The sequence below is a fragment of the Pseudomonas sp. P1_F7 genome (assembly GCF_056405655.1).
Genome location: NZ_JBFUBR010000015.1, coordinates 1 through 115,343, shown reverse-complemented (window position 1 = coordinate 115,343; position 115,343 = coordinate 1). Strand labels below are relative to the sequence as shown.

The 115,343-nt window shown below is 60.3% G+C and carries 97 protein-coding genes, 3 tRNA genes, 1 rRNA gene, 1 other RNA gene and 1 pseudogene (1 of these 103 running past the window's edge); 35 read left to right on the top strand and 68 right to left on the bottom strand.

Translation table 11 applies throughout. The features are described from left to right. A protein-coding gene (locus AC1D1M_RS23115; protein ID WP_477777395.1) for a PepSY domain-containing protein crosses the window boundary here: on the top strand, nucleotides 1-208 show its 3' portion. It extends 2,321 nt beyond the left edge of the window; the window shows 208 of its 2,529 coding nt (coding positions 2,322-2,529); its start codon lies off the left edge, out of view; the stop codon is at nucleotides 206-208. Between the two features lie 57 nt (nucleotides 209-265). On the opposite strand, the gene AC1D1M_RS23110 is transcribed toward AC1D1M_RS23115, so the two are convergent. The 4 genes from AC1D1M_RS23110 to ptsP form a co-directional block, all read right to left on the bottom strand. Next, nucleotides 266-1,807 (bottom strand): alkaline phosphatase D family protein, encoded by a 1,542-nt coding sequence (locus tag AC1D1M_RS23110; protein WP_477777394.1) that lies wholly within the window; start codon nucleotides 1,805-1,807, stop codon nucleotides 266-268. A gap of 189 nt (nucleotides 1,808-1,996) precedes the next feature. Then, nucleotides 1,997-3,736 carry a PTS fructose-like transporter subunit IIB gene (locus AC1D1M_RS23105; protein ID WP_477777393.1) on the bottom strand — a complete coding sequence of 580 codons (1,740 nt, stop codon included), beginning with the start codon at nucleotides 3,734-3,736 and terminating at the stop codon, nucleotides 1,997-1,999. A gap of 11 nt (nucleotides 3,737-3,747) precedes the next feature. Beyond that, entirely contained in the window at nucleotides 3,748-4,689 is a 942-nt protein-coding gene (gene pfkB / locus AC1D1M_RS23100) for a 1-phosphofructokinase (RefSeq protein WP_477777392.1), read from the bottom strand. Further along, nucleotides 4,689-7,550: a phosphoenolpyruvate--protein phosphotransferase gene (gene ptsP, locus AC1D1M_RS23095; protein WP_477777391.1), complete on the bottom strand. Its 2,862-nt coding sequence runs from the start codon at nucleotides 7,548-7,550 to the stop codon at nucleotides 4,689-4,691. Before ptsP ends, pfkB begins: the two co-directional genes overlap by 1 nt. Before the next feature lie 290 nt (nucleotides 7,551-7,840). On the opposite strand from ptsP, the gene cra reads away from it, so the two are divergent. Together cra and AC1D1M_RS23085 are read left to right on the top strand one after the other, a co-directional pair. Then, on the top strand, nucleotides 7,841-8,836 hold the full coding sequence (gene cra, locus AC1D1M_RS23090; RefSeq protein ID WP_477777390.1) for a catabolite repressor/activator: 996 nt from the start codon (nucleotides 7,841-7,843) through the stop codon (nucleotides 8,834-8,836). A gap of 3 nt (nucleotides 8,837-8,839) precedes the next feature. Next, nucleotides 8,840-9,616 carry a TatD family hydrolase gene (locus AC1D1M_RS23085; protein ID WP_477777389.1) on the top strand — a complete coding sequence of 259 codons (777 nt, stop codon included), beginning with the start codon at nucleotides 8,840-8,842 and terminating at the stop codon, nucleotides 9,614-9,616. Here the strand turns inward: AC1D1M_RS23085 and AC1D1M_RS23080 are convergent, their stop codons facing one another. From AC1D1M_RS23080 to ampD, 4 genes are all read right to left on the bottom strand, one after another. Continuing rightward, nucleotides 9,617-10,006: a hypothetical protein gene (locus AC1D1M_RS23080; RefSeq protein WP_477777388.1), complete on the bottom strand. Its 390-nt coding sequence runs from the start codon at nucleotides 10,004-10,006 to the stop codon at nucleotides 9,617-9,619. 227 nt (nucleotides 10,007-10,233) lie between these two features. Continuing rightward, a complete protein-coding gene (locus AC1D1M_RS23075; RefSeq protein WP_477777387.1) occupies nucleotides 10,234-12,264 on the bottom strand; it encodes a methyl-accepting chemotaxis protein in 2,031 nt (676 codons plus the stop codon). 183 nt (nucleotides 12,265-12,447) lie between these two features. Then, the gene (gene ampE / locus AC1D1M_RS23070; RefSeq protein ID WP_477777386.1) at nucleotides 12,448-13,284 is read right to left on the bottom strand and encodes a regulatory signaling modulator protein AmpE; all 837 of its coding nucleotides are present in this window, start codon (nucleotides 13,282-13,284) and stop codon (nucleotides 12,448-12,450) included. Beyond that, nucleotides 13,281-13,841, bottom strand: coding sequence for a 1,6-anhydro-N-acetylmuramyl-L-alanine amidase AmpD (gene ampD, locus AC1D1M_RS23065; protein ID WP_477777385.1), 561 nt, complete (start codon nucleotides 13,839-13,841; stop codon nucleotides 13,281-13,283). Before ampD ends, ampE begins: the two co-directional genes overlap by 4 nt. 252 nt (nucleotides 13,842-14,093) lie before the next feature. On the opposite strand from ampD, the gene nadC reads away from it, so the two are divergent. Next, nucleotides 14,094-14,942, top strand: coding sequence for a carboxylating nicotinate-nucleotide diphosphorylase (gene nadC, locus AC1D1M_RS23060; protein ID WP_477777384.1), 849 nt, complete (start codon nucleotides 14,094-14,096; stop codon nucleotides 14,940-14,942). Nucleotides 14,943-14,993: 51 nt separating this feature from the next. Here nadC and AC1D1M_RS23055 read toward each other — a convergent pair whose 3' ends face one another. From AC1D1M_RS23055 to rlmE, 17 genes are all read right to left on the bottom strand, one after another. Next, complete coding sequence (locus AC1D1M_RS23055) at nucleotides 14,994-15,299, bottom strand: DUF6388 family protein (RefSeq protein WP_477777383.1); 306 nt, start codon at nucleotides 15,297-15,299, stop codon at nucleotides 14,994-14,996. Between the two features lie 132 nt (nucleotides 15,300-15,431). Then, nucleotides 15,432-15,507 (bottom strand) — tRNA-Thr (locus AC1D1M_RS23050). 138 nt (nucleotides 15,508-15,645) lie between these two features. Then, on the bottom strand, nucleotides 15,646-17,751 hold the full coding sequence (pnp, locus tag AC1D1M_RS23045; protein WP_007915263.1) for a polyribonucleotide nucleotidyltransferase: 2,106 nt from the start codon (nucleotides 17,749-17,751) through the stop codon (nucleotides 15,646-15,648). A gap of 206 nt (nucleotides 17,752-17,957) precedes the next feature. Beyond that, nucleotides 17,958-18,227, bottom strand: coding sequence for a 30S ribosomal protein S15 (gene rpsO, locus AC1D1M_RS23040; RefSeq protein ID WP_011332409.1), 270 nt, complete (start codon nucleotides 18,225-18,227; stop codon nucleotides 17,958-17,960). A 117-nt stretch (nucleotides 18,228-18,344) separates the two neighbouring features. Beyond that, nucleotides 18,345-19,262 (bottom strand): tRNA pseudouridine(55) synthase TruB, encoded by a 918-nt coding sequence (truB, locus tag AC1D1M_RS23035; RefSeq protein ID WP_095058377.1) that lies wholly within the window; start codon nucleotides 19,260-19,262, stop codon nucleotides 18,345-18,347. Nucleotides 19,263-19,265: 3 nt separating this feature from the next. Then, a complete protein-coding gene (gene rbfA, locus AC1D1M_RS23030) occupies nucleotides 19,266-19,667 on the bottom strand; it encodes a 30S ribosome-binding factor RbfA (RefSeq protein ID WP_007973108.1) in 402 nt (133 codons plus the stop codon). A gap of 159 nt (nucleotides 19,668-19,826) precedes the next feature. Next, nucleotides 19,827-22,352, bottom strand: coding sequence for a translation initiation factor IF-2 (infB, locus tag AC1D1M_RS23025; RefSeq protein WP_477777382.1), 2,526 nt, complete (start codon nucleotides 22,350-22,352; stop codon nucleotides 19,827-19,829). A 27-nt stretch (nucleotides 22,353-22,379) separates the two neighbouring features. Continuing rightward, nucleotides 22,380-23,861 (bottom strand): transcription termination factor NusA, encoded by a 1,482-nt coding sequence (gene nusA / locus AC1D1M_RS23020; RefSeq protein WP_008057419.1) that lies wholly within the window; start codon nucleotides 23,859-23,861, stop codon nucleotides 22,380-22,382. Nucleotides 23,862-23,920: 59 nt separating this feature from the next. Then, the gene (rimP, locus tag AC1D1M_RS23015; RefSeq protein ID WP_477777381.1) at nucleotides 23,921-24,379 is read right to left on the bottom strand and encodes a ribosome maturation factor RimP; all 459 of its coding nucleotides are present in this window, start codon (nucleotides 24,377-24,379) and stop codon (nucleotides 23,921-23,923) included. 138 nt (nucleotides 24,380-24,517) lie between these two features. Then, nucleotides 24,518-24,594: transfer RNA gene (locus AC1D1M_RS23010), tRNA-Met, on the bottom strand. A 97-nt stretch (nucleotides 24,595-24,691) separates the two neighbouring features. Continuing rightward, nucleotides 24,692-24,777: transfer RNA gene (locus AC1D1M_RS23005), tRNA-Leu, on the bottom strand. A 22-nt stretch (nucleotides 24,778-24,799) separates the two neighbouring features. Then, entirely contained in the window at nucleotides 24,800-25,183 is a 384-nt protein-coding gene (gene secG, locus AC1D1M_RS23000; protein ID WP_017336473.1) for a preprotein translocase subunit SecG, read from the bottom strand. A gap of 4 nt (nucleotides 25,184-25,187) precedes the next feature. Beyond that, the gene (gene tpiA, locus AC1D1M_RS22995; protein WP_477777380.1) at nucleotides 25,188-25,943 is read right to left on the bottom strand and encodes a triose-phosphate isomerase; all 756 of its coding nucleotides are present in this window, start codon (nucleotides 25,941-25,943) and stop codon (nucleotides 25,188-25,190) included. Nucleotides 25,944-26,009: 66 nt separating this feature from the next. After that, nucleotides 26,010-27,347, bottom strand: a complete 1,338-nt coding sequence (glmM, locus tag AC1D1M_RS22990) for a phosphoglucosamine mutase (RefSeq protein WP_477777379.1) — start codon at nucleotides 27,345-27,347, stop codon at nucleotides 26,010-26,012. Between the two features lie 16 nt (nucleotides 27,348-27,363). Beyond that, entirely contained in the window at nucleotides 27,364-28,215 is an 852-nt protein-coding gene (folP, locus tag AC1D1M_RS22985) for a dihydropteroate synthase (RefSeq protein ID WP_477777378.1), read from the bottom strand. Nucleotides 28,216-28,223: 8 nt separating this feature from the next. Further along, complete coding sequence (ftsH, locus tag AC1D1M_RS22980; protein WP_057398827.1) at nucleotides 28,224-30,134, bottom strand: ATP-dependent zinc metalloprotease FtsH; 1,911 nt, start codon at nucleotides 30,132-30,134, stop codon at nucleotides 28,224-28,226. A 199-nt stretch (nucleotides 30,135-30,333) separates the two neighbouring features. Then, a complete protein-coding gene (gene rlmE / locus AC1D1M_RS22975; RefSeq protein WP_095942403.1) occupies nucleotides 30,334-30,966 on the bottom strand; it encodes a 23S rRNA (uridine(2552)-2'-O)-methyltransferase RlmE in 633 nt (210 codons plus the stop codon). Nucleotides 30,967-31,071: 105 nt separating this feature from the next. Here rlmE and AC1D1M_RS22970 point away from each other — a divergent pair, with 105 nt between their 5' ends. Next, the gene (locus AC1D1M_RS22970) at nucleotides 31,072-31,380 is read left to right on the top strand and encodes a YhbY family RNA-binding protein (RefSeq protein ID WP_007942889.1); all 309 of its coding nucleotides are present in this window, start codon (nucleotides 31,072-31,074) and stop codon (nucleotides 31,378-31,380) included. Between the two features lie 9 nt (nucleotides 31,381-31,389). Here the strand turns inward: AC1D1M_RS22970 and AC1D1M_RS22965 are convergent, their stop codons facing one another. From AC1D1M_RS22965 to grpE, 8 genes are all read right to left on the bottom strand, one after another. Next, the gene (locus AC1D1M_RS22965) at nucleotides 31,390-31,794 is read right to left on the bottom strand and encodes a hypothetical protein (RefSeq protein ID WP_008047454.1); all 405 of its coding nucleotides are present in this window, start codon (nucleotides 31,792-31,794) and stop codon (nucleotides 31,390-31,392) included. A 28-nt stretch (nucleotides 31,795-31,822) separates the two neighbouring features. Continuing rightward, nucleotides 31,823-32,299: a transcription elongation factor GreA gene (gene greA / locus AC1D1M_RS22960; RefSeq protein WP_477777405.1), complete on the bottom strand. Its 477-nt coding sequence runs from the start codon at nucleotides 32,297-32,299 to the stop codon at nucleotides 31,823-31,825. Nucleotides 32,300-32,301: 2 nt separating this feature from the next. Then, nucleotides 32,302-35,523, bottom strand: coding sequence for a carbamoyl-phosphate synthase large subunit (gene carB, locus AC1D1M_RS22955; RefSeq protein ID WP_477752815.1), 3,222 nt, complete (start codon nucleotides 35,521-35,523; stop codon nucleotides 32,302-32,304). Between the two features lie 120 nt (nucleotides 35,524-35,643). Further along, nucleotides 35,644-36,780 (bottom strand): glutamine-hydrolyzing carbamoyl-phosphate synthase small subunit, encoded by a 1,137-nt coding sequence (carA, locus tag AC1D1M_RS22950; protein WP_046038697.1) that lies wholly within the window; start codon nucleotides 36,778-36,780, stop codon nucleotides 35,644-35,646. 259 nt (nucleotides 36,781-37,039) lie between these two features. Further along, nucleotides 37,040-37,843, bottom strand: coding sequence for a 4-hydroxy-tetrahydrodipicolinate reductase (gene dapB, locus AC1D1M_RS22945; RefSeq protein WP_477777377.1), 804 nt, complete (start codon nucleotides 37,841-37,843; stop codon nucleotides 37,040-37,042). Nucleotides 37,844-37,853: 10 nt separating this feature from the next. After that, nucleotides 37,854-38,978: a molecular chaperone DnaJ gene (gene dnaJ / locus AC1D1M_RS22940; protein WP_056728224.1), complete on the bottom strand. Its 1,125-nt coding sequence runs from the start codon at nucleotides 38,976-38,978 to the stop codon at nucleotides 37,854-37,856. A gap of 296 nt (nucleotides 38,979-39,274) precedes the next feature. Further along, nucleotides 39,275-41,191 carry a molecular chaperone DnaK gene (dnaK, locus tag AC1D1M_RS22935; RefSeq protein ID WP_477763179.1) on the bottom strand — a complete coding sequence of 639 codons (1,917 nt, stop codon included), beginning with the start codon at nucleotides 41,189-41,191 and terminating at the stop codon, nucleotides 39,275-39,277. 102 nt (nucleotides 41,192-41,293) lie between these two features. Further along, nucleotides 41,294-41,860 (bottom strand): nucleotide exchange factor GrpE, encoded by a 567-nt coding sequence (gene grpE / locus AC1D1M_RS22930; RefSeq protein ID WP_007988694.1) that lies wholly within the window; start codon nucleotides 41,858-41,860, stop codon nucleotides 41,294-41,296. A 240-nt stretch (nucleotides 41,861-42,100) separates the two neighbouring features. Here grpE and recN point away from each other — a divergent pair, with 240 nt between their 5' ends. Beyond that, entirely contained in the window at nucleotides 42,101-43,774 is a 1,674-nt protein-coding gene (gene recN, locus AC1D1M_RS22925) for a DNA repair protein RecN (protein ID WP_477777376.1), read from the top strand. Between the two features lie 75 nt (nucleotides 43,775-43,849). Here recN and fur read toward each other — a convergent pair whose 3' ends face one another. Beyond that, nucleotides 43,850-44,254, bottom strand: a complete 405-nt coding sequence (fur, locus tag AC1D1M_RS22920; protein ID WP_003197684.1) for a ferric iron uptake transcriptional regulator — start codon at nucleotides 44,252-44,254, stop codon at nucleotides 43,850-43,852. 97 nt (nucleotides 44,255-44,351) lie between these two features. Here fur and AC1D1M_RS22915 point away from each other — a divergent pair, with 97 nt between their 5' ends. Further along, nucleotides 44,352-44,879 (top strand): outer membrane protein assembly factor BamE, encoded by a 528-nt coding sequence (locus AC1D1M_RS22915; protein ID WP_007993578.1) that lies wholly within the window; start codon nucleotides 44,352-44,354, stop codon nucleotides 44,877-44,879. A 61-nt stretch (nucleotides 44,880-44,940) separates the two neighbouring features. Here the strand turns inward: AC1D1M_RS22915 and AC1D1M_RS22910 are convergent, their stop codons facing one another. Genes AC1D1M_RS22910 through AC1D1M_RS22900 form a run of 3 tightly spaced genes read right to left on the bottom strand, consistent with a single transcriptional unit; the run spans nucleotide 44,941 to nucleotide 47,093 of the window. Further along, on the bottom strand, nucleotides 44,941-45,255 hold the full coding sequence (locus AC1D1M_RS22910; RefSeq protein ID WP_477777375.1) for an RnfH family protein: 315 nt from the start codon (nucleotides 45,253-45,255) through the stop codon (nucleotides 44,941-44,943). Next, nucleotides 45,248-45,682, bottom strand: coding sequence for a type II toxin-antitoxin system RatA family toxin (locus tag AC1D1M_RS22905; RefSeq protein WP_103394085.1), 435 nt, complete (start codon nucleotides 45,680-45,682; stop codon nucleotides 45,248-45,250). The genes AC1D1M_RS22910 and AC1D1M_RS22905 overlap by 8 nt, the downstream gene beginning before the upstream one ends. A 7-nt stretch (nucleotides 45,683-45,689) precedes the next feature. Continuing rightward, a complete protein-coding gene (locus tag AC1D1M_RS22900) occupies nucleotides 45,690-47,093 on the bottom strand; it encodes a sodium-dependent transporter (RefSeq protein WP_477777374.1) in 1,404 nt (467 codons plus the stop codon). A gap of 118 nt (nucleotides 47,094-47,211) precedes the next feature. On the opposite strand from AC1D1M_RS22900, the gene smpB reads away from it, so the two are divergent. After that, nucleotides 47,212-47,694: an SsrA-binding protein SmpB gene (gene smpB, locus AC1D1M_RS22895; RefSeq protein WP_008057382.1), complete on the top strand. Its 483-nt coding sequence runs from the start codon at nucleotides 47,212-47,214 to the stop codon at nucleotides 47,692-47,694. A 115-nt stretch (nucleotides 47,695-47,809) separates the two neighbouring features. Here smpB and AC1D1M_RS22890 read toward each other — a convergent pair whose 3' ends face one another. Further along, the gene (locus tag AC1D1M_RS22890; protein WP_057396627.1) at nucleotides 47,810-48,577 is read right to left on the bottom strand and encodes a GntR family transcriptional regulator; all 768 of its coding nucleotides are present in this window, start codon (nucleotides 48,575-48,577) and stop codon (nucleotides 47,810-47,812) included. Nucleotides 48,578-48,838: 261 nt separating this feature from the next. On the opposite strand from AC1D1M_RS22890, the gene AC1D1M_RS22885 reads away from it, so the two are divergent. The 8 genes from AC1D1M_RS22885 to ssrA all read left to right on the top strand — a co-directional run bounded on the left by AC1D1M_RS22885 (nucleotide 48,839) and on the right by ssrA (nucleotide 58,021). Beyond that, nucleotides 48,839-50,533, top strand: a complete 1,695-nt coding sequence (locus AC1D1M_RS22885; RefSeq protein WP_477777373.1) for a lactate permease LctP family transporter — start codon at nucleotides 48,839-48,841, stop codon at nucleotides 50,531-50,533. A gap of 150 nt (nucleotides 50,534-50,683) precedes the next feature. Further along, the gene (locus AC1D1M_RS22880; protein WP_477777372.1) at nucleotides 50,684-51,508 is read left to right on the top strand and encodes a (Fe-S)-binding protein; all 825 of its coding nucleotides are present in this window, start codon (nucleotides 50,684-50,686) and stop codon (nucleotides 51,506-51,508) included. Further along, nucleotides 51,505-52,959, top strand: a complete 1,455-nt coding sequence (locus AC1D1M_RS22875; protein WP_477777371.1) for a LutB/LldF family L-lactate oxidation iron-sulfur protein — start codon at nucleotides 51,505-51,507, stop codon at nucleotides 52,957-52,959. The genes AC1D1M_RS22880 and AC1D1M_RS22875 overlap by 4 nt, the downstream gene beginning before the upstream one ends. After that, complete coding sequence (locus tag AC1D1M_RS22870) at nucleotides 52,959-53,630, top strand: LutC/YkgG family protein (protein WP_477777370.1); 672 nt, start codon at nucleotides 52,959-52,961, stop codon at nucleotides 53,628-53,630. The genes AC1D1M_RS22875 and AC1D1M_RS22870 overlap by 1 nt, the downstream gene beginning before the upstream one ends. Next, entirely contained in the window at nucleotides 53,627-56,437 is a 2,811-nt protein-coding gene (locus AC1D1M_RS22865; RefSeq protein ID WP_477777369.1) for an FAD-binding and (Fe-S)-binding domain-containing protein, read from the top strand. Before AC1D1M_RS22870 ends, AC1D1M_RS22865 begins: the two co-directional genes overlap by 4 nt. Before the next feature lie 201 nt (nucleotides 56,438-56,638). After that, complete coding sequence (locus tag AC1D1M_RS22860) at nucleotides 56,639-56,914, top strand: hypothetical protein (RefSeq protein ID WP_477777368.1); 276 nt, start codon at nucleotides 56,639-56,641, stop codon at nucleotides 56,912-56,914. A 337-nt stretch (nucleotides 56,915-57,251) separates the two neighbouring features. After that, entirely contained in the window at nucleotides 57,252-57,530 is a 279-nt protein-coding gene (locus AC1D1M_RS22855; protein WP_477777367.1) for a hypothetical protein, read from the top strand. Nucleotides 57,531-57,624: 94 nt separating this feature from the next. Continuing rightward, nucleotides 57,625-58,021, top strand: a transfer-messenger RNA (tmRNA) gene (gene ssrA / locus AC1D1M_RS22850). A 255-nt stretch (nucleotides 58,022-58,276) separates the two neighbouring features. Here the strand turns inward: ssrA and AC1D1M_RS22845 are convergent. Then, a complete protein-coding gene (locus AC1D1M_RS22845; RefSeq protein WP_477777366.1) occupies nucleotides 58,277-59,413 on the bottom strand; it encodes a helix-turn-helix transcriptional regulator in 1,137 nt (378 codons plus the stop codon). Between the two features lie 239 nt (nucleotides 59,414-59,652). Between AC1D1M_RS22845 and AC1D1M_RS22840 the strand changes: the two genes are divergently transcribed. After that, nucleotides 59,653-60,393, top strand: a complete 741-nt coding sequence (locus AC1D1M_RS22840) for a TetR/AcrR family transcriptional regulator (protein WP_477777365.1) — start codon at nucleotides 59,653-59,655, stop codon at nucleotides 60,391-60,393. A 32-nt stretch (nucleotides 60,394-60,425) separates the two neighbouring features. Here AC1D1M_RS22840 and AC1D1M_RS22835 read toward each other — a convergent pair whose 3' ends face one another. From AC1D1M_RS22835 to cysD, 3 genes are read right to left on the bottom strand one after another with little or no spacing between them, the layout of a single operon-like run. Beyond that, nucleotides 60,426-61,394, bottom strand: a complete 969-nt coding sequence (locus tag AC1D1M_RS22835) for an acetyltransferase (protein WP_477777364.1) — start codon at nucleotides 61,392-61,394, stop codon at nucleotides 60,426-60,428. Next, a complete protein-coding gene (gene cysN / locus AC1D1M_RS22830; RefSeq protein WP_477777363.1) occupies nucleotides 61,391-63,292 on the bottom strand; it encodes a sulfate adenylyltransferase subunit CysN in 1,902 nt (633 codons plus the stop codon). Before cysN ends, AC1D1M_RS22835 begins: the two co-directional genes overlap by 4 nt. After that, complete coding sequence (gene cysD / locus AC1D1M_RS22825; RefSeq protein ID WP_223448210.1) at nucleotides 63,292-64,221, bottom strand: sulfate adenylyltransferase subunit CysD; 930 nt, start codon at nucleotides 64,219-64,221, stop codon at nucleotides 63,292-63,294. Before cysD ends, cysN begins: the two co-directional genes overlap by 1 nt. 280 nt (nucleotides 64,222-64,501) lie before the next feature. On the opposite strand from cysD, the gene AC1D1M_RS22820 reads away from it, so the two are divergent. The 5 genes from AC1D1M_RS22820 to AC1D1M_RS22800 all read left to right on the top strand — a co-directional run bounded on the left by AC1D1M_RS22820 (nucleotide 64,502) and on the right by AC1D1M_RS22800 (nucleotide 69,972). Continuing rightward, nucleotides 64,502-65,272, top strand: coding sequence for an SDR family NAD(P)-dependent oxidoreductase (locus AC1D1M_RS22820; RefSeq protein ID WP_460053483.1), 771 nt, complete (start codon nucleotides 64,502-64,504; stop codon nucleotides 65,270-65,272). 66 nt (nucleotides 65,273-65,338) lie between these two features. Beyond that, nucleotides 65,339-66,601 (top strand): sulfotransferase family protein, encoded by a 1,263-nt coding sequence (locus AC1D1M_RS22815; RefSeq protein ID WP_477777362.1) that lies wholly within the window; start codon nucleotides 65,339-65,341, stop codon nucleotides 66,599-66,601. Next, nucleotides 66,598-67,821: a hypothetical protein gene (locus tag AC1D1M_RS22810; RefSeq protein WP_477777361.1), complete on the top strand. Its 1,224-nt coding sequence runs from the start codon at nucleotides 66,598-66,600 to the stop codon at nucleotides 67,819-67,821. The genes AC1D1M_RS22815 and AC1D1M_RS22810 overlap by 4 nt, the downstream gene beginning before the upstream one ends. Beyond that, on the top strand, nucleotides 67,818-68,936 hold the full coding sequence (locus tag AC1D1M_RS22805; protein ID WP_477777360.1) for a Gfo/Idh/MocA family oxidoreductase: 1,119 nt from the start codon (nucleotides 67,818-67,820) through the stop codon (nucleotides 68,934-68,936). The genes AC1D1M_RS22810 and AC1D1M_RS22805 overlap by 4 nt, the downstream gene beginning before the upstream one ends. 16 nt (nucleotides 68,937-68,952) lie before the next feature. Then, the gene (locus tag AC1D1M_RS22800; protein WP_477777359.1) at nucleotides 68,953-69,972 is read left to right on the top strand and encodes a zinc-dependent alcohol dehydrogenase; all 1,020 of its coding nucleotides are present in this window, start codon (nucleotides 68,953-68,955) and stop codon (nucleotides 69,970-69,972) included. A gap of 181 nt (nucleotides 69,973-70,153) precedes the next feature. Here the strand turns inward: AC1D1M_RS22800 and AC1D1M_RS22795 are convergent, their stop codons facing one another. Beyond that, nucleotides 70,154-70,417: a hypothetical protein gene (locus AC1D1M_RS22795; RefSeq protein ID WP_477777358.1), complete on the bottom strand. Its 264-nt coding sequence runs from the start codon at nucleotides 70,415-70,417 to the stop codon at nucleotides 70,154-70,156. A 203-nt stretch (nucleotides 70,418-70,620) separates the two neighbouring features. On the opposite strand from AC1D1M_RS22795, the gene AC1D1M_RS22790 reads away from it, so the two are divergent. From AC1D1M_RS22790 to AC1D1M_RS22780, 3 genes are all read left to right on the top strand, one after another. After that, a complete protein-coding gene (locus AC1D1M_RS22790; RefSeq protein WP_477777357.1) occupies nucleotides 70,621-71,082 on the top strand; it encodes a cysteine hydrolase family protein in 462 nt (153 codons plus the stop codon). Nucleotides 71,083-71,411: 329 nt separating this feature from the next. Next, on the top strand, nucleotides 71,412-71,762 hold the full coding sequence (locus AC1D1M_RS22785) for a DUF6124 family protein (RefSeq protein ID WP_477777356.1): 351 nt from the start codon (nucleotides 71,412-71,414) through the stop codon (nucleotides 71,760-71,762). Nucleotide 71,763: 1 nt separating this feature from the next. Further along, nucleotides 71,764-72,012 (top strand): hypothetical protein, encoded by a 249-nt coding sequence (locus tag AC1D1M_RS22780; RefSeq protein ID WP_477777355.1) that lies wholly within the window; start codon nucleotides 71,764-71,766, stop codon nucleotides 72,010-72,012. Nucleotides 72,013-72,066: 54 nt separating this feature from the next. Here the strand turns inward: AC1D1M_RS22780 and AC1D1M_RS22775 are convergent, their stop codons facing one another. Next, entirely contained in the window at nucleotides 72,067-72,975 is a 909-nt protein-coding gene (locus AC1D1M_RS22775) for a YeeE/YedE thiosulfate transporter family protein (RefSeq protein WP_477777354.1), read from the bottom strand. A gap of 142 nt (nucleotides 72,976-73,117) precedes the next feature. Here AC1D1M_RS22775 and AC1D1M_RS22770 point away from each other — a divergent pair, with 142 nt between their 5' ends. Continuing rightward, nucleotides 73,118-74,524, top strand: a complete 1,407-nt coding sequence (locus AC1D1M_RS22770) for a DUF2252 domain-containing protein (RefSeq protein ID WP_477777353.1) — start codon at nucleotides 73,118-73,120, stop codon at nucleotides 74,522-74,524. A 189-nt stretch (nucleotides 74,525-74,713) separates the two neighbouring features. Here the strand turns inward: AC1D1M_RS22770 and AC1D1M_RS22765 are convergent, their stop codons facing one another. Further along, nucleotides 74,714-75,547 carry a phosphatase PAP2 family protein gene (locus AC1D1M_RS22765; protein WP_477777352.1) on the bottom strand — a complete coding sequence of 278 codons (834 nt, stop codon included), beginning with the start codon at nucleotides 75,545-75,547 and terminating at the stop codon, nucleotides 74,714-74,716. A gap of 34 nt (nucleotides 75,548-75,581) precedes the next feature. Beyond that, complete coding sequence (gene pmrG / locus AC1D1M_RS22760; protein ID WP_477777351.1) at nucleotides 75,582-76,253, bottom strand: lipopolysaccharide core heptose(II)-phosphate phosphatase PmrG; 672 nt, start codon at nucleotides 76,251-76,253, stop codon at nucleotides 75,582-75,584. A 260-nt stretch (nucleotides 76,254-76,513) separates the two neighbouring features. Between pmrG and AC1D1M_RS22755 the strand changes: the two are divergent. Together AC1D1M_RS22755 and AC1D1M_RS22750 are read left to right on the top strand one after the other, a co-directional pair. Then, nucleotides 76,514-77,575 (top strand): annotated as a pseudogene (locus tag AC1D1M_RS22755) (methyl-accepting chemotaxis protein); the annotation flags it as partial. Beyond that, the gene (locus AC1D1M_RS22750; RefSeq protein WP_371318451.1) at nucleotides 77,570-78,433 is read left to right on the top strand and encodes a methyl-accepting chemotaxis protein; all 864 of its coding nucleotides are present in this window, start codon (nucleotides 77,570-77,572) and stop codon (nucleotides 78,431-78,433) included. The pseudogene AC1D1M_RS22755 and the gene AC1D1M_RS22750, both read left to right, overlap by 6 nt. Before the next feature lie 120 nt (nucleotides 78,434-78,553). Here AC1D1M_RS22750 and AC1D1M_RS22745 read toward each other — a convergent pair whose 3' ends face one another. The 8 genes from AC1D1M_RS22745 to AC1D1M_RS22710 form a co-directional block, all read right to left on the bottom strand. After that, nucleotides 78,554-78,973 carry a type II toxin-antitoxin system VapC family toxin gene (locus AC1D1M_RS22745; protein ID WP_111280718.1) on the bottom strand — a complete coding sequence of 140 codons (420 nt, stop codon included), beginning with the start codon at nucleotides 78,971-78,973 and terminating at the stop codon, nucleotides 78,554-78,556. Next, a complete protein-coding gene (locus AC1D1M_RS22740) occupies nucleotides 78,970-79,215 on the bottom strand; it encodes a FitA-like ribbon-helix-helix domain-containing protein (RefSeq protein ID WP_046038645.1) in 246 nt (81 codons plus the stop codon). The genes AC1D1M_RS22745 and AC1D1M_RS22740 overlap by 4 nt, the downstream gene beginning before the upstream one ends. 87 nt (nucleotides 79,216-79,302) lie before the next feature. Continuing rightward, on the bottom strand, nucleotides 79,303-80,676 hold the full coding sequence (locus tag AC1D1M_RS22735; protein WP_477777350.1) for a DUF1329 domain-containing protein: 1,374 nt from the start codon (nucleotides 80,674-80,676) through the stop codon (nucleotides 79,303-79,305). Between the two features lie 64 nt (nucleotides 80,677-80,740). Beyond that, a complete protein-coding gene (locus tag AC1D1M_RS22730) occupies nucleotides 80,741-82,696 on the bottom strand; it encodes a DUF1302 domain-containing protein (protein WP_477777349.1) in 1,956 nt (651 codons plus the stop codon). Nucleotides 82,697-82,756: 60 nt separating this feature from the next. Then, nucleotides 82,757-84,046: a phospholipase gene (locus tag AC1D1M_RS22725; RefSeq protein ID WP_477777348.1), complete on the bottom strand. Its 1,290-nt coding sequence runs from the start codon at nucleotides 84,044-84,046 to the stop codon at nucleotides 82,757-82,759. A 239-nt stretch (nucleotides 84,047-84,285) separates the two neighbouring features. After that, nucleotides 84,286-85,854 (bottom strand): FGGY-family carbohydrate kinase, encoded by a 1,569-nt coding sequence (locus tag AC1D1M_RS22720; protein ID WP_477777347.1) that lies wholly within the window; start codon nucleotides 85,852-85,854, stop codon nucleotides 84,286-84,288. A gap of 20 nt (nucleotides 85,855-85,874) precedes the next feature. Then, complete coding sequence (locus AC1D1M_RS22715; protein ID WP_477777346.1) at nucleotides 85,875-87,470, bottom strand: glycerol-3-phosphate dehydrogenase/oxidase; 1,596 nt, start codon at nucleotides 87,468-87,470, stop codon at nucleotides 85,875-85,877. A 5-nt stretch (nucleotides 87,471-87,475) separates the two neighbouring features. After that, nucleotides 87,476-89,071 (bottom strand): FAD-binding oxidoreductase, encoded by a 1,596-nt coding sequence (locus tag AC1D1M_RS22710; RefSeq protein WP_477777345.1) that lies wholly within the window; start codon nucleotides 89,069-89,071, stop codon nucleotides 87,476-87,478. Nucleotides 89,072-89,282: 211 nt separating this feature from the next. Here AC1D1M_RS22710 and gliR point away from each other — a divergent pair, with 211 nt between their 5' ends. After that, nucleotides 89,283-90,299, top strand: coding sequence for an AraC family transcriptional regulator GliR (gene gliR, locus AC1D1M_RS22705; protein WP_477777344.1), 1,017 nt, complete (start codon nucleotides 89,283-89,285; stop codon nucleotides 90,297-90,299). 15 nt (nucleotides 90,300-90,314) lie between these two features. Here gliR and AC1D1M_RS22700 read toward each other — a convergent pair whose 3' ends face one another. The 7 genes from AC1D1M_RS22700 to mdaB all read right to left on the bottom strand — a co-directional run bounded on the left by AC1D1M_RS22700 (nucleotide 90,315) and on the right by mdaB (nucleotide 98,406). Continuing rightward, nucleotides 90,315-91,772 carry an N-acyl-D-amino-acid deacylase family protein gene (locus AC1D1M_RS22700; protein ID WP_477777343.1) on the bottom strand — a complete coding sequence of 486 codons (1,458 nt, stop codon included), beginning with the start codon at nucleotides 91,770-91,772 and terminating at the stop codon, nucleotides 90,315-90,317. 1 nt (nucleotide 91,773) lies between these two features. Next, complete coding sequence (locus tag AC1D1M_RS22695; RefSeq protein ID WP_477777342.1) at nucleotides 91,774-92,634, bottom strand: MurR/RpiR family transcriptional regulator; 861 nt, start codon at nucleotides 92,632-92,634, stop codon at nucleotides 91,774-91,776. A gap of 15 nt (nucleotides 92,635-92,649) precedes the next feature. Then, nucleotides 92,650-93,999, bottom strand: a complete 1,350-nt coding sequence (locus tag AC1D1M_RS22690; protein WP_477777341.1) for a GntT/GntP/DsdX family permease — start codon at nucleotides 93,997-93,999, stop codon at nucleotides 92,650-92,652. Between the two features lie 185 nt (nucleotides 94,000-94,184). Beyond that, nucleotides 94,185-95,630, bottom strand: coding sequence for a SulP family inorganic anion transporter (locus AC1D1M_RS22685; protein WP_477777340.1), 1,446 nt, complete (start codon nucleotides 95,628-95,630; stop codon nucleotides 94,185-94,187). A gap of 210 nt (nucleotides 95,631-95,840) precedes the next feature. Then, a complete protein-coding gene (locus tag AC1D1M_RS22680) occupies nucleotides 95,841-96,734 on the bottom strand; it encodes an NAD-dependent epimerase/dehydratase family protein (RefSeq protein ID WP_477777339.1) in 894 nt (297 codons plus the stop codon). Nucleotides 96,735-96,837: 103 nt separating this feature from the next. Continuing rightward, nucleotides 96,838-97,749 (bottom strand): LysR family transcriptional regulator, encoded by a 912-nt coding sequence (locus AC1D1M_RS22675; protein ID WP_477777338.1) that lies wholly within the window; start codon nucleotides 97,747-97,749, stop codon nucleotides 96,838-96,840. Between the two features lie 66 nt (nucleotides 97,750-97,815). After that, entirely contained in the window at nucleotides 97,816-98,406 is a 591-nt protein-coding gene (mdaB, locus tag AC1D1M_RS22670; RefSeq protein ID WP_477777337.1) for an NADPH:quinone oxidoreductase MdaB, read from the bottom strand. 163 nt (nucleotides 98,407-98,569) lie between these two features. Between mdaB and AC1D1M_RS22665 the strand changes: the two genes are divergently transcribed. Next, on the top strand, nucleotides 98,570-98,884 hold the full coding sequence (locus AC1D1M_RS22665) for a putative quinol monooxygenase (RefSeq protein WP_477777336.1): 315 nt from the start codon (nucleotides 98,570-98,572) through the stop codon (nucleotides 98,882-98,884). Here AC1D1M_RS22665 and AC1D1M_RS22660 read toward each other — a convergent pair. Then, nucleotides 98,874-99,638, bottom strand: coding sequence for a sulfite exporter TauE/SafE family protein (locus AC1D1M_RS22660; protein ID WP_477777335.1), 765 nt, complete (start codon nucleotides 99,636-99,638; stop codon nucleotides 98,874-98,876). The two genes, AC1D1M_RS22665 and AC1D1M_RS22660, sit on opposite strands and share 11 nt — an antisense overlap. A 222-nt stretch (nucleotides 99,639-99,860) precedes the next feature. Here AC1D1M_RS22660 and AC1D1M_RS22655 point away from each other — a divergent pair, with 222 nt between their 5' ends. The 4 genes from AC1D1M_RS22655 (at nucleotide 99,861) to AC1D1M_RS22640 (ending at nucleotide 102,238) form a co-directional block, all read left to right on the top strand. Beyond that, a complete protein-coding gene (locus AC1D1M_RS22655) occupies nucleotides 99,861-100,745 on the top strand; it encodes a LysR substrate-binding domain-containing protein (RefSeq protein ID WP_477777334.1) in 885 nt (294 codons plus the stop codon). Nucleotides 100,746-100,787: 42 nt separating this feature from the next. Beyond that, nucleotides 100,788-101,366, top strand: a complete 579-nt coding sequence (locus tag AC1D1M_RS22650; protein ID WP_477777333.1) for an NAD(P)H-dependent oxidoreductase — start codon at nucleotides 100,788-100,790, stop codon at nucleotides 101,364-101,366. 49 nt (nucleotides 101,367-101,415) lie between these two features. Next, entirely contained in the window at nucleotides 101,416-101,787 is a 372-nt protein-coding gene (locus tag AC1D1M_RS22645; protein WP_477777332.1) for a MerR family transcriptional regulator, read from the top strand. Between the two features lie 106 nt (nucleotides 101,788-101,893). Further along, nucleotides 101,894-102,238 (top strand): cupin domain-containing protein, encoded by a 345-nt coding sequence (locus AC1D1M_RS22640; protein ID WP_046038617.1) that lies wholly within the window; start codon nucleotides 101,894-101,896, stop codon nucleotides 102,236-102,238. A 49-nt stretch (nucleotides 102,239-102,287) separates the two neighbouring features. Here the strand turns inward: AC1D1M_RS22640 and mmsB are convergent, their stop codons facing one another. Both mmsB and AC1D1M_RS22630 read right to left on the bottom strand, forming a co-directional pair. After that, a complete protein-coding gene (gene mmsB / locus AC1D1M_RS22635) occupies nucleotides 102,288-103,175 on the bottom strand; it encodes a 3-hydroxyisobutyrate dehydrogenase (RefSeq protein WP_057716518.1) in 888 nt (295 codons plus the stop codon). Nucleotides 103,176-103,185: 10 nt separating this feature from the next. After that, nucleotides 103,186-104,712 carry a CoA-acylating methylmalonate-semialdehyde dehydrogenase gene (locus AC1D1M_RS22630; protein ID WP_477777331.1) on the bottom strand — a complete coding sequence of 509 codons (1,527 nt, stop codon included), beginning with the start codon at nucleotides 104,710-104,712 and terminating at the stop codon, nucleotides 103,186-103,188. 150 nt (nucleotides 104,713-104,862) lie between these two features. Between AC1D1M_RS22630 and AC1D1M_RS22625 the strand changes: the two genes are divergently transcribed. Continuing rightward, entirely contained in the window at nucleotides 104,863-105,813 is a 951-nt protein-coding gene (locus tag AC1D1M_RS22625; protein ID WP_150728381.1) for a LysR family transcriptional regulator, read from the top strand. A gap of 4 nt (nucleotides 105,814-105,817) precedes the next feature. Here the strand turns inward: AC1D1M_RS22625 and recD are convergent, their stop codons facing one another. The 4 genes from recD to rrf all read right to left on the bottom strand — a co-directional run bounded on the left by recD (nucleotide 105,818) and on the right by rrf (nucleotide 115,328). Next, nucleotides 105,818-107,926 (bottom strand): exodeoxyribonuclease V subunit alpha, encoded by a 2,109-nt coding sequence (gene recD / locus AC1D1M_RS22620; RefSeq protein WP_477777330.1) that lies wholly within the window; start codon nucleotides 107,924-107,926, stop codon nucleotides 105,818-105,820. Then, nucleotides 107,923-111,612 carry an exodeoxyribonuclease V subunit beta gene (recB, locus tag AC1D1M_RS22615; RefSeq protein WP_477777329.1) on the bottom strand — a complete coding sequence of 1,230 codons (3,690 nt, stop codon included), beginning with the start codon at nucleotides 111,610-111,612 and terminating at the stop codon, nucleotides 107,923-107,925. Before recB ends, recD begins: the two co-directional genes overlap by 4 nt. Beyond that, nucleotides 111,612-115,061: an exodeoxyribonuclease V subunit gamma gene (recC, locus tag AC1D1M_RS22610; RefSeq protein ID WP_477777328.1), complete on the bottom strand. Its 3,450-nt coding sequence runs from the start codon at nucleotides 115,059-115,061 to the stop codon at nucleotides 111,612-111,614. Before recC ends, recB begins: the two co-directional genes overlap by 1 nt. A 156-nt stretch (nucleotides 115,062-115,217) precedes the next feature. Further along, nucleotides 115,218-115,328, bottom strand: a 5S ribosomal RNA gene (rrf, locus tag AC1D1M_RS22605). Nucleotides 115,329-115,343 lie beyond the last annotated feature (15 nt).

Below are 115,343 nucleotides of genomic sequence, written 5' to 3'. Positions count from 1 at the left end.
CCAGGCCGAAAAGATTTACGTACAGGACCGTCTGCGTGAATCCGCGGCCAAGCTCAAGAGCTGGCTGGCCGACGGTGCAGTGATCTACATCTGCGGCAGCCTCCAAGGCATGGCTTCAGGCGTGGACCAGGTGCTCAACGAAGTGTTGGGCACTGCCGAAGTGGAGCGCCTGATCGAACAGGGCCGCTACCGCCGCGACGTGTACTGACCCAATGATTTCCCTGTAGGAGCGAGCTTGCTCGCTCCTACAGGGACCCAGAGTCAATCAAACCGGCTGCAACTTCTGCTCAAACACCGACACCCCGTCCAGATCCCGCAACACCACGCTCAACTCCCCGCTCTGCCCATCGATATTCACCTCGCCAAAAAACTGAAACCCGGCAAACGGCGAGACGTTCTGCGCGGGCGGCGCCTTCTCGAACACCACTTCAGGGCCGAAGGTTTTATCCAGCGGATTAGGTCCGAAGCTACCGGCATTCAGCGGCCCGGCAACGAACTCCCAGAACGGTTCGAAATCCTGAAACGCCGCCCGGTCCGGATGGTAATGATGGGCCGCGCAATAATGCACATCCGCGGTCAGGAACAGGAAATTGCGCACCTGCTGCGCCCGCAGGAAACCGAGCAACTCGGCGATTTCCAGTTCGCGGCCCTGGGCCGGGCCAGGGTCACCGTTGGCCACGGCTTCCCAGCGCGCGACACCGGGGCTGACCTCGCCGTCGGGCACGCCGAGGCCAATGGGCATGTCGGCGGCGATCACCTTCCATTGCGCGTTCGAGGCCTGCATTTCGCGCTTGAGCCAGTCCAGTTGCTCACGACCGAGGAAGGGTTTTTCAGCGCCCAGATTGTCATCGTTGGCCCCGCGATAACTGCGCATGTCCAGCACGAAAACATCGAGCAGCGGCCCGTAACCAAGCTTGCGATAGATCCGCCCACCGCCATCGCCGCTCTGCAAGCGCATCGGCGCGTATTCGAGCCAGGCTTGGCGTGCGCGGCCCACCAGGCTGTGGATATCTTTGTCCTGGTAACGCGCATCCAGCTGCTTGCCCGGCGACCAGTTGTTCACCACTTCGTGGTCGTCCCACTGCCAGATCTGCGGGACCTCGGCGTTGAAGCGACGGATGTTTTCGTCCATCAGGTTGTAGCGGTAATTGCCGCGGTACTCATCGAGGGTTTCGGCGACTTTGCTCTTGGCCTCGGTGGTGATGTTGCGCCACACCCGGCCACCTTCTGTGGTGAGCTGTGCCGGGATCGGGCCGTCGGCGTAAATGGTGTCGCCGCTGTGGATAAAGAAATCCGGCAGACGCAGGCGCATTGCTTCGTAGATGCGCATGCCGCCAATGTCCGGGTTGATGCCGAAGCCCTGGCCGACGGTGTCGCCGCTCCAGACAAAACGGATGTCGCGCCGGGTCTGCGGCACGCTGCGCAAGTGACCGAACCAAGGCTCGCTGGCGACACCACTCTGGGCGTCTTCAAACTGCACACGGTAGAAAATCGCCTGATCGGCGGGCAGCCCGGTGAGCTCGACCCGGGCGGTGAAATCAGTGCGCGCATCAGCCAGGGGCGAGACGAATCGTCGAGGGTTGGAAAACAGACTGCGGGTGTCCCACTCCACCACCATCCGGGCGGGACAATCGCAGCGGCTCCAGATGATTGCCCGGTCACCCAGCAGGTCGCCGGACTGCACGCCGTCGGTGAGTTGCGGCCGATCCTTGACCGAAGCGATCACTGCCGGCGCCAGCCCCGGCAACAACAGCCCGGCGCCGACCGCTTGCATGACACGACGACGCCCGAGGTTGAAATCGCTCATGGTGTTCTCCCTGAAAAAGGAAAAACTAAAGCATGGACCTATGACCCTGGCATGACACAGATCTTCCCAGTGCTAAAGATCCCTGTGGGAGCGAGCTTGCTGGCGATAGCGGTCGTTCAGCCAACAAATTTGTTGAGTGTGAATCCGTCATCGCGAGCAGGCTCGCCCCCACAGGAGCTGGGGCAAGTGTCAGGCGGTGACGGGTTCTACCGCCATCTCCACCACCTCCGGCCGTTTCACCAGCGCATACACCACCGCCGTCAACAGGCTCCCCGCCACAATCGCCAACAAGTAAAGCAGCGCATGGTTGATCGCATTCGGGATCGCCAGCACGAACAACCCACCGTGGGGCGCCATCAGTTTGCAGCCGAAATACATCGACAACGCACCGGTCAGCGCACCGCCGGCGATGCTCGCCGGAATCACCCGCAGCGGGTCTTTCGCCGCAAACGGAATCGCCCCTTCGGAGATGAAGCACAGCCCCAGCACCAGTGCTGCCTTGCCGGCTTCGCGTTCGGTCTGGGCGAACTTGCGTCGGGCAATGAACGTAGCGATGCCCAGGCCGATCGGCGGCACCATGCCCGCGGCCATGGTCGCCGCCATCGGTGCGTAACTCTGCGACGCCAACAACCCCACCGAGAACGCATAGGCCGCCTTGTTGATCGGCCCGCCGAGGTCGACGCACATCATGCCGCCCAGCAACACACCGAGCAGAATCGCATTGGTGGTGCCCATGCTGTCGAGGAAATGCGTGAGCCCGGCGAGCATGCCGGCGACCGGTTTGCCGACCACATAGATCATCACCAGACCGGTGAACAGACTCGCCAGCAACGGAATGATCAGGATCGGCTTCAGCGCCTCAAGACTTTGCGGCAACCGCGCATAACGGTTGATCGCCTTGGCCGCATAACCGGCAAGGAAACCGGCAATGATCCCGCCGATGAAACCGGCGCCCAGGGTGCTCGCCAGCAGACCGCCGATCATCCCCGGCGCGAGGCCCGGACGGTCAGCGATGGAATAGGCGATATAGCCTGCCAGCAGCGGCACCATCAGCTTGAATGCGCTGTCGCCACCGATCTGCATCAACGCCGCCGCCAGCGTGCCCTGCTCCTTGAATGCGGTGATGCCGAACACGAACGACAAGGCGATCATCAGGCCGCCGGCCACCACCATCGGCAGCATGAACGACACGCCGGTCAGCAGGTGTTTATAGACGCCGGTTTTCTCTGATTTGGCTGGGCTCCTGGCGCTGCTCGAAGCGCTTTCCTGCTGGCCTTCGGCCAAGGCCTTTTTCAAAGTCGCTTCGGCTTGCTTGAGGGCAATGCCGGTGCCACAGCGATAGATTTTCTTGCCGGCGAAACGCTCGGTGGCGACTTCGATATCGGCGGCCAGCAGCACCACATCGGCCTCGGCGATCGCCGCTGCGCTCAGTGGATTGCGTGCGCCGACCGAGCCTTGGGTTTCCACCTGCAAGTCATAGCCCAGGCGCTTGGACGCTTGCTGCAAGGCCTCGGCGGCCATGAACGTGTGCGCTACGCCCGTCGGGCACGCGGTGACGGCCACCAATCGTGGCGTGTTTGGCGTAACCGCCACAGGCTCTACGACGGCTTCGTTAGCCGCATAAACCTGAGCCTCCTGCGCACCGCGCCGCAGCACGGCTTCCACGTCTTGCAGGGCCTGGGCCGGGGTGCTCTGGAACACTCGCTTGCCAACAAACCGCGACATGTCCACTGGTGCGCTGGTCACCAGCAGCACCCACTCGGCTGCATCGAGGGTGGCCGCCGACAGTTGCTTTTCGGGATGCGCGGCATCGGTGACTTCGACACTGGTGCTCCAGCCCTGACGCTGGGCCGCGGCATCGAGCAGCCGGGCACACAGCACACTGGTGACCATGCCGTTGGGGCAGGCCGTAACGATGGCTAACTTCATGACAAACCCTCTTATTGTTCTGTCAGGGGACGCACGCGCACACCCTGTTCGAGCTGCGCCAGTTGCGCCGCATCGCCAATACCGAAACCGATCTGGGTCACTGCCATCGCGGCAATTGCCGTGGCAGTTCGCAAGGTTTGCTCCGGTGTATCGGCACTGAGCAAACCGTGGAGCATCCCCGCCAGCAATGAGTCGCCCGCGCCCACCGTACTGGCGACGCTGACCTTGGGCGGAGTGGCATGCAGTGCCGAACCGACGCTGAACCAGTTCACACCATCGGCACCGTGGGAAATCACCACATGCTCGATGCCCTGGGCGTGCAAACGCTCCGCCGCTAGGGCCTGGGCACTGACCGACACAACCTCGCAGTCCAGCACTTCGGCCAGCTCTTCAGTGTTGGGTTTGATCAGCCAGGGTCCCGCTTTCAGCGCTGTACGCAACGCATCGCCGCTGGTGTCGAGGGCAACGCGCAGACCCAGGCTTTTCAAACGCTGGATCAACGCCTGCAACCACTGCGCGCTAACGCCCAGGGGCAAACTGCCGGCGACCACCACCGCATCGTGCCCCGGGGCAATCTGCTCCAGTCGATCCATCAAGGCCTGCTGCGCCGCTTCGCTGACCAGCGGCCCCGGCCCATTGATGTCGGTAATGCGCCCATCGCTTTCCGCCAGTTTGATGTTGCTGCGGGTTTCACCGGGAACGCGGATGAAGGCATCGACAAAACCGCGCTTGGCGAACAATGTTTCGAACGCTTGCAGGTTGTCTTCGCCAAGAAATCCACTGACGGTCAGCTGATGCCCAAGGTCCGCCAGCACTTGTGCCACGTTTACGCCTTTGCCGGCGGCGTGGGTGTGCATCACATCGCTGCGGTTGACCTGGCCGGCTCCAAGGCGCGGCAACTGGACGGTCAGGTCCAGCGCGGGGTTGAGTGTCAGGGTGAGAATCCGGGCCATTACAGGGCCTCCACTAATGCGCGCACTTCATTGGCGCTGCCCACGGCCAGGGCCTGTCGGGCAAGGGTTTGAGTCTGAGTGAAGCCCAGTTCGCGAATCCGCGCCTTGACTTCGGCAATGCTGCGAGCACCGACGCTGAGCTCATCCACCCCGAGGCCGACCAGCACCGGCACCGCCAGCGGATCGGCCGCCAGCTCGCCGCACACACCGACCCATTTACCATGAGCATGGGCCGCGCGAACGGTGATGTCGATCAGTTGCAGCACCGCCGGATGCAAGCCGTCGGCCTGGGCCGACAGCGTCGGATGGCCACGGTCGATGGCCAGCGTGTATTGGGTCAGGTCGTTGGTACCGACGCTGAAAAAGTCGACCTCTTTGGCCAGTACCGGCGCCAGCAATGCCGCCGATGGCACCTCGATCATGATCCCCAGTTGCAGGTCGGCGACCGGGATTTCCACACGCAGGCGCTCGGTCATGTCACGAGCCTGGCGCCACTCGTCGACGCTGCCCACCATCGGGAACATGATCCGCAGCGGCCGGTTGTCGGCCGCCCGCAGCAAGGCGCGCAGTTGCGCTTCCATGATCTGCGGGCGCTGCAAGGTCAGGCGTATGCCGCGCACGCCGAGGAACGGGTTTTCTTCCTTCGCAATCGGCCAGTACGGCAGCGGTTTGTCGCCACCGACATCGAGGGTGCGCACCACCAGCGGCCGCCCCGCCAGACCGTCGAGGACGCGGCGGTACTCGGCTTCCTGGGTCGCCTCGTCGGGCGCTTGCGGGTGGGCCATGAAAATCAGTTCGGTGCGCAACAGGCCGACGCCTTCGGCGCCCTGCTCCACCGCGCCAGCCACACCGGCGCTTTCACCGAGGTTGGCGAACACTTCGACGGCGTGGCCATCGGTGGTCGATGCCGGTTGATGGCGCAGTTCAGCAGCCGCCTTCAAGCGTTGCTCGCGGGTATCGCGTTCGGCCGTGGCGCGTTGCAAGGTCGCCGCGTCAGCGTCCACATGCAGACGACCACGCTGACCATCGAGCAGCAACGGCGTACCCGGCGCCAGCAGCAACACGCCGGGGCCGGCGCCGACCAGTGCCGGAATGCCCAGGGCCCGGGCGACAATCGCACTGTGCGCCGTAGCGCCACCCCGGGCAGTGAGAATCCCCGCCACGCGAGCCGGGTCGAGACGTGCGACGTCGGACGGGCCGACCTCGTCCATCACCAGAATGTACGGTTGATCCGGTTCGCTCGGGGTTTCGATGCCACTGAGCTGCATCAACACCCGACGCCCGATGTCGCGCAAGTCGGCGGCGCGCTCGGCGAGCAAGGCATCCTGCAACGCTTCCTGCTGCCGGGCCGCCGCTTCAATCACGGCCATCCACGCCGCTTCGGCGCTTTCGCCCTGCCTGAGGCGCGTATCGACCTCATCGGTCAGCTCCGGGTCGTCGAGCATCTCTTGGTGGGTGATGAAGATTTCGCGAATGGCTTTGCTCTTGCTGCGCTCGATCAGGCCCTGGATGTCACGGCGTACCTGCGCCAGGGCGTGCTGGAGGCGTTCACGCTCGATGCCGGCGGACTCGCCGCGCAACGGGTAATCGATGGTTTGCAGCACTTGAATATGCGCCGGGCCGATGGCGATTCCCGGAGCTGCGGCAATGGCCTGAACCACACTACCCGATAGCGGGGCGAGGACCACTTCAGCCACATCGGCAACGACTTCGTGGGCCTGGCTGACCGGCGGCAGCGGCTCGACTTCCTCACCGAGGCCTTCTTCGATGGCGGCCAACAAGGCCGGCAACGCATCGGCCGCAATGCCCGGCTCGGCGATGATTTCCAGAACCTGCCCCCGACGGGCGCCGAGGCTGAGCAACTTGCTCAAGCTCTTTACCGACACCGCGCTGTCGTGACCATCGACAATGCGCACGCGGATTTCGCCTTCAAAACTCTTTGCCAGTTGCGCGAGGATTTTCGCCGGCCGCGCATGCAAACCGTGGGCGTTGGCCAACGCAATTCGCGCGCTGGGCCAGTCGGCGGGCACTTCACCACCGAGCACTTCGAGGACCTTGCGGCTGCTGGTGGCGCGCCCCAACTCATGGCCACGCCCTTCGATCAACAACGCGCACAGGCGTTCGAGCAGGGCTTGATGGGCCTCTCCGAGGCTGGCCAGGCAGAACAGTCCATTGAGTGGCTGGCCGAGATAGCGCAGCGGTTTGTCCGGGGTGACGAAGGCCAGGCCGGGGCGTTTCACCGTTTGCTCGCTGTGCAGCCACCACAGGCCATCGCCCAGTGGCAGCGCTTCAACCTGCTGCAGTACGGCGGAGAAACCATTGCTCACACAGTCGGCCTGCCGCAACAAACGTGCGCCGCGCCAGACCAACTCTTCGAAATCTTCGGCCGCCACACCAAGGCCGATCATCTGCGCATCCAGCGCCAGCTCCTGCGGCGCGCCTTGCAGCAACTTCAGCAACGCTTCGGCGGAACCGGCGCGGCGCAGGGCCTGGCCCAGATCCGTCTCGCCTAGGGCGCGAGTCAGCAATTGCAACAGGCGCAGATGTTCATCGGATTTGGCAGCGATACCGATCGCCAGGTAAACGACATGGCCGTCGCCCCAGTCCACGCCATCGGGGAACTGCATCAGGCGCACACCAGTGGTGAACACCAGCTCGCGGGTTTCAGGCGTACCGTGGGGGATGGCGATACCTTGACCGAGAAAGGTCGAGCCCTGGGCCTCTCGCGCCTGCAAACCGGCGAGATAACCCTCGGCAACCAGGCCGTCGGCGACCAGATGCCGGGCCAACAATTGCAGCGCTGCGGACTTATCCACGGCCGACTGGCCCATGGAAATCTGCTCTACAGTGAGCTCGAGCATGCTTTCTCCTTTTTGGCGCCTTGGGGCGCCAGGTATTGTTTTGAATGAGCCAGCTTAGGCGCTTGGTCGTCACTTTTGGCGGTTTCATGGCAGAACCGGCCAAAGGCGCCTATAACGTAGAAAATACGCCTGCTGAAACGTTTAATCTAGAATGGATGGCACGTTACTCGATAATGTCCCATCCTTGAAGCCCAACTTGTCGGATGCGTTGCGACAATGGTCGCCTGCCTGAATCGGGTAGGATTGACGAAAATGTCGAGGCAATCTCGAAAAAACAAGGAAACAGCGGGTTGAAACTCAGTGATATCGCCCAGTTGGCCGGTGTGTCCGTCACCACCGCCAGCTATGTCATCAATGGCAAGGCCGAACAACAGCGCATCAGCAGCGCTACCGTCGAACGCGTGCGCGCGGTCGTCGAACAACATGGCTTCACGCCTAACCCACAGGCCGCCGGTTTGCGCAGCCGGCACACCCGCACATTGGGCTTCATTCTGCCGGATCTGGAAAACCCCAGTTACGCGCGAATCGCCAAATTGCTGGAGCAAGGTGCGCGAGCCCGGGGTTATCAACTGCTGATCGCCAGTTCCGACGATGCCCCGGACAGCGAACGGCAATTACTGCAACTGTTCCGCGCCCGGCGCTGCGACGCACTGATCGTTGCCAGTTGCCTGCCAGCCGGCGACGATAGCTATCGCCAATTGCAGGCCAAGGGCATTCCGATCATCGCCATCGACCGGGTCATGGAACCCGAGCATTTCTGTTCGGTGATCAGCGACGACCGCGAGGCCAGCCTGCAACTGACCCGCAGCCTGCTCGATCCCTTGCCCAAACAGATCGCGCTGATCGGCGCCCGCCCGGAGCTGAGCATCAGCCAGGAACGTTCCGCCGGCTTCAAAGAGGCGCTCGCCGGGTTCAATGGTGAGGTGCTGATCGAAGAAGGTGAGTCCTTCAGCCGCGAGTGCGGCAAACAATTGATGGAAGAGTTGCTGCAGCGCCTGGGCCATTTGCCCGATGCCCTGGTGACCACATCCTACGTACTGCTTCAGGGCGTGTTCGATGCGTTGCACGACTTCCCGCTGAAAAACCGCCCGCTGCGCCTCGGCACATTCGGTGACACCCAATTACTGGACTTCTTGCCGCTGCCGGTCAACGCCATGGCCCAGCAACACCAGTTGATCGCCGACAAGGCCCTCGCGCTGGCCTTGGCAGCCATCGAGCAGTCGGATTACCGCCCCGGCGTGCAAGCCATCGCGCGCACGTTCAAGCAGCGTATTCGCCAGGAATGAGCCGTGGAGCTGATCGACACCCACACCCATCTGGATTTTCCGGACTTCGACGCCGACCGCCAGGCACTGCTGGCCGACAGTCGCGCCCTCGGGGTGCGGCGGATCGTGGTGCTGGGGGTTTATCAGGCCAATTGGCAGCGGGTCTGGGAGCTGGTGCAGAGTGATCCCGACCTGCACGCCGCATTCGGGCTACACCCGGTGTATCTGGACGATCATCGCCCGCAACACCTGAGCGAGCTCGGTGACTGGCTGACCCGTCTGGCTGGCCATCGGCAACTGTGCGCGGTCGGCGAGATCGGTCTGGACTACTTCATCGAAACCCTGGACCGCGACCGCCAGCAGGCGTTGTTCGAGGCACAATTGCAACTGGCGGTAGATTTCAATCTTCCGGCATTGATCCATGTGCGGCGTAGCCATGCGGCGGTGATTGCCACGCTCAAACGCTTTCGCCTGAAACGGGCCGGCATCATCCACGCCTTCGCCGGCAGCCAGGAAGAAGCGCGGGAATACATCAAGCTCGGTTTCAAACTCGGCCTTGGTGGCGCCCCGACCTGGCCGCAGGCGCTGCGCATGCACCGCGTGCTGGCCGAGTTGCCGCTGGATTCGGTGGTGCTGGAAACCGACTCGCCGGACATGGCCCCAGCCATGTTCCCGGGCCAGCGCAACAGCCCGGCACACTTGCCGGCAATCTGCGCGGCACTGGCGCAATGGATGGCGATCACCCCGGAACAACTGGCGGCGGCCAGCACCGCCAACAGCTGCGAAGTGTTCGGCTGGTAATCAGTCGGCGTGAGCCCTTGCGGCTTCCAGGATCAGCGTCAGGTGCTGGCGCCGGCGGAAGTAACGGACCACCGCGAAATACACGAACAAGACGATCAGCGAAGCATTCAGCTGTTCGATGACGCTGAGCATTCCCACCCACTCCATCACCAACGCCACCAGCAAGGCAGTGCAGACCATCACCCGCAGGCTGGCGCGCAACAGTGAAAAAGAGTCGAGGGACTTGAAGCGCCTGATCTGTTCCGGACAACGTAACTGAAGGTGTTTCTGGCAGTGGGCACAGGCAAACGCTTCATTGATCGCAATGGCGTTGAGCTGCCAGGGTTGCAGCGGCAATGTGCGCTGACAATGCGCACAGCGCCCCTGGACTCCTATTGTTGCAACAGACATAGCCGGTTTTCCTCCTTGTGGTAAGCCGCGTAAATCTTCCCTGATTGAAATCCAAAAACCAGCGCACGGAGAAAATCAGGAGGACTCCCACCCAGCAAGGGGAAAAGTATTACAAAACATTCCGACAGCTCACTAAACCTGTGGGAGCGGGTTTGCCCGCGAAGACGGCGGCACATTCAACATCAATGTGACTGAAAGCTCGCTCCCACAGGGTCCCGAGGAGACTTTCAGACCCTGAATGCACTGATCAACTGCTTCAACTCCACGACCTGGACCGACAACGCCCGGCTGGCATCTTCGGTCTGATGCGCACCTTCAGCGGTGCGCTCTCCGGCGCGATTGATCTCGACGATGTTCTGGTCGATGTCGTGGGCCACGGCGGTTTGTTGCTCCACGGCGGCGGCAATCTGCTGGTTCTGGTCGACGATCATGCCGACCGCTCCCAGGATATTCTCCAGCGCCCGCTGGACCTTCTCCGACTGCCCCACCGTGCCGCTGGCCATTTCATGGCTGGTGCCCATGGCCTTGACCGCCGCGCCGACACCACCATGGAGCCTGGCGATCATTTGCTCGATTTCTTCGGTCGATTGCTGGGTTCGTTTGGCCAAGGTCCGGACTTCATCGGCTACCACCGCGAAACCACGTCCCTGTTCACCGGCCCGTGCTGCCTCGATGGCGGCATTGAGCGCCAGCAGGTTGGTCTGCTCGGCGATGCTCTTGATCACTTCGAGCACACGGCTGATGGACTGGCTGTCGCTGGCCAGTTGGTTGATTACCAGTACCGATTGATCGATCTCGCTGGCCAGCGCGGCAATGCTGCCTTGTTGCGACGCCACAAGGCTGCGGCCACTGATGGTCTCATCGTTGACACTGTGGGCACTGCTCACCGCCGCGGCGGCACTGCGCGCGACCTCCTGGGAAGTGGCCGACATCTGATTCATGGCCGTGGCCACTTGTTCGATCTGCGTGCGCTGCCCGGCGACGGCCTGGTTGCTTTGCGCGGAAACGCTTTCCACTTGCCCGGCCTGACGCTCGACTTCGCTGACGGTCTGCCCCACCTGTTCGATCAGGTCATGGATTTTCTTCACCGTGCCGTTGAACACCTCGCCAAGCTCCCCCAGTTCATCGCGGCTGTGGGCGCTGAAGGTCACGGTCATGTCGCCGGCCGCCACCTTGTCCATCACCGCCCCCAGGCGCTTGAGCGTGGTGCGGGTCGAGGCATAGAACGCGCCGTAGAGATAAAAGATCAACACAAACACGACTGACAGCGCCACGGCCTGCAAGACCATGTGCGTGCGGTTCTGGTCCAGGCGTTGCTGCAACTGTGGGCCCAGATACTTCAGGGTCGCTTCGTTGAGTTGGTAGGTCTGGTCCATCAGGGCGCTGACCTGATCGTAAAAGCCCTGCCACGGCGCATCGAGAGTGTCGGCCATGACCACTTGTTCTTCGAACAGCTCGCTGGCTTTCTTCAAGGATGCCCGGCTGCTATCGGCCTGAGCGGCCAGGGTATCGCGCGCGGCATTGCTGGAGCCCAAAGCATCCTGCAGCTTCAGGCCATACTCAGCCTGGAGCTTTTCAATCTGCGCCAGCAATTCATCGAAACGGGTACTCGAAGCCGAGTTGATGAATCCCTGCCCCAACGAATAAGACCCCATTGCCCGACCTTCGCCCAGGATCTGGGTGACCCGTGGCGTGACGAGGGTGACGAGCTCGCTCAACTGACGCATGTCGTTCTGGTTGTCGCGACTGAGGCCGGACTGGCTGGTGATGAGCTGGCTGAAAATCTGCGCGCTGCCCACCAGCTTGCCGATCAAGGCACTTTTGCTTTGCAGGGAGTTTTCCGTTTGCTGGGCCTTGAACGCGGCGATCATTTCGTCACGTTTGCCATCAAACACCGCGACCTGCTCCGGGTCGCTGGTCATCGCCGTCAGCTCTTGCAGGCGAGTCAGAATATTCTGCTCGAGGGCGCTGATTTTCAATTCGACATTGCCGGCCTTGCCGGATTGGCCGAGGCTGACATTGATCTGCACCAGGTTGTTCAGGGTTTCCAGATCGCGCCGCAGCGTCAGGCTGCCGCCCAACAGGTCGAGACTTTGCAGTTCGATGCGCGTGCCCTGGAATTCGCGGTAGGAGTCACGCACCAGATAGAAGTTGGTCACCAGCATCGGCACCAGGAACAGTACGCTGATCAGGCTGAACTTCATGCCGAAGCTCAGGCGGTTCATCAGTGCGACAGCGGGATAGAGCAAGCTCTTCACTGGATGTCTCCCTTCAATTTCTTATTTTTTTATTGGCAGGCGCAGACAGAAAGCAGATAGCCACTATTCGGCGCTATCTCTGTATAACTTAAATCGGCAGGGGGTTTTGTAACTTAAGGTTAACGACAGGGCGAAGCACTTCGGACAAGTGATCGCCCTGTGGCGAGGGCATTAACTGCTGGACTAATGCAGGACCGTCCACAACGCAAACCCGGCATACCAGAGCACCGCCGCACGCAGCAGCAGCGCCCAGATGCGGTCCAGATTGTTGATACCTTCTGCGCCGGCCACCGGCGCCGGAATTTCACCGGCCACCAGCCCGACTTTCACGATCAATTGCGCGGCACTGATGTTCCAGTTCAGCAGCTCATGCAGCATGACCCGACTGACCGCGACAAAATTGCCGACCAACGCCAGGCTCGCTGCCAGCAGACGCACCGGCACCCAGTCGAAGGCGTGACGCAGTTGCCCGGCGCGTTCGACCACCCCCGGGTTTTTCCCGTGTTCTTCGGCCAGCGCCAGCAGCCGATAGCTCAGCGCCGCGACCGGACCCAGCAGGAAGTACCAGAAAATCACCGCAAAAAAACTATGGTAGGCCTCCCACAGCAAATGCCCTTCGACCTGTTCCAGCAGTTGCTCGCCACTGTCGGCGCAAATATCCAGATCGCGCTTGGCGACATGGGCTGCTGCTTGCAGGTCCTCCCGACGCCAGGCATCGCGGAACGGCCCGAGATCGCCCAGCAGATCACCGCGCCCCAGGCTGTAAATCACCACCAGCAAATGAATCGGTAACGCCAGCAACCCGTAGGCCACCGGCTCGATGACGACCAGCAGCAGACCCAGCAACGCCACCGGCAATAAGACCAGTAGCGACAACACCAGCCATGGTCGGTCCGTAAGTCGCGCGCTGGCCTCAAGCTTGTTCAGCTCGTGTGTCCAGCCATTGTCACGCTGAACCCGATGACGCAAGGCCGAGAACTTCTCGATCCACACCGCCAACAGCAACACCAGAAAACTCATCGTCCTTCCTCTTGTGCCAGGGCGGCACGATAGCGTGCCCAGTCGAACGCCGGCCCTGGATCGGTTTTGCGCCCCGGTGCAATGTCGCTGTGCCCGCAGATGCGCTCTGTGGTGATTGCCGTGAACGCCTGCTGCAACTGGCGGGTCAGGGCTGTCAATGCGCTGTACTGCGCATCGGTGAACGGCAGATCATCCGTACCTTCCAGCTCGATGCCCACGGAAAAATCGTTACAGGTTTCCCGCCCCTCGAAGCTCGAAACACCAGCATGCCACGCACGCTCAAGGCATGAAACGAACTGGGTGACGGTACCGTCACGCTCGATCAGAAAGTGCGCGGACACCCGTAAGTCCGCGATCCCTACAAAATAGGGATGTTCGGTGACATCCAGACGATTCTGGAAAAACTCCTGCACCTTGCCGGTGGCGAACTGCGCCGGCGGCAGGCTGATGTTGTGGATCACCAGCAGGGAAACTTCGCCTGTGGGGCGCGCATTGAAGTTGGGTGAGGGGCAGACATGCACACCCTGAATCCAACCGCTCGCGGGGTCCAACTGCATACATATTCCTTCAACGACGACTGTGTTGGCACAGTATGCCGCGATAATCCCCCGGGGCGCGATCCCTTGCCGTGTTTGAGGCCCTGGAGGTTGCCGATCTCAAACAGGCGTTTGTTCGGAATCGACGGTCAACGCCGACAACGGCAGGGATTCGACCAAATGCAGGCGCCAGCGCCAACGGAACGCGCTGATGCCTTGGGTTGGTCGCTGCCATGGCCCTATAATCGAGCCACTTTGTTTGTGGAGTCCGTTATGCCGAATCTACGTCTCGCCGATCTGACCGCCGAAATCGAAGCCAACGTGCGCCGTGCGTTGCGTGAAGACATCGGCAGCGGCGACATCACCGCGCAGTTGATCCCGGCCGAACGCCTGGCCAAAGCCACCATTATTACCCGCGACGCCGCCATCATCAGCGGCACCGCCTGGGTAGATACCGTGTTTCGGCAACTGGACCCCCGGGTGGCGGTGCACTGGCAAGTTGCCGACGGTGAACGGGTAACGCCCAATCAGGTGCTGTTCCACCTCGAAGGCCCTGCGCGCTCACTGCTGACCGGCGAACGCAGCGCCCTGAACTTCCTGCAATTGCTCTCCGGCGTGGCGACTCGTGCTCAATACCTGGCGGACTTCGTGGCCGAGACTCAGGTCAAGTTGCTCGACACCCGCAAAACCTTGCCGGGGCTGCGTCTGGCGCAAAAGTACGCCGTGACCTGCGGCGGTTGCCACAACCACCGCATCGGCCTGTATGACGCCTTCCTGATCAAGGAAAACCACATCGCCGCCAGCGGCGGCATCGCGCAGGCCATCGCCGCCGCGCACAAGATCGCCCCGGGCAAACCGGTCGAGATTGAAGTGGAAAGCCTGGATGAACTCAAGGAAGCGCTGGCGGCCGGTGCCGACATCATCATGCTCGACGAACTGAGCCTGGACGACATGCGCGAAGCCGTGCGCCTGAATGCCGGCAAGGCCAAACTGGAGGCTAGCGGCGGGATCAACGAAAGTACGTTGCTGCCGATTGCACAGACCGGGGTGGATTACATTTCGATCGGCGCGATGACCAAGGATGTGAAAGCGGTCGATCTGTCGATGCGCTTGAGTCTCTGATCGCGCCTCGCCGTATAAAAAACGCCAGCCTCATCAAGGCTGGCGTTTTTGTCAGACCACCAGATTGTTCATCTCGCAGTACTCTTCCCACCCGACGCCCAACACCTCGGCCGCCTCCTTGTGCAGCGCCATGCGCGCCGCCTCGAATTCTTCCGGAGTCGACGTGTACTTGAGGCTCAATTCCCACGGTTGCAAGCCCTGGGCTTCCGCCTCGTCCTCGAACGCCCATTGAATCTGGTCTTTCTGATCATCGGGGCTCAGGTCCTTGATCTCTTCCATCAGATCCGGCACATCCAGCACGTACTTTTTCAGTGCTTCTTCGTGTCTGGCTTCTTGGGTCAATTCTTTTATTGTCATGGCGTTCTCGTTGATCTGGGGAATGGAAGATGGATCTGGATCATCAAGGATCTCTCTGACGCAAAAAACCGTATGAAGCGCGGTTTGTCTGGCCTTCAGAACCATTCGGGATCATCTGAAAACAAGTCTTGCTGGTGCCCGAGACAGGAATCGAACCTGCGACCTTCGCGTTACGAGTGCGCTGCTCTACCGGCTGAGCTACACGGGCGGTGGGCTAAACCTAGCACTGACTTCAGGGGCAGGCAACTTCCGGAACGTCTCAATTTCCTGCAGACAAAAAAATGCCCCGCCGTTTTCACGGCGGGGCACTTTTTACAACGTTGAAGCGGTCAGGCGTAAGGCGTAATTAAACGCCCGAAGCCTTGGCTGCTGCCACGTCTTTGATGGACAGCTTGATACGGCCGCGGTTGTCCACGTCCAGTACCAGTACTTCCACTTCCTGGCCTTCTTTCAGGATGTCGGTCACTTTCTCAACGCGAGCATCGCTCAGCATGGAGATGTGAACCAGACCGTCCTTGCCCGGCAGGATGTTGACGAATGCGCCGAAGTCGACGATGCGCTCAACCTTGCCCACGTAGATCTTGCCGATTTCGGCTTCAGCGGTGATGCCCAGAACGCGCTGACGTGCTGCTTCAGCCGCTTCCTTGGTTTCGCCGAAGATCTTGATCGAACCGTCGTCTTCGATGTCGATCGAAGCCTTGGTCTCTTCGCAGATCGCACGAATGGTCGCGCCGCCTTTACCGATGACATCACGGATTTTGTCGGTGTCGATTTTCATCGCGATCATGGTCGGAGCGTTGGCCGACAGTTCGGTACGCGACTGACCAATGATCTGGTTCATCTGGCCGAGGATGTTCAGGCGCGCTTCCAGGGCTTGGCCCAGAGCGATCTCCATGATCTCTTCGGTGATGCCCTTGATCTTGATGTCCATCTGCAGCGCGGTGACGCCTTTGGCGGTACCGGCTACCTTGAAGTCCATGTCGCCCAAGTGGTCTTCGTCACCCAGGATGTCGGTCAGGACGGCGAATTTCTCGCCTTCTTTAACCAGACCCATGGCGATACCGGCAACCGGCGCCTTCATCGGCACACCGGCGTCCATCAGGGCCAGGGAAGCGCCGCAAACGGAAGCCATCGAGCTCGAACCGTTGGATTCGGTGATTTCCGAAACCACGCGGATGGTGTACGGGAACACGTCAGCGGCAGGCAGCATGGCCGAAACCGAACGACGGGCCAGACGGCCGTGACCGATTTCGCGACGACCAGCGCCACCCATGCGACCACACTCGCCTACCGAGAACGGAGGGAAGTTGTAGTGCAGCATGAACGGGTCTTTCTTCTCGCCTTCCAGGGTGTCGAGCAGCTGTGCATCACGGGCAGTCCCCAGAGTTGCAACGACCAGAGCCTGGGTTTCGCCACGGGTGAACAGCGCCGAACCGTGGGTTTTTGGCAGAACACCGACTTCGATGTTCAACGGACGTACGGTCTTGGTGTCGCGACCGTCGATACGTGGCTTGCCGTTTACGATGTTTTCGCGAACGGTGCGGTATTCGATTTCGCCGAAAGCCGCTTTGACTTCGCTGGAAGAAGGCTGGCCTTCTTCACCGGACAGCTTGGCAACGACCTGGTCCTTCAACTCGCCCAGGCGAGCGTAACGGTCGGCCTTGACGGTGATGGTGTAGGCCTGGGAGATCGCTTCGCCGAACTCGGCACGGATAGCGCCCAGCAGTTCGGTGGCTTCTGGCGCAGGAGCCCAGGTCCAGGTTGGCTTGGCAGCTTCAGCGGCCAGTTCTTTAACGGCGTTGATCACAACCTGGAACTCGTCGTGAGCAAACAGTACCGCGCCCAGCATCTGGTCTTCGGTCAGCTCTTTGGCTTCCGATTCAACCATCAGTACGGCGTCCGAAGTACCGGCAACGACCATGTCCAGGCTCGAAGCAGCCTGCTGCTCGTAAGTCGGGTTCAGCAGGTAGCCGGTGCTTTCGTGGAATGCAACGCGGGCAGCGCCGATCGGGCCATCGAAAGGAATACCGGAGATCGCCAGCGCAGCCGAGGTACCGATCATCGCAGCGATGTCCGGATCGGTCTTCTTGCTGGTGGAAACGACGGTGCAGACAACCTGCACTTCGTTCATGAAGCCTTCCGGGAACAGCGGACGGATCGGACGGTCGATCAGTCGGGAAGTCAGGGTTTCTTTCTCGGAAGGACGGCCTTCGCGCTTGAAGAAACCGCCAGGGATCTTACCGGCAGCGTAAGTCTTTTCCTGGTAGTGAACAGACAGAGGGAAGAAGCCCTTGCCTGGATCTGCTTGTTTTGCACCGACCACAGTCACCAATACGCTGACGTCGTCGTCAACGGTGACCAATACTGCGCCGGAGGCCTGACGGGCGATACGGCCAGTCTCGAGGGTAACGGTCGACTGACCGAACTGGAATTTTTTGATTACCGGGTTCACGGTGTCCTACCTTCTTTGTGGCTCTTGGGGGAACTGGTTTCTTGCGAAATTCTTGGGCAACGCCGGGAATCGGCCCGACTGGATTGTCCAGGTGTTACTCGGGTAAAGCAGGTATCCAGATAAAACTTGAGGCTGGGAGCCTGCCATGCGCCGGCGGGAAACCCACTGACGTACGACAGACAACCAACCTCTAGCGCAATCGCTTATTAGCGACGCAGACCCAGGCGAGCGATCAGAGCGCTGTAACGGCTCACGTCCTTGCCTTTCAGGTAGTCCAGCAGCTTACGACGCTGGTTAACCATGCGGATCAGACCACGACGGGAGTGGTGGTCTTTACCGTTGGCCTTGAAGTGACCTTGCAGTTTGTTGATGTTGGCGGTCAGCAGTGCAACTTGCACTTCTGGCGAACCAGTGTCACCAACAGCTTGCTGGTAGTCAGCTACGATTTGAGCTTTTTCTTGAACGTCGAGAGCCATGAGGCAATCCTTTTATCAGGAAACTGTTTCAAAAAAACAGTTTCAACAGGCCAGGGACAAATCCCTGTATCTAAAAATGAGTAGTGACCGTGCCTGTTAACAGCCACCCTCGTCCGGTCATTCTGACCGAATCAGTCGACGCGGCGCGATGCGCCCGTCTTCGCTCACTTCACCGATACCGATGAAGCGACCATTGTGATCCTGTACCCGCACCATGCCGAACTTCGGAGCATCCGGGGCACGTACCGGCTGGCCGTTGAGCCAGTAGAACGCACTCGCTTCCGAGAACTGCAACAGTGGCCAATCCAGCAGGCCGCTGTCCGATGGCATCAGGAAGCGATCGACCGCCTCGTTGCCGCCTTCGGCATGTACCGCTTCGAGCTCTTCGAGGGTAACTGTCTGCGCCAGGGTGAATGGCCCGGCCTGGGTACGTCGCAGTTCTGCAACGTAAGCGCCACAACCGAGTTGCTCACCAATATCCTCCACCAGGGTGCGGATATAGGTGCCTTTAGTGCAATCCACCGCCAGCCGCGCAGTATCACCTTCGAAGGCCAGCAATTCCAAGCGCGTAATAGTAACAGAACGCGGTTCGCGCTCCACTACTTCGCCTGCACGAGCCAGTTTGTACAGCGGCTGGCCATCACGCTTGAGCGCCGAGTACATCGGCGGTATCTGACTGATTTGCCCACGAAATTTCGGCAGTACAGCCTCGACATCGGTGCGACCAACGGTCACCGGGCGCTCCTGCAAAACTTCACCTTCGGCATCCGCCGTGGTGGTGGTCTTGCCCAGTTGCGCCAGGGTTTCATAACCCTTGTCGGAATCGAGCAGGTATTGCGAGAACTTGGTGGCCTCGCCGAAGCACAGCGGCAACACGCCGGTGGCCAAGGGATCGAGACTGCCGGTATGACCTGCCTTTTCGGCGTTCAGCAACCAGCGAACCTTCTGCAAGGCCGCGTTGGAGGTGAACCCCAGCGGCTTGTCGAGCAGGATGATGCCGCTGACGTTACGACGGATACGTTTGACCTGAGCCACCGATTACTCCTTGGTGTCTTCGGCTTCTGCCGCAACCGGATGCTGATTGTCTTCAGCCACTGCGCGCTCGATCAATGCCGACAGATGCGCACCACGCACGACGCTTTCGTCGTAGTGGAAGTGCAGCTGTGGAACGCTACGCAGCTTCATCTCGCGAGCCAGCTGCATGCGCAGGAAACCGGCGGCGGAGTTCAGCACCTTGATGCTTTGTGCAATTTCTTCAGCGCTGTCCTGCCCCATCACGGTGATAAAAATCTTGGCGTGACCGACGTCACGGCTGACTTCCACTGCGGTAATGGTGACCAGGCCGACGCGCGGGTCTTTGACTTCACGACGGATCAGTTGTGCCAGCTCGCGCTGCATCTGATCGCCGATACGTTGGGTACGGCTGTATTCTTTTGCCATGTCTTGTTACCTGTTACTGCCCCACGGTGAAACCCGTGAGGTCTGAAAGCGGCAAACGCCCGGCCTGACAAAAGCCAGACCGGGCGTTGCGTTTAGAGTCCTGGTGACGAGTTGCGCACTTGCATGCGGCTACCTGTCACGGCTCCTGAAGTGCGCGAGTTAGAGGCTGCGAGCAACCTGCACCTTCTCGAAGACTTCGATCTTGTCACCGACCTTGACGTCGTTGTAGCTCTTCACGCCGATACCGCATTCCATGCCGGCACGTACTTCGGAAGCGTCATCCTTGAAGCGGCGCAGGGATTCCAGCTCGCCTTCGAAGATAACGATGTCTTCACGCAGTACACGGATTGGACGGTTACGGTGAACAACACCTTCGATAACCATGCAACCGGCGATCGCGCCAAACTTCGGCGAACGGAACACGTCACGCACTTCGGCGATACCCAGGATGTTCTCGCGAACATCGCTGCCGAGCATACCGGTCAGGGCTTTCTTGACGTCTTCGATGATGTCGTAGATCACGTTGTAGTAACGCATATCCAGACCTTCCTGCTCGACGATCTTGCGCGCGCCGGCATCGGCACGCACGTTGAAGCCGAACAGTACAGCGTTGGAGGCCAGTGCCAGGTTGGCGTCGGATTCGGTGATACCACCGACACCGCCACCCACTACACGCACTTGCACTTCGTCGTTACCCAGGCCGTTCAAGGCACCGTTCAACGCTTCCAGCGATCCACGGACGTCGGATTTGAGGACGATGTTGAGCGTCTTCTTCTCTTCCTGACCCATGTTTTCGAAGATGTTTTCCAGCTTGCCGGCGTGAGCGCGAGCCAGTTTGACTTCGCGGAACTTGCCTTGACGGAACAGAGCCACTTCACGGGCTTTCTTCTCGTCGGCAACCACGCTCATCTCGTCGCCAGCATCCGGGGTACCGTCCAGGCCGAGGATCTCGACAGGGATGGCCGGACCGGCTTCCTTAATTGGCTTGCCGTTCTCGTCGAGCATGGCACGTACACGGCCATAGTTCGAACCGACCAGGACCATGTCGCCTTGACGCAGGGTACCGTCCTGAACCAGAACGGTAGCCACCGGGCCGCGGCCCTTGTCGAGACGGGATTCAACTACGACACCACGGCCAGGAGCCGACGGAGTTGCAGTCAGTTCCAGGACTTCGGCTTGCAGCAATACGGCTTCGAGCAGTTCGTCGACGCCAGTACCCAGTTTCGCCGAGACTGGTACGAACGGAGTGTCACCACCCCACTCTTCCGACGTCACGCCGTGAACCGACAGTTCGCTACGGATGCGATCGAGGTCAGCACCTGGCTTGTCGATCTTGTTCACTGCAACAACCAGTGGCACACCAGCCGCTACCGCGTGCTGGACAGCTTCAATGGTCTGCGGCATCACGCCGTCGTCCGCTGCAACCACCAGGATCACGATGTCGGTCGCCTTGGCACCACGGGCACGCATTGCGGTAAACGCAGCGTGACCAGGGGTGTCGAGGAACGTCACCATGCCACGGTCGGTTTCAACGTGGTATGCGCCGATGTGCTGGGTGATACCACCGGCTTCGCCAGCAGCAACCTTGGCACGACGGATGTAGTCGAGCAGGGAAGTCTTACCGTGGTCAACGTGGCCCATTACGGTCACGACTGGTGCACGGGAAACTGCCTCGCCTTCAAACTTCAGGGACTCGGCCAGGGAGTCTTCCAGGGCGGTGTCGCTGACCAGGGTCACTTTGTGGCCCAGCTCTTCGGCAACCAACTGGGCAGTTTCCTGATCCAGTACCTGGTTGATGGTCGCTGGAGTACCCAGTTTGAACATGAACTTGATGATTTCAGCAGCCTTGACCGACATCTGCTGGGCGAGATCGCCAACAGTGATGGTTTCGCCGATCTTCACTTCGCGCACGACAGGGCCGGTCGGGCTCTGGAAACCGTGGGCGTTGCGCTTCTTCAGCTTGGCCTTGCCGCGACCACCACGACGGAAGCCATCGCTTTCTTCGTCGGTAGTACGTGGGGCAACGCGTGGAGCCGGCGCCTTTTCCTTGACGGAAGCACGATGCGGAGCGTTTTTGCGCTCGCCATCGCCGCTACCGCGACGACTGTTGTCGTCGGCACGTGGCTTGTCCGGACGACGTTGTTCGTCACGCTTGCGGGTATCGGCCGCAGGAGCCGGAGCAGCCGCCACAACCGGTGCGCTTTCGCGAACTGGCTCGGCCACCACAGCAGGCGCTGCAACAGGTACGGCTTGAGCGGTCGACGCAGCAGCAGGCTGGCGACGCGCTTCTTCTTCGGCGCGACGCTTGGCTTCTTCTTCAGCCTTCTGACGAGCAGCATTTTCTACTGCGCGACGTTCATCCAGTTCACGCTTGCGCTCGGCTTCGATTTCTTCCGGGCTGCGTTGTACGAAGACTTTCTTCTTGCGTACTTCAACGCTGATGCTTTTGCTGCCAGCAACACGCAGGGTGCTGGTGGTTTTACGCTGCAGCGTAATCTTGCGTGGTTCTTCCACTTTCGCCTTGTGGCTGCTTTTCAAGTGAGTCAGCAACGATTGCTTCTCACTGTCAGTCACATGTTCTTCGGCGGCGGTGTGCGGCAGACCTGCCTCACGCATCTGCTGCAACAGGCGCTCTACCGGTGTTTTGACCTCATCGGCCAGTTGTTTCACCGTGACTTGCGTCATGCATTTCTCTCCTCAGGCCGCGCCTAATTACTCGAACCAGTGGGCTCGGGCGGCCATGATCAACTTGCCGGCACGATCATCGTCAATGCCGTCGATGTCGAGCAGGTCGTCAATAGACTGCTCGGCCAGGTCTTCGCGGGTAATTACGCCGCGCACCGCCAGTTCCATCGCCAAATCCTTGTCCATACCCTCAAGCGAGAGCAGGTCTTCGGCCGGATGGGCGTCTGCCAGCTTTTCCTCAGTAGCGATGGCTTTAGTCAACAAGCGATCCTTGGCCCGAGCGCGAAGCTCGTTGACGGTGTCTTCGTCAAAGCCGTCGATGTTGAGCATTTCTTCCAACGGTACGTAGGCAATCTCTTCCAGGCTGGTAAAGCCTTCGTCCACCAGCACCTGCGCCAGATCTTCGTCGACTTCCAGCTCGTCGATGAAGTTGCGCAGGATGTCGCCGGTTTCTGCTTGCTGTTTAGCCTGGATGTCCGATTCGGTCATCACGTTCAGGGTCCAGCCAGTCAACTGGCTAGCCAGACGCACGTTCTGACCACCGCGACCGATGGCCTGAGCCAGATTGTCTGCGCCAACGGCGATGTCCATTGCGTGGGCATCTTCGTCAACGATAATTGCCGCAACCTCGGCCGGGGACATGGCGTTGATCACGAACTGAGCCGGGTTGTCGTCCCACAGAACGATGTCAACACGCTCACCGCCCAACTCACCAGACACTGCCTGGACGCGCGAACCGCGCATACCGATGCAAGCGCCCTGCGGGTCAATGCGTTTGTCCTTGGAGCGAACGGCGATCTTGGCACGCGAACCCGGATCACGGGACGCAGCCATCACTTCGATCAGGCCTTCGGCAATTTCCGGCACTTCGATGCGGAACAACTCGATCAGCATTTCCGGCGCGGTGCGCGACAGGATCAACTGCGGGCCGCGGTTCTCGGTGCGGATTTCCTTGAGCAGCGCACGCAGACGCACGCCAACCCGGAAAGTTTCGCGAGAAATGATGTCTTCACGGGCCAGCAACGCTTCAGCGTTGTTACCCAGATCAACGATCACGTTGTCGCGGGTGACTTTTTTCACGGTGCCGGAGATGATTTCACCCAGGCGCTCGCGGTAAGCGTCAACAACCTGAGCACGCTCGGCTTCGCGAACTTTCTGCACAATGACTTGCTTGGCAGTCTGTGCAGCGATGCGGCCGAACTCGATGGACTCGATTTTCTCTTCTACGACATCACCGACCTTGGCGCCAGGATGCGTTTCGGCAACCTTGCTCGGCCAGGTTTCGATGGCCGGATCGTCCAGGTCTGCTTCTTCGACGACCGTCCAGCGACGGAATGTCTCGTATGCACCCGTGTGGCGATTGATTTCCACACGCAGATCAACTTCGTCTTCGAAACGCTTTTTGGTCGCAGTGGCCAGAGCCAGCTCCAGCGCTTCAAAAATCACGTTTGCCGGTACGCCCTTTTCATTGGATACCGACTCAACAACCAGCAGTACTTCTTTGCTCATCGTACGCCTCGCCTTTCGCAAGCCATTGGATCCGCGGGATCCGCAGTATCTGGCACGCCTCAGTCAAAACTGGGAATAATGTTGGCCTTGTCGATCATATCGATCGGCAACAGGAACTCATGGTCTTCTACCTGCACCACGACATCCTGCTCTTCTACGCCGCGCAGAAGGCCCTGAAAGTTGCGTCGTCCTTCAAAAGGCGAGCGCAGCTTGATCTTCACTTGTTCACCGGCAAATTTTGCAAACTGCTCAAGAGTGAACAGCGGGCGTTCCATGCCAGGCGAGGAAACTTCAAGGGTGTACTCAACGGAGATAGGATCTTCAACATCCAGCACACCGCTGATCTGACGGCTGACGATGGCGCAATCGTCCACCAGCACGCCGCCTTCTTTATCGATATAAACGCGCAACATCGAGTGACGACCCTGAGCCGAAAACTCGACACCCCAGCATTCATAGCCTAGGGCCACGACCACCGGGGCCAGCAAGGCCTGCAACTCTTCTAGCTTGCTCGACACCTGAACCCCCTAGTGCATGTATGTGCATGCTATGCAAAATAAAAAAATGGGCGAAACGCCCATCCTTGAAACGCCGTCGAACAGCGGCGTTGAAAGTGTCCAGCTAACAAAAAGCCCCTTAAAAGGGGCTCCTTAAACTGGTTGCGGGGGCCGGATTTGAACCGACGACCTTCGGGTTATGAGCCCGACGAGCTACCAGACTGCTCCACCCCGCGACAAAGCTGGGGCGGAAGTATACGACCGATCCCCTACAGGGTCAATGTAACCTTCCACCTGCAAGAAAGCCCGCAACAGCGGGCTCTCCTGACTAATTGGTACCGAGAAGGGGACTCGAACCCCTACACCCTATGGGCACAACCACCTCAAGGTTGCGTGTCTACCAATTCCACCACCTCGGCAATACTACGTTTGAAACCCTTCTTACTTCTGCTCTTGAGCTGGAGGCACGTCAGTCGCTGGAGTAGCCGACTTTTGCTCTTGAAGCACCGGGACATCATCAGAAGCCGGTTGTTGCTTTGGAACTTCCAGTACCGCTGGATTTGGGAGACCTACTTGAGTCAGCTGGTGAGCCTTCTCTTTAGCAAAGTAACCTAACCCCAAGCTGGTTATGAAAAAACCTGCGGCAAGTATAGCAGTAAACTTACTAAGAAAGGTAGAGGAACCTTGGCTTCCGAACACAGTATTTGAAGCACCTGCTCCGAAAGACGCGCCAGCATCCGCACCTTTACCCTGCTGCAGCAAAACCAGAGCTACTACGCCCAATGCACCCAGCAGATGAAAAACGACTACGACTGTTTCCAGCATTTTTTCAGTTTCCCGCGGCGCGACAAATCGCACCGAACTCATCTGCATTCAGGGAAGCCCCACCAATCAGGCCCCCATCGATATCCGGCATGCCGAACAGTTCGACCGCATTGGCCGCCTTCACGCTGCCGCCGTATAGAAGCCGCACACCTTGTGCGACTTCAGAATTCTCTGCCGACAACTGGGCGCGAATGGCTGCATGCACATCCTGCGCCTGTTGTGGCGTTGCAGTCAGCCCGGTGCCAATGGCCCAGACCGGCTCGTAAGCGATCACTGCCTTGGCAAAGGCACCGACACCCAGCTCCTCGATGATACTGCCCAGCTGACGCGAGACAACCTCAAGAGTCTTTCCAGCTTCACGCTGCCCAAGGGTTTCCCCTATGCACAACACCGGAATCAAGCCACATGCCTGTGCCGCTGCGAACTTGCGGATCAGCATTCCGTCCTGCTCGCCCATAATCTGGCGGCGTTCGGAGTGCCCGACAAGCACCAGGGAACATCCTGCATCCACCAACTGACTCGGTGCAACTTCACCGGTCAACGCACCTTGTCCGGATTCCACCGCAGAATTCTGCGCGCCGACCGAAATCGACTTTCCTTCCAGGCCATCAATCACTTGATTGATATGCAGGCAAGGCGGGAATACCGCAACATCAACATCGCTCGGCAAGGCCAAGTCACGAAGGCCGTTGATCAGCTCAGCGACGCTGGCGCGGGTACCGTGCATCTTCCAGTTACCAGCTACCATAGGGCGACGCATGCTGTACCTCGTCGGTCAAAGTGGGCGCAGATGTTACCCAACACAATCATGGCTGGCAAGCCGAATTCAGGCAGAAACTTCAGTAACCAGTTTTGCCAGCTCTTCGGCATAGCCACGAACCTGCGTTTCGTCTTCGCCTTCGACCATCACACGCACCAGCGGTTCGGTTCCGGACTTGCGCAACAGCACACGCCCCCGACCTGCCATGGCCTTGGTCACACGTTCGCTGGCTTCCTTGACCGACGGGTGATCGAGAGGGCTTGCGCCGCCACCGAAACGCACATTGATCAGCACCTGAGGGCATTTGCGCAGCGCCTGACGCGCTTCAGCCAAACCTTGCGCACGGGCTTTCAACGCCTTCAGTACCTGCAACGCGGCGATAATCGCATCACCAGTGGTGGTGTAATTGAAGCAAACGATATGACCCGAATTTTCGCCACCGACCAGCCAGTTGCGCTCCAGCAGATCAGCAATCACATAACGATCACCAACATTGGCGCGGACAAATGGAATCGCCAGGTCGGCCAAGGCCAACTCCAATCCCAGGTTGCTCATCAGTGTACCGACTACACCACCTTGCAGCTTGTCTCGCTCATGCAGGTCGCGAGCAATGATGAACAGCAACTCATCACCATCGACGATGGCCCCCGTGTGATCCACCATCAACACCCGGTCACCATCACCATCGAAGGCGATACCCAGATCGGCGTGTTCAGCCAGCACAGCGGCCTGCAGTTGCCCCATATGGGTCGAGCCGCAGTTGTCATTGATATTCAAACCGTTAGGCTGCGCGGACAAGACCACGACTTCGGCACCCAACTCACGAAACACACTCGGCGCCACTTTATAGGTCGCACCATGGGCGCAGTCGATCACAATCTTGAGGCCGGTAAAGCTGGTACCGGTCGGCACACTGCTCTTGCAGAATTCGATATACCGACCCGACGCATCATTGATTCGCGACACCTTGCCGATCTTGCTCGACTCAACCACGGTCATTGGCGTATCGAGCAATTCTTCGATCATATGCTCGACTTCATCCGGCAGCTTGGTGCCGTTGCCGGAGAAGAACTTGATGCCATTGTCATCATGCGGATTGTGCGACGCACTGATCACGATGCCAGCTTCGGCATGAAAGGTACGCGTCAGGTAGGCAATAGCCGGGGTCGGCATAGGCCCAAGGAGCATCACATCAGCACCTGCCGACGTCAGCCCTGCTTCAAGCGCAGATTCGAACATGTAGCCGGAGATCCGGGTGTCCTTGCCTACCAATACCTTGCAGGCGCCCATCTTACGGAACGCCATACCTGCAGCCCAGCCGAGCTTGAGCATGAAATCAGGAGTAATCGGGTATTCACCGACACGCCCACGAATACCATCGGTGCCAAAATATTTTTTGCTCATAAGTGCTCCATCATTCTTATTCGGCGGATTCCACTGCGGCGATCATCCGCACCACATCCACTGTTTCGGCTACATCATGGACGCGCAATATACGCGCACCTTTCGCCGATGCCAGCGCCGCGAGCGCCAAACCACCATACAGTCGGTCCCCAACCGGACGATTCAACGCCTGACCAATCATGCTTTTTCGCGAAACCCCGACCAACAGGGGTCGCCCCAAGGCATGCAGGGCTTCCATATGTTTGAACAAGCTTAGGTTGTGCTGCAAGGTTTTGGCGAAGCCAAAGCCCGGATCAAGAATGATCCGTTCGGCTGGAATACCCGCCAATGAACACTGATGCATGCGCTCGGCGAGAAACCCACCAACTTCCCTTGTAACGTCCTGATACTGTGGATTGTCCTGCATATCACCCGGCTCACCGAGCATATGCATCAGGCAAACCGGTAACCCGGTGGCCGCCGCTGCATCCAGGGCACCATCGCGACGCAACGAACGTACATCATTGATCAACCCGGCACCCAGGCGCGCAGTTTCACGCATGACCGCTGGCGTGGAGGTGTCGACCGAGATGATGACGTCCAGCTCGCGACTGATGCGCTCGACAATAGGGGCTACGCGCTCCAGCTCCTCCAGTGGTGACACCACTCTGGCACCCGGACGAGTGGATTCGCCACCGACATCGATCAGTGTCGCACCAGCCGCCACCATGGCTTCGGCGTGGCGCATGGCCGCGTCGAGCTGGCTGTATTGGCCACCATCGGAGAAAGAATCAGGAGTGACATTGAGAATACCCATGACATGCGTCTGGGCCAAATCAAGAACCCGGTTGCCGCAAGGCAACCGGGTCGAGGACTGAACAGAAGTCATTTCAAACCTTATACGTCAGCAGCAGGACCGCCGATCGGTGTTTCCGGACGCTCATCCTGCACCACCGGAGGGGTGCCGGAAGTACCCGTGCCACCCGACCAGTCGCGTGGCTCGCGAGGTGTACGACCCGCCATGATGTCGTCGATCTGCTCGGCATCGATCGTTTCGTACTTCATCAAGGCATCGGCCATCGCATCGAGCTTGTCACGGTTGTCCGTGAGAATCTGCTTCGCCGTGCCGTAGCACTGATCGATGATGCTGCGCACTTCGGAGTCGATCAGCTTGGCTGTCTCACCAGAGAAGCTTGCATTCTGACCACCGCCGCCGCGACCGAGGAACACTTCACCCTCTTCTTCGGCATACATCAACGGACCGAGCTTCTCCGAGAGCCCCCACTTGGTCACCATGTTCCGCGCAATCTGGCTGGCGCGCATGATGTCGTTGGAAGCACCGGTGGTCACGCCATCGAAGCCCAAGGTCATTTCTTCAGCGATACGACCGCCGTACAACGAGCAGATCTGGCTGATCAACGCACGCTTGGAGAGGCTGTAACGATCTTCTTCCGGCAGGAACATGGTCACACCCAGCGCACGACCGCGCGGGATGATCGACACCTTGTACACTGGATCATGCTCAGGCACGACGCGACCAACAATAGCGTGGCCCGCTTCGTGGTAAGCGGTGTTCTGCTTTTCTTTCTCGGACATGACCATGGATTTGCGCTCGGCGCCCATCATGATTTTGTCTTTCGCCAGTTCGAATTCTTTCATCTCGACGATGCGCTTGCCGGCGCGGGCAGCGAACAACGACGCCTCGTTCACCAGGTTGGCCAGGTCAGCACCGGAGAAGCCTGGAGTACCACGAGCGATCACGGCCGGAGCAACGTCGTCGCCCATCGGCACTTTACGCATGTGAACCTTGAGAATCTGTTCGCGACCACGGATGTCCGGCAGACCGACCACAACCTGACGGTCGAAACGGCCTGGACGCAGCAACGCAGGGTCCAGTACATCAGGACGGTTGGTTGCGGCGATCACGATGATGCCGTCATTCATTTCAAAGCCGTCCATCTCGACCAGCAACTGGTTGAGAGTCTGCTCGCGCTCGTCGTGACCACCACCCATACCAGCACCACGATGGCGACCGACCGCATCGATTTCGTCGATGAAGATGATGCATGGAGCGTGTTTCTTGGCCTGCTCGAACATGTCGCGAACACGGCTGGCACCCACACCGACGAACATTTCGACGAAGTCGGAGCCGGAAATGGTGAAGAACGGTACCTTGGCTTCGCCGGCGATGGCCTTGGCGATCAGGGTTTTACCGGTACCCGGAGGACCGACCATCAGCACACCGCGAGGAATGCGACCACCCAGGCGCTGGAACTTGCCCGGATCGCGCAGGAACTCGACCAGTTCACCGACTTCTTCCTTGGCTTCGTCGCAACCGGCAACGTCAGCCAGGGTCGTTTTCACCTGATCTTCGGAGAGCAGGCGCGCCTTGCTTTTACCGAAGCTCATCGGCCCGCCCTTGCCACCGGCACCGCCCTGCATCTGCCGCATGAAGAACATGAACACGGCGATGATCACGAGGATCGGGAAGCTGGCGACCAGAAGTTGAGTCCAGATGCTTTGCTGTTCAGGCTGCTTGCCTTCGACCACGACGTGGTTATCCACCAGGTCGCCGATCAGGCCGTTGTCCTGGATCGCCGGGCGAATGGTCTTGAAGCTGTCGCCATCGTTGCGCTTGCCGGTAATCACGTAGCCATCAACTGCCACGCGCTCGACCTTGCCATCCTTGACCTGCTGGATGAAGTCGGAATAGTTGAGGGTCTGCGGCTCGTTAGGGCTGGAGAAGTTGTTCATCACCGTCACCAGGACAGCCGCGATGATCAACCACAGGATCAGATTCTTTGCCATATCGTTCAATTAACTACCCTCTGAAGCAAGCTCCGCTACTGGCGCGCGCTTCGCATGATATTCACCGGCCTAACTTACTACATTACCTACAACTTGGCAGGCGCCGTCTGTAACCCTTTGTGAAACACTTCCTACACAATATTCGCTAATTCTGACAAGGCGTAATACAAAAATCCTATCGCCCCGATCGAAAATTCACTCAACCCTCACTGCGTCCCCGGAAACCGCGGCCTAGCAGGTACTGCTCGCGAGAACGGTCGCGCGACGAGGTCGGCTTGCGCATCTGCACCTTCTCGAACTGCTGGCGAACGCTCTTGTGGAACTCGTCGAAGCCTTCACCCTGGAAGATCTTGATCAAAAAATCACCACCGGGCTTGAGCACCCGAGTCGAAAGATCCAGCGCCAACTCGCACAGGAACATCGCTCGCGGCATGTCTACGGCAGGCAGTCCACTCATATTGGGGGCCATATCGGAAATCACAAGGTCTACTTCCTTATTTCCGACGGCATCGAGGATCTGAGCCAGCACGGCATCCTCGGTAAAGTCGCCCTGAATGAAGGTCACGTCCGGGATGCTGTCCATTTCCAGAATGTCAGAAGCGATCAGTGTTCCCTGCCCGCCAATCAGACGACTGGTCACCTGGGACCACCCACCGGGGGCCGCACCAAGGTCGATTACGCTCATTCCAGGACGGATCAGACGGTCCTTTTCCTGGATCTCCAGCAGTTTGTAGCTGGCGCGGGAACGGTACCCGTCTTTTTGTGCCATTTTGACGAATGGGTCGTTGAAATGTTCTTTCAGCCAGTTAAGGCTTGTCTTGGAACGGGCCACGGGATACCTCGGAAATAAAACGGGTCGTGATTAACTGGGCGGTCCCGGACTCGCTCGGGTAAACTGGCCGCCGCTTTTTACAAGATCAGACGCAGGGGTCAGATTATGCCGCTCACTCAAGAGCAGAAGAAACAGTACAAATCCATTGGCCACCATCTGAAACCGGTTCTGATTGTGGCAGACAATGGTTTGACTGAAGGTGTGTTAGCCGAACTCGAACGCGCATTGGCGGATCACGAGCTGATCAAAATCAAGCTCAACATCCTCGATCGCGAATCGCGCCTGGCGTCCATTGCAGAACTCTGCAAGGTCGGCAAAGCGGATCTGGTTCAGGTCATCGGCAAGATGGCACTGATCTACCGCAAGAACTTCAGCGTCAACAAGCAGCTGTCGAACGTCCATCGCTTCAAGTGATGGCAAGGGTCAGGGGTGTGCTTCGCGCACCCTGCCACTCCATCCCGGCATCGGCTGTAACACCAGCACCAGCCCGGAAAAACCCAGAACAAGATAGCTGAACGCCTGCCAACGATCGGCATCCGGCCAGCCGAAACGCACCGCGAAATACATCGCGCACGCATACAGCGCCATCAACAGCAGTTGCCCGCGAATATCCCGCCATAGACTGGCAAGGCCCTCGGCCTTAACCAGCACCAAAGCCTGAAAAATCACACACGCCGTAGCGAATCCCACTACCAGCGTATTGAGCATGCCTGCGATTTCGTCGATCAGCAGCGGCGCCAGGCCAATTCGCCCCAGCACCGGCAACAGACCGATTTGCAACAGCCACAAGCCGCCGACCCACAACATCTGGGTCAGCTGCCAAAGCATGGCGCCCGCACGAAACGGGCGCCGGCCTTCAGATGTGGCGAACTTCGACAATCTCGTACTCGATAACGCCGCCAGGCGTTTTGACTGCAACCACATCACCCTCTTCCTTGGCAATCAAGGCGCGAGCCAGTGGCGAGCCGACCGAAATCTTGCCGAGTTTGAAGTCAGCCTCGTCCTCACCCACGATGTGGTAAGTGACGCGCTCATCAGTCTCGACGTTGGCGATTTCAACGGTAGTGCCGAAAATCACTTTGCCGGTATGCGGAATGGTCGTGACATCAATGACGACCTGATTCTGAATCCGGCCTTCGATGTCACGGATCCGCGCCTCGACCATACCCTGCTGCTCGCGGGCAGCGTGGTATTCGGCGTTTTCCTTCAAGTCACCCAACTCGCGGGCCGTACCGATGTCCTGGCTGAGCTTCGGACGAACGACCTTGGTCAGGTGAGTGTGCTCTTCTTCCAGGGCGCGAGCGCCCTGAACGGTCATTGGGTACTTCGTTATGCTCATGCCTTCAATCCTGCGTGTAGATCCTGCAAGCGGCGCACGGTCTTCTCGGGACCGAACTTCAGCGCTTCGCAGATGGCTTCGCCAGCAGCAATGGTGGTGGTGCAGTAAATCTTGTGCTGCAAGGCATTACGACGAATGGAGTACGAATCGGCGATCGACTGACGACCTTCGGTGGTGTTGATGATCAGCGTGACTTCGTCATTCTTGATCATGTCGACCACGTGCGGACGACCCTCGGTCACCTTGTTCACACGACGCACTTTCAGGCCAGCAGCCTCGATCAGCTTGGCAGTACCGGCAGTGGCGACCACTTCGAAGCCCAAGTTGATCAGATCACGGGCCACGCCCGCAACCAGTGGCTTGTCGTCGTCACGTACGCTGATGAACGCAGTACCGCCGGTCGGCAGCACTTCGCTGGCACCCATCTGGGCCTTGGCGAACGCTTCACCGAAGGTGTCGCCCACGCCCATCACTTCACCGGTGGACTTCATCTCTGGGCCGAGGATCGGGTCAACGCCAGGGAATTTGGCGAACGGGAACACCGCCTCTTTCACGCTGTAGAAGTTCGGAATGATTTCCTTGGTGAAGCCGATTTCTTTCAGAGTCTTACCGGCCATCACGCGCGCCGCGATCATTGCAAGGGAAACACCGATGCACTTGGACACGAACGGCACGGTACGGGAGGCGCGCGGGTTGACTTCGATGACGTAGATGTCGTCGCCTTGCAGCGCCAGCTGAACGTTCATCAGACCGATCACGCCGAGCTCCAGGGCCATTTTCTTGACCTGCTCGCGCATCTCGTCCTGGATGTGCGCCGGCAGCGAGTACGGCGGCAGCGAGCATGCGGAGTCACCGGAGTGAACACCAGCCTGCTCGATGTGCTGCATGATCGCGCCGATTACCACATCTTTACCGTCGCAGACCGCATCCACGTCCATTTCGATGGCGCAGTTGAGGAAGTGATCCAGCAGCACCGGGCTGTCGTTGGACACTTGAACCGCTTCACGCAGATAGCGCTTGAGTTCTTCTTCTTCGTAGACGATTTCCATCGCACGGCCGCCCAGTACATAGGACGGACGCACCACCAGCGGGTAACCGATCTTGGCGGCAGCACGAATCGCTTCGTCTTCGCTGCGCACGGTGGCGTTTGGCGGCTGACGCAGGTTCAGGCGCTGGACCATTTGCTGGAAACGCTCACGGTCTTCGGCACGGTCGATGGCGTCAGGGCTGGTGCCGATGATCGGCACGCCGGCAGCTTCCAGGGCACGCGCCAGTTTCAGCGGGGTCTGGCCGCCGTACTGGACGATCACGCCTTTCGGCTTCTCGACGCGGACGATTTCCAGCACGTCTTCCAGGGTCACTGGTTCGAAGTACAGGCGATCGGAAGTGTCGTAGTCAGTGGAAACGGTTTCCGGGTTGCAGTTGACCATGATGGTCTCGTAACCGTCATCGCGCAGGGCCAGTGCCGCGTGTACGCAGCAGTAGTCGAACTCGATGCCCTGGCCGATGCGGTTAGGACCGCCACCCAGGATCATGATCTTGTCGCGACCCGATGGCGCCGCTTCGCACTCTTCCTCGTACGTCGAGTAGAGGTAGGCAGTATCGGTGGCGAACTCGGCAGCGCAGGTATCGACGCGCTTGTAGACCGGGAAGATTTCCAGCTTGTGACGGTGAGCGCGCAGGCTCTTCTCGGTCACACCCAGCAATTTGGCCAGGCGCATATCGGAGAAGCCTTTGCGCTTGAGGCGGAACATCAGATCGCGGTCGATGCTGGTCAGGCCCAGGGTCTTGACCTTCTCTTCTTCCTTGATCAGGTCTTCCATCTGCACCAGGAACCAAGGGTCGATCATGGTCATGCCGAAGATGTCTTCGACGGTCATGCCGGCGCGCATGGCGTCCGCCACGTACCAGATACGCTCGGCGCCCGGCACGGTCAGCTCGCGCTTGAGTACGCTCATGCTTTCCGGGTTGGCCAGATCAACCTTCTCGTCCAGACCACAAACGCCCACTTCCAGGCCGCGCAGGGCTTTCTGCAGGGATTCCTGGAAGGTACGGCCGATGGCCATGACTTCGCCTACCGACTTCATTTGAGTGGTCAGGCGCGCGTCAGCCTTGGGGAACTTCTCGAACGCGAAGCGTGGCAGCTTGGTGACGACGTAGTCGATGGACGGCTCGAAGGACGCCGGGGTCTTGCCGCCGGTGATGTCGTTCGACAGTTCGTCGAGGGTGTAGCCTACAGCCAGCTTGGCCGCGACCTTGGCGATCGGGAAGCCGGTGGCTTTCGAAGCCAGTGCCGAGGAACGGGATACACGCGGGTTCATCTCGATCACGACCATGCGGCCGGTGTTCGGGCAGATACCGAACTGAACGTTGGAACCGCCGGTTTCCACGCCGATCTCGCGCAGTACCGCCAGGGAGGCGTTACGCAGGATCTGGTATTCCTTGTCGGTCAGGGTCTGTGCAGGAGCCACGGTGATCGAGTCACCAGTGTGCACGCCCATCGGGTCGAAGTTTTCGATGGAGCAGACGATGATGCAGTTGTCCTTCTTATCGCGGACAACCTCCATCTCGTATTCTTTCCAGCCGATCAGCGATTCGTCGATCAGCAGCTCCTTGGTCGGCGACAGGTCCAGACCACGGGCGCAGATTTCTTCGAACTCTTCACGGTTGTAAGCGATACCGCCACCGGTGCCGCCCATGGTGAAGGACGGACGGATGATGCACGGGAAGCCGAGCTTCTCGAGGACCGCATTGGCCTCTTCCATGCTGTGGGCGATACCGGAACGCGGGCACGCCAGGCCGATGGACTTCATCGCCTTGTCGAAACGCGAACGGTCTTCAGCCTTGTCGATGGTGTCGGCGTTGGCACCGATCATCTCTACGCCGAACTTTTCCAGAACGCCTTCGCGCTCCAGGTCCAGGGCGCAGTTCAGAGCGGTCTGGCCACCCATGGTCGGCAGCAGTGCGTCCGGACGCTCTTTCTCGATGATCTTGGCAACGGTCTGCCACTTGATCGGTTCGATGTAGGTGGCGTCGGCCATGGCCGGGTCGGTCATGATGGTGGCCGGGTTGGAGTTCACCAGGATAACGCGGTAACCCTCCTCGCGCAGGGCTTTACAGGCCTGGGCGCCGGAGTAGTCGAATTCGCAGGCCTGGCCGATCACGATCGGGCCAGCACCAAGAATCAGGATGCTTTTAATGTCTGTACGTTTTGGCATGGGTTTGTCACTCAAATCCGCAGGTCAGTCGGCAAGCCGTCTTGTTCAATCTCAGAAGCCTTGGGGGGGGGCCGCCGGTGTCGGGACCACCCTCAAGCTTTGCTACATCAGGGCGAGCGATCAGCGTCGCTTGGCCATCTCGGTGATGAAGCGATCAAACAATGGCGCTACGTCGTTCGGGCCAGGGCTGGCTTCCGGGTGACCCTGGAAGCTGAAGGCGCTCTTGTCGGTACGCTCGATACCTTGCAGGGTGCCGTCGAACAGCGATTTGTGGATCGCGCGAACGTTGGCCGGCAGGGTCGCTTCGTCTACGGCAAAACCGTGGTTCTGGCTGGTGATCATCACCACGCCGCTGTCCAGGTCCTGGACGGGGTGGTTGGCACCGTGGTGGCCGTGACCCATTTTCAGGGTCTTGGCGCCGGAGGCCAGGGCCAGCAGCTGGTGACCGAGGCAGATACCGAAGACCGGGATCTCGGTTTCCAGCACGTCCTTGATCGCCTGGATCGCGTAGTCGCAAGGCTCCGGATCACCAGGGCCGTTGGACAGGAACACGCCGTCCGGCTTCAGTGCCAGCACATCGGCAGCTGGGGTTTGCGCAGGCACGACGGTCACGCGGCAACCGCGCTCGACCAACATGCGCAGGATGTTCACCTTGACGCCGTAGTCGTAGGCAACCACGTGGTACGGCAGTTCGGAGGCTTCGATGGTCGCGTGGCTGTCGGTTTTCAGATCCCAGACAGTCGAGCGCCACTCGTAGCTTTCCTTGGTGCTGACGACTTTCGCCAGGTCCATGCCCTTGAGGCCAGGGAAACCCTGGGCGGCGGCGATGGCGGCGGCTTCGGAAATGTTGTCACCGGCCATGATGCAGCCGTTCTGCGCGCCTTTTTCACGCAGGATGCGCGTCAGGCGGCGGGTGTCGATACCGGCGATGGCCACAACATTGTTGGCCTTCAGGTAGTCGGACAGGGACATCGTGTTACGCCAGTTGCTCGCCACCAGTGGCAGGTCACGGATGACCAGGCCGGCAGACCAGACGCGATTGGACTCGGCGTCTTCCGGCGTGGTGCCGGTGTTGCCGATGTGCGGGTAAGTCAGGGTAACGATCTGTTGGGCGTAGGAAGGATCGGTAAGGATTTCCTGATAGCCGGTCATTGCGGTGTTGAACACCACCTCACCAACGGTCTGACCGTCGGCTCCAATGGCTTCGCCGCGAAAAATGCTGCCATCAGCAAGGGCGAGTATGGCTGGCTTAGTCAAGAAGACCTCCCGTAAATAAAGCCTGAAAGGGCGATCGCAGGTTGTAAAAAAGCGGAGTGACGTATGGACACGTCACCCCGCTTCTTCACTGAATTATTCTGCGCGCTTTTAGTGGACACACTAAAGCTGTAGCTTACAGAAAAAGGCTTTTTTGGTCTACCGCCAATGAGCCTTAAAGGCTGGAGAATGCGACAGGACGTCGCTTGGCGGAACAAAACCGGGCTCAAACGCTGTGCGCGAGCCCGATTTCGCGTGCATCTTAACGCAGATCGAGCACGTCTTGCATGTCGTAAAGGCCAGGCTCGCGCCCGTCCAGCCACAATGCAGCACGTACCGCGCCCTTGGCGAAGGTCATACGACTGGACGCCTTGTGAGTAATCTCGACACGCTCGCCGTCGGCGGCGAACAGCACTGTGTGATCACCGACGATGTCGCCAGCGCGCACAGTGGCGAAACCAATGGTCTCGCGATTACGAGCGCCGGTCTGACCCTCACGACCGTACACCGCCACTTTCTTCAGATCGCGGCCCAGAGCATCGGCAATCACCTCGCCCATGCGCACGGCAGTGCCGGACGGCGCATCGACTTTATGCCGATGGTGAGCTTCGGTGATTTCGATATCGACATCGTCGCCCAATACTCGAGCGGCCGTGTCGAGCAACTTCAGGCACAGGTTGACCCCGACACTGAAATTGGCCGCGAAGACAATCGGAATGTCCTTGCCCGCTTCCGCCAGCAACTGCTTTTCTTCAATGCTGAAGCCGGTGGTACCGATGATCATGGCCTTGCCGTGCTTACGGCAGAAAGCCAGGTTCTTCAGGGTCACCGTCGGGTGCGTGAAGTCGATCAGCACGTCGAACTCGTCGACCACCCGATCCAGATCACCGGACAGAGGCACGCCGATACGACCCAGCGCAGCCAGCTCACCGGCATCCGCACCGACCAGCGTGCTGTCGGGACGATCCACCGCCGCCGTCAGACCGGCGCCCGGGGTTTGCTGCACGGCTTCAATCAGGGTCTTGCCCATGCGCCCCGCGGCGCCCATCACTGCAATACGTCGCATGCCTGTCTCCTTACAAATCGCCGAAGAAACGCTTCACGCCTTCGAACCAACCGGTGGTTTTTGGCGAATGGCTGTTGTCGTCCGCCAGGGAGCTACGGAACTCTTCGAGCATTTCGCGCTGACGACGGCTCAGGTTGACCGGAGTCTCGACCGCCACACGGCACATCAAGTCGCCAGCACCACCGCCACGCACAGGCGCGACGCCCTTGCCGCGAACACGGAACTGCTTGCCGGTCTGGGTCCCTTCAGGGATCTTCAGCTTGACCCGACCATCAAGGGTCGGAATCTCCAGCTCGCCACCCAGCGCCGCATCGACGAAGCTGATCGGCACTTCGCAGAACAGATGCTTGCCATCGCGCTGGAAAATCGAGTGCTCGCGCACATTGATCACCACGTACAGGTCGCCAGTTGGCCCACCCTGGGCACCCGCTTCGCCTTCGCCGGACAAACGAATGCGGTCACCGGTATCGACACCGGCCGGCACTTTCACCGACAGGGTCTTGTACTCTTCGACACGACCTTCGCCGTGGCAGGAATCGCACGGATCGGAAATGATCTTGCCCTGGCCATGGCAGCGCGGACAGGTCTGCTGCACCGAGAAGAAGCCTTGCTGCATGCGCACCTGGCCGATACCGCCGCAAGTCGGGCAGGTCACCGGCGCAGAACCTTTCTTGGCACCGGAGCCGTCGCAAGGCTTGCAGTTGACCAGCGTCGGAACGCGGATATTCACGGTCGTACCGCGCACCGCCTCTTCGAGATCCAGCTCCAGGGTGTAGCGCAAGTCACTGCCGCGCTGAGCACCGCCACGGGAACCGCCGCGACCACCACCGAAGAAGTCACTGAAGACATCGCCAAAGATGTCGGAGAAGTTCTGGCCACCGAAACCGGCACCGCCGCCACCCATGCTCGGGTCGACACCGGCATGGCCATACTGGTCATATGCCGCGCGCTTGCTGGAGTCGGACAGCACTTCGTAGGCCTCGTTGGCCTCTTTGAACATGTCTTCCGATGCTTTGTCATCGGGATTACGGTCCGGGTGATGCTTCATTGCCAGGCGACGGTAAGCCTTCTTCAGGTCCGCTTCGCTTGAGCCACGCTCAACACCCAACACTTCGTAATAGTCACGCTTTGCCATAAGTCTTTGCACTCTTGAGGACGTCCGACAAAACCCTCCTGAGTTTGCCGAACTCGTTGAGCCCCAATACAGGCCCGGACCCAACTCACGTCAATTCAACGATCCTGGTCTTTGTTTCAAATTGGCACTTACAGCTCGGAAAGCAGGAGCATTCCCGGCCATGCCAGCAGCACGCGAATGCTGTCGCATGCTGTAAAAATTCGCGTATTCCAGATACGCCAACGCGGGAGCAAGCTCCCGCGCGGCGACATCCTACCAGTCACCGCCTTAAGGCAGTCAACCGGCCGACCAACAACTTACTTGTGGTCTTTGACTTCTTCGAACTCGGCATCGACAACGTCGTCAGCCTTTTCCGCCTTGTCGTCGTGCGGTGCCGCGCCTTCAGCAGGCTGAGCCTGTTCGGCGTACATCTTCTGCGCCACTGGAGCGGAGACTTTCGACAGTTCTTCAACCTTGGCGTCGATAGCAGCCTTGTCGTCGCCTTTAACGGCGGCTTCCAGGGCAACTACAGCAGCTTCGATTGCAGTCTTCTCTTCAGCAGTCACTTTATCGCCGGCATCGGCAACCATTTTGCGCGTCGAGTGAACCAGTGCATCACCCTGGTTACGGGCAGCGGCCAGCTCTTCGAACTTGCGGTCTTCCTCGGCGTTCGCCTCGGCATCACGCACCATACGCTCGATTTCTTCGTCGGACAGACCGGAGTTGGCCTTGATCACGATCGACTGAGTCTTGCCGGTAGCCTTGTCCTTCGCACCTACGTGCAGGATGCCGTTGGCGTCGATGTCGAAGGTCACTTCGATCTGCGGCACACCACGTGGAGCTGGTGGAATGTCGGCCAGGTCGAACTTGCCCAGGGACTTGTTCTGTGCGGCCTGCTTACGCTCGCCTTGCAGCACGTGAATAGTCACGGCGCCCTGGTTGTCGTCGGCAGTCGAGAACACTTGCGATTTCTTGGTAGGAATCGTGGTGTTTTTCTCGATCAGCGCGGTCATCACGCCACCCATGGTTTCGATACCCAGGGTCAGCGGGCTGACGTCGAGCAGCAGAACGTCCTTCACGTCACCGGCCAGTACCGCGCCCTGGATGGCAGCACCCATGGCAACAGCTTCGTCCGGGTTGACGTCTTTACGAGCTTCTTTACCGAAGAACTCGGTTACCAGCTTCTGAACCAGTGGCATACGGGTCTGACCGCCCACCAGGATCACGTCGTTGATCGCGCCAACGTCGATACCGGCATCTTTCATTGCGATGCGGCAAGGTTCGATGGTGCGCTGAACCAGGTCTTCCACCAGCGCTTCGAGCTTGGCGCGGGAGATCTTCACGTTCAGGTGCTTAGGACCGGTGGCGTCTGCAGTGATGTACGGCAGGTTCACGTCGGTCGACTGACTCGAGGACAGTTCGATCTTGGCTTTTTCAGCAGCCTCTTTCAGGCGCTGCATGGCCAGCGGGTCGCCCTTGAGGTTCATGCCGCTTTCTTTCTTGAATTCGTCGACGAGGTAGTCGATCAGACGAATGTCAAAGTCTTCACCGCCCAGGAACGTGTCACCGTTGGTGGCCAGTACTTCGAACTGGTGCTCGCCATCGACTTCAGCGATCTCGATCACGGAAACGTCGAAAGTACCGCCACCCAGGTCGTAAACGATCACGGTGTGATCGCCCTTGGCCTTGTCCATACCGTAAGCCAGAGCAGCTGCGGTTGGTTCGTTGATGATACGTTTTACGTCCAGACCGGCGATGCGGCCGGCGTCCTTGGTGGCTTGACGCTGGCTGTCGTTGAAGTAGGCCGGAACGGTGATCACCGCCTCAGTCACGGTCTCGCCGAGGTAGTCTTCGGCGGTCTTCTTCATTTTCTTCAGGATTTCAGCCGAGATTTGTGGCGGTGCCATTTTCTGGCCGTTCACTTCAACCCAGGCGTCGCTGTTGTCAGCCTTGACGATCTTGTAAGGGACCATCTGGATGTCTTTCTGCACAACTTCTTCGTCGAAACGACGACCGATCAGACGCTTCACCGCATACAGGGTGTTGTGCGGATTGGTCACAGCCTGACGCTTGGCCGACTGGCCAACCAGAATTTCGCCATCGTTGGCGTAAGCGATGATCGACGGCGTGGTACGCGCGCCTTCAGCGTTTTCAATAACTTTTGCCTTGCCGTTTTCCAGCACGGAGACGCAGGAGTTGGTAGTCCCCAGGTCGATACCGATAATTTTGCCCATGTTCACTCTCCCGAAACTTTGGATTTGGTTGCCGCAGCAGTGGTGGCTAACTGCGGTAGCACTTAAACGCTTGACTTATAAATGGGGGCCTTGCGGCGGATTTCAAGCCTGCTCGTCAATCGAAGGCGAAACCGGCGCAGGCGCCTTGCTGACCACGACCATCGCCGGGCGCAGCAAGCGACCATTGAGCTGATAGCCCTTCTGGAACACCTTCAGAACGCTGTTCGGCTCGACATCGGCGCTTTCCTGCATGGCCATCGCCTGATGTTGAACGGCGTTGAACGGTTCGCCATGCGGATCGATCGCTTCAAGCTGATAACGCTTGAGAGTGTCGTGGAACATTTTCAGGGTCAGCTCGATGCCTTCGCGCATCGGACGGATGCTTTCGTCGTCCGGGCTGGACAGTTCCAGGCCGCGTTCCAGGCTGTCGACGATCGGCAACAGGTCGCCGGCGAATTTTTCCAGCGCGAACTTGTGAGCCTTCTCCACATCCTGCTCGGCGCGACGGCGGACGTTCTGCAGATCGGCGGCTACACGCAAAGCCTGATCCTGAGCGCCTGCCAGTTGCTCTTCGAGCACTTGTACACGAGCCGCCAGGTCTTCACCCGAAGCCTCGGGCGCCTGGTTGGCGTCTGGGTTTTGCGTATCCACTGTCTGTTCGTCAGCCATAGAATTCTCCTTTCAATATCGTCCGCGAGCTCGACTCGCGCTTCTGCCCAGCTATATGGGGCCGCAAAATCCGGCTTCAAGGGGCACCGACGATTAACCCTACAAAAAACAACTGCTTTGTCATTCCCGGTCGCGATAAGGGTTTCGTCGGACCGAGCGAATCGAGCTAACGAGGGGCATTGTCAGCCAGAAACAAAACACTGTATAAATAACCAGACCTAACACCTGGGAGCGGCCCATATGCTGGTGCACCTGTCCGTACACAACTACGCCATCGTTGAACATCTCGATCTCGAACTCGATCGCGGGATGAGCGTGATCACCGGGGAAACCGGCGCGGGCAAGTCGATCATGCTCGACGCGCTGGGCCTTACCCTGGGTGATCGCGCCGACAGCGGCGTGGTCCGCCCCGGCGCCGACAAGGCCGACATCCTGGCCACCTTTGATCTGGCCGACATTCCGGAGGCCAGCGCCTGGCTGGCCGAACGCGACCTCGAAAGCGACGGCCCGTGCATCCTGCGCCGGGTGATCACATCCGAAGGACGCTCGCGTGGCTACATCAACGGCACACCCTGCCCACTTGGCGATCTCAAGGCGCTGGGCGAGCTACTGATCGACATCCACAGCCAGCACGAACACCAATCCCTGCTCAAGACCGATACCCACCGCCGCCTGCTCGATGAATATGCCGGCGCGACGGATCTTGCCCGCCAGGTTCAACTCGCCGCCCAGCGCTGGCGCCAGACCCGCCAGGAACTGGAGCGACTCTCCAACTCCGGCGATGAGCAACGCGCCCGCCATCAGTTGCTCAGCTACCAACTCGAAGAGCTGGAAAACCTTGGCCTTGGCGACAACGAGCTGGAGCAGCTTGAACAGGAACACAAGAACCTGACCAACGCCGAGACCTTGCTCGGGATCTGCCGGCAAGTCGTCGAGCAATGCAGTGAAAGTGATTCCGGAAATGTCCTCTACGCCCTCACCGCCAGCCTCAACCGCCTGTCGAGCGTGAACAGCTCGATCGGCGCGCTGGGCGAAGCCAGCAGCTTGTTGACCAGTGCACAGATCCAGGTTGAAGAGGCCGTTGGTGAACTGAACCGCTTCCTCGACAACTTCGACGCCGACCCATCGCGCCTTCAATACCTCGAAGAGCGCCTTGACGCGATCTACACCCTGGCGCGCAAACACCGCATCCAGCCGACCGAAGTTGCCGAGATGCAACAGAAACTGCTGGATGAAATCGAAACCCTCAACGCCAACGACGAATCCATCGAGCGGTTAAGCGATGAGCTGTCTTCATACGCTCGCCATTATCAGGAAAAAGCCCGAGAGCTCAGCGATCTGCGCCATCAAGCCTCGAACAGCCTGGCCAGCGCCGTGGAACAGGAAATCCAGCGACTGGGCATGCCTGGTGGGCGCTTCACCATCGAGTTGCGTCCAAACAGCAGCGACGAGCTACTACCTAACGGACTTGAACAGGTTGAACTACTGGTCAGTGCTAACCCGGGCCAACCATTGAAAGCTTTGGCAAAAGTCGCATCCGGAGGCGAACTGTCGCGGATCAGCCTGGCGATTCAGGTCATCACCGCGCAGACATCTCGCGTTCCTACCCTGGTGTTTGACGAAGTGGACGTCGGTATCGGCGGCCCGACTGCGGAGATCGTCGGCCAGTTGCTGCGCAGGCTCGGCGAGCGCGGGCAGGTACTGACCGTGACCCACTTGCCACAAGTGGCAGCGCAAGGTCATCAACATCTATTTGTACATAAAGTGCGCGGCGAAGATGCCACCCGCACGGCCGTTTCCAAATTGAGCAAAAACGACCGCGTCGAAGAAGTCGCACGGATGCTGGGTGGCATCGATCTCACCAAGGAGTCCCTGGCTCACGCCAAAAAAATGGTGGTCGCCGCGAAAGCCTGAATAAAGGCAGAAAGCACGAAGGCGACCCTGGGGTCGCCTTCGTTCGTTTCGCGAACCTGAGTTCGCGCGACATGCTTACTTTTTCTTGCGCACGTACAGCACCAGATTGTGATCAACCATCTCGAAGCCATACTTGTCGACGATTGCTTTCTGAAGCCGCTCGATTTCTTCGTCGAAGAATTCGATTACTTCGCTGGTTTCGACGTTGACCATATGATCGTGATGCTTTCCGTCGTCCAGCTCGAAGACCGCATGGCCTCCGTCGAAGTTGTGCCGCACCACAAGGCCAGCTGCCTCGAACTGGGTCAGAACACGGTAAACCGTGGCCAGACCGACGTCCTCACCAGCCTCCATAAGGGCCTTGTAGACATCCTCGGCACTCATGTGGCGCTGCTCGGCGGAATCGAGCATTTGCAGAATTTTGACCCGTGGCAGGGTCACTTTGAGGCCGGCTTTGCGTAGTTCGCTATTTTCAACCATGGTCAGCTTTCTCGCGATGCTGCTTCGCAGCTTCTCTTAATGCGGGTATGATCGGCGTTTACGTTGTCCCAGCCAAGATAGTGGAAGTCGCCCACCGATGCAAAACACCAAGCTCTTGCTAACCAGTTTCACCTTTGTGGGACTGCTCGCACTCGCCGGTTGTTCATTCCCCGGGGTTTACAAAATCGACATCCAGCAGGGCAATGTCGTCACGCAGGACATGATAGACCAGTTACGCCCGGGAATGACCCGTAAGCAAGTACGGTTTATCATGGGCAACCCTCTGCTGACTGACACGTTCCATGCCGATCGCTGGGATTATCTGTACAGCCTGCAACCCGGTGGCGGTGAACGCCAACAGGAACGCATCAGCGTTATCTTCAACCCAAATGATCAGCTTGTCAGCCTCTCCGGTGATTTCATGCCTGGCGTGAGCCGTGACGAAGCCATTCTCGGCAAGGACAGCGGCACGACAGTGGCTGCCCCGGCAGAAAACGTCGAGAAACCAAAACCGGAAAAACCGGTCAAGCCAGGCTCGTTGCTGGACCAGATCCAGAAGGACGTCGACGGCGTAGAAACCGTACCGGTCCCGACGCCGCGACCGCTGGAAACCTCGCCGCAATAATTTGCGACGCAATAAAAAGCCCGGCATGCCCGGGCTTTTTATTGTCTGGCGTTCAAGCCACTCACTGATTCCGGGCTTTGGCCTCGGCAGCTTTTGCCGCGCGCAGTCGGCGCACCTCTTTCGGATCGGCCAACAGCGGTCGGTAAATTTCGATGCGATCCCCTGCCCGGACTGCCCGACTCTCCGGATCGGCTACAACCTTGCCAAAGATACCGACAGGGCAATTGGTCAGATCCAGCTCCGGAAACTCCTCAGCCATGGCCGACCTGAGCAGAGCTGCCCGCACGCTCGTCCCGACCGGCACCGTCAGCGTCAGTAGCACCTGACGGTCTACGGCTGCGTAGACCACCTCGACTTCAATCATGACCTCAACCATGTATCTGCTTGGCGCGCTGGCAGAACGCATCCACCAGTGTATTGGCCGCCTGGTTGAACAGCGGCCCCAAGGTGGCCCGAACCAACGGCCCGGCATAGTCGAACGACAGATCGAGACTGATCTTGCAGGCCTTCTCGCCCAGCGGCTTGAACACCCACACGCCATGCAACTGATTGAACGGGCCTTCCTCAAGGTTCATCTCGATCGATTGACCAGGCACCAGGGTGTTACGCGTCACGAAATGCTGACTGAGGCCACCCTTCGCCACGCCAACGCTCGCCCGCATATGCTCAGGCGAGCTTTCGAGGACTTCGGCCGACGAGCACCACGGCAGAAACTCCGGATAGCGTGCCACGTCGTTGACCAGGTCATACAGCGCTTGCGCCGGGTACGGCAGCAAGGCCGAACGTGAAATGTGTGTCGTCATGTCAGCGTCACTTCCACAGCTGGGCGGCAAACACTACGAGAATGCCGATGGGCGCCACATAGCGCATCAAGAACAAGGACAGGCCGAACAGCGCAGGGTTGCGAATCGACAATTCGTCGCGCACCGCTTCACGCCCCATGATCCAGCCCGCAAATACCACGAAACACAAACCGCCAAGCGGCAACATGAGTCGCGAGGTGAAGAAATCGATCACGCCGAAGAAGTCGAGACCACCGGTTGCTCCCCATTGGTAGAGGTGGAACATCCCGCCTTCGTTCACGAAGAACCTGGCCTCCTTCCAGATATTGAAGGAGAACACTGTGCCCAGACCGACGAACCAGCAGCTGAAAGCCAGCCAGAAGGTTACCCAGGCACGGCTCACTTTAGTGCGCTCGACCAGGTAAGCCACCATCGGCTCAAGCAGGGAAATCGCCGAACTCCAGGCAGCGACCGCCACCAGCACGAAGAACACCACACCCATCAATTGCCCAAACGCCACGTTACCGAAGGCAAACGGCAGGCTGACAAACATCAGCCCCGGCCCTTCGCTCGGATTCAGGCCCGCCGCGAACACAATCGGAAACAGTGCCAGGCCGGCCACCAGGGAAACAAAGGTATCGAGCAGCGCCACGCCAACGACCGTCCCTGAAATCGACGAACTCTTCGGCATGTAGGCGCCATAGATCATGATCGAGCCGACGCCCACGCTCAGGGAAAAGAACGCGTGCCCCATCGCGGGCAGCAAACCGTCCAGAACCTTTTCCGGGTGGAAATCGAACATGAAATGCACGCCCTCCATGAAATGCCCAGTGGTCATGCTGTAGCCCAGCAGCACCAGGACCATCACAAACAGCAGCGGCATCATGATGCGCAGGCTACGCTCAAGCCCGGCGACCACACCCCTGGCAATCACCACCGCTGACAACAGCATGAAAATCGTGTGCCAAAGTGTCAGGCGCCATGGATCGGCGATCACGTTGCCGAAGTAAGCCCCCACCTGATCCGCCGTTACCCCCTGAAAGTCGCCACGCCCCATGTCGATGATGTAATCCAGCGACCAGCCGCCGACCACACTGTAGAAAGACAGGATCAGCAACGCCGTGATCATTCCGGCAAATGCGCCCCAGGACCATTTCGCCGAGTGCCCCGCCTCGACCGCCAGCGTCTTCAAGGCATTGGCCGGGCTCTGCCGGGCACGCCGGCCGATCAGGGTTTCCGCCAGCATGACCGGCACCCCGATCAGCGCGATGCAGGCCAGGAACATCAGCACGAAGGCGCCGCCGCCATAGACGCCGACCATGTACGGGAATTTCCAGATACTACCCAGCCCCACGGCCGAACCGGTCGCGGCGAGTATGAAGACCCAGCGGCTAGCCCAACTGCCGTGGACAGAAACCTTGTCTGTCGACATCGTTATCACGCCCAAGCGTTCAAAAAAGAGGCCGCATTGTCCGGGATTCAATCAACCTGCTCAAGCACGTAGCAACACCGTAGCCGACTCGCGTGCAACTCCCTATAATGCCGCCCCTATGGCTAAACAGAAGAAACACCCAACAGGGACCATCGCGCAAAACAAAAAGGCGCGACACGATTACTTCATCGAACATCGTTTCGAGGCTGGTCTGGTCCTGGCCGGCTGGGAAGTAAAAAGTCTGCGGGCAAGCAAGCTGCAGCTGGTTGACAGCTACGTACTGCTAAAGGATGGCGAAGCCTGGCTGCTCGGCAGCCACATTACGCCCCTGACGACCGCCAGTACCCACGTCATCGCGGATCCGGTGCGCACCCGTAAATTGCTGCTCAACCGGCGCGAGCTGGAAAAGCTGGCCGCGGCCGTGCAGCAAAAGGGTTACGCCTGCGTGTGCCTGTCCTGGTACTGGAGCAAGCACATGGTCAAGTGCGAAATCGCTCTGGGCAAGGGCAAGAAGGAATACGACAAGCGCGATACCGAGCGCGAACGCGACGCCGGTCGCGAGTTGCAGCGCGCGGTGCGCAACAAGGGCAAGGAAGACTGATTTTTCCGCCTGAGTTTCGCGGCGCCATCGAAAAGATCGCAGCCTGCGGCAGCTCCTACAGGGAACGCATTCCAATGTAGGAGCTGCCGCAGGCTGCGATCTTTTGTTTTAACGATCACATCCCCTTGCGCCGCTCCGCCCGGGCCATGCGCTGCACTTCCTGACGCACTTCCTCCAGCACCTCCTGCACATACAAAATGTGCCGACTGGAAACTTCCCGCGCCTGCTCCGCTCGCCCTTCGATAATCGCCTGGTACAACTCCCGGTGCTGCGTGATCAACATGTCGCGGGTTTCAGTGCGCTGCTTGTACATGCCACCGATGTTAGTCACCACGTTGCGCTTGAGCAGGTCGAACAGCCCGCGAATGGTGTGCAGCAACACGGCATTGTGGCTGGCCTCGGCGATCGCCAGGTGAAAACTTGCGTCCGCAGCCCCCTCTTCGGCACGACTCACCTCTTCGTGACGGGAATAGCAGTCCTGCAATTCGTTGAACGCTGCGGTCAGCCGCTCGCGATCCACATCAGTGGCACGTAGCGCCGCGTAGTAGGCGCAGGACGCTTCCAGCGTATGGCGAAACTCCAGCAGATCGCGCTGCGCCTCGGGATTGCTTTCCAGCAGATGTAACAAGGGATCACTGAAGGTGCTACCCAGTGATTCCACCACATAGTTGCCGCCGCCCTGGCGACTGACGAGCAGGCCCTTGGCGGTCAGCTTCTGAATGGCTTCGCGCAACGAAGGGCGTGACACGCCAAATTGCTCGGCCAGCGCGCGCTCGGCCGGCAAGCGCTCACCCGCTTTCAGCGTGCCCTCGAGGATCATGCCCTCAAGCTGCTCGACAATATCGTCAGACAAACGGCGCTGACGAATCTGATCAAACCCCATAACTCGATTACTCCACGATCCGACGGCTCGCCGGGGCTCTATTCTGGCCTATCGGGGCCGTGCCAGCACCTGCCACAACGCATTTGGTCATACCAGGCAGACGACCTGCGCACTTCGCATTCGACAAAAGTTTTAGGGCGGCAAATTGACACACCGCCTACAAGGCTTTTACCCTAGCCAACAGCGATTGTAAATTGGTCTTACCAATTACCCAAGAACGCTGATCAGTGCCTGACCAACAACAATTAGGGGCCACCCCATATGCAAACCTGGCAACAGCTCTATACCCCGCTCGGCAGCCTCGGCCTGTCCGCACTCGCCGCCGTCATCCCCATCGTGTTTTTCTTCCTGGCTTTGGCCGTGTTCCGCCTCAAAGGGCATGTGGCCGGCAGCATCACCCTGGCTTTGTCGATTCTGGTGGCGATCTTCGCTTTCCAGATGCCGGTCGATATGGCGTTCGCCGCCGCCGGGTATGGCTTCGCTTATGGCCTGTGGCCGATTGCCTGGATCATCGTGGCAGCGGTGTTCCTCTACAAACTGACGGTCAAGAGCGGGCAGTTTGAAGTCATCCGCAGTTCGGTCCTGTCGATCACCGATGACCAGCGCCTGCAGGTTCTGCTGATCGGTTTCTGCTTCGGCGCCTTCCTCGAAGGTGCAGCCGGTTTTGGCGCACCGGTGGCGATTACCGCTGCGCTGCTGGTAGGTCTTGGCTTCAACCCGCTGTACGCCGCTGGCCTGTGCCTGATCGCCAACACCGCGCCAGTGGCCTTCGGTGCCCTGGGCATTCCGATCATCGTTGCCGGCCAAGTCACCGGCATCGACGCGTTCAAGATCGGCGCCATGACCGGCCGCCAATTGCCGCTGCTGTCGATGTTCGTGCCGTTCTGGCTGGTGTTCATGATGGATGGCCTGCGCGGCGTGCGGGAAACCTGGCCCGCAGCTCTGGTGGCCGGCTTGAGCTTTGCCGTGACCCAATACTTCACCTCGAACTTCATCGGCCCGGAACTGCCGGACATCACCTCGGCCCTGGCTAGCTTGATCTCCCTGACCCTGTTCCTGAAAGTCTGGCAACCAAAACGCGCCGCCGGCCAACACATCGTTGGCGCTGTCTCGGCCTCCGTAGTGAGCGCCAGCGTCGGTGGTTTCGGCCAGAAGCGCACCACTGTGGCTTCGCCTTACAGCCTTGGGGAAATCTTCAAGGCCTGGTCGCCGTTCCTGATCCTGACCGTACTGGTCACCATCTGGACCCTGAAGCCGTTCAAGGCGATGTTCGCCGCCGGCGGTTCGATGTACAGCTTCGTATTCAACTTCGCCATCCCGCATCTGGACCAGATGGTGATCAAGGTCGCACCGATCGTGGCCGCGCCAACCGCCATTCCGGCGGTGTTCAAACTGGACCCGATTTCCGCCACCGGCACGGCGATTTTCTTCTCGGCCCTGATCTCTATGCTGGTGCTGAAGATCAACATCAAAATTGGTCTGACCACTTTTAAAGAGACCTTCTACGAACTGCGATGGCCGATCCTGTCCATCGGCATGGTGCTGGCGTTTGCCTTCGTCACCAACTACTCAGGCATGTCCTCGACCATGGCCCTGGTACTGGCGGCGACGGGTGCAGCCTTCCCGTTCTTCTCGCCGTTCCTCGGCTGGCTCGGTGTGTTCCTCACAGGCTCCGATACCTCGTCCAACGCCCTGTTCAGCTCGCTGCAAGCGACCACTGCGCACCAGATCGGTGTCAACGACACCTTGCTGGTGGCGGCGAACACCAGTGGCGGCGTGACCGGCAAGATGATCTCGCCACAATCGATCGCCGTGGCTTGTGCCGCGACCGGCCTGGTGGGCAAAGAATCGGATCTGTTCCGCTTCACCCTCAAGCACAGCCTATTCTTTGCAACGATTGTCGGCTTGATCACGTTGGCCCAGGCCTACTGGTTCACCGGCATGCTGGTGCACTAAGGACTACAAGCAACACGATAAAAACCGACGCCGGGCCACGCCCACGGCGTCCGCTATTCACACCCCGGTCTGTAAGGCTGCTGAAAGCTTCCGGCTCTATATTCAGCAGCCTCACCAGACGAATAACCGGGACCACCCGGAGACCGCCTGATGAGCGAGCTTTTTTACAACGCCGTGCCGAATGCGACCCGTGTCGCCCCGCCACTGCCCGAGCCTCGGCAATACCCCAGCGAGAAACCGTCACGGGTTTACCTGTTCGGGACCTGCGTGGTCGATTTGTTCTACCCGGAAGCCGGGATGGATGCGATCCACCTGTTGGAGCGCGAAGGCATTCGTGTCGAATACCCGCAAGGGCAAAGCTGCTGCGGACAACCGGCCTACACCTCGGGTTACACCGAACAGGCGCGGACCGTGGCGCGCTCGCAATTGGCGCTGTTTGCCGGCGACTATCCGGTGGTGGTGCCGTCAGGTTCTTGCGCGGGCATGCTCCGCGAACATTACGCCGACTTGTTCAAGGACGAGCCGGACACGTTGAAACAGGTTCAGGCGCTGGCTGCCAGAACCTACGAACTGGCCGAGTTCCTGTTGTTTGTCTGCAAGGTGCAGCTCAAGGACAGCGGCGAGCCCGTAAAAGTGGCGCTGCACACCTCGTGCTCGGCACGCCGTGAAATGAACACCCACCTGCACGGCCGCGAGTTGTTATCGCAGTTGAGCAATGTGGAGCGGGTCAATCACGATCACGAAAGCGAATGCTGTGGCTTCGGCGGGACATTCAGCGTCCGTATGCCAGACATTTCCGGTGCGATGGTGGCTGACAAAACCCGGGCGCTGAAGGAGTCCGGCGCGCACAAGGTGTTGAGTGCCGACTGCGGCTGTTTGATGAACATCAACGGCTCGCTGGAAAAACAGCAGGAAGCGTTGCGCGGCCAACATCTGGCCAGTTTCCTCTGGCAGCGTACCGGAGGTGCCCGATGAGCACTTCCGCGATTATTCCTACGGTTGCCGTAGAAGAAGATTTCCGCACCCGCGCCCACAAGGCGCTGGGTGACGCGCAATTGCGAGGCAACTTTCGCAAGGCGATGGATTCACTGATGACCAAACGGGCAGCGGCGTTCAGCGATGCCCATGAAAGAGAACACTTGCGCGCACTGGGCAATGCTGTACGCGCCCGTGCGTTATCCAAGTTGCCCGAGCTGCTCGAACAACTTGAACAGAACCTGACCCGCAACGGTGTGACAGTGCACTGGGCGGAAACGGTGGACGAGGCCAATGGCATCGTCCTCTCGATCATCCGCGCTCACGAGGGGCGGCAAGTGATCAAGGGCAAATCGATGGTCAGTGAAGAGATGGAGATGAACCATGTCCTCGCTGAACAGGGCATTGAATGCCTGGAATCGGACATGGGCGAGTACATCGTCCAGCTCGACCACGAGAAGCCTTCACACATAATCATGCCGGCAATCCACAAGAATGCCGGTCAGGTCGCGTCCTTGTTCCACGACAAACTTGGCGTGGAATACACCAAGGACGTAGACCAACTCATTCAGATCGGCCGCAGAGTCCTGCGGCAGAAATTCTTCGAAGCGGATATCGGCGTCTCCGGCGTCAACTTCGCCGTGGCCGAAACCGGCACCCTGCTGCTGGTGGAAAACGAAGGCAACGGTCGCATGACCACCACGGTGCCGCCGGTGCACATTGCCGTCACCGGCATTGAGAAAGTCGTCGAGAACCTGCGCGACGTGGTGCCGTTGCTGTCATTGCTGACCCGCTCGGCCCTCGGAATTCCAATCACCACCTACGTCAACATGATCTCCGGCCCGCGCAAGGAACATGAACTCGACGGCCCGCAGGAAGTACACCTCGTACTGCTCGATAACGGCCGCAGCCAGGCCTTTGCCGACAGCGAACTACGCCAGACCCTGAACTGCATTCGCTGTGGCGCCTGTATGAATCATTGCCCGGTCTATACCCGAATCGGTGGTCACGCCTATGGGGAGGTTTACCCCGGCCCTATCGGAAAAATCATCACCCCGCACATGGTCGGCCTGGCGAAAGTGCCGGATCATCCGAGCGCCTCGTCGCTGTGCGGCGCCTGCGGTGAAGTTTGCCCGGTGAAAATCCCGATCCCTGCTTTGCTGCGGCGCCTGCGGGAAGAAAACGTCAAGGCCCCGGACAGCCCCCATCAAGTGATGCGCGGCCAAGGCAGCAAGTATTCGCGCAAGGAGCGGTTCATCTGGAACGCCTGGGCGAAGCTCAACAGTTCGCCGACGCTGTATCGCCTGTTTGGATTCTTCGCCACCCGTTTGCGCGCCCTCACGCCAAGCAATGTCGGCCCGTGGACGCAAAACCACAGCGCACCGAAACCCGCTGCCCGCTCGCTGCATGACATGGCCCGCGAACATTTGGCCAAACAGGGAGACCGTTGATGAGCGCCAAGCAAAATATCCTGGGCAAGCTGCGTAAAAGTCTGACAGGCACCACGCCCGTGGCCGACAACTTCGATGTAGATCTGGTGACCCAGCCTTACACCTACGCGCCTGAGCAACGCATTGCGCAACTGTGCAAGCTGATGGAAGCGGTGCACACGGAAATTCATCTGACCTCCGGCGAAGAGTGGCCGACGCTACTCGCGCAATTGCTGCGGGACCGCCAGTTGCCGAGCCTGCTGATCGCGCCGACAACGCCCCACGGTCAACGGATCACACAGCACTGGGCGAATAATCCCGGCCTGCCAATGCTCAAGGCCTACGACCGTCCGATTGAAGAATGGAAAGCCGAGCTGTTCAACGACACCCCGGCGAGCATCACTGGAACCCTCGGCGCCATCGCTGCCACCGGCAGCCTGATTCTCTGGCCGACCCGGGAAGAACCGCGCTTGATGAGCCTGGCACCACCGGTGCATTTCGCCCTGCTCAAGGCCAGCGAAATCCGCGACAACTTCTATCAGGTGCAGCAAGAATTCGAATGGGCCCAGGGCATGCCGACCAACGCGTTGTTGGTATCCGGCCCGTCGAAAACCGCCGACATCGAGCAAGTGCTGGCGTACGGCGCCCACGGTCCGAAGGACCTGGTGGTACTGATCCTGGAGGACCAATGAGTCTACCGGCCGCTTTCCTGCGTGATGCACAGCAACTGATTCCCCAAGAGCGACGTTTCGACGACCCGCTGTCGACCCTGGCCTTCGGTACCGATGCCAGTTTCTATCGATTGATTCCGCAACTCGTGATCCGCGTCGAGTCCGAAGAAGAAGTGGTGGCGCTACTGAAACTGGCGCAGCGCGATCAAGTCCCGGTGACTTTCCGTGCTGCCGGCACCAGCCTCTCTGGTCAGGCCATCAGCGACTCGGTTTTGATCGTGCTTGGGGATAACTGGAACGGTCGCGAGATCCGTGGCCGAGGCATGCAAATCCGCCTGCAACCTGGCGTGATCGGTGCCCAGGCCAACGCCTGGCTGGCGCCATTCGGACGCAAGATCGGCCCGGACCCGGCCTCGATCAACGCCTGCAAAATCGGCGGTATCGTCGCCAACAATGCCAGTGGCATGTGCTGCGGTACGGCGCAAAACACCTATCACACCCTGGCCGGCATTCGTCTGGTGCTGGCCGATGGCAGTCGTCTCGATACTGAAGATACCGCCAGCGTCACGGCGTTTCGCCAAAGCCACGCCGCCCTGCTGGAGCGCTTGGCGACCCTGGGCCGCGAGACCCGGGCAAACGCTGAACTGGCTGCGAGAATCCGCCACAAATACCGTCTGAAAAACACCACCGGCCTGTCGCTCAATGCCCTGGTGGATTTCGACGAGCCTGTGGATATCTTGAGCCACTTGCTGGTGGGCTCCGAGGGCACGCTCGGGTTCATCAGTGCCGTGACCTACGACACGGTGATCGACCACCCGAACAAGGCCTCGGCCCTGATTGTGTTCCCGGATGTCGAGACCTGCTGCAACGCGGTCACCGTGCTGAAAAGCCAACCGGTGTCGGCCGTGGAACTGCTGGACCGGCGCAGCCTGCGTTCAGTGCAGGACAAACCCGGGATGCCGCCTTTCGTACAGCATCTGTCGAACAATGCCTGCGCCTTGCTGATCGAATCCCGCGCCGCGTCGTCCACCTTGCTGCACGAACAACTGGCGCAGATCATGGCGTCGCTGAAGGCGTTCCCGGTGGAAAAGCAGGTGGATTTCACTGAAGATCCACAGGAAAACGCCCGTCTCTGGGCCATCCGCAAAGACACCTTCCCGGCCGTCGGCGCGGTGCGCAAGACCGGCACCACGGTGATCATCGAAGACGTGACCTTCCCGGTCGAACAACTGGCCATCGGCGTAAACCGCCTGATCGAGCTGTTCGACAAACATCACTATGACGAAGCGATCCTTTTCGGACACGCGCTGGAAGGCAATCTGCACTTCGTCTTCACCCAAGGCTTCAACAACGCGGAAGAAGTCGCACGCTATCAGGCGTTCATGGACGAGGTGGCGCAGTTGGTCGCTGTGGAATTTGGTGGCTCGCTGAAAGCCGAACACGGCACCGGGCGCAACATGGCGCCGTTCGTCGAGCTGGAATGGGGCAGCGATGCCTACCAGTTGATGTGGCAACTCAAGCGTTTGCTGGACCCCAACGGCATTCTCAACCCGGACGTGGTGCTCAGCGAAGACCCACAGATCCACCTCAAGCACCTCAAGCCATTGCCGGCCGCCGACGAGATTGTGGATAAGTGCATCGAATGCGGCTTCTGCGAACCGGTCTGCCCGTCGAAAGGCCTGACCCTGAGCCCACGCCAACGCATCGTGATCTGGCGCGACATTCAGGCGAGAAAACGCGCCGGTGTCGATACCGCCGAACTGGAAGCCGCGTACGAATACCAGGGCATCGATACCTGCGCCGCCACTGGCCTGTGCGCGCAACGTTGCCCGGTCGGCATCAATACCGGCGAGCTGGTGAAAAAGCTCCGCAGCCGGAAGGCGACGTATAAGAAAACCGCCAACTGGCTTGAAGGAAATTTCGCCACGGCACTGCAAGGGGCGCGGTTCACCCTGCATGTGGCCAACGGTGCTCGGATGCTGTTGGGGGCACCGCGACTGGCAAAGCTTTCCGCAACCGTGAGCAAGCTGTCCAAAGGGCAAATCCCGCAGTGGACCAACGCCATGCCCCAGCCTGAACGGCCGATTCGTTTCAGTCCGGCGATCAACGATGAGCGCCCGCGAGTGGTGTACCTGGCCGCGTGCGTATCGCGGGTCATGAGGCCGGCAGCAGGCGACCAGGAACAAATGTCGCTGCACGACAAGACCCGAGGCCTGCTGGAAAAGGCCGGCTACCAAGTGGTTTTCCCGGACAACCTCGACAACTTGTGCTGCGGTCAGCCGTTCGCGTCCAAAGGCTACGCCGAGCAGGCCGAACACAAACGCCAGGAACTGATTGGCGCCTTGCTGCACGCCAGCCGCGGCGGGCTCGACCCGATCTACTGCGACACCAGCCCCTGCACCTTGCGCCTGGTTCAGGACCTGGGCGAAACCCGTCTAGACCTGTACGACCCGGTGCGCTTCATCCGCACGCACCTGATGGATCGCCTGGAGTTCACGCCTCAGGAGGCACCGATCGCCGTGCACGTGACCTGCAGTACCCAACACCTCGGGGAAAGCCAGGCATTGATCGATCTGGCGCGCAAATGCAGCAAAAACGTGGTCATTCCTGAAGGCATTCACTGCTGCGGCTTCGCCGGTGACAAGGGTTTCACCACGCCAGAGTTGAACGCACATTCGCTGCGCACGCTCAAGGACGCGGTGCAGCAGTGCAGCGAGGGGATTTCCACCAGCCGTACCTGTGAGATCGGTCTGACGCAACATGGCGGCATTGACTACCACGGACTAGTCTATCTCGTGGACCGCGTTACCCAGGCTAGGGTGCCCTGATAGCAGGATCTACAGGAAGGTGCATAGAGGTGCATTCCTTAACACTACTTGCCGGAATCGACAGCTCTACAGTAGAAAAGCAGAACCCTGACGTGCCGCCGCAGTCCACAGATCAAGTCCCGCTAATGCGGGACTTCCTAAAACTCGGTAGACCGTTTTGATGGCCAGCAATGCCTGGTCCTTCAGTCCAAGGAGATACACATGAATCGTTCTGTGCTGTTAGGTTTTTTCGTTGTTGCTTCCATGATGGCTTCCACTTCGTTTGCGGCCGAAAAAGACCAATGCGCGGTCAACCTGCAAACCATCGAAAACGGCAAGGCACAGATTCCCGGGGAAATGCTTGACCAGGTGGAGGCCTCCGTCAAGAAAGCCAAAGCCGACCAGGCAAAAGGCACCAAGGCAGGTATTGATGATTGCATCGCCGAGACCAACCAAACCATTATGGACGTCACGAACGCGCACAAAGGCGCGAAGTAGCTCTCAGCTCAGGGCCAGCCTTCGGGTTGGCCTTCTGGGCCTTGTTGGCGTACATCAACAACGGAGTACTGGCAGCCGGGAGTTCAAAGCCCGGCTGCGTCCGATACGAAGCAAACCAAAACCCGCCAGTTGCGGGTTTTGTTGCATCTGGGGTCTGGAAATGTGTAACCGTCCGCATCGCTGGAAAAAGCTCGACACGTTTTCTTAAAAAACCGAATTCTTGCGTTGAATCGTAGTCTTTGAGGTAGGCCCCATCAGATCGTGGCTGATTTTTCGGGCTCGGCTTGGCCGTCCACTCATACGGCAGCACCGAGACCATCAGCTCAAGGAGACACCCATGAAACGCACCACACTCGCTGGCCTGTTCATTGCTGCCGCCATGCTGGCCTCTCCTGTATTTGCTGCGGACAACAACCTTTGTACGAGCAAGTTGCAAGAGCTCAAAGGCAAAGTGAATGCGCTGCCGGCGACCTCCACAAACACCTCAATGGAGATCAAAAGGCTGATGTCCAGCGCCGAAGCCTCACAAGCCTCCGGTGACGACAAAAAATGCGTCACCGAGGCCACCCAGGCATTGGCACTCGCTGACAGTCAGGGCAACCAACCAAACCCATGATCTGTGGTGGTCAACCTTCGGGTTGGCCTTCCGGGTCGCGTTGGCGTACACTGTACAGGCCTGCTGCTCACTTGATTCACAGAGCATCAGGCTCGGGGCCGTTTAGGATTCGACGCCGGTTGCGAAACTTTAGGTGCATGCCGAGTTGGTAACAGAACTCGTAAATCCACTGTTGCAACTACTTATAGTTGCCAATGACGAAAACTACGGCCAGGAATTCGCTATCGCTGCGTAAGCAGCCTTAGACCTGAGCTTCTGGTACCTTCGGGTCCAGCAATCACCAGGGGATGTCTGTAAACCCAAAGTGATTGTCATATAGAACAGAATCGCCGTGCAGTACGTTGTGGACGAAGCGGCTAAAACTTACACAACTCGCCCAAAGCACCCTGCCCGTCGGGTCGCTGAGGGTTAACTTAATAGACACGGCTACGCATGTAGTACCGACAGCGGAGTACTGGCGGACGGGGGTTCAAATCCCCCCGGCTCCACCACTTCATCATCTAAAGACGTCCACGGACGTCTTTTTTTGTGCCTGAAATCCACCCGCCTCTCAGACCGCCAACTCAAGGCTGTCAAACCAAAAGACAAGGATTACCTCCAGACCGCGTACTGGCGGCGGCCGAGGATGAGGTACGGGCGTTACTCATGGTTAATCAACCGTTTTCGCCAGGCCCCGACACCGATGCCCAGGTCTTGTGCATCACCGTGCCGGCCGGTACGACAATGCACTGCATCCAACGCGGCGACTACTTGCAGTAACCGAGGGTCGCTACGCTGCGCAGGATCAACCGCACCAGCATGGTCTGGCGGGTCACCCCGGTCTTGGAGAAAGTCGAACGCAGGTGTGCCCGTGAGGTGTTGCGGCTGATGCCCAGTTCCTCGGAGGCTTCGTCCAGGGTCAGGCCGTTGGCCAGCAGCATGGCCAGCTGGGTTTCGGCCGGGGTGAAGTCGAACAGGGCGCGGACAATCTCTTGCGGTGCACAGGATTGCTGTTCCGGGTCGCTGATGAAGATCACCACCGCTGGGCACTGTTTGCCTTCGCTCCAGTCTGACAACGGTACCGAGCGCACGATGATGCCCAGGTCCGCACGGCCCGAAGGCCTTTGAACGCGCAGGGCTTCGACCACCGATGGGTTGCTGCTTTTTTGCGAGAGCAGCGACTGTTTCACCAGGCGGCGGAACTCCTGGGTGTCACGCGCGGTGCCGATCTGCAGGCCATCGTTGACCAGCTTGATACCGTCTTTTTCCTGGATCAGGCGGTCGGCCACCTGGTTGGTCCGCAACACTTTGCCGGCTTCGTCGAGAATGATCGTGCCAACCGCCATCTGATCTACCGCGCCGGCATAGAGGTTGCGCTCGGTTTCGATGCGGTTCAAGCGCATATGGATCTCGATCGAGCGTTCCAGGTGCGGAATGAACTGCGCCAACAGGACCTTTTCATCATCGTTGAAGGCCCTGTCGTCTCGACCGCGGCTGATGCGGATGCGGCACTGAGCGCCGTCGGCTGTGTTGATGTCGGCGCCGAGGACATGGAACACGTCCTGTGGTTCGAGGAAATTCTTGCAGAACTCGGAGTTTTGCCAATCGTCGTCGGAGACGAATTCGGCCAGGGTGACGACCTGGCGGTTGGGCAGGTCGACAAAGGGGTCGAGGGTGAAAAAGTGCTGGTTATAAGAGGCAGTGATTTCGGCTGAGGAACCCGTGGTGTGGATCATCAGGCCAGTGTCGTGTTGACTCGGCGGGCGCAGGATGAAGGTGACGAACTTGCTTTGCAGATGCACATTGAGCCGGTTGAGGAAGGTCGTCCAGGGAATGTTCTCCAGCGGTCCTTGATAGAGATTGCCGACGAACTCGCTGAACGTCTCGAGGCTGAGGCTCTGCATGGACAATCCTTTTATATTTATTTGTGTTGGAGATGGTCGAGAATAGGTGCCGTCGTCGATTGAGCGCAACACCCGGATCTATAGTCTGAAAGGAGGTGGGCCTACCTGCCAGATCGTGTAACTTTGCGTCCTGCGAAGCGCGCCGGCCGGCCGGTGAGTTTACTTGTACGATCCACCCTATGGCCGATGTTAAACTGCGATTCGTTTCGTACCATTGGTCGACTCAAAAGATTGGTGTGATGACCCAGCAAGTCAGAAAAATCGAACGTTTGACACTGAAAAGCGTCGTCACGCGAGCAAAGCTCGTGTCAATTGCCGAACGCCTGTTCGCCGAGCGCGGTATCGAAGGGGTGTCGTTAAGCGACATCAACAAAGCCGCCGGGCAGCGGAACAAGAACGCCACGAATTACCACTTCGGCAGCAAGGACGGCTTGCTGCAGGCCATCCTCGACAAGCATGAGCCTGGTATTGCCAGCCGGCGCAACGCATTGCTCGATGAACTGGAGAAGCGAGGTAATCCTTCGGTGCGAGACGTGGTCCGCGCGCTGATGTATCCGGTGGCCGACAAGATGTTCGATCCCAACGGAGGGAAGGACTTTATCCGTCTGGATGCCCAACTGGTGGCGGTGCATACGCTCTCCGTACAGAACCTGCGCGCTTCCACGCTCAATCTGGGTCAGGTGGATCGGTTGAGGCGGGCGCTGCTCGGCGTCCTCCAGGACCTGCCCGAGTCCGTGGCCCAGCAGCGCCTGCACTTGGCGGCAGTTTTGCTCCTCCATGGGCTCGCCGACCACTCTCGCATGCTTGATGCGAGCGATAAGAAGACCCTGGTGATGGACACCGAGTTGTTCATCAAGAACATCGAAGACTGCCTGGTGGCACTGCTGGCGAGCCCCATGTCGCCCGAAACTGTCTCCCTTCTTTCCCGCCTTGACGTACCCGCACAGGTTCCAGCCCACGTTTACAGCTTGCCCTCATGAGGCAGCTGTAAACATTGCATGGGTAATGACTGCTACCTGGAGAGGCTCCTTTCGAACTCGCGGGTAAAGCGGTCGACTTCCGATTCGGGCAGATGATTGATACCTCCCGCCAGTTTCCTGCCACCGCCGGTGTCAAAGGTGCGGCAGAAGTCAGCCGCAGCCACCGGACTATGTCCGGGAGTGCGCACGCTTACCGTGAACCCACCTTGCCTTTTGGGCGACAGGATACCGAGCGCGCGATCTGGCTGTGCCTGCATGAGCTCGTTGGCCAGAGCTCCAATCGCCCGCCGCGCCCATGGTGCGTCAGGCAACATCAGCAGCATCGCGCCGGGTATCTGGCGTGTCGGCGTAAGTCGGCGAGCCAGATCCATGTCCTCCTCATAGCCTGCCGCCAGCCGCGCGTAGGCGTCCGAGCCTGCGACGAACTCCAGCGGATCGGCGAACGGCTGCATCAGGGTCGACAGCTCGGCCGGATCGAAATGCAGATCGGCAACGGTCTCGCCATAAGCGTTGTAGTTGAGATAGAGGCCGAGCCGCTCCAGGGCCCCGACCGCTCCAGCGTCTATGCCTTGCGCCTTGGCCATGGCGCAGCCCACCTCAGGCAGGCTGTCGCCGTATGCCGCAGCAATCGCCCATGCACGATGGCGACCGCCAAGATAGCGGTCGACCAGGATGCTGGTGCAGACGTCGGCAGCCTCGTCGATATAGGGCTCGAAGCGCCCATACCGAGGCATCTCCCCTGCGTGATGATGATCGAAGTAGCGCACCGATGCGCCTGCCCCAAGCAGGCGAAGCAGATCGGTACGATTCTGATCGAGGGAGATGTCGAGTACGGTGATGGCATCCCCCTCGCACGCTTCGATACGCCGCAGTAACTGAATGTCGCGCTTGACACCGGTCAGCAGCCTCGCGCTGGCGAACTCGTCAGGCGCGGCAAGCCGCAGTTGTTGCAACGCACACAGTCCATCGGCATCCCCATTGAATGCAACGTAGCGATTCATAGGGCCTCGCGAGCGACAAGATGGCTGACGATCAGTTCGGCTGCTTCCTCGGGAGAGCAAGCGGTGGTGTCGATGCGAATTTCCGGATTTTCCGGCGGCTCGTAGGGGGAATCGATGCCGGTGAAATTCGTCAGTTCGCCACGGCGAGCCTTCTTGTAGAGGCCTTTTGGATCCCTCTGTTCGGCCACGCTGATCGGCGTGTCGACAAACACCTCGAAGAACTCGCCTTGCTCCACCAGCTCGCGCGACATTCTGCGTTCAGAACGGAATGGAGAGATGAAGGACACCAGAACGATCTGCCCCGCATCGACCATCAACTTGGCGACTTCACCTACGCGCCTGATGTTCTCGACCCGGTCGGCTTCGGAGAAACCGAGATCCTTGTTGAGGCCGTGGCGCACGTTGTCACCATCAAGCAGATAGGTATGTTTGCCCAATGCATGCAGTTTCTTCTCGACGAGGTTCGCGATCGTGGACTTGCCGGCACCCGACAGCCCTGTGAACCAGAGTACGCAAGGCTTCTGCCCCTTGAGGGTGGCGTGCGCCTGCTTGTTAACGTCAATCGCCTGCCAGTGGATGTTCTGCGAGCGACGCAAGGCAAAGTGCAGGAGTCCGGCGCCGACCGTATTGTTGGTCAGGCGGTCAATCATGATGAAACCGCCGGTATCGCGATTTTCCTTGTAGGGATCAAATGCGATTGGCTGGTCAAAGCTCAGGTTGCAGACGCCGATTTCATTCAGATCCAGTGTCTTGGCGGCGAGATGCTCGAGCGTATTGACGTTGACCTTGTATTTCGGTGTCGCGCTGGTTGCCGTCACGGTCTTGGTGCCGATCTTCAACAGATAAGGGCGGCCCGGCAGCATCGGTTCATCGCTCATCCAGACGATCGTTGCCTCGAACTGGTCTGCCACCCTGGCCGGTGCATCGATCGTCGCGAGAATGTCGCCCCGGCTGATATCGATCTCGTCCTCGAGCGTAATCGTGATCGACTGGCCAGAGACGGCTTCCTCAAGGTCACCCTCGCGGGTCACGATACGCGCGACCCGGCTTTCCTTCCCCGACGGCAGGACACGGAGGCGGTTGCCGCGCTTGACGCTGCCGCCGACAACGATCCCGGCATAGCCGCGGAAGTCGAGGTTCGGTCGGTTGACCCACTGCACCGGCATGCGAAACGGCCCGGACTGATCCGCAGCATCCTCGACCTGCACCGTCTCAAGGTACCCCATCAGTGTCGGCCCCTGGTACCAGGGGGTGTTCGCGCTCGGCTCGGTGATATTGTCGCCCTTCAGGGCTGACATCGGGATGGTGACGATATTCTGCAGGCCAATCTGGCTGGCGAAAGCGCGATAGTCCGCGTCTATCTTGTCGTAGATCTCTTTCGAGTAACCCACCATATCCAGTTTGTTGATGGCCAGCACGACATGGCGAATGCCAATCAGCGACACCAGATAGCTGTGTCGGCGCGTCTGGGTCAGCACCCCTTTGCGCCCGTCGATCAGAATGATGGCGACATCCGCTGTCGAGGCTCCGGTGACCATGTTGCGCGTATATTGCTCGTGGCCCGGTGTATCGGCCACGATGAACTTGCGCTTGTCGGTCGAGAAGAAGCGATAGGCAACATCGATGGTGATGCCTTGTTCACGCTCGGCGGAAAGTCCGTCGACCAGTAGTGCGAAATCCAGGTCGCCACCTTGCGTTCCCACCTTCTTTGAGTCCGCTTCCAACTGGCTCAACTGGTCTTCGAAGAGCATCTTCGATTCGTAGAGCAGGCGCCCGATGAGCGTGCTTTTTCCATCGTCGACGCTGCCGCAGGTGATGAAACGCAGCAGGCTCTTGTTCTCGTGGGATTTCAAATATTGCTCGATGTCTTCGGCAATCAAATCGGATACGTGTGCCATTAGAAATACCCCTCCTGTTTCTTTTTCTCCATCGAGCCCGCGGAGTCGTGATCAATAAGGCGGCCCTGGCGCTCGGACGTCCTGGCCAGAAGCATTTCCTGAATGATGGCCGTCAAGGAGTCGGCCTCGCTCTCGATTGCGCCGGTCAGCGGGTAGCAACCCAGCGTGCGGAAACGCACTTTCCTGATCTCGGGAACCTCGCCGTCGTTCAGTGGCATACGCTCGTCATCGACCATGATGAGCGTGCCGTCGCGCTCCACCACCGGTCGCTCTTTCGCCAGGTAGAGCGGCACGATCGGAATGTCGTTCAGATAGATGTATTGCCAGATGTCGAGCTCGGTCCAGTTGGACAGGGGAAACACCCGGATGCTTTCGCCCTTGTGCTTGCGGGCGTTATACATCCGCCACAGTTCGGGGCGTTGCAGCTTGGGATCCCAGCGGTGCTGCTCGGAGCGGATCGAGAATATCCGCTCCTTGGCTCGTGACTTCTCTTCGTCCCGCCGTGCGCCGCCGAAGGCCGCATCGAAGCCGTGCTTGTCCAGCGCTTGCTTCAATCCCTCGGTTTTCCAGATGTCGGTGTGTATGGCCGAACCATGGGAAAAAGGGCTGATGCCCTTTTCCAGCCCCTCGGGATTGATATGGACTAGCAAGTCGAAGTCGTGCTTTTTCGCCATGGCGTCGCGGAACTGAATCATCTCGCGGAACTTCCAGGTCGTGTCGACGTGCAGCAATGGGAACGGCAGTTTTCCTGGGTGGAACGCCTTCAGGGCCAGGTGCAGCATCACTGCACTGTCCTTACCGACGGAGTAGAGCATTACCGGGTTCTCACACTCAGCGACCACTTCTCGCATGATGTGAATGCTCTCGGCCTCAAGACGCTGCAAGTGCGTCAGCATGTATTTCCTCCTTCCTCTGCGCTGGGTCGTGATGCCACCGAGAATCCGATGACCGGCCCTGTCACTCGAGGTGCGATTGCGTGTGGACGTTTATCGCCCACCTCTTTTTTAAGCCTTGTTACTTAAACTGGCTTTAAAGGTAGATCTCGCAATTGCATGGATCATCGTCCGTTAAGACTATTCGCAGTTCGAATGCTTTTAATACTATCGCCTTATCTTGAACCGCCAGTCGGCCGGGGCGATAGCTGCTGCTCCTGATCGACTGGCCCATTGCGCCGCAGCAATCAGGTGTACCTATTGGAGGCAACGCCCCATGAACACTCAACAGGCCGACTGGCCGAACCTTCAGTTTGACTACGACAATTGCCATGTCCTGGTGACCGGTGGCACCAGTGGCATCGGGGCCGGCATCGCCGCAGCGTACCGAGCAGCAGGTGCGCAAGTGACGATCACCGGCACCCGGCCCTGCGCCGCCGATTACGACATTGACCTCGACGGCTACCGCTACTTGCAGCTCGACATCGAGAACGCAGACAACATTTCTGCCGTCGCAGCAGCGCTGCCGCGCCTGGACATCCTCATCAACAACGCCGGCTTTGCGCTGCCAAGCTGTGGCCTGGACGAGTACGAACCGGACGTTTTCGAACGCGCGGTGCGCATGCACCTGGTCGGTGGCTATCGCATGGCGCATGGCTGCGCCGACAAACTCCTGAAGAGCACGCTGCCAGGCGGCCCTTCGATCATCGGCATTGCATCAATGAGCTCGTTCTTCGGGATCGATGTGGTGCCCGGCTATGGCGCGGCAAAGACTGGCGTCGTCGGGCTGACCCGGGCACTGGCGGTCCATTGGGGCGGACGCATTCGCGTCAACGCGGTCGCGGCGGGGCTTACCGCAAGCCGCATGACGGCGACGACTGTTGCCAATCCGCAGTGGTCCGCGCCCACGCTTGCGCGTACGCCGGCAGCACGGCTTGGGGTGCCGCTGGACATCGCCGGTCCAGTCCTTTTCCTGACGAGCGCCGCCGCCGGCTGGATCACTGGACAGACACTGCCTGTCGACGGCGGTTTCACGGTCGCCGGCTGAGTCCGACGCAGGCCCTTCCAGTACTGCCTGTCGCCAACACCTCTCCTCACACTTATGGAGCAGCGCATGAAACCTGACATCATCCGAATCACAGACCTGGGCGCCCCCGAGCTGACCGAGCGGCAGCGTCGAGCGATCGCGGGCGTCCCCCCCGTGGAAATGCGCGAGGAGGTCGTCCTTGCAGCCGCATGCCAGCGCACGGGGCTTTCCGACTTCGGTTCGGAGGACTTCCGCGAACGGCTGCGAATCTGGCTGAAGAGTTTTGACGAGGATACGGAGCTCGGCCCCCTGGGGCGCGCGGGGATGTTCGGCGATGCCGTGCGCTACGCATCTTCGCGCCTGCGCTTCGAAGATCTGGCGAAGCGAAACCCGGAAATCAACGACGTCACGATTGATCGGCCGATCATCGTCGCCGGCCTTCCCCGCTCAGGCACGACCCACTTGGTCAACATCCTGGCAGCCGATCCGCGACTGCGCTCGATGCCGCTATGGGAAGCGATGGAGCCGATTCCTGCGCCGCAAGACCAAACGCCAGGCGGGGAAGATCCGCGCATCGTTCGTACCCGTCAGGCCTGGGGCGAATTCGAAGCCATATTGCCGTTCATGCCGGCGATGCACGAAATGTCCCCCACCCACGTGCATGAAGACATCGAACTGCAAGGCCTGGACTTCTCCTCCTATCTGCCGGAATGGCAGTCTCGCCCGTGTCGCTGGCGCGACTACTACTACAGCCACGATCAAACGCCGCACTACCGTTATGGTCGCCGAGTCCTGCAGGCGCTCACCTGGCTCCAGGGCCCGAACCGATGGGTGATGAAATCGCCGCCGCACATGGAGAACCTGCTGCCGCTGATGACGACTTATCCCGACGCCACGCTCGTCATCACCCATCGCGACCCCGTAGCCGTGCTCCAGTCCGCCATCACCATGATCGCCTATGGCGACCGCATCCGCCGCCATACCGTCGACGTAAAGGCGTTGGCGCGCTATTGGACAGATCGAGTGGAACATCTGCTGCGCGCCTGCGTTCGGGACCGGGACAGTGTTCCCGCCGGCCAAACGCTCGATGTGCTCTTCGACGACTACATGGCCGACCAACAGACGGTGATTGAACGCATCTATGCCATGGCCGGCCTGCCACTGACCGCCGATGCCAAAACGCGGATCCAGGCCTATCTGAACGCCAACCCACGGGGCAAGCATGGTCGCGTCGTCTATGACCTGAAAGGCGATTTCGGGGTTGATATTGCCGCTTTACGCGAGCGATTCGGCTTTTACTATGAGCGCTTCTCGGTCAGGCCAGAGCGCATCGAAGGAGAGCGGCCATGACCGATCAAGCTACGGAACGCCTGTTGTCCGGCCGCGCGTGGGACGATTTCTGCGAAACCGTTCGCCAGGCCGGCCACAGGGTTGATGCTTTCGGCGCCGAGGCCGATACCCTCGACCGCGCCGAATGGTATCGATTCATGACCCGCCTCATGCGCAACGGGTTCGAACGCTACCTGGAGAACTGCGAGCCAGAACGGCCGCGCCTGCGCGATGCGCCCTGGCGCCAGTCCATCAACTTCCAGTCTCCCGATCAGGATCATCTGCTTGCCGAGTTCGTCGACGGTAGTCATGACTATGTCATTCGTGGCCATCGTGGCGGGCTGCCGTACTTCGTCATCGCCTCATGGCGCGCGCCACAACCGCGCCATCCCGGCGCTCAGGACTGGGCAACGCGTGGTGTATCCGGTCTTGACGAATTCGATCCCGCTGCGCTGCAGACCACCGGCTTCATCTCCTCACGCCAGGTGAAGTTCGATACGCAGGGCAACTTCGAGATCGTTGTCAGCCAGAACAAACCCGCAGACGGGCGCGACTGGCTGTCGATCTCACCGGACTGCGTCGGTCTCCTGGTGCGCACGCTCTACCATGATCGCGCGAATACCGCGCCGCCTCACTTCACCATCGAACGGATCGATAGCCCGCAACCGCGCCCCGTCACCGCCGCCGAAATAAGCGATGCGCTCGCCAAGGCGGGCCAGATGGTACTTGGCTATTGCGAGCTGGTGCGCAGTTGGTGGCAGGACAATCTCAGCCAGCGGCCAAACCGCATCCGCTTCGACCGTGCGGTGTACCTGTCCAATGGCGGCGTGCCGGACCGACACCACGGCTTCGGTACCTGGGAATGTGCTGGTGACGAGGCGCTGGTTATCGATTTCCTGCCCTCAGCCTGTGATTACTGGATATTCCAGCTCTGTTCGATCTGGCAAGAAAACCTCGACAACTACGAGGACGGCGGCGGTTGTGTGCAGAAGTACAAGGCCAGCTATCGCCACGACGGCTCGGTGCGCGTCATCGTTGCGCAAGGCCAGCCCGGCATCGCCGGCAATTGGGTCCAGTCCTTCGGCCATGTCCATGGCGGCATGAGTTTGCGCCTGATTGGCACACAGGGCGAGCCGCCGCAGGTAACGCTGCGCCGTATTGCGCTCGCCGTGCTGCAAGAACGTGGTGAAGAGGCATTGGAGGACATCGTGCCGATCATCAGTGGCGAGGTAGCGCGATGAGTACGCCGTCGCGATCCATAGCGGCGGCGGTGGTCGGCACCGGCTTCGGTCTTTTTACCCATGTCCGTGCGCTGCGCGAGGCCGGGTTCGAGGTGCGCGCGATCGTCGGACGAGACCGTGCCCGCACCATCGCGCGCGCCGCACCTCTCGGCATCCCGCTGGCAACCGATAGTCTTGCCGAGGCGCTTGCCGATCCGGCGATACAGCTCGTTACGGTGGCAACGCCCCCGCACGCACACTATGCACCGGTGATGGCCGCGATCGCCGCCGGGCGACATGTTGTGTGCGAAAAGCCCTTTGCCCGCGACGCCGCCGAAGCGGCGCAGATGCGCGAAGCCGCGACAAAGGCCGGTGTTCATCACCTGCTCGGCGCCGAATTCCGCTTCGACAGCGCGCAGGCGCTGCTGCGGCGCGTCGTTCAGTCGGGGCTGATCGGCACGCCGCGCCATTTCCTGCGCATCTACCATCAACCGGGCCTGCAGGACTCGACAAGCAAACTCAGCGACTGGTGGGAGGACGCTGAACAGGGCGGCGGTTTCCTTGGCGCATTCGGCTCGCACATGATCGATCAGGTCGAATACATGTTCGGCCCCATCGCTCGTGTCAGCGGCATGCTGCAGACGCTGGCGCCCGGGCGCCCCGCCATGACAGCCGACGATTGCTACACCGTGCAGTTCGAAACGGACAGCGGTGTTGCCGGGTCAATCATCGCCGCGCTGGCCGCGCCGGGGCCGCTGGTGATGGCCACCAAAGTGGTGGGCAGCGCAGGCGGCGCGTGGATTCAGAGCGGCGCGACGTTTGGTGACCCCGAAGAAGTCTGGGTGAGCGACGCCGATGGCGTGCGGCGCATCGAGATGCCCGCGGATCTGGTCAACGCAATGCCGACAGCTTTTCCCGTCGCCGAGCTGATCCAGACCGAGCAGGACCGCTGGCACACCATGGGTTTCGATGTTGCGCCCTATGCGCGTTTGTTCGCCGAGATGCGCACGCGGATCGAGAATCGCGCACCCGCGATCCCCGAGCGTGCCGCCACATTCAACGACGCTGCGCGTGGCCAACAGGTGCTCGACGCAATTCGACTGTCAGCGCGCAAGCGCGCCTGGATCACAATCTGAAATGAAGGACTCTGCTATGACGAAATTGATGCTTCATGCAACGGTTCACGGACCTGACGATATTCGTGTCGAGCAGGTACCGCGCCCCAGTGCCGGGCCGGACGATATTGTGGTCAAGGTCGTGGTCTGCGGTATCTGCGGCTCTGACCTCGGTTATGCGCGCGCCGGCGGCCTGCCGATGGGGGGCGATGGTCCCTTATCGCTCGGGCATGAGTTCTCGGGCGTGATCGAGGAGGTGGGCGCGCGAGTAACGGCACTGCGCAAAGGCCAGCGCGTGGTGGTCAACCCGACGACGCCTGCAAACATGATCGGTTCCGGCGGTCCTGGGGCCTTCGCCTCGCACATTCTTGTGCGCAATGTCATGGCCGAGTCGTCGGTCTACCCCATTCCCGATACGCTGGACTTCGAAACCGCTGCACTGGTCGAACCGCTCGCCGTCGGGCTGCACGGCGTCAACCGGTCGCGTGCCGGCGCTGGCAGCAAGGTGGTTGTTTTCGGCGCGGGCCCCATCGGGCTCGGCGTCGTGGCAATGCTCCGTCTGCGCGGCGTCGCGGACATCATCGCCGTCGATCGAGTGAACTCACGTCTGGAACGTGCGCGCGCGCTCGGTGCAAACGCCACCTTCAATCCCGACAACTGCGATCTGTGGGCTGAAATCGGCAAGCGCCATGGCGCTGGCACACTCTACGGGATGCCAGTGGTGGATACCGACGAATTCATCGAGGTGTCGGGCGCAGCTCCGGTTATTCCCCAAATCATTGCGCGCGCACGTTTCGGGGCGCATCTGACGGTGGTGGCGGTGCATCACGCACCGGTCGCCATGGATCTGGCGATGGCGCTGGGCAAGGAGATGGAAGTGACCACCGCCATGGCCTATCCCACCGAGTTTGGTGAGGTGCTGGAGATCCTCGCCGCAGGCCGGATCGACACCATCCCGCTGATCAGTCATCGCTACGCCTTCGAAGACTTCGAGCAAGCCTTCGCTACCGCCGCGCGTGCAGATGAATCGGCCAAGGTGTTGGTGACGTTCGGATGAGTCTCAAGCCAGAACATGGTGATGGTACGGCTGCATCATCGTTCTTGCGCAAACGACCACCATGACTACAGCGAATTTCGATGATGTCCGCCCTGGATCGAAGCGGACATCCACCATCTCTCGAAATCCCGAAGCGCTTGACCGGCCTGCCGGCAGGCGCAATCAGGACCCACGCAAACGATCAGTACTTGATATCCCGGGCTGTGCGACGGGTATCCTGCTTGGTGCTGCGCTTGTCCTGGCGACAGTCTGCATTGTTCTTGTCATTACCCTTTCTGCATTCATCCTTGGTTTGCCGGGCAGTGGAGCGCCCTTCCTGCCTGGTATCGCGAGCTTCACGCCGTTGCTCACCCTGCTCGGTCGCGTAGACGGGTAGCGTCACCCACTGCACGCCAGCGGCGATGAGCAGCGTCGCCAGGGCTTTCAAGTAGTGCTTGCGAATCATGATTTTTCTCCAACTCAACATCGCTCGGTCGCTTCGTTCGCTCCCCCAGGAATTCAGCGAAAACGTGAGTTACATCGTACGCCCACAACTCACAAAAGCACTTTGTGACAGGTAAAATCTGACGATAGGGTTACATGGACAGTCGCGCGATGCCGCTATGTGCACAGTCGCCCCTATCACTGCCATCACCCTCGGAGAAGCCCATGCGCCAAGCCCTCCTGATCATCGACGTACAACCCGGCTTCGCCCCGCCGCAATGGCTGATCGACGGTATCCAGGCGCTCATCGGCACCCTGCCCAGTGTCGCCACGGTCGAGCGCCATGACGAATCCATAACCCCCTTCGAAAAACAGCTCGGCTGGCACCCAGCGACCGACGATGACAGCCTGATCCCGGCCGACCGCATCTTTATCAAGCACGGCTACGCGCCCACTCCGGAAACCATCGACTACCTGAAAAGCCTCAATGTCGAACGCGTGCTGGTGTGCGGCCTGCAGACCGAGACCTGCTGCCTGGCGGCGGGGTTTGCGCTGTTTGATGCGGGTTTGCAGCCGACGTTGATTACGGATTTGACGGTGGGGTCGTCACTGGACCGGACGGGCGGGTTGGGGGTCAGGCTTTGGGAGCATCATTTCAAGCACACGGTGAGATCGAGTGACCTGTGATCGATGCAACGACTTCACCACGTCCTAGGACATTTCCCGCAAAACGCATCGCCTTTCATGAACTGGCGGACGCAACTTCTCGACGATAGCCTTCTGGGGTCGCTGCAAATCAGCGATCAGTTTTGACAGGCTGAAACCGGAACCTTCCACTCGTCCCAATAAAACGGCATGCTTTCGCGCGTGCAATTTTCATGGTGGCTGTGCGTGGGGCATCTTCGGATGCACCGGTTTCCTGTGTTTCCGGTCTGTCAACCTGCGTACAGCTGCCACCCTACCTTGTTTGACAGCAGGATAGCGCCGGCTCCTTTGAACAAACCAGGAACCCCGTCATGAAAAAGCACAGCCCTAATCCACCAGATTCAACAACCGAAACACCCAACTTATCCAACCTCTCCAAAACCACCGAACCCACCATCAGCGCCCGCCTCCGCAACCCCAATCAGCTCGACCCCGTCAGCCACGTCTTCACCCTCCGCCCCAACATCGACACCCCCTCTCTGCTCACCCACGCCAGCGAAACCCTCGCCTCGCTCAACGTCATGAGCACCGACCTTGCCTGTGAGCTTGAGAGTTCGCGCCGCAACATCGCCCTGGCGATCCAGCAGTTGGCCGTGCTGGCGCAATTGCTGGTGAACCGGGCACTGGACAACATCGCGCCTCTCGACGAAGTGGAGGCTTGAGATGGATCGATACATGCCGATGACCGGCATCGACTGCACCATTGCGTCGCTGCTGATCGATACCGAAGCACCGCTGGATGTGCTGCATGAAACAGCCACCTATCGCATTCGAACGGTGACGCAATTGCTGGAGAGTTTCGCGGCTGATGAGGGTGTTTACAGCGAACTGGCGCGGGTGCTGGTCACTTCCCTGCGCGATGGATGCGATTTGCTGGATGTGGTTGGGCGGCGGTTGCGGATGCAGGTTTGATCCTTGAAAAATGGACGGTCTCATTGAGGTCGTCCAACTCCAGAGCCGCGATCATCAAGCACGCAGCCGCTTAACCCCAACCCCCACCAATACCCCTAACACAATCGACACCAACGGCACCGCTCCCACCCAGGTCAGCGTCGGAAACACCAACAAAATCTGCGAGTCATTGCCGCCCAGCATCATCGATGCACCGGTCCCCATCAACACGCCCGCGAGCAAATGCCTGCCCGCTGTCATCGCTGCAAACCGCTGATAGCTGAACGTGCGGCGATGCAACGTGTAACAGAGCATGCCCAGCATCAGCATGGCGAACACCGTCACACGCTGGGTGGTCAATGATGTGTCGCCCGGGACCCAAAACCTTTGCGAGAGATCGTAGAAGAATACGCTGGGCGTCCACAGCGGTTCGAAGGTGTAGAGGGCGCTGGTCAGGGCACCCAGGAGCAGGCTCGACAGCACCAGGTGTCTGTCGCCGTGAATCCGGATCAGGAACAGCAAAATCAGCAGCACGATGCCGATGACCAGCCAGTAATGACGGCTGGTGATCATCGGCATTTGCAGCGCCCGGTGTTCGGTCAGCATGTTCAGGTGATGCCACAGCACGATGCCCAACACCCAGCCGAGAATGGTGAAGGCCTTGTTGAGGTTGCCGCTGGCGAGCTTGGTGAGGGTGCCGACGCTGCACCCCTTGTTGAGCACCGAGGCGAGGCCGAACAGCAACCCGCCACCGACCAGCGACAGGTAGCCAACCTCAGGGATGAACAGCGGCTGACTTACGCCAGACAAGGCGTAGAACGGCGCGAGCAACAGACCGAACAAACCGCAACTGACCAGCGACACGAACAGGGTCGGCCGGCGTTTGAGCAGCAGCCCCATGGCATTGACCAGGCACATGCCCATGCGCTGAGACACCCAGCCAATGAGGAACGCCAGTAGCAGTGAAACCGGCAATGAAAACACGAGGCTCCTTGTTTCCGGGTGATGGCAGCGAGTCGATGCCTGACAGACAGATTAGTCGCTGGGCAAACACTTCGGATGAACCCGCAAAGCCCTTCTACACTCATTTCGCAATCGCCCTACAACCCCTGTCGAATAGGCCCCCATGACCACCCTCACCGACCGTTTGAAGCAAGGCAAGGATGCGCGCAAGAAGTGTTCCCGCAGTTCGCAAGCAGCCTTGGGCAATGTCGCCCGCGACCCAATACCGCTGATCAAGGCGTCGAGTGAAGGACGCGTCAAATCGCTGGTGGAGTTGCGCTACGGGCGCATGCTGGTGTCACCGTTCACCTTCTATCGCGGCAATGCGCTGCTGCAGGCCCACGACCTGGCGGGCACCTCAAACATGGGGCTGGTGTCGCCGATTTGCGGCGATAGCCACCTGATGAATTTCGGGGGGTTCGCAACGCCTGAACGTAACCTGCTGTTCAGCGTCAACGACTTCGACGAAGCCCATCCCGGGCCGTGGGAATGGGACTTGAAACGCCTGGTGGCGAGTTTTCTGGTGGCGGCTCGCGATCTGCGTCATGGGGAAACGGTTGAAGAAACGGTCTGCCATCAGGTCGTGGGCGCCTATCAGAAAACCATGCTCGAATGCGCCGAACAAAGTTCGCTGGAAACCTGGTACGAATCCATCAGCTATGACGACCTGCTGGCGCAAGCCAACAAAAGCACCCTGGAACATGTGCAACGCGCCATCGAAAAAGCCGAGCGTCGCACCCATGCCGAACTGCTGCCAAAAATCAGCGAGCGCGACGCCCATGGTCGTCTGATCATTCGCGATGACCTGCCGGAAATTTTCCACCTGCACAAAAACACCACGCTGCTAGATGCCGATGATGACTGGTTGCGTCTCTCGGACTGGCGCCCGCTCTACGACACCTTCATGCGCGACTATCGCGGCACCCTGCAAGCGGACCGCCGTGAACTGGTGTCGCGTTTTCACGTTCAGGACATGGCGTTCAAAGTGGTGGGCGTCGGCAGTGTCGGCACCCGTTGCCTGGTGGCGCTGCTGACCGACGATCAGGAGTTCCCGCTGTTCCTGCAATTCAAGGAAGCGCGGCGCTCGGTGCTCGCCGGCTACGTGAAAGCCAAGTCACGGGTGCGCCATGAAGGGCAGCGGGTCGTCGACGGGCAGCGGTTGATGCAATCGGCCAGCGACCTGTTCCTAGGCTGGACCACCGGCCCCAGCGGGCGGCATTTCTATGTGCGGCAATTGCGCGACATGAAAATCTCCGCCGAACTCGAGACCTTCGATGGCGACGCATTCGCCGCCTATGGCCAGCTCTGCGGCCGGGCCCTGGCTCGCGCCCATGCCAAGTCTTCCGGGCACGCGGCGGTGATCAGCGGCTACATCGGCAAGAGCGACGCACTGGCCGACGCGCTCTATAAATATGCCCAGGGCTATACCGAGCACAACGAGCGCGATTTCGAGCGGTTCCAGCAAGCCTGCCGCAAGGGCCGCTTGCGTGCCCGGTCGGAAGCCGACTTTGCCGCGGATCATTTGCCGTAGCGGTGTCGCAAGCTCTGGTACGGGACTTTGAGCGAGATGAATTTTTCTTCACCCCACCACCCCGCGCCAGCCTGTACATTTCGCTCGCTCATTCAAGAAACTACGGTTTGCCCGCCCTCCCGCGGGCTTTTTTTTTAAAAAAAACCCGCAGCCCTTTCGGAGTGCGGGTTTTGCGGTTCAATCGTCAGCTCAATTCACAGATTGAGGCTGAGCCGCCAACACCGGTTGTTGCGCTTTGGAGCGCACCGGCTGTTCCAGCCTCGCTCGCCCGTAAAACGCCAGCGCCGTCAGCAAACACGCCAGCCACACAAAGATCCCGGCCCAGAAGGTGTGGGACATGTAGTGCCACCCTTGCAGCACCCGCGTTGTGCCGTAGATGAAACCGAGGGTCAGCGAGCCGTACATGATCGCTTTGGAATAGCGCCAGCGATAACGCCGAGCCACGAAGTACAACGCCAGCATGGTGAAACCGCCCGACGCGTGTCCGCCCGGCCAGCAGCGACCGTCACCGGCGACTTTCAGCAGGTCGAAGTTTACATACCACTCAACGTGCTCCATTTTGCCGCCGTACTGGGTCGTCTCGATCGGGCAATACACGCTGGTGTGGCCCTTGAGGTAGTGAATGACCCCGGTGCTGATGGAGAACGCGAACACCACGTATAGAAAGTCCCGACGGTGCCGGGTGGCAAAGCGCAGCACCGGGGCGACTTTGATTTTTTCCAGGAAAGCGATGATTTTCGAATGTTTCTCAGCCTTCAGACGCGGCCAGAGAAACGACAGCAAGGCACCGATAATCGCAATTTCGCCGGTCCAGTTCGGAATGATCCGCGCCCATTTATGGGTAATTTTTTCGAACAGATGGACATGGTCCAACGGGTACGTCTGCGTCACCGGATCAAAAAAGTAATTATTGAAGGCGATGTCGATGCTGGTCATGTCGAACATCAGAAACACCGCGACCGCGCAGGCCAGCGGAATACCGAAATTCACCCAGTAAAAGCGGTAGCGAGAAGCGGTCAGCATTGTGAATCCTGATTCAGAAAGATGAAGGAAAAGCTCAACGAGTGGTCACCGAACTCCAGTCGGAAGCTTCAATGAAGCCAAGCATGCGCGGAGTCTGCGGGGTTTCGGCGGAAATAAACAGAGAGGCGCCGTAACCCAGCGTCGATGCCGGCAACTTGAGGTCTTTTTCCAGTTGCTCCATGCACTCGCTGTGAGTGACAAGAATCAGATTGCGCCCGGCCACTTTGTGCGCCAGGGAGTCGCGCAGCATGGTGCCCTTGCAACTGATCAGCCAGTTTTCACCCGTGCCAACCTTGTTGAACATGAAGTTGGCGGTCTGCGCTGTACGCAATATCGGGCTGTTGTAGATATCAGCCTTGTCCAGGCCCAGGTGCTTGAACTGTGCCCCGAGGCTCTCGGCAACACTACGGGAGCGCTCGGTAATGCCATCGCTGCCGACCAGGCAAGGCGCCGAGGAGTGATCGCAACGCTCGACGTGGCGCACCAGCACGATCATGTCGCCCTTGGCCCACCCGGTCATCAACGCCTGTGCACCGCTCACATTGCCGTGAGCCAGGTCCGGTGCGGTGGCCGGACGCAGCAAAAACACGGTCAGTGGGATGACCAGCAGCGTCGAGGCCAACACCACCGCAGCGTTGCGATAGCGGGCGAAGCGGTTCAGATCGATCGAGCGTTTTATCCCGAAAAGACTCAGTCTTAATTCCACATCAAGCCGCCTCGCCGGCACGCACCACCTCATTAGATCCCGGCAGGTTAAAGAAACGTGCGTCGGTGACTGGTGAAACGTATGTGAAAAAAAGCTTAAAAGTGCTGTAAAAATCTTGTTACAGAAACCGTGCGGAAAAAACCTTTCAGCTCCCGGAATTGCTGCCGATACATCCTGCTTACACAGCTTGGCGGCTTCCAAAAAAAACAATCTTCCAGCCAACCGACGATAAAGAAGTACTAAGTTCCTGGAGGAATTTGATGAATAGCTGGTTCGGCAACATCAGCGTGAACCTGAAACTGGGCCTGGGGTTTGGCCTGGTCCTGGCACTGACCTGCGTCCTCGCCCTGACTGGCTGGACCAGCCTGGGCGGATTGATCGACCGCAGTAACTGGATGAGCGACATCACCCAGCTCAACGCCGGCCTGACCAAGCTGCGCGTGGTTCGCCTGCAATACATGCTGACCAACGGCGACGAAACCGCCGCGCAGAGCGTGCAGACCACCCTCGACGCCTTCTCGGCCCAGCAACAAGCCCTGCTGGCGAAGTTCAAGAGCCCGGAAAACCTCAAGCTGCTGCGCGAGCAAGGCGCCGTCATCGACGCCTACAAGACGTCCCTGGGCAAGATGCGCAACGCCTATCGCGCCGGCAACAGCGCCCGCGATGCCATGAGTGCCAACGCCGAAACCGCCAACACACTGATCAATGACATCAATACCCGCGTGCAGCAAATGCCGTTGAGCGACCAGCGCTTCGAACAGTTCCAGGCCATTACGGCTGCCAGGGAAGCGTTCCTGCTGGCCCGCTACGAAGTGCGCGGCTACACCGCCAGTACCAATGCCGAGACCGAGCAAAAAGCGGCTGGCCAACTGAACGCCGCCATCGCCAGCCTGAAACCGCTGAACGTGCATTTCGCCGACTCCCGGCAAGACGCCCTGCGTCAGCTGGAAACCGCGCTGGGCAACTACCACAGCGCCTTGCAGGCCTACAAGGCCGCCAGCAATGACGCGGTGCAAGCGCGCAAGGAAATGACCGACCAGGGCACCGCCATCGTGTCCCAGAGCGATCAGCTGTATCAGATCCAGCTCGACCGCCGCGACGCCGAAAGCGCCCAGGCGCGCACTCTGCAACTGATCAGTACGTTACTGGCACTGCTGGTGGGCGTCATTGCCGCCGTGGTCATCACTCGCCAGATCACCCGGCCATTGCGCGAAACCCTGGCAGTGGTCGATCGCATTGCCAGCGGTGACCTGTCCCAGAACGTGCTGGTCACCCGTCGCGATGAACTCGGCGTGTTGCAGCAAGGCATCGCGCGCATGGGCGTGACCCTGCGCGACTTGATCAGCGGCATCCGCGACGGCGTGACCCAGATCGCCAGCGCCGCCGAAGAGCTGTCGGCCGTGACCGAGCAGACCAGCGCCGGGGTCAACAGTCAGAAAGTCGAGACTGATCAGGTCGCGACCGCCATGCACGAGATGACCGCCACGGTGCAGGAAGTCGCGCGCAACGCCGAAGAAGCCTCGCAAGCCGCTGCGGCGGCGGACGGCGAAGCCCGTGAAGGAGACAAGGTGGTCAACGAAGCCATCGCCCAGATCGAGCGTCTGGCCAGCGAAGTGGTGCGCTCCACCGAGGCCATGAGCGTGCTGCAACAGGAAAGCGACAAGATCGGCAGTGTCATGGACGTGATCAAGGCCGTCGCCGAACAGACCAACCTGCTGGCGCTCAATGCCGCCATCGAAGCGGCCCGTGCCGGTGAGGCCGGTCGTGGTTTTGCGGTGGTCGCCGACGAGGTCCGCGGCCTGGCCCAGCGTACGCAGAAATCCACCGAGGAAATCGAAGGCCTGGTGGCCGGCCTGCAGAACGGCACGCAACAAGTGTCGGCGGTGATGAACAACAGCCGCGTCCTCACCGACAGCAGCGTGGCCCTGACCCGCAAGGCCGGCGAGTCACTGGAGAACATCACCCGCACGGTGTCCAACATCCAGTCGATGAACCAGCAGATCGCCGCCGCTGCCGAACAGCAAAGCGCCGTGGCCGAAGAGATCAGCCGCAGCATCATCAACGTGCGCGACGTGTCTGAACAGACCGCTGCGGCGAGCGATGAGACCGCCAAGTCCAGCGTTGAACTGGCGCGGTTGGGTGGTCAATTGCAGCAGATGGTCAGCCACTTCCGCGTGTGATGACTTCAGGCTCGTCCTGTAGGAGCGAGCTTGCTCGCGATGGTGGTCAACGATAACGCGTGCATTCTGAATGATCGCGGCGCTGGCAAGTTCTTCGCGAGCTCGCTCCTACAGGGGAACTCAGCTCATCCAGGGATCTATCACTTCAACACCGCTGAACTCGAAATCTCGAACATTGCGGGTGGCGATAGCAGCCCCATGACTTCGACAAATGGCGGCAATTTGCGCATCTGCCATTGAAACCGCACGCCCATTGGCTTCAGCACCTGCTGTCAGCGTTGCGTACTCAACAGCGGCATGAGCATCGAACGGCAAAATGCGTCCGGCAAAGTCCTCTTCGAACATTGCCATGGCATGGGCTTCAAGTTTTTGTTTGCGCTTGCCAGAAGGCAGGCGTGCGATGCCGTGGAGTATTTCTGCCACCGTTACCGCACTGACTGCCAGATCCATCGATGGCTGCGCATCAACCCAGGCAAGCACCCGGGTTTCAGGCTCGACTCGCATAAACTCTGAAAGAACGTTGGTATCGAGCACTATCATTCAGAAAAATCCACCGCCGTTGCTTTCTCTGAACGCTCTGGCAGATCAAGCTCGACTCCTCCGAGAGCGCTGAATCTGTTGCGGATCCTGCTTCCAAGTCCACCGGCGCGATCAACAGTCGCCAAGGCCCTGCCCAGAATCAGGCGAGCCTCTTCTTCCATGGAATGTCCGTTATGAGCCGCGGTGATACGCAACTGCTCCTTGAGCTTCTCATCAAGGTTTCTAATTGTGATGCTGGCCATGATGCCTCCTGCAATCAATGAAATCATTGATTGCAGGCTAGCACATCCTGGTAAACCAAAATCCGGCAATCTTCCGAATGGCCAATATCACCGCGTCCCGCGCTGGCGCAATGCCGACGGCATGAAGTACGCGTCTTCCGGCACCGGTTGGGCGAAGTCCACTGTGCCCGGCTCTTCGTTATCCAGGTTCTGCACGTAGTAACGACGCGCCTGCAAGTCATGGAATACGTCCAGCGCACTCCAGGTGGTGGGCAGGTCGTAGAAGTTTTTCAGGTAGGCCATCGACACCCGCCACAATTCCCCTCGCCCGTCGTATTGGTCCACCAATGCGGCGCCCCAACTGTCCTCGTCCAGAAACAGCACGCGCTTGGAATAGATATGCCGCGCCCCCGGCTTGAGCGTGCCTTCGACCACCCAGACCCGATGCAGCTCATAACGGGTGAATTGCGGGTTGAGGTGGCCCGGTGTGAGCAACTGCTCGTACTTCACCTCAGGGCTGCCGACTTTGTAATTGTTATAGGGAATGTAGACCTCTTGCTTGCCCTTGAGCTTCCAGTCGTAGCGGTCCGGCGAGCCGTTGAACAGGTCAGTATCGTCCGCCGTGCGCAGGCCGTCGGATGAGGCGATCGGGGTGTCATACGCGAGGTTCGGCGCCCGACGCACACGGCGCTGGCCCGCGTCGTAGACCCAGGCCTGACGCGGGTCCTTGAGCTGGTCCAGGGTCTCGTGAACCAGTGCCGCACCGCCCGCCAGCCGGGCCGGGCTCTTCACGAATGCCAGGTAGTAGAACAGGATGTTCTTCAGGTCGGCAAACTGCCCGCCCGGGCGGTAATAATTGAAAAGCCCCTCCTGCTGCGAGGTCACGAGCGCGAAGCTGCCATTGCGTTGTACCGGCGCTTCGGAGGCACGACGGACCACATAGATGCCGCGATAACGGGTGATGTGGTTCCACAGCACCTCGATGCCATCCTTGGGCACCGGGAATGGCACACCGCCATAGGCATCGGCAAAACCGGTCCCGCCATCGAGCAGCTTGGTCGCGGTCGCATTTTTCAAGGTGTTGTCATACAGCCACTGCGGCGCCGAGCCCGACCGGCGAGAGGGATAGACCGGCATCTGGAAGGTGTCGGGGTAGCTGTTGAACAGTGCGATCTGACCCGGGCTAAGGTGGGCCTTGTACTGTTCAAGGTTGGCCTTGGTGATGGTGAACAGAGGCTTGTCCGCCGCATAGGGGTCCAGGTGATGCTGACCAGGCTTGTAGCCCACCGGCGCCTGGGTGATACCGCCGTTCCATGCCGGAATGGTCCCGGCCGCGTTGCCGGCACGCTCGGCCCCCAGCGGCGTCAGCGTGGTTTTCAATTGCTCGGCTAGCTGGGGCGTGACCGCGGCCAGCGCGCTGCCTGCGGTCAGGCTCAGGAACAGCGCCAGCGTGGTCTTGGTCAGTCGTGAAGTGTGAAACATGATCGTTCTCCGAATTAAAGGCAGATGCACTGCACCCAGCCCGCTCCCACAGGGGGATGAGCTTTCACAAGAAGTACTTGAGGTTGAAGCCGACGTTGTCGCGGTCACGCAGGCCGTTGTCCTGCCCACCGCCGTAGAACTCGGTGTATTGCAGCTCGGCCTCCAGCCTGTTCTGGTAGTTGGCCTTGATCCCCAGGGTGTAGGCCTTACGGCCCTCGATGATGTTGCCCGCCTGATAGCTGTTGCCCTCGAAGTCATCCTTGTAGACGACATAAGGCGAGACGTTGACCCCGGCATACACGTCGTTCCAGGTACCGTTGAGCATCGCGGTGTAGCTGTAGGAGTTGCGGTTGACCTGGTCGCTGCGCTCGCCGCCGGACACATAGGAAAAGTTACCGGTGCCAGCGAAGTAACGGGTACTGCCGTCATAAGCGGTGTATTGCAGGCTGCTGCCGCGCAGGTGCTCGGACGCCAGCTCGAACACGCCGAACATCGAGTCGAATGACAGGCTCGGGCCAAAGTTGTAAATGGTGCCCATGGACGTGTTGAACGCTTCCACCCGCTCGGCATTATTGATCTGGCTGGCGAGCGTGACCTGCTGTCCGCCAATGTTGATGGTCTGGCCGGCTGCCGCTGCGGCAGCGCCGTTGGCCAGGTCGCCGATCAGGTCGTTGGTGGCGGCGATCCCGATGGGCAGGTTCGGCCGATAGGCCACTTCACCGAACACCGACGCCTGGCCCAGGGTGGTGTTGAAACTGAAACCGTACATGCGGATGTCTTCGGCGTAGCGCCGATGCGCCTGAATATTGCCCAGCACATCCACCGTCGCCAGGCCGTTGGCCAGTTGCCCCGCCTGACTGCCGGCGACACCGGCCAACAGGTTGGTCAGGGCATTCATGTCGATGCCCTGGTACCCGCCCAGATCGGCGGAAATGGTCGGCTCCTTGGCGTGGTAGTTGACCATGTACACCCCGAACTCGGTGCTGTTGAGTTCTTCTGCGATGTAGCGAAAAGCGAAGCCGAACTGGCCGTCGTTGCGCGCATTGAAATCCTTGCCGACCGTGGCCACTTTGACGGTGTTGCCAAAGGCCGGGGTGACCCCGTTGGCGTACAGGCCGGTGGTGCTCAGGGCCTGGTTGAGCAGCGGGTTGTTGCCTAGCGCGCTGTACAGATCGATGACGTTGCCGAAGCCAGGCACCGGGGTGTCCAGCGCGGTACCGCTGAAGTTGTTGTAGGCAGTGTTGCCGCCGTCGGCGAACAGGTCCGTCTGCGAGTAGAACGTGCCGACCGGGTCGATGCGGGTTTCCTTCCAGTTCGTCTGGTAAAAGCTTTCCATGGTCAGGCTGTCGGTCAGGCCGATGTTGAAGCTCAGCGCTTCCACCGGTACCAGCACCTCCTTGACTTCGGCCCCGGGCAAACGGTACTTGGCCGCATCCACCGGGTTGGTGGTGTTGATCCCGCCACGGTAGAAAATCCCCTCGCCCCAGTTGAACACCTGGCGCCCGATACGGGCGGTTACCGGCATTTGCGCAACGTCCCAGTTGCCATAGAGGTAGGCGTCGAGCATCTCCACCCGGCTGCCGGCGATATCGCGGGTCTGGTCAGTGAAGTGGTCGTCCTGCGGGAAACTCTGACTGGGTTGCGACGGATTATTGTTGCGGTAGTAATCGTTGCGCTTGTCCATCAGTTGGGTGTCATAGAACGCGGTGCCGCGCACGAACATCCCGTAGTTCTGATAGTTGGCCTCGAGCTCCGAGGTGATCTTGTACACCTCGGAAACCAGCCCGGTGTCGAAGTTGCGATTGCCGTCGTTGGTGTTGACGTCATCGTTGTTCTTGTCCCGACCCTGGACCCGCCACAAGCGGCCATAAGACAAGGTACTGTCGAATGAACCGGTGACCTGGTTGTCCAGCACGCTGAACTCCTTGGCCTGCACGCCGTCGACCGCGCACAGTTGCAGCAGCCCTGCCAGGCCCACGCCGGGAAGCGCCGCGCCAGACAGGCGAAATCGAGTGCTCATGATCCTTTCCTCTTTCCCTGGTTTTATTGTTTTTGTCTTCTGACGCCGTTGCAGCGATGGCTATGGCGCCAATCCCGCATGGGCGTAAATCCGGCTGTGGGCGCCGAAATGTCCCAGCAGTTTGAACAGCTGCCGGTTAAGTGCCGGATGGTCGAAGTCTTCGCGCTGCAGCTGATTACCGTTGCTGAAATTGCTGGTGATCGGTGCCGTGTCCAGCCACTGGCCGATGGCTTCATCAAACGCTGCGGATTGTTCGACGGACTCGGCACTCACCACTTCGCGCAGGTAGTTCACCGAGTACGGCGGATAACGGGCGTCCTGTGCAGAGTCGGCATAAGCGTCGAGCATCGGGTGTGCCTGGCCGGCGCGCAGCAGGCGACGAAGCCAGGTCGACTGATACTTCTCCACTTCCATGTGCCGGGTGGCGACCCGTTCGATGGCCGCATGCTTGTCGGCATCGAACCCGGCCAGGGCCTTACCTTCCAGCACCAGCAGGCTCGCCAGTTCGACACCCGGCAGCGGCTTGGCGTGATAAGGCTGGGTCAGGTCCTGAACGTGGTGCAGGCCCCAACCGAGAAATCGATAGCCCCAATATGAATGGCCAGTGGCAAACGCCAGTCGCGCCAAGCCCATGTACTGGTAGGCGCGCCAGTCCGGCCAACTGCGCTGAAGAAAACCGGCAGCGGCATACACCACCGGGCTTTCATGGAAGAAGCCCATATGAAAGGGCGCCTGGGAGCTGTACTGAAACCGGGCGTCGCCGAAGGGCTGCGGGCCGAAGCCGTACACCGCGCCCACCTCACCCGGGTTGTCGCTGAACAGGTTGATGTCGTGGCCATAGTCAGGCTCATCGGCGGCGCTGGCCAACACGGCCAGGGGCGCGACTGGTTCGTGGTCAGCTACAAAGATGAAGCGCTGGCGATTCCACGGTGAGAGCGTCTGCTCCACCATGACTTGATCGGCCTTGAGGTGTTCACGCTCGGGCAGATCCTTGCCCGGCATCAGCTGGATGACCATCGCCAGATGAATCCCGGGATTGATGCGCAGTGCGGTGAGGAAGTCGTGGCGCAGATTGTCCCCAGGCACGGCTGGCAATCGCAGGTTGTCGGGGCGCGGCGGGTATTGGGCAAAGTGCTCGCGGGCGAAGCGTTCCTGCTCATCCAGCAGCGCACTCACGGCCTGGTATTGCTGCGAAAGAAATTGTTCCAGCGGCTCGACTTCGACATGCGGTGCATCACGCAACGTCGGCAAATCCTGCAACGCCAGGTAGCTGCCCATCGTATGGTTCGACCAGCCCCAGGCTGTCGGGGCCGTTGCACAAAGCAGCAACAGGAGGAATTTCAGCTTCATTGCCTGGTTCTTATTGGATGTGCTGTGGGGGTTGAGCCTAACAACCGACCCTGCCCCTGACACTGTCCAATCTCACCAGAAAAGTTCTCCGATAGCGCCACATGAGGTGGCGTGAAAACACCACCGATCATTGTGGGAGCGAGCTTGCTCGCGATGGCGGAGTGTCAGTCGACATAGATGCCGAGTGATATACCGTCATCGCGAGCAAGCTCGCTCCCACAGGGTTCCCGGGCGTTTTCCTAAGCGGGGTAACCGGTAATTTTGCGGATGCTCTGGTACAACGGCTTGAGCTGTCGATACATGCGCAGGTAGACCTCTTTGTACAGTCGCTCATAGATCTGCTGCGCCTCGGGTTGCGGCATGAATACCGCACCGACCCGAGTCATGGCGGCCATCGCCGTGGGGAAATCCGCATGCAGCCCCAGCCCCACCGCGCAGCAAATGGCCGCGCCCAGGCCGGACGCTTCGTAGACGTGCGGACGCTCGGCCGGCAGGCCGAAAATGTTCGCCGTGAGTTGCATCGCGGCATCACTCTGGGAGCCACCACCGGCGACGCGCAAGCGCGTGATGGAGACCCCCGAACGTTTCTCGATCTTCTCCATGCCCTGACGCAAGGCATACGCCAGACCTTCAAGGATCGCCCGATAAATGTGCGCGCGGGTATGCACGTCGCCGAAGCCGATCATCGCGCCCTTGGCTTCCACACCCGGCTCGCGGATGCCGGGCGACCAGTAGGGTTGCAGCATCAACCCCATGGAGCCAGGCGGCACGGCGTCGACCAGCGCATCGAAGAGTTGCTCGGGCTCCACGCCCTGGGCTTTGGCCTGCTGCATTTCCCGCAGACCGAACTCGTTCTTGAACCAGCTGACCATCCAGTAGCCGCGATAAATCATCACCTCGCAGTTGAATTGATCCGGCACCGCGGACGGGTAAGGCGGAATCAACGGGACGATTTCCAGGTAGCGCGACCGGGTGCTGGTGATCGTCGCCGTGGTGCCGTAGGAAAGGCACACGGTGCCTGGGTCGACGACGCCGGAACCCACGACTTCACAGGCCTTGTCGGCACCCGCGGCGATCAGCGGCAGCCCCTCGGGAATGCCGGTGTGGCGGCTGGCCTCGGCGCTGATGTAGCCGAGGGTTTCACCGGGCTTGCGCAGGCTCGGCAGTTGCTCGGGGCGCACCGCCAGCGCCTGCCATTTCCAGTCGGCGGGTGCGGCCCAGCGCAAGCGCTTGAAATCGAACGGCAGGTAACCGACGCAGCAGCCCACGGAATCGACAAAGCGCCCACAAAGGCGATGGGTGAGAAACCCCGAGAGCAGCAAGAATTTGTCGGTCGCTGCCCAGACCCCAGGCTGATTGCGGGCGATCCAGTTGGCCTCGGCCTGGGCGCGAAAGTAGTCCACCGTGGCTTGCGCGCCGACCAGTTTGAACAGCCAGCCCCACGGTCCCTTGATGCCGCCTTTGACTTCGGCCTGGCGTTGATCGAGCCACAGGATCGCCGGGCGCAGCGCCTTGCCCTGGGCATCGACGTTGATCACGGTGCCGCGCTGAGTGGTCAGGGATACACCGGCAATCTGTGAGCGATCGATGCCGGTTTGCTGCCACAACTGTTGGCAGGCCTCACCCAGTTTTGCCCAGTAATACTCCGGGTCCTGCTCGGCCCAGCCGGGTTGAGTCGAGTAATAGGCCTGCAACTCGACCTTGCCTTTGCCCAGCAGATTGCCCTGCAGGTCGAAGAGCAGCGCGCGCACGCTCTGGGTACCATTGTCGATGGCCAACAGGTAACGCTTGTTCGGGTGGTTATCCATGGAGCTCTCTTCAATGGGCATCAATGCGCGGCATCCGGCAAACCATGATGGCGTTGCCACAACGCCCGATAACGCTGTAATTCCTGCTGCCAATGCTCATCGTCCCAGCCCAGTCGCGGCTGGCAGAGTTGGCGAATGTCAGCGAAATAATCCTCGCCTCCGCGCGGCAGCAGCAGGCCCAGACGGGTTCGGCGCAGCAGCAGGTCATCCAGGTGCAGGACCATTTCCCCATCGCAGGCAACGGCCAGTTCCGCCCACAAGGTGTCAGTGCCGCCGATGGTGTCGTGGCCCAGTTCGGTGATCAGTTGCGCCAGCCTCGGCAGGTCACGGCCATGCCGCCCGGCCAGGCGCCGCCACCGGTTGGCGCTGAGCCCCGGTATCGCCAGCGGCGGCACAGCAGCGAACACCGGCGCGGCATCATCCTTGAAGGGGCGCTCGAGCATGGTCGCGCAGGCCTTGAGCACTTCGATCGCCTGCGGGCGAAAGGTGGTCAGCTTGCCGCCGGCCAGGGTCACGCAACCAGGCTCCTGCCACAGCACATGCTCACGGGTTTCATTCGACGGCTTGTCTTGATGCTCACCCGCCGCACTGCCCACCACCGGACGCACTCCCGACCAGGTCGACAGCACATCGGCAGCGACCACCTCGGCCTGGGGGAACTGTTGGCTGCAGGCCGCCAGCAGATAGTCGAGTTCCTCGGGGCTGATGCTCGCGCTCTGGTCCAGATCGCCCTGATGATCGAGGTCCGTGGTGCCGACCACCGTGGCACCCTCCCAAGGGAAAACGAACACCGGTCGACGGTCGCGTTCGTGCAGGAAGGTGAAGGCTTGCGCCACTGGCAGGCGCCAGCCCGGCAACAATAGATGACTGCCACGCAACGGGCGCAACTGGCGAGGGGCATCGGGCAGGCGCAAGCGCTCGGCCCATGCGCCGGTGGCCACAGCCAGCACACCACAACGCAATGTCAGTAATCCGCCATCCTCGCAGTCTTCGACCTGAACCCCGCAAACGCGCCCCTCTTCACGCAGCAATTGCTGTACGCGCACGCCGTTGAGCACCACGGCGCCGTCAGCCCGGGCCTCGCCCAGTACGCGCATCACCAGACGGGCATCATCGGTCAGCGCATCGACAAAACAGGTGCCGCCCAGCAGGTCATCTTCCTTCACCCCGGGCGCCAGATAACGCAGTTGTTGCGCGTCATGGAAGTGATGGCTGCGCCGCCCGGCCAATGCGTCATAGATGGACAGCAAACCACCCAGCACCCGAGGTCCGGGAAAACCGCCACGGTAATGCGGCATCATGAAACTCATCGGCTCCACCAGCCCCGGCGCTTCGTCGAGCAGGCGCTGGCGTTCGCGGACCGAATCGCGGGTCAGGCGCCACTGGCCCTTGGCGATGTAGCGCAAACCGCCATGGACCATTTTCGAGGAGCGGCTGGAGGTGCCCCAGGCGAAATCGCGCTGCTCCAGCAGCAGGCAACGCCACCCTCGGCGCGCGGCTTCGCGCAGGATACCGGCGCCGCTGATGCCGCCGCCGATGACGATCAAGTCCCAGGTTTCATCCACCAACGTCGGCAGCACCCGCTGTCGCCACGCCGCGTTCCAATCCAGGCTCATGGCCGTCACTCCTGCAACAGCGTGCCAGGGTTCAGTCGCCCGGCCGGATCAAAATGCCGACTCAGTGCCTGCAGGGTTTCCATCGCCAGTGCGCCCTTTTCCCGCCGCAGGTACGGCGCGTGATCCTTGCCCACGCCATGCTGGTGACTGATGGTGCCGTGGTTGTCGACGATGGTCTGGCTGGCCGCCTGCTTGAGTGCCTGCCAGCGCGCCAGGGTGGCGGGGTAGTCCGCCGCCGGGCGAAACACATAGGTGGTGTAGATGCTCGATCCTTCGCCGTAGACATGGGAAAGGTGGGTGAAGACATGCACCCGCTCGCCTTCGGCAGCCAAGGCATCGCGCAGGCTGTTTTCGACCAGCGTGAGCAGGTTATCGACGTTGCTCCAGTCAGTGGCCGTTTCCAGGGTGTCCACCACATAACCGGCGTTCCACAGGTTTTCGCGCAGGTAGGGAAAACGAAAACGGTTCTGCGCCCACTTCTTGCCGAGCAAGGTGCCAGTAAACACCCCGCCGAACGCCTTGAGGTGCTGCCGGGCCTGACGCAGGGACAGCGCGTTTTGCCGACGATTGCCGGTCACGCCGAACGTCAGCAGGCATTTGCCCTCACCGGCGCCGCGCAGGGCCAGGTACTTTTCCAGCCAGGCGATCTGCTGCGGGTGACCGGCCAGCGCCAGCTGGGTTTCGGTTTCCACCGCGTTGGACAGGCGCAGCATCGACAGCGGCACGCGCGCCTGGGCCAACTGGCGGATGGCTTGCAGCGCCTTGGGCCAATCGGGCAGAAACACCCCATAGAAACGCTCATCGGCGGGCAGTGCGCTAACCCGCACCTTCACCTCGGAAATGATCCCGAAACGGCCCTCACAGCCCAACACCACCTCGCGCAGATCGGGCCCGGCCGCCGAGGCCGGAAAGGAGGGAATCTCCAAAGGTCCGGCAAAGGTTTCCAGGGTGCCGCCGGCGAACAGTTGCTCGATCCGCCCATAGCGCAACGACTGCTGGCCACTGGAACGGCTGGCGACCCAACCACCCAGGGTCGACAGCTCCCACGACTGCGGAAAATGCCCCAGGGTGTAACCACGGGCGCGCAACTGACTTTCCACCTGCGGTCCACTGGTGCCGGGGCCGAAGGTGGCCAGCAGGCTCTCTTCGTCGAGGTCCAGCAGGCGATTCATGCGGGCCAGGGAAACCGTCACCACCGGCCGCGCGGAACTCGGCGGATTGATGTGACCGGCCACCGAGGTGCCGCCGCCATAAGGAATCAGGCACAGGTCCTGTTCATGGGCGAGCAGCAGTAACTTGCGAATCTGTTCAGCGGTCTCGGGATAGGCCACGGCGTCGGGATAATTCCCCAGCGCGCCCTCACGCAACGCCAGCCAGTCCGGCAGGCTCTGACCGCGAGCATGCAGCAAGCGATCATGGGCATCCACGCTGTACAAGAAGTGTTGCTGCAACCGCGAGGCGGGCACGCGGGCCAATGCCGTCTCAAGTGTCGCGTCGGGCAGCGCTCGACCGTCACCTACCCGCCGGGCGAGAAAACTCGCGCCCTGGGCCGGCAGTTCGACCACCGTGGTTGCATCTCCCCAGCCGTTCCAGCGTCGCATGCGTGTGTCCTTTTGCGGTTCTGATCAGTGATATTTCAGGCCCCCCATACTAGTCAGCCGCCCGAAAGTGTCACGGTCGCATCCGGCCAGTTCGAGTAGCCAATTGAGTCAAACGTCGCGCAGGCGTCAGCCATTTACTTTAGCCGTGGTTTCAAATTACCTTTCAGGGCATTCATCCGCGCACGCGGGCCTTGATCAAAGGAATACGATCATGCAATCCCTGGGCTTCACTTCAGTTCCGCCGCTGCTCAAATACCTGCGTCATGCCGAACAACTGGGCATGGCCATCGAGCCTGCGTTGGCGGCTGCCGGGTTGCAGGCACAGCAGTTGAGTGACAACAGCCTGCGGTTGCCGGGTGAAGCCCATGAACGGCTGCTCGATTACTTCTGCGAACACTCGGGCGATGCATTGTTCGGTCTCAACGCCGCGCACTTTGTGTTGCCCAACTCCTGGAGCGTGCTGGGTTACATCACCATGAACTGCGCGACACTGGGCGACGCCATGAGCCGCATCATGCCGTTCGAGAAGCTCGTGGGAGACATGGGCGTCAGCCGCGCCGAGGTGCAAGGCAGCGACGTGCACCTGATCTGGACCTGCCGCCATCAACGCCCGCGAATTCGCCGGCACCTGGTGGAAAACGTGCTCGGTTCCTGGCTGCAATACGCGCGCTGGATCGCCGACACGCAAATGTCGCCGGCCGCCGTCTGGCTCGAACATGCCCGTCCGGCCGACACGACGCTGGCAGAGTACGAGCAGTTCTTCGACTGTCCGGTACTGTTCGACCAGCCCTATTCGGCGCTGATTGTCCCGTTGCCGTATTTGCAGTTGCCATTGCGCCAGGCCGATGCACAATTGCTGCGCACACTGGAAGAACATGCCCAGGGGTTGATGGCCACACTGGAGGACGCGTCGCTGGAACAGCGGGTCAAAAGCATCCTGCGAAAGTTGCTCAAGGAAGGTCTGCCACGCAAGGAGCAGGTGGCCGAGCATCTCGCCGTGTCAGTGCGCACGCTGCAACGCCAGCTGCATCTGGCCGGTACGTCGTACCAGCAGATCCTCGATGACCTGCGCCAGGAGCTGGCCGAACATTACCTGCTCAACAGCACCCTGCCGATCCAGGACATCGCCCAGTACCTGGGTTTCACCGAACCCCGCTCGTTCCACCGCACGTTCAAAAGCCGGCGCGGGATGCCACCCGGCGAGTTTCGCCAAACCCACCGGGTTTGACGCAGTCCTCGAAACTCACTGAAAACCCGTGCGCAAATCCCCTTCCCGGGCCAGGAACCGCCCTTCCCTGCGCCCGTTGGCCTGGCCGTCGCGGTAACTCAACACACCGTTGACCCATACCCCCTCGATGCCTTGCGCCGCCCGCTGCGGGTCGTTGAAATCGGCGACATCGCGGATAGTCGCCGGATCGAACAACACCAGGTCCGCCCAATGGCCTTCGCGTATTTCACCGCGCGCCTTCAAACCGAAGCGAGCCGCCGACAGCCCGGTCATCTTGTGCACCGCGGTGTGCAACGGGAACAGTCCGACGTCACGGCTGAAATGTCCGAGCACCCGAGGGAATGCGCCCCACAAGCGTGGGTGTGGAAACGGGTCTTCCGGCAAGCCGTCGGAGCCGACCATCGACAGCGGATGCGCAAGGATTCTGCGGACATCCGCCTCATCCATTCCGTAGTACACCGCACCGGCCGGTTGCAGTTGGCGAGCGGCCTCCAGCAACGACACATTCCACTCGGCGGCGATGTCCATCAGGTCGCGACCGCCCATTTCCGGGTGCGGGGTCGACCAGGTGATGGTAATGCGGTGGGCATCGGTCACCTGCTTCAAATCCAGCGTCGAAGAACTCGCCGCATACGGATAGCAATCGCAGCCCACCGGATGGGTTTTCGCGGCCTGTTCGAGTGACGCCAACAGTTGCGGACTACGCCCCCAGTTACCGGCGCCAGCGCATTTGAGGTGGGAAATGATCACCGGGCTTTGCGCATGACGACCGATCTGGAACGCCTCGTCCATGGCTGCCAGCACCGGTTCGAATTCGCTGCGCAAATGGGTGGTGTAGACCGCCCCGAACGCGGTCAACTCTTCGGTCAATTGCATCACTTCATCAGTGGATGCCGAGAAGGCGCTGGCATAGGCAAGGCCGGTGGACAGGCCCAAGGCGCCGGCCTCAAGGCTCTCGCGCAATTGCTCGCGCATCGCGTTGATTTCATCCGCCGTGGCGGTGCGGAACAGGTCGTCCAGATGATTGCTGCGCAACGCCGTATGGCCGACCAGCGCGGCAACGTTCAGCGTGGTGTTCGCCGCTTCGACCGCCGCGCGGTAATCGCGGAAGCTCGGATAAACGAACGCAGCGGCCGTGCCCAACAGGTTCATCGGGTCCGGCGGATCGCCGCGCAAACTCACCGGTGACGCACTGATCCCGCAGTTGCCGACGATGACCGTGGTCACACCCTGGCTGAGCTTGGGCAGCATCTGCGGCTGACGAATCACCACGGTGTCGTCATGGGTGTGCACGTCGATGAAACCCGGCGCCAGCACATGGCCCTGCGCATCGATTTCCTCGCTGGCGCGGGCATCGCGCAAGTCGCCGATACGCTCGATGCGCCCGTTGAGAATGGCCACGTCGGCGGGGTATCCGGGGCTGTTGCTGCCGTCGATGATCAGGGCGTTGCGAATCAGCGTGTCGTACTGCATGTCAGTCTCCCAGCGGCAAGTGATCGTCGCCGCCGCGGTATTCGTCGAGGGCGAGTTTGATCCGCCGCAGACGTTCTTGATTGTCTTCAGGATTGGCCAACGCCAGCTCGGTGGCGAGCACATCGATGGCCAGCAGCATGCCGTAGCGCGCCGCCGTGGGTTTGTAGATGAACGAGGTTTCGGCACTTTGCAGCGGCAGGACGATGTCGGCCAGTTGCGCCAGCGGAGAATCGGCCCGGGTGATTGCCAGAATGCGTGCGCCGTAGTTGCGCGCCAGCTCCACCGTTTCAATCAGCTCCGGGGTGATCCCGGTCAACGAGCAGACAATCACCACCTGTTCGGCACTGAGGCTGGCGGCGGTGACGCGCATCATCACCGCATCGTGGCACACCGCGATCGGATAGCCGAGGCGCACCAGGCGCACCTGCAGTTCATCGCTGCACAGGGTCGAGCAGCCGCCCACGCCGAAAGCGTGAATCATCCGCGCCTTGCCCAGCAGTTTCACCGCATCGGCGAAACGCGACTCATCGAACGCCGCCAGGTGCTGGCGCAAGGTCGACTCGACGTCACTCACGATCTGCCCATAGAACGCCGACTGCTCGGGCGTGCCCGCCGGGTCGAGAAATCGGCTGCCCACGCCACTGGCCTGGGCCAGTTGCAAGCGCAAGTCACGCAGGTCCTTACAGCCGACCGTACGGGCGAACCGCGACAGCGTGGCGCTGCTGACCTCTGCCCGCAGCGCCAGTTCATCGAGACTGGCGGAGGCGGCAAATCCTACGTCGTCGAGCATCAGGCGGGCGATACGTCCTTCACCGGCGCTGAAGGAATCCTGGCGGGCGCGGATCTGGTAGAGGATGTCCATGGCGGGCGGCTCCGGTTAAATCAGGTAAGAAAGACCAACGGTCAACGCGAAAGCAACGACCGAGATCAACGTCTCGAGCACGGTCCAGGTCTTGAAGGTCTGGGTCACTGTCATGTTGAAGTATTCCTTGATCAACCAGAAGCCGCCGTCGTTGACGTGGGAAAAGATTACTGAACCGGCGCCAGTCGCCAGCACCAGCAACTCCGGATGGGGATAACCCAGACCAATGGCCACGGGAGCGACCACGCCTGAAGCGGTGGTCATGGCCACAGTGGCAGAACCGGTGGCGATGCGCATCAGCGCGGCAAACAGCCAGCCCATCAACAGCGGCGACAAATGAAATTCGTGGGCCAGGCCGACGATCTGGTCAGTGACGCCGGCGTCCACCAGAATCCGGTTCAAACCACCGCCGGCGCCCACCAGCAGCGTGATGCTCGCGGTCGGCGCCAGGCATTCGTTGGTGAACTTGAGGATCGATTCGCGGTTGAAGCCCTGGGCCAGGCCGAGGGTCCAGAAGCTCAGCAATGTGGCCAGCAACAGCGCGATCACCGAGTTGCCGATGAACAGCAGGAACTGGTTGAAACCACTGCCCGGCGTGGAAATCAGATTGGCCCAGCCGCCAATCAGCATCAGTACCACCGGCAACAGGATGGTCGCCATGGTGATGCCGAAACCCGGCAGGCTGTCGCGCGGTTCACGCTCAAGAAACTGTCGTTCCAGCGGGTTTTCCGCCGGCAATTGGATGCGCGGCACGATGAATTTGGCGTACAGGGGACCGGCGATGATCGCCGTCGGAATGCCGATCAGGATCGCGTACATCAACGTCTGCCCCACCGACGCCTGATACACCTGCACCGCCAGCATCGCCGCCGGGTGCGGCGGCACTAGCGCATGCACCACCGACAACCCGGCGACCATCGGCAAACCGACCATCAGGATCGAGACGCCAACCCGCCGCGCCACGGTGAACGCAATCGGCACCAGCAGCACGAAACCGACCTCGAAGAACAGTGGCAGCCCCACCAGGAATGCAATGCACACCATCGCCCAATGCGCGTTCTTCTCGCCAAAACGGTCGATCAAGGTCCGCGCCACCTGCTCGGCGCCACCGGACTCGGCCATCATCTTGCCGAGCATGGTGCCCAGCGCCACCACCAATGCGATATGCCCCAGGGTCTTGCCGACCCCGGCCTCGTACGCCCCCACCACACCCGACGGCGGCATGCCCGCCACCAGCGCCAGGCCGATGGAAATCAGGGTGATGACAATGAACGGGTTGAGTCGGTAACGGGCGATCAGAACGATCAGTGCAATGATGGCGATGGCGGCATACACCAGCAGCCAATAGCCGAAGGACAGGGTCATGCGGTACTCCTCGAGAGGGTCACGTCGAAATATTTGTGAAACTCTTAAAACATTTCGGCAGGTGATTTTCAAACGAGGTGAAAGTAATTTTCGTGCAGAGGTAAGGGGTGTCGCACAGAGGTATGAGTTGTCGCAAATAATGAAAATCAGGCAGGCGGATTTTCATCGCGCCTGCCTGTTTGATTTCAGTCGTGCTGCATCCGGGCACGCTTGAGCAATTTCTTGCAGCGCTCGGACAAATGCAGCACCCGCAGGTGCTTGCCGGCCTTGTTATAGCGCTCGCGCAAGGTGCCCAGTGCGGCGATGGCCGAGTAGTCGACAAAACTCAGGTGCTGGCAATCAAGTGTCACTTGCGCCGGGTCATTGGCCGTATCGAACTGATTGAGAAACGGTGTGGTCGAGGCGAAGAACAGCGTGCCATGCACCCGATACAGCTTGCTGCCGTCGTTCTCCAGATGACTGTCGGCATACAGCTGACGCGCCTGCTGCCAGGCAAAGTTCAGCGCCGCAATGATGATGCCGCAGAGCACCGCGATGGCCAGATCGGTGAAAACGGTAATCACCGTCACGGCGATGATCACCAGCGCATCGTTCAGCGGGACCTTGTTCATCACCCGCAGCGAGGCCCAGGCGAAGGTCTGTTGCGCCACCACGAACATCACCCCGACCAATGCAGCCAATGGAATGCGCTCGATCAGCGGCGACAGAAACAGGATGAACAACAGGATCGACACCCCGGCCACCATCCCGGACAAGCGCCCGCGACCGCCGGAGCTGAGGTTGATCACGGTCTGGCCGATCATGGCGCACCCGCCCATGCCACCGAACACACCGGACACCAGATTCGCCGCCCCCAGCGCCACGCACTCGCGATCCGGGTAGCCACGGCTCTCAGTGATTTCGTCGGTGAGGTTCAGGGTCAACAGGGTTTCCAGCAACCCGACCAGCGCCATCAGGATCGCGTAGGGCGCGATGATCCGCAGGGTGTCCAGATTCCACGCAATGTCCGGCAGCGCCAGCGTCGGCAAGCCACCGGCAATGTGCGCCATGTCGCCCAGGGTGCGGGTCGGCAGGCCAAGCAGATACACCGCCAGGCCCACGCCGAGAATCGCCACCAACGCCGGCGGCACCGTACGGGTCAGGCGCGGCAGCACATAGACAACGGCCATGGTCACCGCGACCAGCCCGATCATCATGTACAGCGGCGTACCGCTCAACCAGGTCTCACCGCTCTTGAAATGCTCCATTTGTGCCAGGGCAATGATGATCGCCAGGCCGTTGACGAAACCGAGCATCACCGGGTGCGGCACCATGCGCACCAGTTTGCCGAGCTTGAGCAGCCCGAACGCCATCATGATCAACCCGCCCAGCAACACCGTGGCCAGCAGATACTGCACGCCGTGTTGCACCACCAGCGCAACGATCACCACGGCCATCGAGCCGGCCGCGCCGGACACCATGCCCGGTCGCCCGCCGAACAGCGCGGTCAGGGTGCAGATGATGAACGCGCCATAGAGCCCCATCAGCGGATTGAGATGCGCCACCAGCGCGAAAGCGATGCATTCGGGCAACAGGGCGAAGGAAGTGGTAAGCCCGGCCAGGACATCGGCGCGTAGACGTTTTGCTTTCATGGGGAACCGCACACAGGGAGAGACGAAAAAGAGTGTGCGGATGTTACGGAAATGCAGTCAGACCGACCAGTCGTTGTGCCTGCGCAAACGCCATCGCGAGCAAGCTCGCTCCCACAAGGGATCTGTGTCGAACACAAAATCCGTGCCCTATGCAGATCAAATGTGGGAGCGAGCTTGCTCGCGATAGCCGCAACTCGGTCTAAAGCGAACTCACACCATCTCGTCGCGAATCCACTCCACGACCGACGTGCGCTTCGGCACCCAGCCCAACAGTTCCCGAGCCTGCTTGCCGCGCACCCGACTGTTGGAACCCAGGCCATAGTTGGCCATTTCATAGCCCCACTCGGCTTCCGCGTCCTTGAGCGCCCAGTCTTGCGGTTCGCCCAGGTTCAACGCCTGGGCCATGGCGGTGGTCATGTCGATGAATGACGCTTCACCGCTTTCGACGAAGTAGAAGGTGCCCGGTACGTTTTCAGTCAGCGCCAGCAGGTATAGCGCAACCACGTCCTCGATGTGCACATTGGACCAGATGTTCCGGCCCGTGCCGACGTGGCGCACCACGCCGCTTTTGCGCGCCTGTTTGAGCAGGCGCGGCAGCTGCACGCTGTCACGACTCACGCCCAGGCTGTGGCCGTAGATCAACGTATTGCAGATCACCGCCGAGTTCACCCCGTCCATGGCCGCCGCCAGGATCAGGTTGTCGATGGCCACGCGCGCAGCTTTGTCGACTGTCGGTTCCGGCAGGTTGTCTTCGAAGTAGATGACATCACTGGATTTACCGCCCGAGGCATCACCGACAATGCTCGAACCGCTGGTGTGCAGGAACACTTTGCCAGCACCGCGCAGGGCATCGAGCAAGGCTTCCACCGCACCACGATGATCACTGCTGGCCGCGTTGATCACCGCGTCGGCAGCAAGCGCCTGATCGGCCAACAGCGCGTGGTCGTCCAGCGTACCGATCACCGGGATGATGCCCAGTGCGCGCAGTTCATCGGCTTGTTCGGCGCTGCGTACCAGACCGGTGACGTTGTGGCCGGCCTGGACCAGGCCCGTGGCGATGGAACCGCCGATAAAACCGGCAGCGCCGGTAACGAATACGTTCATGGAGAAACTCCCTGCGTTGATCAGTGATGCAAGGAGTATCAAGGAGCGATCACAGCCGAAAAATGCCCTCTGACCCAATTCACTTTTGCGCAGGAATCACGAATCAGCCCTTGAAATCTGCGCTCGCATAATCGGCCAACTTGCCCTGGATAAAGTCCAGGAAGCATTGAATCCGCAGGGCCAGCTGCGAGTTACGGTAGTACACCGCGTTGATCGGCTGGCGATAGCCGCTGTTGAATTCGGCCAGCAACACTTTCAAGCGTCCGGCACGAATGTCCTCGATGGTCATGAAATGCGACAGGCTGGCGATGCCCTGGCCGTCCAGTGCGAGATGGCGGATGGTCTCGCCGCTGGAGGCGCTGATCGACGCCTGGATTGGCCAGCGATCGCCATGCACATAACGCAGTGGCCATTGGTTGAGGCCTTCGTTCTGGGTGAACCCCAGCAGCGTATGGTTGGCCAGGTCTGCCACGGCTTGCGGTGCGCCGTACTTTTCCAGGTACGCCGGGCTGGCGACGATGTGCAGCGGGCTGCAACCCAGGGAGCGGGCATGCAGCGTCGAGTCGGTCAGGGTGCCGATGCGAATGGCGATGTCGGTGCTCTGCTCCAGCAGGTCGATGATCAAATCGTTGCTGTTGAGTTCGAGCTGGATGTCGGGGTAAAGCCTGCGGAATTCATCGATGTAGGGCACGATGGCGTGCAGCATGAAAGGCGATGCCGCGTTGATCCGCAGTCGCCCGGACGGCGTTTTCTGGCGTGAGGACAGGCGCTCTTCGAGCTCGTCCATCTGATCGAGAATGCGCTTGGCGTGTTCGAAGAAGTACTTGCCCTCTTCGGTCAGGTCCATGCGCCGCGTGGTGCGATTGATCAGCGTGGTGTCGAGCTTGGCCTCCAGCCGCGACAGCGTACGACTGACCGCCGAAGGCGTTTGCCCGACCTGCTCGGCCGCCGCAGAAATCGACCCGCATTCAATCACGCAGACGAAAACCTGCAATTCATCGGATCTGGCTTTCACGTGTGTCCTCGTTTGCGAATCGGCGCTGCGATCTTCCTGGCCGTTGCATCGGATAGTAGCCGAGCGTTAAGCCTTGAGGCCAAACACCTCAGCCAAATGCTGCTCATAGCGCACCACATCACCTTCGATGTTCGGGCGCTTCATCACGTCCACGCAGAGGAACGTCGGCAAACCGGTCATGCCCAGGAACTCGTTGGCCTTGTGGAACGGGAAGTACACCGCGTCCACACCTTTGGCTTCGAAGAAATCGGTCGGGTCGTCGAAGGCTTGCTGCGGGGCGTTCCAGGTCAGCGACAGCATGTACTGCTTGCCGTGAATCAGGCCGCCGCTGCCGTACTTCTGCGACGCGTCCGAACGGGTGCGACCATCGCTGGCATAGAGGCTGCCATGACCTTCGGTGAAGACTTCATCGATGTACTTTTTCACGGTCCACGGCGCGCCCATCCACCAGCCGGGCATCTGGTAAATGATCACGTCGGCCCAGAGGAACTTGGCCACTTCTTCGGCGACGTCGTAGCCCTCGTCGATGAAAGTGGTTTTGACATCCACACCGCCGCGATCCAGCACGCTCAGCGCGGCTTCATGCAGGGTGGCGTTGTAGCGGCCGTCGGAGTGCGCAAATCTTTTGCCGCCATTGAGCAACAGGACTTTTTTCATGGGAGATCTCGGGAAGGGTCGGGAATCGGATGGCGGCAGAGTACCGATCGGCCTCGCGCGGAGTAAGCGTCGATTTGGCAAAATTCATTTGACCTACAAGCACGAATCAATAGGCGATTGTTGCCTTAGACTGGGGCCAGTTCTGACTTGAGGAGAGATGTAGATGAGTGAAATCCAGGGCTTCATCCTGCAGGCCAAGACCCGACCGGAAAAATCCGACGCCTTCGAAGCGTTTTTCAGCGGCTACGTGCAAGCGAGCCGAGCCGAACCCGGTTGCATCGAATACCACATGTTGCGCGACAAACAGGACCCGACCCTGTTCATCTTCTACGAGATCTGGCAATCCCAGGCCCACCTCGACGTGCACTCGAACCTGCCACACATGAAGCAGTTCCTCGAGCAGCGTGATGAATACCTGGAGCGGGACTTCGAGATCCGCGCCATCGAGATGATCAGCCCGTCGTCCGCTAGCCGCTGATCAGCAAATGGCCGCCGAGCACACCCAGGCCAACGAAAAACACGCGTTTGAACCACAGGGCGCTGATCCGCTGGCGCAGCGATTGCCCCAGCCACATGCCGAGCATGGCCGGGATCAGCGCCAGCAGCGATGCGCTCAACTCGCCCCCACCGAGAGCGCCGCCCCATAGCAAGCCACCGGCCAGGGCCAGGGTCGAAACGGTGAACGACAGGCCCAGCGCCTGCACCAGTTCGTCCTTGCTCAAGCCCAGTGCTTGCAGGTACGGCACCGCTGGAATCACGAACACGCCGGTGGCCGAAGTGATGACGCCGGTCAGCACGCCGCACAGCGGACCGAGCCAGCGTTCGCTGCGCCGCCCCACGCGCAGAGTCGGCAGGAACAAACCGCTCAGCGCATACAGCAACAATGCCGCGCCCAACCCTCGCAACACCCAATGGCCACCGCTCATGCCGATCCATAGCGTGCCAGCCCCGGTGCCGATGAAAATCGCCAGCAGCATCGGCCACAACCGTTTGACCAGCCCCGACAGATGCCCGCCGAATGCCAGTTGCCAGACGTTGGTGAGTGTCGCCGGAATGATCAGCAGCGCCGCAGCCTGCGTCGGCGCCATAGCCAGACCGAGCAGGCCCATGGCAACGGTCGGCAGGCCGAGGCCGATCACGCCCTTGATCATGCCGGCCAGCACAAAGGTGCCGATGACCAACAGCGAAAGGGCAAACCCGAGATTCTGATAAAACGCCGAGAGTGTATTCATGGGGCCATGGTGAGCCCGCGGGGGTTGATTGAAAATCTGCCATATACTGAGGCTGCCTCTTGCTTTGGCAGAGGCTGAGTATTTCGCTGAAGCGACTGGCATCTTCGCGGGCAAGCCCGCTCCCACAGGTAACCGAGTTCTCGCAGAAGAAATGCGATCCCCTGTGGGAGCGAGCTTGCTCGCGATGGCGGCCTCCCAGACAACAAAAATCCGGGGATGACAATGCACTTCGACCTGACCGACCTGCGCCTGTACCTGAACATCCTCGACACCGGCAACATCACCGCCGGCGCCGCACGCAGCCATTTGTCCCTCGCGGCGGCCAGCGCACGCATCCGTGCCATGGAGTCGTCGTTGGGCACCGAGTTTCTCGAACGGGGTCGCCGTGGCGTCACGCCCACAGCCGCAGGCAAAGTCTTGGCGCAACACGCCCGGGTCCTGCTGCAACAGGCCGAACGCCTGCAACAGGAACTGGCCGAATACGCCCAGGGCGTCAAAGGCCAGGTGCGGCTGCTGTGCAACACCACGGCGATCACCGAGTACCTGCCAGAGTTGCTCGCGGATTTCCTGCACAGCCATCCCAACCTAGACATTGACCTGCAGGAACTGCCCAGCACCCGAATCACCCATGCCTTGCGCCAAGGGGCGGCGGACCTCGGCATCGTTTCCGACGCGGTGGACACCGATGACCTGCAAACCCGAGCATTCCGCGATGATCCGCTGGTGCTGATCATGCCTCGGGAACACCCCTTGGCACAGGCGACCGCAGTGAACTTTACCGACACGCTGCATCACGACTACGTCGGCCTGAATGCCAACAGCGCCTTGGCGGTGTACCTGGAAGAGCAGGCACTGCACGCCGGCCTGCGCATGCAGATTCGCATCCGTGCCGATGGCTTCGATGGCGTGATGCGCATGGTCGCCCGAGGGGCGGGGTTGGCAATCGTACCCTTGGCGGCGGTCGAACGCAGTTCAGACGGACTGTCCTTCAAAAGCCTCGCCCTGCAAGAACCCTGGGGCCAACGCAAACTGTTGCTCTGTGCCCGGGACTTCACCGCATTACCCGGCTATGCCAAGACCCTGCTGCACGCCTTGACTCTCCCCTGAGGGGCAGACTTTATCCTTGAGGTTTGATCTTCAAGGACAGCGATGATGGGTAAACGAATACTGGTGATCCTCGGGCATCCGTCCAGCAACAGTTTCTGCGCCGCCCTTGCCGAGCGTTACATTCAGTCGGCAGTGCGCGCCGGGCATGAGGTACGTCAATTGTTTCTGGGCAGCATGGATTTTGACCCGGTACTGCGCGAAGGTTATCGGCAGGTCCAGCCACTGGAAGCCGACCTGCGTAACGCCCAGGCCGATATCCTCTGGGCCGAACAGCTGACGCTGGTTTATCCGATCTGGTGGGGTGGTGTACCGGCCTTGCTCAAGGGCTTTTTCGACCGGGTGTTCTTACCGGGGTTTGCCTTCAAGTATCGACAAGGCAAAGCCTTCCCCGACAAACTTCTGAGCGGCCGAACCGCCCACCTGCTGGTGACCATGGACACGCCGCCCTGGTACTACCGATGGATCTACCGCATGCCCGGTTTGCATCAGGTCCGCAAGACCACCCTGGAATTCTGTGGAATCAAGCCAACCCGAACCCTCACCTTCGGGCCAATTCTCGGCGCCAGCGCAGACCGGCATGCGGCCTGGTTACGCCAAGCCGAAGCTATCGCCAGCGGTTGAGTCGGTCGATAATGCACCGAGCTTTATCCTCGGAGAAAAGGACCTTCCCATGTACATCGGCCAAGCCGCGCAACGTTCCGGCACCACTGTCAAAAGCATCCGTCACTACGAGTCGATTGGCCTGCTGCCTGCCGCTCGCCGCCAGGGCAAGTACCGCATCTACGACCAGCACAGCGTCGACCTGCTGATGTTCATCAAATGTGCCCAGCAGCTTGGGTTCAGGCTCAAGGAATTGCAGTCGGTCTTCGCCGGACATCAGGGCCCGCAGTTGCCATGGGAACGGGCATACCAGGTCCTCGCCAGCAAAAAACAGGAAATCGCCGAGCGGATAGCGGCGCTGTCGCAACAGCACTCGCAATTGGTCGAGTTCGAGAACAGCCTCGAACAATCCAGGCTCGATTGCCCGCTGAACCGTCTTTGAGGGCCGTGCGTTTCTGGACACCTCAGTGTCGACCACAGACAACTGATCGCTGGACAGGCGCTATAGGGTGCGACTTCAGTTCTTGAGCCCACTGCCCGGAGTCATCATGACCGCACCGATTACCGTTCTGCGCGACACCCACCCGCTGCCTGTGCTCGACGCCTGCAAATGGGAAAAACTCGAAGGCGACCCGCACACCGTCAACCTCAATGCCTACACCAGTGAAGACGGCAGCAAGATCATGGGCACCTGGATCTGCACGCCGGGCAAGTGGTACGTGGAATACGTGAAGTGGGAGTACTGCCATTTCCAGGAAGGCTACTGCATCATCACCCCGGAAGGCATGGCCCCGATCCACCTGCGCGCCGGCGACATTTTCGTCGTTGAGCCGGGGATGAAAGGCACCTGGGAAGTGGTGGAAACCGTGCGTAAATATTTCGTGTTTGCCTGATGCAAAAAAACCGGAGCAAGCTCGCTCCCACAGGTTTTCCACCACCCTTCTACTGCGGTTTGCGATAGCCGTTGATGATCGCCGAGAAGTCCTGACCACCCTCCCCACGCAAACTCATCGCCTGATACAACTGCTGGGCCACCGCACCGAGCACCACTGGCTGGTGCGCCTGACGCGCCGCTTCAGTGGCCAGACCCAGGTCCTTGAGCATCAGTTCGGCACCGAAACCACCGGTGTAACCGCGCGACGCTGGCGCCGTTTCAACGATGCCCGGCCACGGGTTGTACATCTCCGAACTCCAGCAACGTCCAGTGGAACTGTTGATGATGCCCGCCAGCACCTTGGTGTCGATGCCCAGGGCATCGCCCAGCGCCATGGCTTCGCTGACGCCGACCATGGAAATCCCCAGCAGCAGGTTGTTGCAGATTTTAGCGATTTGCCCGGTGCCGACCTCACCACAATGGACGATGTTGCGGCCCATTTGCGCCAGTACCGGTTGCAGGGTGGCGAACAGTTCGGGGGTGGCGCCGACCATGAAGGTCAGTGTCCCGGCGGCTGCACCACCGGTGCCGCCAGAGACCGGCGCATCGGCCATGGCCACGCCCTGTTTGGCAGCGGCGGCGGCCACGTCCCGCGCGGTCTGCGGATCGATGGTGCTGCAATCCACGGCCGGTACACCCTTGCCGATACCGGCGAGCACGCCGTCTTCACCCAGCCACACACTGCGCACATGCACCGCGGCAGGCAGCATGGTGATGACCAGTTCGGCGCCCTCTGCCGCTTCACGGGCCGATGCACTGATACTGCCGCCCAGTTGTTCCAGCTCCGCCAGCACAGCTTTGTTCAAGTCCACCAGGCGCAGTGCATGGCCGGCCTTGATCAGGTTGCGCGCCATCGGCGCGCCCATGTTGCCCAGACCGATAAAAGCGATTTTCATGTCCGGCTCCTTAACGCAGGTTGATGGTGGTGTTCACACCGTCGTTGACGCTGTCGTCATCGAACCAGCGACTGGTGACGGTCTTGGTCTGAGTGTAGAACTGCACCACTTGCTTGCCATACGGGCCGAGGTCGCCGAGCTTGGAACCGCGCGAACCGGTGAAGCTGAAGAACGGGACCGGCACTGGAATCGGGATGTTGATGCCGACCTGGCCGACGTCGATTTCGTTCTGGAATTTACGTGCCGCCGCGCCGCTCTGGGTGAACAAGCCCGTGCCGTTGCCGAACGGGTTGGCGTTGACTAGGGCGATGGCCTCGTCGAGCGTATTGACTTCCAGCACCACCAGCACCGGGCCGAAGATTTCCTGGGTGTAGATCTGCATGTCGGTGGTCACGCCGGAGAACAGGGTCGGGCCGACAAAGTTACCCTTCTCGTAACCGGGAACCGAGATCTCGCGACCGTCCAGTTCCAGTTTGGCGCCTTCCTTGATGCCGCTTTCGATCAGGTCGAGAATCCGCGCCTTGGCCTTTTTCGAGATCACCGGGCCGACGTCGGTGCCCGGCTCGCTGCCGGCATTGACCTTGAGCTTCTGCGCCAGCGCCTTGAGATCCGGCAGCCACTGCTTGGCCGCGCCCACCAGCACCACCACCGAGGTGGCCATGCAGCGTTGACCGGCAGCACCGAAACCGGCACCCACCAGCGCATTCAGCGCTTGTTCGCGATTGGCGTCTGGCAGCACCACGGCGTGGTTCTTCGCGCCCATCATCGATTGCACGCGTTTGCCGTTTTTACCGGCCAGGTCGTAGACGTGAGTGCCGACGGCAGTCGAGCCGACGAAGGAAACCGCCTTGATATCTTTATGGGTGCACAGGCCGTCCACCACATCCTTGCCGCCGTGCACGACGTTGAGCACGCCAGCCGGAATACCCGCCTCAATCGCCAGCTCCACCAGCAGCATGGTCGACATCGGGTCCTGTTCGGACGGCTTGAGCACGAAGGTGTTGCCGCAGGCGATGGCCATCGGGAACATCCACAGCGGAATCATCGCCGGGAAGTTGAACGGGGTAATGCCGGCGCACACGCCGATTGGCTGGCGCAGGGTATAGGTGTCGACGCCACCGGCGACGTTTTCAGCGAATTCGCCCATTTGCAGGCTGCCGATGGAGCAGGCGTGCTCGACCACTTCCAGCCCACGGAAAATGTCGCCTTCGGCGTCGGCAATTGTCTTGCCCTGCTCGGCACTCAGGACCGCGGCGATGCGCTTGGAGTGTTCGCGAATCAGCGCCTGGAGCTTGAGCATGATGCGCATCCGCGCGCCGATGGGCGTCAGCTTCCAGGTCTGGAAAGCGCGATGGGCGGCGCTGATGGCTGCGTCGACTTCTTCGGCGGTGGCAAACGGCACTTTGGCCAGCACTTGCTGGGTCGCCGGGTTGATGATGTCGTGCCATTCGGTGGTCTTGGATTCGACCCACTGACCGTCGATCAACAGTTTGACCTTTTGCACGGTGGTTTCGTTGGGCGTGAGCGATACGTTCATGTGGGTCTCCGGATGCTTGTTTTTATCTTGGGAGCCAAGGCGAGAAAGTCGCCTTGAGATGAGGCGTGTGTCGCGAATTGGTTGTCGGACTGTTTTTGGAGTATAGATGTGCAAACTTCTAATATGAACGCACATAAAAACCGGTCCAACATGCAAAAAAACATCACCTCCCTCGGCTCGCTGAACTGGGATGACCTCAAGTTTTTCCTTGAAGTCGCCCGCACCCGCAAGGCCAGCACCGCGGCCAAGCGCCTGGCGGTGGACTACACCACGGTGTCGCGGCGCATCAGTTCCCTGGAAACCGCGTTGGGCACATTGCTGTTCGAAAAATCCCGGACCAACGGTTTTGTCCTGACCGCCGAAGGCCAGCGGTTGATGGGGTATGCCGAGTCGATCGAAAGTACCCTGCACATGGCGTGCGAGCAGGTTTCCGGGTCCGGCGTGGCGCTGTCCGGGCATGTGCGCATGGGCTGCACCGAAGGCTTCGGCAGCTTTTTCATCACGCCGCAGCTGAGCCACTTCGTCGACACCTATCCGGCCATTTCGGTGGATATCCTGCCGCTGCCGCACTTCATCAGCCTGTCCAAGCGCGAGGCCGACATCGTCATCGCCCTGGAGCGTCCCGAGCATGGCCCGTACGTCTGCTGCAAACTGTGCGACTACCGATTGCAGCTGTACGCGACCCAGGATTATCTGGACAACCACCCGCCAATCCGCAAACCAGCCGATTTGGCCAAGCATTCATTTATCAGTTACGTCGACGACCTGGCATTCAGCTCGGAGCTGCTGTACCTGGCCAACGTATTGCCCGGCGCCAGTGCCAACCTGCGCAGCACCAGCGTGATCGCGCAGTTCGTGGCCGCGCAGCAAGGACGCTCACTGGCGATCCTGCCGTGCTTCCTCGCCACCCAGGACCCGCGCCTGCTGCCAGTGTTGCCGCAGGAAATCAATATCACCCGACAGTTCTGGATGTACTGCCGCGAAGACCTGCGCAAGCTCAAGCGGATTACCCTGTTGTGGGATTACATCCGCGAGGTCACCGAGCAGAATCAGGGCCTGCTGATGGGAGAAAGCCGGGAGATGCTGTTTGCCGATGACTGACCTTTCAGCCTGTCGGCTCGCGGCCTTCCTTTAGCTCCAGCATCAGTCCGCTCAGGCGTTTGACCCGGCGTTTCACCGCCTCTTCAAACACGCCCGCACGCGACTCGATCAAGGTGAACCAGTCCTTGGCCCGGGTAATGCCGGTGTAGATCAACTCCTTGGTGAGCACCGGGTTCAAGGCATCGGGAAGAATCAACGCGGTATGTGCGAACTCCGAGCCCTGGGATTTATGCACGGTCATGGCGTACACGGTTTCGACATCATTCAGGCGACTGGGCAGGACAAATCGCACACCACCCTGGCCATCATTGCGTGGGAACGCCACACGCAGAACCTGTTTTCCAGTCCCGCGGCCTTCCTGTTCCGGGAGCTTGAGGGCAATGCCGATATCGCCGTTCATCAAACCCAGCCCGTAATCGTTGCGGGTCATCAGGACAGGTCGACCTTCGTACCACTGCTGGTCGCTGTCGATCAGGCGCGCCCTGAGCAATGCCTCCGTCACCCGCTGGTTCAAGCCCTCCACACCCCATGGCCCCTTGCGCACGGCACATAACAACTGGAACGCGTCGAAGGCCTGCAGCACTTGTCGAGCCCAATCAATCCAGCGCGAATCTTCCAGCGGGCTGTCCAGTGGCGGTCGCTGATTGCGCAGCACGCTCAGGTATTGTCGATAACCCTGCGGCCCCTCACCGTGGCCGTCGAGAAGCAAACGTTCCAAAGCCCGGTCCTGCTCCCCCTTGAGGGCCAGGCAATACACATCGTCATGGCTTCGCGCAGACAACAACTTGCGGGCTTCTTCGGGTTGCTGCTGATTAACCCAACGAGCGAGTTGACCAATACCGCTGCCCTCACCGAATCGCCGGGAATGGCGCAACATCACGACCTGTTGGGCCAATGGATGAGTGCCCTGCGTGTCCTCCTGCAATCCGCTGGCCTGCAAACTTTCGCCGCTGACGGCTTCCAGCCACTGGCGTGTCTGCGGGCTGTACCAGCCAGCCTCAGCGTCGCGACACAGATCCCCCAGTACCGCACCGGCTTCTACCGAAGCCAGTTGATCCTTGTCACCCAACAGCACGAGGCGCGCATGGGCCGGCAAGGCGTCGAGCAGGTTGGCCATCATTTCCAGGTCGATCATCGAGGCCTCGTCCACCACCAACACATCCAGCGGCAGGCGATTACCCGCGTGGTGCCGGAAATGACGAGTCCCGGGTCGGCTGCCGAGCAGGCGGTGAACGGTGGTGACGTCGGAGGGGATCTTGTCTCGTATGTCTTGGGCGACCTTCAAGGTCCGGACTTGCTGGCTGATGGATTCCGTCAGACGCGCAGCGGCCTTGCCGGTCGGTGCGGCGAGGCGAATACGCAGGGGCATGCCAGCCTCGACCGCCGGCGCCTGGAGCAACGCCAGCAAGCGCACGACGGTGGTGGTCTTGCCGGTTCCCGGCCCCCCCGTGACGATGCTGAATGCACTGCGCGTCGCCAGGGCGCAGGCCAGCTTCTGCCAGTCGATCACTTCACCCGGCCGGGCAGGACCAAACAACCCGGTGAGGCGCTGGAGCAAGTCGTTCGGCGTGGATTCGTGTTGCGTCAGACGCTCGCGCAGCGAAAGGTCGATCCGTCGCTCGTAAGCCCAATAGCGGCGCAGGTACAAGCGTTTTCCCGATAACACCAAAGGCCGGTCGCGCACGTTGTCACGACTGTCAGCGGCCAGTGCGACCAGGTTGCTGGCGGCCAGCACCTTGCACCAATGAGCACCGTCCAGCGATCCCAGCAATTGCGAGGGCAACAGCATCGCGCCGCCTTGCACGTCACCTTCGGGTGGCAGCGACAGGGCGAAGTCCGGTTCTTTCAGCGTCTCGAACAGGTCGAGGCAGACATGCCCGTGGCCCAACTGGTGGCTGGTCAGCGCGGCTGCCAGCAACACCAACGGATCATCCTCCGGGGCCAGTTCATGCAAAAACGCCACAAAGGCTTTGTCCAGCGCGCGCAACCAGCCACGCTCGACCCAACGCGTGAGCAACAACAGCAAGTCGTCGGCACGACTCAGCGGCGCCAGATCGGCCAGGCTTTCGGCTGCCAGCGATGTGGGCAACAAATCGGCGAATGTGCGACTCATAACAGTACTCCCTGTTCCCAGGCGGGCTCGGCCTTGGGTTCTGGCTTGCCCTGGAACAGTCTGTCCAGACGCTCGATCAGCTCTCTTGGCGGCCGGGCGAAAAACACACCCTGGCTGGCCGCGCGCGTACCGCGCAAAAACAGGTACAACGCACCGCCGACATGCCGGTCGTAGTCGTAATCGGCGAGCCGCGCCTTGAGCTGGCGGTGCAGGGCCAACAGGTACAACACGTATTGCAGGTCATAACGGTTGTCGAGAATCGACTGTTCCATGGCCTGCGCGGTGTAGGCCGCATCATCGACGCCGAGCCAGTTGGATTTGTAGTCGGCCACGTAATAGCGGCCGTCATGTTCGAACGTCAGGTCGATAAAGCCCTTGAACATGCCGTTGAGCAACACCGGTTCTGCGGCGACCCGGGCCACGCCGTTATGGGTGTATTGGCACACCAGCGCATCGAGCTTGAGCACATCGACCTTATGGCTGGCGAACCAGAACTCCATCTCGACCTGATACTGCGTCAACTGGCCGAATACCACCGGTGCCTGGCCGCTGCCCAGTTGCAACGGCGACTTGAGCAGATGCTGCAGCCAGTCACTCAAGGTGCTGATCCAGCCCTCCCAGCCTCGACGGTTGCAGCGACGGGCAATGGCGTCGATCACCTCTTGCGGTGCCGCATCAAAACTCTCGCCTCCCGCCCATTCGAGCAAGCCATGGAGGAAGGTGCCGGGGTTCGGGCCGCGCGGGAAGCGATGGATATCGCCGCCACCGGCCACCACTTCCCTGGGGGCCTGCGGGTCGAGGCGTTCGTCATCGAACAGTTTTTGCGCCTGCGGGCTCTCCGGCGCCTCGTCGGTGCCGACACTCAGGGTGTCGCCAATACGCAACGCGCTGTAGGAAGCGATCCACCAGTTTTCACTGGCCTTGCGTTTCGGAACCCGCGGAACCAACAGCGCAGCGTCGTTTTGCGGTGGCCGGTAATGCTCTGTTGTCGCTTCAGGCATCTCGGCATACGCCAGCGCCGGGCAGTCCTGCTGCAAATCCCGCAACCAAAGCTGTAACGCCGGGGACTCGGCCAAAGGCGCACCACCGCCCAGCAGATAACCCAATGCCGACAGATGCAGCACCGAGCCATTGTTGTTGCCGCGCTTGAGGTCGGCCACCCCCAGCCAGCAGGTGTGTTGCGCCCGGGTCAGGGCGACATAGAGCAAGCGCAGATCCTCGGCCAGACGCTCATCGTCAGCCAGGGCAATCAATTCTGCCGTCGGTTTCAACGTGACCTGGGCATTGCCGGATTCATCGTGGTAGTGCAACGGCAGGCGGCTGCCATCCACCGGTTTCGCCGAGCAAATGAACGGCAGGAACACCAACGGGTATTCAAGGCCTTTGGACTTGTGAATGGTCACGACCTTGACCAATTGCTCATCACTTTCCAGACGCAGGATCTGCTCTTCGCCAGCCTGCCCGGACAACGCCAGATGCTCGGACAAATGCCGGATCAGGGCTTGCTCGCCATCGAGTTCGGCGGCGGCTTGTTGCAGCAGTTCGAAAAGGTGCAGAAGGTTGGTCAAGACGCGCTCGCCGTCACTGCGGGCGATCAGCGCCTGGGGCAGGCGGAAGTCGTGCAGCAGGCGTCGCAGCATCGGCAGTACGCCCTGCTTGCGCCAGACTTCGCGATAACCACGGAACTGCATGACCCGGGATTCCCAGGCCAACTCGTCCTGATTCAGCCGCTCCAGCTCAGTCAACGAAAGGTTCAACGTGATGCTGGCCAACGCGGCCCGCAACGGACGCTCGACATCCGGCTCGGCGCAGGCCTTGAGCCAGGTCAGCACGTCATGCGCCTCCTGGGCGGCGAACACCGAGTCCTTGTCCGACAGGTAAACACTGCGCACGCCACGGGCGGCCAATTGCGCACGAACCGCCTGCGCCTCCTTGCCGTCGCGTACCAGGATGGCGATGTCCGCCGGCAGCAGGCCCCTGAAGGCTTTGCCGTCCTGGGTGAACCCCGCTTGCCCCTGCTGTCCGCCATTGAGCAATGCCGTGATTTCACTGGCGCAGGCAGCCGCCAGCTGTTGCCGGTACACCGCACCGGACAACGGTTGTTCGGCCGGCAAGTGCCAGATGTTCAAGGCCGGGATTGCCTGGTCATTGATGCGCAAGACTTCTTTGCGGCCCTGGGAGGCAACCGGCGTGAACGGAACCGGGTTGTCGCCATTCCTCTCCCGAAAGAGGAAAGCGCCGCGTCCTGACTCCCGGGCTTCGGCGCGCTCGAACACATGGTTCACTGCGTTGACCATGCCATGGCTTGAGCGGAAGTTGGTGCCCAGGGTGTGCAGGCGGCCAGTGGTGGCCTGGCGGGCGCGCAGGTAGGTATGGATGTCGGCGCCGCGAAAAGCGTAGATCGCCTGTTTCGGGTCGCCGATCAGGAACAGACCGCACTCGGTGCTGTTCTCTTCAATGCGGTAGATGCTCTCGAAGATCCGGTATTGCACAGGGTCGGTGTCCTGGAACTCATCGATCAGGGCGACCGGAAACTGTTCACGAATCAGGGTTGCCAGTCGCTCGCCGCCATCGGACTGCAAGGCCGCATCAAGGCGCAGCAACATGTCGTCGAAACCCATTTCCGCGCGGCGGCGTTTCTCTTCCTCGAATCGCGCCCCGACCCAACGGGCCGCGTGTTGCAGTACGGCGGCATCAGGTGTCGGCAACCCATCGAGGCAGGCCTTGAGGCCGGCCATCGCATCGAGCCCCGGATGTCGAGGCGCCTCACCTTTCCAGGCTTCAGCCATGCCATCAGGAGTCAGGCGAGTGAAACCGGTGCCGATATCCAGTTGCTCAAGGGATTCTTCCTCGGCCCAGGCTTTGATTTTTTCAAACCAGGGCTCGAAATAGCGTGCCTGCATCTTGCGACCGTCGACAGCCTTGCTGGCAACGCCCTGGTGACAGATCGCAAGCAACTCGTCCGCCCACTGCAGCCAGGGTTTCTTGAGTTCGATCAGGGCAGCCCGTCGCTCTTGCAAGCATTGCGAAATCACTTCGGCGGGTTCTTTCCCTTCAAGGGTATCGCGCTCGCTGGCGAACAGTGCACGAATCCGCGGCAGCAGCGCCGCCGGCCCGCCCCAATTGCTGCGCACCCAATTCAAGGCGTCACCTTGCATCGGGTAGCAGAACAGCCGCCAGTAATCGCGCAGGACTTCCCCCAGCAAGTCGCTGTGGTCGGTTTCCAGGGTCTGGGTAAACAGGCTGCCACTGTCGAATGCGTGCTCGCGCAACATGCGCTGGCACCAACTGTGGATAGTCGAAACCGCCGCCTCGTCCATCCACTGGGCGGCGATATCCAGGCGGTTTGCGCACCCGGGCCATTGCTCGGGCAAGTACTGATCACGCAACTCGGCAATCAGGCTGTCGGGGGCAGGTGTTTCATCGCGAAAATATCGTGCGGCCTCAGCGAGCCGCGTGCGAATGCGTTCGCGCAGCTCTTTGGTAGCGGCGTCAGTGAACGTCACGACGAGGATTTGCGGCGGCAACAGCTCACGTCCGAAGCCACTGTCCTCCCCGCCGTTGCCAAGCACCAGACGCAGGTACAACGCGGAAATGGTGAAGGTCTTGCCGGTGCCGGCACTGGCTTCGATCAGTTGGCTGCCGCGCAGCGGGAATGCCAGGGCCAGAGGTGTCTTTGTGCTCATCAGCGCGACTCCTCGCTGGACAGTGAACGCCAGGGTGCTTCAAGAAGCGGGCGATAGAGCGCGTCACACCACTGGGGGAACGTCTCGTCGGCGACCAAGGCATCGTAATCGGCGAATTGGCGAGCCAGTGCCGGGCTTTCGCGGCGCTCTCCGTCCGTCGTTTGCCCATCCCCTTCATAGGCCTTGCGCGCAGCGGCTTCGGCTTTGACCGGGTCGGTTTGCCCAAGCCACGCAAAGGCTGTCTTGACCGCTATCGGCAGAGGCTGGCGCATCCCCGACTGCCAGGCCATCAACAGATCACCGAGAATTGTCCGCGCCGTGGACTGGTCCAGCGGACCGAGTAACAGGCTGTCGTCGCTGGCCACCAATGCGGTGGTCAGCGCCATGCCACTGGCACACGCCATCAGATGATTGACCCAGGGGCGTGTCAGTCGATGCCATTTGCGCGACTTGATCGAGCCGATACTGTTGGGGATCGTTGTGACAGACAACAACCCCCCATCAGCACGCTGATGCAAGCCGCTGAGCCAGCCCTCGATGTGCAGGCCCTGCAGTTCAAGACTGACGGGCAACGCGCTGCTGAGGGGAGTTGGCCACAGCGCCAGGAGCTGTTGGTGGCGTTGCAGCAAGTCAGGCAATGGCTCGATCAACTCCCGTTGCAGGCACTCACCGAATCCGGCCATGGGCAGCAGCCCGCTGTTCTGCAAGCGTTTCGCCTGGTCCTCCAGTGCCTGCCCGGAATTTCCCGGATCTGCCAGCGCCGCTTCGAGCAAACGGTCGCTGAGGCTGTAACGCTGCAACGCATCCAGGACAAAGGGCTCTTCATCGGCCAGCGGCACTTCCGCCGCCTCGAAGAAGACTTTCAGTCGCTGGCTGAAAAAATGCCGTACCGGATTGCGCAGGAAATCCTGCACCTGACCGAGACTCAGTGGTTCGTCCTGAACGTGGGGCCCGAGCACTTCGGCACTTGCCTGTTGCTCTGCCGCCTGATGAAGCACCTGCCATTCGCTGGCGTAGCTGAACGACTCATCCCCGTCGTGAAAGTAGCGAGCACTGAAGGGTTGCAATGGGTGTTCCCGGGTCATGGCTTCCAGCAGATCCTCTTCGCCTTGCAGCAATCGCCAACCGCTGGCCAAGTGATCACGCAACTGACCGATCAGCACCGACGCAGGCCGCTCGCTGTTATCGCGGATGCTGCGGCCCACCCAACTGATGTAGAGCTGGTCCCTTGCCGACAGCAAGGCTTCCAGTAGCAGGTAGCGGTCGTCTTCGCGCCGGGAGCGATCACCCGGGCGGTAATCACTGCCCATCAGATCGAAATCCAGTGGCGGCTGCGCGCGCGGATAATCGCCGTCATTCATGCCCAGCAGGCACACCAGTTTGAACGGGATGGCGCGCATGGGCATCAAGGTGCAGAAGTTGACCGCACCGGCCAGAAAACGCTGGGACAAACGGCCCTGATCCAGACCTGCAAGCCAGGCTTCACGGACCACGGTCAGCGGCAACTCATCCTGCAACCCGACGGATTCGCAGGTCTCGAGCCAGGTCTCGCGCAGCTCTTCGAGCTGGGCCAGCAAGTAGTCATCGTGTTCGTTACCGGCTAGGAAGAACAACTGCACCAAAGCCTGCAAGCGCAAGCCCCATTGCCCCGGCGATGCAGGCTGAGAGAGTTCGTGGTGAGCCACTTCCAGCGCGTCCAGCAACGCCACCAGCGGACCGATGAGCGCAGCGTCCAGACCACCGATCTCGTCGTAGGGTTCGATACCCGCATAAGCATCGGCGCCGCCAACGGCATAACCGAGCAGCATCCGTCGCAAGCCGAAACGCCAGCTGTTTTGCTCCAGTTCATCAGGCAGCCCGAGCCCGGCACGTTGTTCGGCATTCATGCCCCAGCGAATGCCGGCACCTTCGATCCAGCGGTGCAGCGTCGGCAGGTCACGCTCCTCGACGCCAAAACGAGCACGCAGTGCGGGGACGTCCAGCAGATCGAGAATCTCACTGACAGGGAATCGGCTGTCAGGCAGCTTGAGCAGGTGCTCCACAGCAATCAGTAATGGATCGCGACCACGCTGGCCCTGGTCAGCCAGGGTAAACGGAATGAAGCGCGGATCCTGGCGGTCAAGCTGACCAAACACGGCACGAATATGCGGTGCGTAGCTGTCGATGTCCGGAACCATCACGATGATGTCCCGGGGTCGCAGTGTCGGGTTGGCGCTGAAGCGTGCTAGCAGCTGATCGTGGAGGATCTCGACTTCTCGCTGGGCGCTATGGGCGATGTGAAAACGGATCGATTCGTCCTGCTCAAGATCAATAGCTGGCCAACGCTCCCGAGTCTCATTGAGGGGGCGCAACTCGAGGATGTCGTCCTGCAACTGGTTGAGCACGTTCAGCGGCTGACCGTCACTGAACAGGTCGATGCGCCCGTCGCGGAATGCCGAACGATAGCTGTTGGGATCGTCATAACTGTCGAGCAGGTTGATGTAGTCCCGCCCCTGCTTGCCCCAGGCAGCCAGCAGCGGGTGGGCATGCTGATGCAGGGTTTGCGGATCGATCACTACCGGCATGCCGCTCTTGCGGGCCTGACGCTTGTATTGATGCCGCAACAGGTCTTTATCGGCGACGATGTCTGCCCAATGGTGACGACACGGGTTGTGTACACACAGCAGGACCTGACTGAATCGTGCCAGTCCCGCCAGCGCTTCCAGAGCTTGAGCAGGCAGCGAAGAAATCCCGAAAACGATCACTCGCGAGGGTAATCCCTTGGGGGCGGCTTCGAGTTGGTTGATACGTTCGACAAATCGCTGATGGACACCGGCACGGCTTTGCGCCATGCCTTCTTCTCCCACATCCAGCAAGAGTGCGCGCCATAACTCTGCCTGCCAGCAATTGGCCGGGGTCAGGGGTTTGGCTTCGCCCCTGGCGCTTCTTGTTTGATGGCGACCTTCCGCCCAGTCTTCGAGCCAGTCGGCTCGGTACACCTGGTATTGGTCGAACAGATCCGCCAGACGCTCAGCCAGTTGATAGCGTTTGCGCAGATCGCTGTCGTGGGTCAGGAAACGCTGCAGCGGCTCGAAGTGCGGCTGATTGATCAACTGCGGCAGCAGGCGCATCAGACGCCAGGTCAGCGGGGCTTTATCAAGCAGGGACTTGACCGGGATTTCGTCGCGGCCAAGGACCATGCGATAGAGCTGCCACATGAAGCTGCCGGGCAACTGCACGTCGATGGCGGCAGCGATGCCGCAGCCTCCCATGTCGTCTTCTTCAGAATCTTCCGCCAGTGCCAGCTTCAGCCATTGGGCAATGCCATTGCTTTGCACCAACGCGATTTCATTCTCCAGGGGAGCCAGCGGGTAGCGCCGCATCCAGCTGACCACCAGGCTGCGCAACTCGTCCAGGCGGTTGCCGTGAACCACCATAAAACCAGCACTGAGGGACGTCGCATCCGGCATAAAGGCTTCCTTGGAAAATACAAACGCCAGGGGCGAACCTTAGCATTGTCGGGAGACGGTGACAGCGTGAACCTGCTCGCTGTTGCTGTACGAACTTTCCTGCGGACAAAAACAAAACCCCTACCTGCGTACGCAGATAGGGGTTTCGGAATTTAATCTTGACGATGACCTACTCTCACATGGGGAAACCCCACACTACCATCGGCGATGCATCGTTTCACTGCTGAGTTCGGGATGGGATCAGCGATGCATCGTTTCACTGCTGAGTTCGGGATGGGATCA

What these genes read in the sequence shown, in the direction of transcription:
- AC1D1M_RS22910 (WP_477777375.1), bottom strand. Translation starts at nt 45,255, where the DNA reads ATGGTTGAGGTCATGATTGAAGTCGAGGTGGTCTACGCAGCCGTAGAC.
- AC1D1M_RS22650 (WP_477777333.1), top strand. Translation starts at nt 100,788, where the DNA reads ATGATGGGTAAACGAATACTGGTGATCCTCGGGCATCCGTCCAGCAAC.
- fur (WP_003197684.1), bottom strand. Translation starts at nt 44,254, where the DNA reads ATGGTTGAAAATAGCGAACTACGCAAAGCCGGCCTCAAAGTGACCCTG.
- dapB (WP_477777377.1), bottom strand. Translation starts at nt 37,843, where the DNA reads ATGCGACGTATTGCAGTGATGGGCGCCGCGGGGCGCATGGGCAAGACC.
- AC1D1M_RS22970 (WP_007942889.1), top strand. Translation starts at nt 31,072, where the DNA reads ATGCCGCTCACTCAAGAGCAGAAGAAACAGTACAAATCCATTGGCCAC.
- AC1D1M_RS22770 (WP_477777353.1), top strand. Translation starts at nt 73,118, where the DNA reads ATGACCACCCTCACCGACCGTTTGAAGCAAGGCAAGGATGCGCGCAAG.
- AC1D1M_RS22735 (WP_477777350.1), bottom strand. Translation starts at nt 80,676, where the DNA reads ATGTTTCACACTTCACGACTGACCAAGACCACGCTGGCGCTGTTCCTG.
- AC1D1M_RS22730 (WP_477777349.1), bottom strand. Translation starts at nt 82,696, where the DNA reads ATGAGCACTCGATTTCGCCTGTCTGGCGCGGCGCTTCCCGGCGTGGGC.
- tpiA (WP_477777380.1), bottom strand. Translation starts at nt 25,943, where the DNA reads ATGCGTCGCCCTATGGTAGCTGGTAACTGGAAGATGCACGGTACCCGC.
- AC1D1M_RS22815 (WP_477777362.1), top strand. Translation starts at nt 65,339, where the DNA reads ATGAAACCTGACATCATCCGAATCACAGACCTGGGCGCCCCCGAGCTG.
- AC1D1M_RS22860 (WP_477777368.1), top strand. Translation starts at nt 56,639, where the DNA reads ATGAATCGTTCTGTGCTGTTAGGTTTTTTCGTTGTTGCTTCCATGATG.
- dnaJ (WP_056728224.1), bottom strand. Translation starts at nt 38,978, where the DNA reads ATGGCAAAGCGTGACTATTACGAAGTGTTGGGTGTTGAGCGTGGCTCA.
- secG (WP_017336473.1), bottom strand. Translation starts at nt 25,183, where the DNA reads ATGCTGGAAACAGTCGTAGTCGTTTTTCATCTGCTGGGTGCATTGGGC.
- AC1D1M_RS22900 (WP_477777374.1), bottom strand. Translation starts at nt 47,093, where the DNA reads ATGTCGACAGACAAGGTTTCTGTCCACGGCAGTTGGGCTAGCCGCTGG.
- cysN (WP_477777363.1), bottom strand. Translation starts at nt 63,292, where the DNA reads ATGGCACACGTATCCGATTTGATTGCCGAAGACATCGAGCAATATTTG.
- AC1D1M_RS23080 (WP_477777388.1), bottom strand. Translation starts at nt 10,006, where the DNA reads ATGTCTGTTGCAACAATAGGAGTCCAGGGGCGCTGTGCGCATTGTCAG.
- AC1D1M_RS22625 (WP_150728381.1), top strand. Translation starts at nt 104,863, where the DNA reads ATGCAAAAAAACATCACCTCCCTCGGCTCGCTGAACTGGGATGACCTC.
- AC1D1M_RS22750 (WP_371318451.1), top strand. Translation starts at nt 77,570, where the DNA reads ATGGGCGTGACCCTGCGCGACTTGATCAGCGGCATCCGCGACGGCGTG.
- AC1D1M_RS22880 (WP_477777372.1), top strand. Translation starts at nt 50,684, where the DNA reads ATGAGCGAGCTTTTTTACAACGCCGTGCCGAATGCGACCCGTGTCGCC.
- ampD (WP_477777385.1), bottom strand. Translation starts at nt 13,841, where the DNA reads ATGCAGTTGGACCCCGCGAGCGGTTGGATTCAGGGTGTGCATGTCTGC.
- AC1D1M_RS22810 (WP_477777361.1), top strand. Translation starts at nt 66,598, where the DNA reads ATGACCGATCAAGCTACGGAACGCCTGTTGTCCGGCCGCGCGTGGGAC.
- dnaK (WP_477763179.1), bottom strand. Translation starts at nt 41,191, where the DNA reads ATGGGCAAAATTATCGGTATCGACCTGGGGACTACCAACTCCTGCGTC.
- AC1D1M_RS22655 (WP_477777334.1), top strand. Translation starts at nt 99,861, where the DNA reads ATGCACTTCGACCTGACCGACCTGCGCCTGTACCTGAACATCCTCGAC.
- infB (WP_477777382.1), bottom strand. Translation starts at nt 22,352, where the DNA reads ATGACGCAAGTCACGGTGAAACAACTGGCCGATGAGGTCAAAACACCG.
- AC1D1M_RS22870 (WP_477777370.1), top strand. Translation starts at nt 52,959, where the DNA reads ATGAGCGCCAAGCAAAATATCCTGGGCAAGCTGCGTAAAAGTCTGACA.
- recB (WP_477777329.1), bottom strand. Translation starts at nt 111,612, where the DNA reads ATGAGCACAAAGACACCTCTGGCCCTGGCATTCCCGCTGCGCGGCAGC.
- AC1D1M_RS22680 (WP_477777339.1), bottom strand. Translation starts at nt 96,734, where the DNA reads ATGAACGTATTCGTTACCGGCGCTGCCGGTTTTATCGGCGGTTCCATC.
- recN (WP_477777376.1), top strand. Translation starts at nt 42,101, where the DNA reads ATGCTGGTGCACCTGTCCGTACACAACTACGCCATCGTTGAACATCTC.
- carB (WP_477752815.1), bottom strand. Translation starts at nt 35,523, where the DNA reads ATGCCAAAACGTACAGACATTAAAAGCATCCTGATTCTTGGTGCTGGC.
- folP (WP_477777378.1), bottom strand. Translation starts at nt 28,215, where the DNA reads ATGACTTCTGTTCAGTCCTCGACCCGGTTGCCTTGCGGCAACCGGGTT.
- AC1D1M_RS22630 (WP_477777331.1), bottom strand. Translation starts at nt 104,712, where the DNA reads ATGAACGTATCGCTCACGCCCAACGAAACCACCGTGCAAAAGGTCAAA.
- AC1D1M_RS22665 (WP_477777336.1), top strand. Translation starts at nt 98,570, where the DNA reads ATGAGTGAAATCCAGGGCTTCATCCTGCAGGCCAAGACCCGACCGGAA.
- smpB (WP_008057382.1), top strand. Translation starts at nt 47,212, where the DNA reads ATGGCTAAACAGAAGAAACACCCAACAGGGACCATCGCGCAAAACAAA.
- AC1D1M_RS22965 (WP_008047454.1), bottom strand. Translation starts at nt 31,794, where the DNA reads ATGCTTTGGCAGCTGACCCAGATGTTGTGGGTCGGCGGCTTGTGGCTG.
- AC1D1M_RS22690 (WP_477777341.1), bottom strand. Translation starts at nt 93,999, where the DNA reads ATGACCCTGTCCTTCGGCTATTGGCTGCTGGTGTATGCCGCCATCGCC.
- AC1D1M_RS22740 (WP_046038645.1), bottom strand. Translation starts at nt 79,215, where the DNA reads ATGGCCAGCATCACAATTAGAAACCTTGATGAGAAGCTCAAGGAGCAG.
- AC1D1M_RS22855 (WP_477777367.1), top strand. Translation starts at nt 57,252, where the DNA reads ATGAAACGCACCACACTCGCTGGCCTGTTCATTGCTGCCGCCATGCTG.
- pfkB (WP_477777392.1), bottom strand. Translation starts at nt 4,689, where the DNA reads ATGGCCCGGATTCTCACCCTGACACTCAACCCCGCGCTGGACCTGACC.
- AC1D1M_RS22745 (WP_111280718.1), bottom strand. Translation starts at nt 78,973, where the DNA reads ATGATAGTGCTCGATACCAACGTTCTTTCAGAGTTTATGCGAGTCGAG.
- rbfA (WP_007973108.1), bottom strand. Translation starts at nt 19,667, where the DNA reads ATGGCAAAAGAATACAGCCGTACCCAACGTATCGGCGATCAGATGCAG.
- AC1D1M_RS23110 (WP_477777394.1), bottom strand. Translation starts at nt 1,807, where the DNA reads ATGAGCGATTTCAACCTCGGGCGTCGTCGTGTCATGCAAGCGGTCGGC.
- recD (WP_477777330.1), bottom strand. Translation starts at nt 107,926, where the DNA reads ATGAGTCGCACATTCGCCGATTTGTTGCCCACATCGCTGGCAGCCGAA.
- AC1D1M_RS22795 (WP_477777358.1), bottom strand. Translation starts at nt 70,417, where the DNA reads ATGATTCGCAAGCACTACTTGAAAGCCCTGGCGACGCTGCTCATCGCC.
- rpsO (WP_011332409.1), bottom strand. Translation starts at nt 18,227, where the DNA reads ATGGCTCTCGACGTTCAAGAAAAAGCTCAAATCGTAGCTGACTACCAG.
- AC1D1M_RS22695 (WP_477777342.1), bottom strand. Translation starts at nt 92,634, where the DNA reads ATGGACATCCTCTACCAGATCCGCGCCCGCCAGGATTCCTTCAGCGCC.
- AC1D1M_RS22800 (WP_477777359.1), top strand. Translation starts at nt 68,953, where the DNA reads ATGACGAAATTGATGCTTCATGCAACGGTTCACGGACCTGACGATATT.
- AC1D1M_RS22840 (WP_477777365.1), top strand. Translation starts at nt 59,653, where the DNA reads ATGACCCAGCAAGTCAGAAAAATCGAACGTTTGACACTGAAAAGCGTC.
- recC (WP_477777328.1), bottom strand. Translation starts at nt 115,061, where the DNA reads ATGCCGGATGCGACGTCCCTCAGTGCTGGTTTTATGGTGGTTCACGGC.
- AC1D1M_RS22865 (WP_477777369.1), top strand. Translation starts at nt 53,627, where the DNA reads ATGAGTCTACCGGCCGCTTTCCTGCGTGATGCACAGCAACTGATTCCC.
- AC1D1M_RS22915 (WP_007993578.1), top strand. Translation starts at nt 44,352, where the DNA reads ATGCAAAACACCAAGCTCTTGCTAACCAGTTTCACCTTTGTGGGACTG.
- AC1D1M_RS22905 (WP_103394085.1), bottom strand. Translation starts at nt 45,682, where the DNA reads ATGACGACACACATTTCACGTTCGGCCTTGCTGCCGTACCCGGCGCAA.
- AC1D1M_RS22765 (WP_477777352.1), bottom strand. Translation starts at nt 75,547, where the DNA reads ATGCTGACCGCTTCTCGCTACCGCTTTTACTGGGTGAATTTCGGTATT.
- AC1D1M_RS22805 (WP_477777360.1), top strand. Translation starts at nt 67,818, where the DNA reads ATGAGTACGCCGTCGCGATCCATAGCGGCGGCGGTGGTCGGCACCGGC.
- AC1D1M_RS22820 (WP_460053483.1), top strand. Translation starts at nt 64,502, where the DNA reads ATGAACACTCAACAGGCCGACTGGCCGAACCTTCAGTTTGACTACGAC.
- AC1D1M_RS22845 (WP_477777366.1), bottom strand. Translation starts at nt 59,413, where the DNA reads ATGCAGAGCCTCAGCCTCGAGACGTTCAGCGAGTTCGTCGGCAATCTC.
- AC1D1M_RS22720 (WP_477777347.1), bottom strand. Translation starts at nt 85,854, where the DNA reads ATGGATAACCACCCGAACAAGCGTTACCTGTTGGCCATCGACAATGGT.
- AC1D1M_RS22700 (WP_477777343.1), bottom strand. Translation starts at nt 91,772, where the DNA reads ATGCAGTACGACACGCTGATTCGCAACGCCCTGATCATCGACGGCAGC.
- ftsH (WP_057398827.1), bottom strand. Translation starts at nt 30,134, where the DNA reads ATGGCAAAGAATCTGATCCTGTGGTTGATCATCGCGGCTGTCCTGGTG.
- grpE (WP_007988694.1), bottom strand. Translation starts at nt 41,860, where the DNA reads ATGGCTGACGAACAGACAGTGGATACGCAAAACCCAGACGCCAACCAG.
- mmsB (WP_057716518.1), bottom strand. Translation starts at nt 103,175, where the DNA reads ATGAAAATCGCTTTTATCGGTCTGGGCAACATGGGCGCGCCGATGGCG.
- AC1D1M_RS22785 (WP_477777356.1), top strand. Translation starts at nt 71,412, where the DNA reads ATGAAAAAGCACAGCCCTAATCCACCAGATTCAACAACCGAAACACCC.
- nadC (WP_477777384.1), top strand. Translation starts at nt 14,094, where the DNA reads ATGCCGAATCTACGTCTCGCCGATCTGACCGCCGAAATCGAAGCCAAC.
- AC1D1M_RS23055 (WP_477777383.1), bottom strand. Translation starts at nt 15,299, where the DNA reads ATGACAATAAAAGAATTGACCCAAGAAGCCAGACACGAAGAAGCACTG.
- AC1D1M_RS22710 (WP_477777345.1), bottom strand. Translation starts at nt 89,071, where the DNA reads ATGCGACGCTGGAACGGCTGGGGAGATGCAACCACGGTGGTCGAACTG.
- AC1D1M_RS22660 (WP_477777335.1), bottom strand. Translation starts at nt 99,638, where the DNA reads ATGAATACACTCTCGGCGTTTTATCAGAATCTCGGGTTTGCCCTTTCG.
- AC1D1M_RS23105 (WP_477777393.1), bottom strand. Translation starts at nt 3,736, where the DNA reads ATGAAGTTAGCCATCGTTACGGCCTGCCCCAACGGCATGGTCACCAGT.
- ampE (WP_477777386.1), bottom strand. Translation starts at nt 13,284, where the DNA reads ATGAGTTTTCTGGTGTTGCTGTTGGCGGTGTGGATCGAGAAGTTCTCG.
- AC1D1M_RS22890 (WP_057396627.1), bottom strand. Translation starts at nt 48,577, where the DNA reads ATGGGGTTTGATCAGATTCGTCAGCGCCGTTTGTCTGACGATATTGTC.
- AC1D1M_RS22715 (WP_477777346.1), bottom strand. Translation starts at nt 87,470, where the DNA reads ATGAGCCTGGATTGGAACGCGGCGTGGCGACAGCGGGTGCTGCCGACG.
- mdaB (WP_477777337.1), bottom strand. Translation starts at nt 98,406, where the DNA reads ATGAAAAAAGTCCTGTTGCTCAATGGCGGCAAAAGATTTGCGCACTCC.
- AC1D1M_RS22885 (WP_477777373.1), top strand. Translation starts at nt 48,839, where the DNA reads ATGCAAACCTGGCAACAGCTCTATACCCCGCTCGGCAGCCTCGGCCTG.
- AC1D1M_RS22685 (WP_477777340.1), bottom strand. Translation starts at nt 95,630, where the DNA reads ATGAAAGCAAAACGTCTACGCGCCGATGTCCTGGCCGGGCTTACCACT.
- glmM (WP_477777379.1), bottom strand. Translation starts at nt 27,347, where the DNA reads ATGAGCAAAAAATATTTTGGCACCGATGGTATTCGTGGGCGTGTCGGT.
- AC1D1M_RS22725 (WP_477777348.1), bottom strand. Translation starts at nt 84,046, where the DNA reads ATGAAGCTGAAATTCCTCCTGTTGCTGCTTTGTGCAACGGCCCCGACA.
- AC1D1M_RS22645 (WP_477777332.1), top strand. Translation starts at nt 101,416, where the DNA reads ATGTACATCGGCCAAGCCGCGCAACGTTCCGGCACCACTGTCAAAAGC.
- AC1D1M_RS22875 (WP_477777371.1), top strand. Translation starts at nt 51,505, where the DNA reads ATGAGCACTTCCGCGATTATTCCTACGGTTGCCGTAGAAGAAGATTTC.
- AC1D1M_RS22780 (WP_477777355.1), top strand. Translation starts at nt 71,764, where the DNA reads ATGGATCGATACATGCCGATGACCGGCATCGACTGCACCATTGCGTCG.
- nusA (WP_008057419.1), bottom strand. Translation starts at nt 23,861, where the DNA reads ATGAGCAAAGAAGTACTGCTGGTTGTTGAGTCGGTATCCAATGAAAAG.
- AC1D1M_RS22640 (WP_046038617.1), top strand. Translation starts at nt 101,894, where the DNA reads ATGACCGCACCGATTACCGTTCTGCGCGACACCCACCCGCTGCCTGTG.
- AC1D1M_RS22790 (WP_477777357.1), top strand. Translation starts at nt 70,621, where the DNA reads ATGCGCCAAGCCCTCCTGATCATCGACGTACAACCCGGCTTCGCCCCG.
- ptsP (WP_477777391.1), bottom strand. Translation starts at nt 7,550, where the DNA reads ATGCTCGAGCTCACTGTAGAGCAGATTTCCATGGGCCAGTCGGCCGTG.
- gliR (WP_477777344.1), top strand. Translation starts at nt 89,283, where the DNA reads ATGCAATCCCTGGGCTTCACTTCAGTTCCGCCGCTGCTCAAATACCTG.
- AC1D1M_RS22835 (WP_477777364.1), bottom strand. Translation starts at nt 61,394, where the DNA reads ATGAATCGCTACGTTGCATTCAATGGGGATGCCGATGGACTGTGTGCG.